A 114232-nucleotide genomic window follows, 5' to 3' on the forward strand; every position below is an offset into this window, starting at 1 on the left:
GAGGCGATCGGGGTTGGCTAACAGACCGAGCATGACGAATAGGCCGATCTGGCAGATCCAGGCGATGCCTTCTGAGAAGGACCTGGTGGTGTGTTGGTAGGGAAGATCGCCGTTGCCGATGACGACGGCGGCGATGTAGACGGCCGAAAACCCGGAGACGCCAATCCACGCTCCTGTGCCATAGGCAGTGACGGCCCATGCCATCGCGGCGATAGCGTACAGGTTGCCCGATGGCAGGGTGATACGCCGACTGACCTTGCCGGCTACCCACCCCACGAGCAGACCGACGAGGATGCCGCCGATGAGTTGGACGGCGATCGATCCGAGTAGCGGAAGGACACCGGCGTTCGACTCCCCGGTGGCCACTCCCGTCAGGGCAATGACGACGAGAACGGTTGGGGCGTCATTGAGGCCCGACTCGGCCTCCAACACAGACCTCAAGTGATTCGGCAACGAGACCCCGCGCAGTACCGAAAAGACTGCGGCAGAGTCAGTGGGTGCAGTGGCTGCACCGAGCAAGGCGGCGACGCTCCAATGCAAACCGAGCACATAGTGGCCGAGCAGCGTCATGACACCAAAACAGACCCCGACGCCAACGGTTGCAAGCAGGGCAGCCGGGGCCAAGGCTGGTCGGATGTCCTTCCAGTTCGTTGAGAGTCCGCCCTCGGCAAGGACGAGCACGAGAGCAGCAAAACCAATAGCGTGTGCGCCAGCTAAATCGTTGAAGTTAATACCGAACCCGATCGGGCCGAGCAGCATGCCAACCAGCAAGAACAGCAATAGTGCCGGCAGTCCCAGACGAGTGCCAATCCGGGCTGCGAAAGCGGCGAGCAACACGACGACAGCGCCGAGGAATAGAGCGAGATCGGCTGGCTGCATGACTTCCATTATTGCAACCGAGCAAACGGGTTCTTCGCAGCTGAGGACGCAGATCAGTGATCGGAGCCAGGTGATGATAGGGATGGCGGTCCCGCGATGCTCTGATTTGACCGATCAAACCTCTGCTGGAGCGAGCATCGGCGTCCTGGGCCCTAAGACTGGCTGGTGGCGTGCTTCTGTCGTTGCAGAGCCCTATCAAGGATGGGTTCGGTGACGGCGGTAACGATCGTCACCACAACGCTGGCGCCAAAGGCGTAGCTGACCGGCTGCATGAGAGTGGAGTAAAACCACCAGAGCACAAGAAACTCAAGGCTTTCCTTGGTGACTTTATTGACCACCAGATGGCCCAATGGGGCGATAACTCTTGCCAACACCCCCATGAGCAAGGAAACACCTATTCCTAGGGCAAATAGCACCAGTCCCCCCACAATGACGGTCTGCCAGGTCCACGGTGAGTCCAGAGAGCACCCGGGAAATACCAAGGCGAAAACCGCTGGAACTATGAGGAACGGGGCCATGACAAAGACAACGACGCCGATGAAGAACGCACCCGCACCCAAAATCCCCAGCAGATTATCGAATTTTTGAGATAACGCCATGTCAAGCCTCATCCTAGAACGACAACGATCCACGGCCGCCTTGACTAGATCATACGGGAACCTCGCTTTATCCAAAACGAAGATAAGGGGGCCTTTTCCCATACTTCTGTGCATTACAGCAACCTTGCACGTGTGAACCAACCGCTCCTCCGCAACAGGAACGGGGGCGCACCCTGAGGGCGACGGGCGGCACCACATAACGAAGTCCCGGGGATGCATATCCCCGGGACCCAGCTGGCGGTGACGGAGGGATTTGAACCCTCGGTAGCTCTCGCTACACCCGCTTTCGAGGCGGGCACTTTCGGCCGCTCAGACACGTCACCGTAAATAAGGGTAGCGAATCCGTCGCCACACACCAAAATCCGAATGTCAGGAACGCATCGGGTAGGCGTCGAGAGTGTCAGGGACGGTTGCACTCGTCCTCACTTGTGACCTCAGCCTCCTACGCAGCCTCGACCTCGCCGTCCAACTTCACATTCTTCTGGTCAAACCTCTTTGCCACCACAAGCGCCAGCCCGATGTAGAACACCAGGAGTCCGGCCATGATGAAGGACATCTGATAGATCGTACCGACGATCGACAGGTGACTAAGGTTCAGGTATGTCAGCGGTACCGCCGCATACACGATCGCGAAAACCAGCGCGATGCCATTGTTTCGGGTCACGATGAACATATTTGAGATCGGCGAGGTGACAAAATTGACGAAGAGCCACGGCACCAGCGCCACCGCAATGTCCGCCGATTGGTGAAATTTCGCACCCAACAGCCACGGAAGCACCGGTGGGATGAGTAAGTACAGCAACCCGAACGGCACAATGCCGATGAGGAAGGACCTCACGACCGACTTTTTGACGGTTTGGTAAAACCTCCCGGCATCAGAAACCGACAATTTCTGGAAGAACACCTGGGATAGTGCCTGGTTGATGACGGACGCTGGCATCTGCATGAGGGTCCACGCGATCGAGAACCGTCCATATCCCGACGTCGAAAACCTCACCATGATGATCATGTTGACGCCCTGCTGACGAATAGCGTCGACGATGACATTGGGCGCCGTCAACAACGGCAACTGACGATACTTACGCATCAGGGTGCGTAGCGGAACCTCTGCCTCCTTGATGCCACGCAGGTCCGAGCCCAACTGACGCCGGAAGTTGTTAAGAGCCAGACACTTGCCCAAGAAGGTGGCGATCACCTGGCCGAACGCCCCCAGACAGACCGCACACGACCCGATTCTTCCCGCCGCCGTCGTCGACTGGCACCACACCGCATTGGTCCCGATGACACCGAAACGTTTACGCCGATTAGCCCAGAAGTTCACAACGTTCACCTGAGCATACGTGAAGGTGATCGGGCCCACCGCCAACAACCACCACCGGGCCTGGGGCTTGCCCAGCAGACCGCTGAGGTAGGGACCGAGCGGAACCATCGCTGCCATCGCGACCCCAGAAACGATGGCATTGATGCGGGTCGCCAGTCGGAATACCCGCTTGGCCTCCGAATCGTCACGAGGCAGCACGATGGCCATGTCGTAGCGCAGCGCGGCAGCGGGGATGACGAACTGGGATACCGCCATGATGGCGCCGTAGATACCCCAATCAGCTGGGTCAATATGGTGGGTGACGTAGAGGGTGGCCAGAGCTGCAATCAGCTGAGCCAGGCCAGTGCCACTAATAACCTTCGTCACTGAAGCGAGGAACTCATGGCGCTGGATGTATGCCCGAGTACGGGGGAACCGGACGCGTTTCTCCCCGGGCTCTGGTGTCGCCCCGGATCTTGCGGGTGTCGGTTCCGTCGTCGTGTTGGTCACCCGTCCACGGTACAGGCCCGATGTCCGTCAAAGAATTCGCGCAACAGAGCAGACGACTCCTCGGCCATCACACCTGTGACCACTTTCGGCCGGTGTGGCAACCTCGGATCGCGCATGGCATCGAAGAGGGAACTGACGGCACCGGCCTTCGGATCAAAGGCTCCAAAAACCACTCTCGGGATCCTCGCAGCAACAATGGTTCCGGCGCACATGGTGCATGGTTCCAAGGTGACGACGAGGGTGCAATCACCGAGACGCCAGCCGTCACGGGCTTCCGCAGCACGACGGATGGCCAGCACCTCCGCGTGGGCCGTCGGGTCGCCGGTGCGCTCCCGTTCGTTGCCGGCTTCGGAAAGGACTTCGCCGTTAGCGCCGAGAATCACCGCGCCGATGGGAACGTCACCCCACGTGGCGGCGCGGCGCGCCACGTCAAGGGCCTGGGTCATGGCCTGACGCCAACCCGGCACCGGACCGGCCACAGGTCAGCGCGCCGAAGCGTTAGCGGCCCGCTCGAACTGCGGCCCGAAATGAACCCGGGCAGCAATGTCGGACAGGATCTCGTCAGAGTCCTCGTCAGCGTCAGCGAAAGCCTCCATGTCAAACTCCCCCAACCCAGCATCAGCAAGCATGTCGCCGTCACCCATGGTCTCGGGATCGTCATCGGGATCAGGAATGTCCTCACCGAGGAAATCAGCGACATCGCGGGCTATCGGCCAATCGTTGGCCTGGGTCGCGTCGGACAGAAAGACCTGCACATTTCGGCCACGCACCCGGACGATGACGTAAAACTGGTGATCGATGGACACCATACCGACAGCCCCAGCATCACCGGGCAAACGCCTCAGCTGGGTGATGAGCTCATCGAAGTCATTAGCGAGCATCGGTTCCATAGGAACTGCGACGCGCTCACCGTCATCGTTGTAGAGGGCTACTACAAAGTCGATCTCATCCTCGCTGGCGTCCTCGAGATCGTCGTCATAGTCATCATCGTCGTAATCGTCGTCCCCGTCATCGCCGTAGTCGTCGTCATCAGACAACTCGTCGTAATCGTCGAGATCATCGTAGTCATCGACGTCATCGTCGGGGACGAACTCGTTATCGTTGAACCGGGACATGACGACCTCCTTGGGGCGGCGAACGTCTCCATCGTTGCAGACATTTCGCCGGGGAAACAGTCGCAAGGCCGATTTACCCGCCACATTCTCAGGAAGCACCACGCTCCCCTACCCGGCCCCACTGTCCGTTCCTGCCAATACTTAAGGCCCACTCACCAGACGGGGAGCCGAATGCTACCAACGCGCCCCCATGTGCCAAGGTTGGACTCGTGGAACTCAACGTCATGGATCATCCGCTCGTCTCTCATAAGTTGACCTTGTTGCGCTCGGTAGACACCCCCAGCCCGGTTTTCCGCCAGCTTGTCGAGGAACTTGTCACCCTCATGGCTTACGAGGGCACCCGCGAGGTGCGCATCGAGCCAACCACCGTCACCACCCCACTCACCGCCACCGAGGGCGTCGCCCTGACCCGCCCTAAGCCCCTCGTGGTTCCGATTCTGCGCGCCGGCCTGGGAATGCTCGAGGGCATGATGCGCCTCATCCCGTCAGCTGAGGTCGGCTTCGTGGGCATGGCCCGTGATGAGGAAACCCTCCAACCGATGACCTACGCTGAGCGTCTCCCCAAGGATCTCTCTGGCCGTCAGTGCTACGTCCTCGACCCGATGCTGGCTACCGGCGGTTCCTTAGGCGGCACTGTCGAGTTCCTGGTCCGCCGCGGCGCCGACCACATCACCTGCCTGTGCATCCTGGCTGCCCCTGAAGGCATTGAGAATTTCCGCAAGCTCGTCAGGGACCTTGACGTCCCCTGTCACCTCATCGTCGCCGGCCTGGACGATCATCTCGACGAACACGGCTACATCGTCCCTGGCCTGGGTGACGCCGGCGACCGTCTGTACGGCCTGGCGGAATGACTATCCTGCGCCCAGCCGACCTGCGTGGCTTAGCGGCTTTACTCGGCTCCCAAGAACCCCGCGCAGTCGTCCCGCCGTGCTGGCATTGGGTGCTCCTCCTCGACCCAGTCGTCCCCGGCAACCTCGACGAGGACGGTTACGTGATCGGCTCACCGATCACCCCAGAACCGGGCATGATGAGGATGTTCGCGGGCGGACGCGTGCGCACCATCTCCCCACTGGCTCTCAACAGCGAGACCTCGCGCACTACTAAGGTGGCCTCAATCACCGACAAGGAGGGTCGTCGCGGCCTGCTCCACTTCGTGACAATGAGGTCCACGTGGTCCCAGGGCGGCCGGGAGTGCCTTGTCGACGAGCAGGACTACGTCTTTATGCCGACTCGCTCCGCAGGTCCATCGCCGGAGGGCGCCGGTTACACCGGCAGCAACGGCTTCCTGGTAACCGAGCCCCTGTTAGTGACCTTTTCAGCCTTGACAGCGAACCCGTATCGGATCCACTGGGACCGCGACTTCTGTCGCCGCGCCGGACATGACGGCCTGGTGATCCACGGACCATTACAAGCCCTGCTTATGGCTCAGGCGTTTGCGGACACGGGCGCAGACTTCACTGGTAAGCGGTTTTCTTACCGGTTCCGCGCCGCCGTGACGGCCCCGACTCGACTCACCGTCGGCATCGAGGAAGACGAGGCCAAGGTTCGTCGCCCCGATGGCACCGTGACCGCTACGGCAACCCTAGGATGAGCGGTGTCGAGAGCGGCGCGTTAGTCCCAAGTAACCTCAGTTCGCCAACCCCGCGACGACCTCAGCGCCGGGCAGGGAGAGTACATCGCCTCCACTGACGATGAGCTTCGAGCTGCGCAGCCCTGATCCAATGCACACCGCTTCAGCCTCGGCTACCCGCGGATCGATCCAGATCGGCCATTCAGCGGGCAGCCCTACCGGGGTGATACCGCCGTATTCCATCCCGGACATGCCAACAGCCTCATCTATCGGCGCGAAGGATGCTTTACGGACGTCGAGCTTTTTGCGCACTACTTTGTTGACGTCGACCCTTGTCGTCGCCAAAACCAGACATGCAACATACTTTTCGATGTCACCACGCTTCCCCCTGACGATGACGCAGTTGGCGCAGGTCTCCGGGCCCTCACCGAACGCCTCGCACAGCGCCTCGGTATCAGCAATCTCAGGGTCAATGCTGAAGACGACTGCCGACGGCAACTCGGCAACTCGACCGGCGACCGTCGCCGCCAGCAGCTCGGGATGGTCGGCAGCGGGCAGGTGTTCAACGGAGTCGTACATGTGACCCACCGTAGCCACCGTCGATCCATCGACGAGGCCATCTCTCATGCCTCTTATGGAGTTCGCCGGCGACTACTCATGGGGCTACGACCCTGCCCACATCTTCGCCGTCGAGAGCGCCTATGGTGGCCATCCAGCCTCTGCGACCCTCGTCCTACCGCCCTACAGCGCCATTATTACGTCGCGAGCGTGACGGCGTCGCTGCATCTGAAGTGTGACGAAAACAGCATCACAGAGGACCTCACGATCACTTTTCCCGCCCATGCGCTACGTCTGATTCGCCGATCAATTTGCAGGTGAGGCGATGAGGTCCATACTTTCTTGAGTGATTCGCAGCCATGAACGGCAGGCGGTGGCCAAAGCCACCCAGCCGATCGTTGATCGTGAACCGATCCGATCCATGAAACCTGGACTAGCCCTAGCCGCATTAGGAATCGTCTTCGGCGATATCGGCACCTCAGTCCTTTACTCTCTCCAAACGGTGTTCTCAATGGAGAACCATGCCGTGCGCCCAACCCACGGTGACGTCATGGGGATCATCTCGATGATCTTCTGGTCGATCCTGCTCGTGGTGTGTGTCAAATACGTCATATTCGTTATGCGCGCTGACAACGACGGCGAAGGGGGCATCCTCGCCCTGATGGCCTTGGTACGTCGACTCATGGCTAGCCACAAGGGCACTGGCATGACGGCGCTCCTACTCGGCATCGTTGGCGCCGGCCTATTTTACGGAGATTCCTTTATCACCCCAGCGATTTCCGTGATGAGCGCTGTGGAAGGCCTCACGGTAGCCAACCCGGATGCAGAAAAGATCGTCCTGCCAGCCTCGGTCGTCATCCTTACCCTCTTATTCATCGTGCAGAGACGGGGAACGGAGGTCATTGGCAAGGCCTTCGGACCGGTAATGGCGACCTGGTTCCTCACCCTGGCGGCCTTGGGCATTCCGTGGATCATCCACCACCCGGTCATCATTACGGCCTTGTCTCCGCACTGGGCAATCCTGTTTTCCATCGAGCGTCCAGCGATGGCTTTCATTGCGATGGGCGCGGTCGTCTTGACGATTACCGGTGCCGAGGCGCTATACGCCGACATGGGCCACGTCGGGGCTCCATCGATCCGACTTGCCTGGTTCGGCCTTGTGCTCCCCTGTTTGCTCATCAACTACCTGGGCCAGGGGGCCATGATCCTGTCGCACCCCGACTGGATCGATAACCCGTTCTTTAGGATGGCTCCCGACTGGGCGACTATTCCGCTTGTCACCATCGCCACAATGGCCACCGTCATCGCTTCTCAGGCAGTCATCTCGGGGGCGTTCTCGATGAGTTCAGAGGCCGCCCGCCTGGGGTTACTGCCGCGCCTCGGCGTGCGTCATACCTCGAAGTCCGAGGGCGGCCAAATCTATATCCCAGAGGTCAACTGGACCCTCTTTATCGGCGTGCTAGCCCTCATCCTCATCTTCCAGACCTCGTCGAAACTAGCCACGGCTTATGGTTTGGCCGTGACCGGCACCTTCCTCCTGACGACGAGCCTGTTTCTGGTGCTGGCTCACCGGGCATGGCATTGGCCGATGTGGGCTCTCATCTTTTTTGGTGTCATTGTCGGCGGCGTCGAGTTGTCGATTTTCTCCGCCAATCTGTTGAAGATCGCCTCTGGCGGCTGGATCCCGCTGTTGTTCGCAACCATCGTCGTCATCATCATGACGACGTGGCGACGCGGCACCGCCTACATCGCCAAGCAGCGACAAGATGATGAGGGGCCGCTGGACGACTTCCTCAACTGGATGCACGAAACCAAGCCAACCCGCGTCCCTGGCCTGGCCGTTTACCCGCATCCTGGGCGGGCAACAACCCCGTTGGCCCTGCTTAATAACCTCAGGTTTAACCATGTGCTGCATGAGCACAACATCATCATCTCGATAGTGGTGGAGAACGTGCCGCACGTGCGGCACGTCAACCGTATTGAGAAAGTAGACCTCGGCAGACCCACCGACGGCATCACTTATATCGCGTGTCACGTCGGGTTCACCGATTCCCAGGACGTCCCCAAGGCGCTAGCTCTGGCGGCGGCCAAGTGTCCTTGGCTCAAGGATCATCTCGACGAGGCGATCTACTACCTCTCCCTAGTAGACGTGAAGCGGGACGAACCACAACAGGGTGCGCACATGGCCGGCTGGCGCAAGATGCTTTACATCACTATGTCGCGCAACCAGGCCGATCGCACTCGGGTGTTCCGGATACCGCGCACTCGCGCGGTGGTTATGGGTGAGGCCGTCGCCTTGTGACGGTCTGTCGCTGATACTCACAACTGATTCCCGAGGCCTACTGAGCCTCGGGAATCACCTTTTCTCAGGGTCTATAAGTTCCTGGAATCGCGCCGCGAAAGCCTCTTCGGCATTGACGGTGTCGATGTCGCGACGCACCGTCTCTGCTACCGTGACGGCCTCTGACCAAGGAAGACGCTGCTGCCATTCTTTCTCACCGTGGCCGATAGTCCAGGCATCGAAGATTTCGGGAGTGCACTCGGGATGAAACTGTACCCCCCATGCACGCTCAGCGAACCTGACGGCCTCGATCTGACCGGTGGGATCGCGCGCCAGCAGAACGGCGTCCTCGGGCAGGACGACCGCAACATCGTTGTTGAAATGAATACCGCGATGTCCGTCGTAGACCGACAGCAGCGGGTCCTTCTTTCCCTCCGGGGTGAGGTGCATCTCGGCCGCTCCAAGGCAGAAATGGTCGGAGGTGCAGACCTGTCCTCCCAGCGCGACGGTGGCGAGTTGGTGACCCAGGCAGATGCCGAGGAAGGGCGTACCTGCCCTCACTGTCCGGGAGATGAGCTGGCGGGTAGGCGCGAGCCACGGAGCCTCAGCATCGTCCTGGCAGCTCATAGAGCCGCCCAGCACCACGAGTGCGTCAGCGTCCACAATCGGCGGCACCGGATGGTTCCAGGCGTTGATCTCGACGACGTCTGCCCCGGCGTTGCGCCAAAGTTGCCCGAGTCTGCCTGAGCTGCAGGAGGGCTCGTGAACGATGACCAAGATCCGCGTCATGGGGAAACACTACGAGCTTTCTGTCACGGCCGTATGCCAGAACTGCTGCAACCGGAGTACAGATTTCGCCCGACCGGACGCCAGTTGCTGCTACTAAGTGACGGGCAGGTGGTGCTGCTGTCAATTTTCGCCCATGATCTGCCGCTCTTGGCCATCACCGTTCCGATTATCGTGTTCGCCTTTGCTCTTTTGTCGATTCTCAGGTCGGACCGCTTGACGGGCGCGGGAAAGGTGATCTGGATCGTCGTCTGCTTCCCACTTGTCGGACCGATCGTGTGGTTTATCGCAGGTAAGAGTTGAGACGCGGATATTTCTGTCTGCTTCCGGAGAGAGCCTCCTCGAGACGACGAAACCCCGCCACAAAGGCGGGGTTTCCATCTGCGCGCCCGGAGGGATTCGAACCCCCAACCTTCTGATCCGTAGTCAGATGCTCTATCCGTTGAGCCACGGGCGCATTGTGCTGTGCACGTTGCTAAACGTTACAGCCTTCAATTCCGTAATGCAAATTCGCGTAATTCAGTCCCCGGAAATCCGCCTGACAAGCGGGTTTGCGGAACACCAGATGCGAGACACCAGGCCGCCGAGGGGTATCGTCGATCCCAACTCCAGGACCTTCATCCGAGGCACTACCAGCCCCACCATGCACAAAGCCCGGCGCCCCCTATAGGAGTCACCGGGCATCCGCGGAGGTGGCGGGATTTGAACCCGCGATGGGATTACCTCCCAAACCCGCTTAGCAGGCGGGCGCCATAGACCTGACTAGGCGACACCTCCAAGTGCCGTGTCAGCCTACTCTCTCAACCCCAAACCCTCCAATTCCGGGCCGCGACAACGCGCCCCATCGACCCCGACACGCCCCCGACAAGGGACGTCTGCGCTGCGCAGGCCACTGAGGCAGTCACGATCGCCGCCCGCCAGCCAGGCGGTACCGCCCCGTATTGGGTGCAGCGGTTAACATGGGGTCCACCCCATCGACATTTACGGAAAGGGATGTGCATGGCTGACGCGTCGCGCGGCGCCAACTCGCCGTCTCCACGTCACGCCGCTCAACCGGATTGGATGAACGATCCGGAGGCCAATGAGGACACACATGTCCTGCGGCGGGCGGATCTCAGGGCAGCCGCCCGGCCACCGACGCGTTCCCCGCGTCCACGCCGGTCCGCTGCTGAGCCCCCTGTTAACGCCCCACAGCCCCTCAACGAGCCGAAATCCCGCCCTACCCCAGCCCGACGAGCCGCAACCGCCAAGGCTTCACCAGCTAACCGCAGCCGCCGCAGACCATCGCGGTGGAACGAGGAGGCCAGACGCAACCATGCCTTCAACACCTGCCTGGGATGGACGATACTTGGGGCCATCGTCCCCGGCTTAACCCTGTCTCGTAGCCGTGCCCCGCGTCGCCGCGTCACAGGTCTGACGATCATCGGTCTTCTCCTCATTGGGCTGACCATTGCTGTTTTCTTCATCCTGGCTAACCCGACAGTTGCAGCGTCGATCGTCGTGCGACCCAAGTTGCTCACCGCTCTAACCTGGGGCTTGCCGAGTCTTGCCGTCGCCTTGGTGGCATTGCTGACCTTCTCCCACCTCGACCTTCGACCTCAGGGCATCACCCGCGGACAACGCTGGGTCTCGACCATCCTTGTCACCGCATTGTGTACCACCATCGCAACCCCGCTAGCTGTCGCTGGCCGGTATGCCTACGATCAGGACCACATGCTCGGCCGGATCTTCACCGATAAGCGGTCCGGCACCCGCCCATCCATCAACTACAACCAGGACGTCAAGGCGATTTGGGCGGCCAAGCCGCGAGTCAACGTCCTGCTCGTCGGCGCCGACGACAGCAAAGTGCGCAACTATCGCGCCGAGAACTCCATGAACACTGACACGATCATGGTGGCGTCGATTAATACCTCCAACGGTGATACCTCGATCTTCCAGATCCCCCGCAACACCGCGAGAATGCCATTCCCGTCTGATTCGCCGCTGCACAGGGACTTCCCCAACGGTTTCGTCGGGAAAGACGGTGACGGTAACAACCCCGACTACATGGCTAACGAGATCTGGTCGACGGTAAAGGCCCGCTACGTCGATCGCATGGGCGCGACCGACTACCCCGGGGCCGACGCCCTCAAGCTGGCCACCGGAGAGGCCCTCGGCCTCAAGATCGACTACTTCGTCATGCTCGACATTGACGGCCTTCAGAAGCTCATTGACGCGCTCGGCGGAGTGTCGGTGAACATCAACGAGCGCCTGCCCATCGCAGGCAATACCGAGGGCAAGAGGCCGGACGGTTACCTCGAGATTGGCGCCAACCAACACCTCGACGGCTACCACGCCATGTGGTACGCACGGTCGCGCTCAGCGAGCACCGACTACGACCGGATGGGACGCCAGTCTTGCCTTATCAAGGCCGTTCTTGACCAAACCAGCCCGCAGACTGTGTTGACCCGCTTCGAATCGATCGCTGATGCTTCCGGGCAGATGGTGGTCTCTGACATACCGCAGGGAATGCTGCCGGCCTTCGTCGACCTCGCCATCAACATGCGTGACGCCAACATCAACCGCGTCGTTTTCACCAATGGCAAGCACGGATTCTTCTCTTCCCACCCGGATTACGATCTCATCCGCAAACAGGTGGAGGCCGCCATCCATGGCGTCTCTGCGTCAAAAAACAAGAACAAGCCGGTAACGGGGGCTTCGTCTGCTAACACCCACAAGACCGCCATGGCGCCGCCGAGCCACAGCGGGTTAAAGAAGTCCCCGCAGACCCCCGCTCCACGCCCGTCACCCGATAACCACGACGTCTCCCAATCTGTGACTGACGCCTGCGCCTATAACCCGCAGCAGCCCTGACGCCTCTCCTGGGGCCGCGCCTGTGCGGTTCGTAGGCGTCGCTCGGGGTCAATGTCGCGGGGGTGCGGTACTCTCGCGAATCACCAGCGGGGCCGGAACCATGACCGACTTCCTCGGAGCACCCTGCAACTGGGCTAGGAGCTCCTCGGCGAGGCGTTGACCGACCGCCGCGAAGTCCTGTCGCACCGTCGTCATCGTCGGCCACACCGTATTTCCCAGGACGTCGTCGAATCCCACCACAGACATATCGTCCGGGATCCTGACACCCATATCGAGCAGACCGATGACGGCTCCTGCCGCCATTTCGTCATTGCTGGCTAACACGGCTGTTGCTCCGGCGTCCTTGAGGTAGCGTGCCGCATCGCGTCCTGACGAGGCCGTCCAGTCCCCGATGATGACATCGGGGATCTCGCGGTCGTTGGTCTCCAAGCACTCTTGCCAGGCCTGGCGGCGTACCACAGCCTGGCGGGAATAGTCCGGGCCGCTGACGAGGTGGACTGTGCGATGCCCCAATGCCAAGAGATAGTTAACGGCGGTACGCACACCGGAGGCCTGGTCACATCCGACGGTCGAGAAACGGCTGCACGGAGAGCCAGCCATCACGACTGGGATTCCCGGCGGTACCTCAAGGTCCTCGGGATGGTCAAGCTCAAGCCCCTCAATGATGAAGCCGTCGACTCGCCCCGCCATCCGCTTCATCGCGTGCCGGTACGACCTGACGGAGTCGTCAGCAGGCTCAAGACGATCAAGGACGACGGCAAGCTCGCTGCGGCGGGTGGCATCGACAATGGCTTGAACGGTCCGCAGCTCTCCGGTGCGTGAAAGGTCGGTAGCAAGGACGCCGATGGCACTCGTGCGGCCCGAGCGCAGGCTGCGAGCAGCCACATTGGGCGAATAGCCGACTTCGGTCATGGCCTTGAGAACCTTGTCGACAGTTTTCTTGCGAACGGCGTCGGAGTTGTTGACGACCCGCGAGACGGTCTGTTGGGATACCCCGGCAGCCGCGGCGACATCACCCATTGAGGGGCGAGACGGTCCTCGACGCTGCCGCTCGGTCATATCACTGCACCCGCAGGGCAGCAGGGCCAGGGGTAACGACGTAGAACTCGGGGTGGGCGAAACCGGCCTCCCGGAAGGAGTCCGCGACCTGCGTGGCAACCTTGTTACGAACGTCGCGATCGACCAGAGCGATGGCGCAACCGCCGAATCCGCCGCCAGTCATCCGCGCGCCAAGAGCACCAGCAGCGCGGGCCGCGTCGACAGCGGTGTCCAGTTCGGGACAGGTGACCTCGTAGTCGTCACGCAGGGAGTCGTGGGAGGCATTCATAAGCGGCCCCACTTCGCGGATTTGGCCGGTATCGAGGAGCTTAACGAACTGGGTAACACGGTCGTTCTCAGTGACGACGTGGCGGACGCGGCTAGCCATCCCTTCGTCATCGAGGGCGGCCACGGCGGCCCCCAAGTCACCGACGTCACGCAGGCTACCAACTCCGAGGATGCGTGCGGCATTCTCGCAGGCCCGCCGTCGTGCCTCATACTGGCCGTCGACCAGCCGGTGGGGAGCGCAGGTGTCGATGACAAGCAGTTCTAGGTCGGCGGTGGCCAGGTTGAAGGGGACTTGACGAACCGACCAGTCGTCACAGTCGATGAGGAGGGCGTGACCTTCGGTAGTGCGCAGCGAAGCGGTTTGATCGAGCCCTCCAGTGGGAGCCTCAGCAACCTCGTTCTCCGCAGCGCGGGCAGCATTGACGAGGCCAATACGGCCGGAGTCAGAGTCGGTGAGATCAAGGTCGTAGAGGTCGGCGAGGGCCAGACCGACGCCACACTCGACGGCTGCCGACGACGACAGTCCCGCACCCAGGGGGACGCACGTGACCAGTGCAGCCTCGAATCCCCCGAGGCCATGCCCGGCCTGACGCAGCGCCCACGCGACACCACCGGTATAGGCCTTCCAACCAGCAACCGACCCAGGAGCGATCTCGTCGAGGGTTCCCTCCCAGGTGAGAACGCTGTCGTCAAGCTGGGAGACGAGGATGACCTTGTCGTCATCACGGCGTCGAGCAGCGACGTAGGTGCGATGGGGAAGGGCGATTGGCAGGCAGAAACCGTTGTTGTAGTCGGTGTGCTCGCCGATGATGTTGACACGTCCGGGGGCCGCCCAGACGCCATCGGGGCTACCACCAATGTGCCCGCCAAAGAGGTGCCGGGCGCGAGTGGCACCCTCCTCTACCGACCATGCTGTGCCGATCGTCGGGGTCTGGTGGTCTGCCGCAATGGCGTGGGGTGTCTGCGACATAAATGGCTCCTTTGCCGGTCAAAATCCCGTGACAACGAGGCTGAGCGTACGACGATGCCAGTGGCGCTGCGTCGACTTCGCTCACTCAAAATGTTTACGTACTCAAAACTACCGGGTGCAGATGCGCTCATGCCGCACCGGGGTCTATGGTTCCCCACGGGGCGACGCCAACGAGGCCGTTCCTCCCCCGCACCAACCGAAAGGACCACTCCGCACCATGCCGTTGGAGACACTCATCAACGCAGGGTTCGTTGATTACCTGATACTGCTCATTTACTTCGTGTTCGTCCTGGGAATCGGACTGGCCGCCAGACATCAGGTGTCCGACTCCCTCGACTTCTTCTTGTCCGGACGCAGCCTGCCCGGATGGGTGACAGGGCTGGCATTCGTGTCGGCGAACCTCGGCGCCGTCGAGATCATGGGAATGTCGGCTAATGGAGCCCAGATCGGCATCCCGACGGTCCATTACTTTTGGATCGGCGCTATACCCGCGATGGTGTTCCTTGGCATCGTCATGATGCCCTTCTACTACGGCTCCGGTGTGCGCTCCGTGCCAGAGTTCATGCTCAAACGGTTCGGCCCAGCAGCGCACCTCGTTAACGCGATCTCCTTCGCGCTAGCCCAGCTTCTTATCGCCGGTATCAACCTGTACCTGCTTGGAACCATCGTCCATGCCCTGCTGGGATGGCCGCTATGGGTTGCCCTCATCGTTGCCGCGATGATCGTGCTCGCTTACATCAGCCTTGGTGGCTTGTCGGCGGCTATTTATAACGAGGTGCTGCAATTCTTCGTCATCGTCGCTTCCCTCCTACCCCTTGTCATCATCGGTTTGCATCGGGTAGGTGGCTGGAGTGGCCTCAAGGCCAAGATCACTGCTGCCGCCGAGGCTCATCCTGACGTCGTGACGCCGGCTGCCCAGCAGCTTCATTCCTGGCCTGGCCAAGCATTGTCCGGATTCGGCAGTCCAGTGATGTCTGTCATTGGCATCACGCTCGGACTCGGATTCGTGCTGTCTTTTGGCTACTGGACGACGAATTTCGTCGAGGTGCAGCGGGCAATGGCATCCGATTCTCTGTCGTCTGCACGCAAGACGCCGATTATCGGGGCCTTCCCGAAGATGCTCGTGCCCTTCCTCACCGTTTTGCCAGGCATGCTCGCTGCGGTCCTCGTCCCTGAAATTGCCCGCATGAAGGCTGGTGAGAAGGTTGCTGGTGGCGCGTCAGGTAGTTTCGTCCAGTACAACGATTCTGTGCTGTTTCTCATCCGCAACCTGTTGCCGACCGGTCTGACGGGCGTGGCGATCACAGGTCTGCTAGCTGCGTTCATGGCTGGTATGGCGGCGAATATTTCGGCGTTCAACACCGTTTTCAGCGTGGACATCTGGCAGCACTACGTCATTAAGGACAAGCCCGACGGCTACTACGTCAAGGTGGGACGCATTGCCACAGTCATCGCGACCGTCGTCGCCATTGGAACGGCGTTTATGGCGTCCGGGTTCTCCAACATCATGGACTACTTGCAGACGTTGTTCGGATTCTTCAACGCTCCGTTGTTTGCAACGTTTATCCTCGGCATGTTCTGGAAGCGCTCAACCCCGCATGCAGGCTGGTCGGGCCTGGTCGTCGGCACGCTAAGTGCGGTGACGGTGTGGGTTATGAGCCTAGCGGGAGTTTTTACCTTGCCAGGCCAGGGGACGGCATTCCTTGCCGCTACGGTCGGATTCGTCGCAGATATCATCGTCAGCATTGTGGTGTCCTTGTTTACCGAGCCTAAGCCTGCAGCAGAGCTGGTCAGGTTGGTGTACTCGGAGACCCCGAAGGAGCACCTCGTCGACCCACTGGAGAAGGATCTCCCGTGGTATCGCCGTACGGTCCCGCTCGGCATGACCGTGCTCGCCATCACCGTCGTTCTCAACATCATTTTCTGAGGAGCTTGCCATGTCCAACGGAACTGCTACGGCTCGTCGCAATCGCAGTAAGGTCGCTCGCGCGATGGACATTCGGACCGTCATAGGTGTGCTGCTCGGCCTCTACGGAATCATCTTGACGATTACTGGGTTGGTAAAGGGATCTGACGCTCACGCCGACCTGGTGTCTGGAATGTGCCTGCTCGTCGCAGGGGCAGTATTCCTCGTGTGGGTGAGGCTCCGCCCGGTCAAGGTGCCGGAAGTAGCCGAGGAGGCCAGCGAGTCGGCTGCAGGAAGGGGCTGAGCCGCCGCGATGTGGCCCGCAGCGATATAAGCCATACACGTCAGACAACAGCAGTGGCGTTCCAGAGTATTTCTGGAACGCCACTGCCGGGTTAGATGATAGGTCAAATATTTTGGCGGTATCCGCGTGATTCGTCAAGGCGGTGTGCGACGTCGACGGCGAGGTCGTCCATCTCTTTGGGGTCTCCGATTCCGGGACGGACGATGTGGGTACGCCCAACTTGGCCATGGTAAAGAGTGAGGCGAGACCGTGACTCGGTGAGCGCGGCTTTCGTGACCTTGTCCCAGGTTCCGCGGCGGTCCTGTCCGGCGCCGTGGATGTGGTAGCCCTTATCGTCCAAATCGACGTAGAGCTTCATGTGAACCATGGACCATGCTGCAGTGACAGCCAAAGCGATACCGCAGGCGAGGACGGCGATGAAGATGATGGTCACCACCTCGTGCCAGCTCTTGGCGATGCTGATGATCATGAGGACGGCACCAACGATGGACAAGACGCCGGCAATGATGAAACCACGGATAGGAGGTTCCGGCGACATGACGTGCCTGGTCGTGCCGGGTGGAAGATCCGTCACGTCCATCCTGGGCATCCCCATCTCCCATCATTGCAAGGCTGACATGCGAGAGCCTGGCCCTCGGGTGCCGCACCTGGGGACAGGCTCCGTGGCGGCGAGAGTGGGATTCGAACCCACGGAGGTTGCCCTCGGCCGCTTTCAAGGCGGCTGCACTCGTCCACTATGCGATCTCGCCAACCGGGCACGACCCGGTGGCCCCATCTTAGCCATAATTCATCGGGCATATTCATCGTCCCGGACCTAGACCCGCTCATACCTCGCCTAGACGTTGACGAATCCGAGCGCGGGCATCGTCCGGTGACGCTAATTTCCGACCCCTGGACGACGGCAATTACGAGGTTCGCCCTGTCCCGGCAGCATCTGTCAGCCATCACCGTCTTCCGGGTTGTGTGAGCACGCCAATGAGTTCGTTGACCTTCAGCGGCTTAGAGGACGACCGCCTCGTAACGATCTGGCCAGACTGATCACCTGAACGCCATCTCACCTGCCACACCTCAGTCATGCGCACGGTGTAATTTTCTGGGTGCTGGTAGATGTAACCGCAGTCCGGAGATTGGGCTCGCGGATCGGCATTTTTCGGGCGTGGGGTTGAATGAGCGCAGCGGACGGTTTTCTCGCCGGTGTTGTAGATGGTCTCGACTCGTGTGGCGTCAAGGGAAACGATAATTCCGCGCGAGGAATCGCTAGAGGTGTGACGTTCTGACCCGGGATTGTGGAACCATAACGGCTGCCCCACTGCAGTGATGTTCCACTTGTTGGCCGAAGGTCGCGGCTCAACGTAGACAACTGGCTTAGCAAGGTGAATATTCGTCGCAAGATCGACAGACCAGTCACGGGCTTCTTCCCGAGTTGACACTTTGGGCCTTACGGGAGATGGAGATAGCGTCGTACGGTTAGGCTTCGGTTCCATTAGACTCAAGTTGAGTCCAAGCAGGTACGGAATCCTAGGACTGGCCAATGACAATATAGATGAGGCGATATAAGCGTCGCTCTCTCGCCGATCCGCTGACTTTGACAGCTTGGGGGACGTCGGGGGTTGACGCTTACCTGCATGGGGGTTACTCTGCTTGTGATGAGAGCCGCCATGCCCAGGCGTACCGCGCTTAGCGCCCTCCCGTATTTTAATCCCCGACTTGTCATGGGAACCCTTGTCCGAGAACCGAACATATACAGTATGACTATCAGGATCGACACTGACACCCCCTGAAGCAAAAGAAGACCCGGGAGAAAAACTCAACATGAAAGACGTTGCCAGAACCAGCGATAAACCCTTCATACTCGACATGACGCAACCTCAGCACTTTCAGCTTCAACGATCTTTAAACTGTCACCAATCCTCCTCATGGAGAGTTCGTCTTTCCTCATCCGGCCAGGCGTCAACGTCCCGTCCTTGGGATTCACAAACCGCCAGTTAGATATATCAGCGCAACCGATAATGGCAATCTCCGAATCATCGCCCTTTGACACCCTATTGACGGTCACGCTAGAGAATGGCGTCTTGACAGGCAGCACTCTGTGGCCCCGGCTCTTCGCTTCAGAGTACGCTTTTCGAATCGCCTCGGTACCATCCTCACTGAGGATGCCTTGTAGCTCTGCAGACACCGAGTTCACCCCATCTCCGACCTCAAGCTTGTAAATCTGTTCCAAATACGTCTCATAGACCTTCTTCGCCTCCAAGAACAACGCATCCTGCTTCGTCCCTGGAGCCGGAGTTGCCGTCACCTTCACAAACTTCGGCGCCTCCGCACTCGGCGTTAGGATCGGACTTTGTGCCGGGGCCACGCTCGCAACTGGAGTTATCCCGCCCGTCGCACCAGTGGAATCCTCATCAGCGCCACATGCCGCTGTCCCTAGACCGACCATGACAAGGGCCATCATCAAGCACCAATAGTGTCGTCCAGCGCGATCCTGTCTCATCACCATGACGGAATCATGAGGGGTACCACTACCCGTTGAGAACCCTCATGTGTGGCATCTGTGGATAACGCCAGGAAACTGGGAAAACTTCGTCTGCGAGCGTGAAGGATTTGGGAGCGCTCACCCCTGTGGCAGGCTTAACACATGCATGCGATCACCGTCCGCCCGACCGACAAGACAGACTCCAAGGGGCGCCATCGTCCCGGCCCTGAATGCATTGAATGGACCGAGGTCCCCACACCGAAACCTGGCCCTGGGGAAGTCCTCGTCAAGGTGAAGGCGGCCGGCATTAACCGCGGCGACCTGCTGCAGCGCCAAGGCCTCTACCCGCCGCCGAAGGGCGTCTCGGAAACCATGGGCCTGGAGGTTACCGGCGTCATTTCCTCCCTCGGTCAAGACGTCACAGGCTGGTCCGAGGATGATGAGGTCATTGCGCTGCTAGCCGGCGGTGGTTACGCCGAGTACGTCATCGTCCCGGCAGGCCAACTCCTGCCCATCCCTGAGGGCATCGACCCGGTAACCGCGTCAACACTCATTGAGGTTACTGCCACTGTCATCTCCAACATGGACCACGTCGGCCTAGCCAGGGGTGAAACCTTCCTCGTGCACGGCGGCGCCGGCGGCATCGGCCAGTTCGCTATCCAATACGCCAAGTCGCTCGAATGCACGGTCATCACCACCTGTGGCACCGCCGAGAAGCAGGAGTTCTGCCGCACTCTCGGTGCCGACGTCGCCCTCGACTATCACGAGGACTGGGTTGCCGGCGTCAAAGACGCTACGGGGGGTCGTGGTGCCGACGTCATCCTCGACGTCATGGGCGCTAAGTACCTCGACCTCAACGTCGATGCTCTCGCTATTGGCGGGCGTCTCGACATCATTGGAATGCAGGGCGGCATCAAGGGAGAGCTCAATATTGCAAAGCTTCTCAACAAGCGCGCCCTCGTCACCGCTACTAGCCTGCGGCCTCGCCCCCTTGAAGAAAAAGCCAAGATTTGCCAGCGGGTCCGTGAGGTTGCATGGCCGCTCTACACCAATGGCAGCATCAAACCCGCCCCAGTTGAGTCCTTCCCCATGTCCGAGGCAGGCAGGGCCCACGAACGGCTCGAATCCGGTGAGGTGCTCGGCAAGGTTGCACTGACCCTCTGACGCCCTAAAACCCACAACGACCTGTCATGGCTGGCCCATGGCAGGTCGTTTTATGTTCTAGGCGTAGCCCCGATAGCTTCCCGGTCCAGCTATTCGCATCCCGTCCGCCAGCTGATAGCCCATACCTCATCATCTCCATCAACTTTCAGCTTAGCCAACCGCATATCCATTTGGGACGCTGCATATATATGCGCTAGAGTGGTTGCCGTGTCCAAGGTCATCACTCAGCTTCCCGTCGGCGAGCGCGTCGGCATCGCATTCTCCGGAGGACTCGACACCTCCGTCGCTGTCGCGTGGATGCGCGAAAATGGCGCGGTTCCGTGCACCTACACCGCCGACATTGGTCAGTACGACGAGCCCGACATCGCGTCAGTGCCGGGTCGCGCCCTCGACTACGGCGCTGAGATCTCCCGACTTGTCGACTGCAAGGCAGCGCTCGTCGAGGAGGGACTGAGCGCTATCGCGTGCGGCGCGTTCAACGTTCGCTCCGCCGGGCGCCCCTACTTCAACACCACCCCAATCGGTCGCGCCGTCACCGGCACTCTGTTGGTACGCGCTATGCATACCGACGACGTCTCCATTTGGGGCGACGGCTCCACCTATAAGGGCAACGACATCGAGCGGTTCTACCGCTACGGCTTACTCGCCAACCCGCAGCTGCGCATCTATAAGCCGTGGCTCGACGAAAACTTCGTCGCTGAACTCGGTGGCCGTGACGAGATGAGCGCCTGGCTTACCGCCCACAACCTGCCTTATCGCGACTCCAAGGAAAAGGCCTATTCCACCGACGCCAACATCTGGGGCGCCACCCACGAGGCCAAGAAACTTGAATCCCTGCACGTCTCCATCGAGTCCGTCAACCCGATCATGGGTGTCAAGTTCTGGGACCCAGACGTCAAGATCGATACTGAGGAGGTGACGGTCTCCTTCGAGCAGGGCCTGCCCGTCGCCATCAATGGCAAGGAATACGACGATAAAGTCGCCCTCGTTCTGGAGGCCAACGCCATCGGCGGTCGTCACGGCCTCGGTATGAGCGACCAGATCGAAAATCGCATTATTGAGGCGAAATCCCGCGGCATCTATGAGGCCCCGGGCATGGCCCTGCTCCACATCGCCTACGAACGTCTCGCCAACGCCATCCACAACGAAGACACTCTGGAGACTTATCACAACGAGGGGCGTCGCCTCGGGCGGCTGCTCTACGAGGGACGTTGGCTCGACCCGCAGTCCCTCATGATCCGTGAATCTCTCACCCACTGGGTCGCCAGCGCCATTACTGGATCGGTCACGCTCAAGCTGCGTCGTGGCTGGGACTACTCCATCCTTGACACCACCGGACCGAACTTCTCGTACCACTCTGAGAAGTTGTCGATGGAGCGCGTTGAGGGGGCTGCCTTCGGCCCGACCGATCGCATCGGCCAGCTCACGATGCGCAACCTCGATATCGCCGATACCCGCGAAAAGCTTGAGCTCTACTCCGCGCAAGGCCAGCTCGCCAGCCACGCCGACCTCGTTGGGCAGCTTGAGACCGGCGGCGCATCAGCTATCGCGTCCAACGGCGACGATGACGACGACAGCCAAAAGACTCTCGACGCTGCCGCAATGGAAGTTGGCGTCAACTGATCGCCACATGTTCGGGCCGCCCGGGATACCTGGTCGGCCCGAATGAGTTTTCTTGAGCCACCTCGCGCCATCAGAAAGGTGACTCATCACGTAACGCGCTACCGCTACGAGTAATAACCCGACGTCTCCCAGCCCTATCCATTATTTTCGCCGTCATCTTGTGGGCTGCTTTCAGCATCGCCTCATTAGCGTCAGATGATAAAGGCAGCACCCCGGTTGCCACCATGGCAATCATCTTCGGTTGGATTCCGTCATTTCTCTTCATTGCCATGACGAGGATGCAGACCGAATTTGTCATCGCACTCATCAGGACCAGCGAGAACTCAGCTTCTATCCGCAAAAGGTTGCGCTGACCGCACTATTGTGAGCGGGACTTCGTATCGTCTTGCGCAACCCCACTCAGACTTGGGTGGCGGCGAGGTACTAATACGTCGAATTGTTATAGAGTGCTTGGGTGCACGGTTACCGGGATGTCATCGCTATTCGGGAGGTGTGGACGACCCTCCTGTTGGCAGCCCTTATCCGGATCCCGATTTTCAGCCTCGGAATCGTCATGAGCGTCCATGTCGTCAGCTCGCTTCATCTGGATTACGTGCGCGCCGGAGCGGTAACGACTGTGGTGACCGTCGCGACCATGATTTCTGGACCATGGCGCGGCAGTATGGTCGACCGCCGCGGGCTGCGGCGCACGATGCTTCCCTCACTCATCACCACCACGATCGCGTGGGGACTGTGTCCCTGGCTAGGGTACTTCCCTCTTCTCGTGCTGTGCGCGATCGGCGGGCTGTGGAATTACCCCATCTTCACCATCCCGCGTCAGGTCCTTATGGCGGCTGTGCCTGCGTCACGACGTCGCGCGGCATTGTCACTCGATTCTGTGACCGTGGAGATCTGCTACATGATCGGCCCTACAGTTGCCATCATCGCAGCGACGACAATCGGAACCCGGATCACCATCACGGCATGCGGGTTCGTTGCCGCCATCGGAGCCATCGGCCTGATGGTCCTCAATCCCGCAACAACAGAGCCTTCTGAGGACAGCCCAGCCCGGCCTGCTACTCCGGCCTCAGCCGCGCCGATCGTCCCGGCGCCACATAGCCGCAAGATGGCGTGGCTATCCCCCCGGTCAGCATCCATCCTCTTCGCAGTCGTTGCCACCGGATTTTGTCTTGGGGGACTTGAGTTGACGGCAGTCGCCGAGATGAGGTCAATGGGCCACCCCGAAATGATCGGTTGGGTGCTGGCCGCATCCGGGTTTGGGTCAGCCATCGGCGGCACACTGTACGGGGCCTTGCCTCGAGGCGCATCGACCGCGCTTCTCCTCGTCTTCCTAGGGACGCTAACCGCCTTACCAGCCTTGTCGCGCGGCCCAGCGTCAACAGCCATCCTGCTATTTGTGGGCGGGGTGTTCTGCGCTCCGACGATTACGTCCTCCATCGATGCGCTGACCGATCTAGTGCCCGCAGACTCACGAGGCACCATCATCGGATGGCAGGGATCATGTCTCAACGGCGGGACGGCCCTGGCAGCCCCGCTCATCGGCGCCATTATGGACGCCACCGGCTGGCAGTGGGGATTCCTAGTCGCTGGAATCGCAGGCGCCGTTATTGGAGCCACCGTGTGGACGGCGGAGAGAGTTGTCCGGAAGCGCCAGGCCGTGTGAGTGGAGCTGGGGACGGCACCAAGGGGAACGAACGTCCTCAGCTGTCCCTCACCACTCGCTCGGTGAGTCCGCAGAAACCGGCGACGGCCTTCCCGGGCTCAACTCATCGAATCGCGGCCGAACCGGATCCTCGACTCCCCCACTAGCCTCCGAGGTCTGCTCAGGCTTCTCACCCTTGTCACCATGGTCAACTGTGGTGTCAGCCGGATCACCAGCAGTCGCGCTAGCGGCCGCTTTATTCTTCCCTTCAGCCGCTCTGCGGTCGGCGTCAATGCGATCTCGCACCGCCTCTTCTGAAGATGGCACCGACATCGTCTGTCGCCTCGGCTGCTCCTCCTGAGCGGCAACAGGCTCCGGAGCGTCTTTCCACTCGTCACCTAGATAAATGATGGTGTCGTCCTCTTTGGGAGCACTCATCCCGTTGGTGGCAACGTTCACCGAAGAAGGCTTAACAACAAACATCACCACAGCGTCCGGCATGGCCTCCCGGAACATTTCCCAGTTGCGGTTTTCGTCCAGTTTGACCCGTCGTACCCGCTTGCCATTACGCCACATCTTGTCCATCGCTGAGTGCGAAGTCGGGGGGTCAAAGGCCGTCCTTGCTTTGAGGATCTGCGCCGTGCCGGTAGTGGCGTCACCGTCATCTCTCTCATCCATCCGCTCCAGCTGGAAGACGTTCGCCCGTCCCAACGCACGCCGATAGTGCACGGACGCAATTGAATTGGTGTCGTCATCCGGCGTGCATGCCACCATCGAAGCGATTCCGGCAAGGTCCATATCTTCGGTGGCATATTCAGATAGAAAATCCGCAGCCTCGCATCTCAGACCAGCTTTACGTACCGCGTACAGGTCATACGCACGTCGGGTGACGATGAGAGTCGGCACATCGAAATCGCGTAGGGTCTTGGCGGTATCGATAGTCCAGGCAGGTGACCCCGCAAACATCACTCCACGCGGACTCGCAGAGGCCAGCCCGAGTTTCTCGGCGAGTCTTCCAATACCCAGACCGTAGATAGCGACAGTACAGACGATCACGAGGAAGACCAGCGGTACGAGTCGGTCGACTTGGCTGGCCATACCAGCGATCTGGTTAGCAAAGGAGAACAACCGCTTGGAATGTTCCGGATCAGATGCGGCGATCTGCTTCGCCTGCTCCCGCACGTGGTCGGCGGACTCACTGAACTGCATGGCAAAAATCGACGCCACCGACGCCGCCACGATTCCTCGCGGGGCCATGAACGACATCAGGGTGCGTTCTTGACGGGTCGTCTCGGTGCCGACCAACCCCAACAGCACCGAAGCGGGCCGAATGACGAGCACAAGCAGCGCAACGAAAATCAGGCCGGCAGACAGAATGTCGAGGATCTGAGAGGGGGTCACGCGTCCTGCAAGCATGATGAACAGGACGCCAACGAGGAGCACCTGCAGGTGTTCCTTGAACTCGATGACGGGCTCAAGCTCGAGGTTGCGCTGGTTCGCCAGGTAGATGCCGAGCATCGTAACGGCGACCAGGCCCGATTCCTCCCGAATAACGTTAGCGCCAACACACGTCCCAACGGCGACCCCGACAAAAATCACGCCTTGTAGGAAGTCCGGGATGAGGTGCCGTCTCATCATCGCGGTGACGATCCACCCGATGGGGCCAGCGAAGAGCAGCCCGACCAATAGGGTGAGCCCCAGGTTCAAGACGCCTTGCCCGATGGAAGACCCGTCGATGCTGGTTATGGCCTGATACACCAGTAATGCCAGGATGGCGCCGAGCGGATCGACGACGATTCCTTCCCACCTCAACAGAGCACTCACTCGCCGGGTAGGACGCAACTGACGCAGGATCGGGTTAATCACCGTTGGGCCGGTGACGATGAGGATCGCGCCCAGCAGCAGGGAAACGCGGCCATCAAACCCCAATGCCATCGCCGCGCCGGTGATGAGAACCCACGCCAGCCCTGCGGTGACGGTGCACAGCTGAAAAATCGGTCGCCCGAGGTCACGGACTTCGCGCAGCTTGAGTCCAAGTGACCCCTCGAAGAGGATAATCGCTACTGAAAGGTTGACACCATCGAATAGCAGCTTCCTCCCGAAGATCTCATCGGGAGTGACCCACTGTCCGAGGGCGAAGCCGATCACGAGGAGGAACAGCAGCGCGGGAAGGCGTAACCGCCATCCGAGCCACTGGGCACCGACCGCGAGTACCAGTACAAGTGCCATGTATGTTGCCGCATCCACCTGAGCACTCTAACCGGGATAACGGCGGTTTTCCCACGCGGGATCCACTACGGAGTGGACACCGTAGGCATATAGACGAAAGTCGAACGTCCAAATAACATCCTATCCAAAAGTACACATCCAGCTGTTTTGAAAACCCCCCTTCTCATTCGCCTCTAGCAGCGAAAAACTCCGAATTGAATCTGTTTACATCGGCCTGACAAGCGCGTTTGGACATCCAATTTGATCACTGTCAACGTCAGATGAAGTTGCGAAAAGCGCTTGTAGCATCACTGGCAGTTGACGTCGAACAGCCGCCTTGGCCCATTGGAAAGGAGCCATCGTGAATCGGATGAACGATCGAACTCTTCCATCCTGCGCCAACCTCAGAGCGGTCTTCCAACATCCCTTGCTCGAGGGCGATAGCACTGCCGCGACGCCCGACGACCAGCAACTGGAGCGCACTCTGCAGGCCCGCGCTCGCGCCGCCTGCTCTACCTGCCCTCTTTTTGAACAGTGCTTGGAGAACGCCATCCTCGATCACGACGTCGCTGGGTTCGCTGCTGGAACAACGCCGCGCCAACGCTCCCGCATCCGCTCCTACCTCGGCGTCAAGGTGCGCCCTGACGATTTGGAGTCTTTCGCCGGAATCATCGGTCGCGGCCATCAAGTTGCCACTCAGGACGTCATGAGGCTTCGCCGGGCTCACCCCGACCAGCCACTGAGCTTCATCGCAGACCGTCTCGGCTGCTCACTATCCACCGTGAAACGGCACCTGCGGCGGGCACGCGACACCTCGCTGGCTCCACGCCGCGAGAGGTCTTCGAGGGTCACTGCAACCCGTCTGGCTGCTGCCTACGAGTCAGTGACCGGTCGGCCCCACCCAGGTCGTGCAACGTTGGCTGCCTGAGAACGTCACGTTTTATTCACCGCTTGATCATCGCATGGTGGCAAGCTGGCTGGCATGACATTTACTCCTCGCATGGTGGCCCTCGATATTGACGGGACCCTCGTCAATCATCAGGGGGAGCTTCCGCACGCGGTCCGTGAGGCGGTCGCCAAGATTGATGTTCCCGTCGTCCTGGCGACCGGGCGAGGCCTGTTCGGCGCGGTCCCGATCCACGAAGCACTCGGTCTGCAAGGCGGACACGCGGTGGTGTCCAATGGCGCCGTCACCGCGACGATGTCCCCACTCAAGGTTCAAACCGAGATCACCTTTGACCCGCGTCCAATCATTGACCACGTCATGGACGTCTATCCCCAGGCGCTCATCGCCGTCGAAGAAGTTGGCGTCGGGTATCGACTCAACCAGCTCTTCCCCGTCGGGGAGTTGCAGGGCGAGCTCCACATCGAATCGATTGAGAAGTTGGCATCACGCCCTGCCCCACGGGTGATCATCCGTGATCCCAACGGTTACGCCGACTCCTTCCAGGACCTGGCGCACAGCCTCGACCTCCACAGCGTGTCCTACGTCATCGGCTGGTCAGCTTGGCTCGACATCACCCCAGAGGGAGTCACCAAAGCTTCTGCCCTTGACGCTCTATGCCGCCTCAAAGGGATCGACCCGAAAGACGTCCTAGCCATTGGTGACGGCAACAACGACATTGAAATGCTGCAGTGGGCCGGGCGCGGCGTAGCCATCGGAGACGCCTCCGAACAGGTCCAAGCCGCCGCCGACGACATCGCGCCATGTTTTGAGGACGGCGGCACCGCGGTTGAGTTGGGGCGGTGGTTCTGAGGCGAGGGCGTCATCCATGACCACTACCTGTACTTTTGGACACTTTGTGATGTATTTTCGGTCAGCATCACCCTCACCTCTAGCACTTACTTACACAGTCAATCATTTCCCCACAAGGCAAGATCATGGATCTTCAAGAACTCGCTTCCGAACTCAACAATTTCGATACCGAAACCTTCGAAGTTAAGGACTACATTGATTACGCTGAAATGGCATTCGGCTCTACCTGTTCCTCGTCCTCCTGCACGTCCACCTGCAGCTCAACGTCGTCCTGAACCACCAGTGAACAACTCGAATTTCAGCCTAGTCCGACATGCAGCTGAGCCCCCTTCGCTCTCGGATCATTCCCGTAGCGAACCACTCCATTGATGGTGTGGGGTGCCCACCTGGTGCCCCACCCCCCAAGTACAGAGAGATCAACACATGGTCGACCACGTGGTTGATGTCCACGACATCACCGTCACTATCAAAGGCAGAACAATTCTGTCGAATTTGAGCATCCAGGTTGAGGAGGGAACGTTCCACGGAATCATCGGACCCAACGGAGCCGGCAAGACGACCCTGTTCAACGCCATACAGGGATTCCGTAAACCCGCTCAAGGATCAATCGAACTCTTAGGTCACTCCCCGTACCCACGCAATCTTGACCTGCTGACGCAGATTGGTATTCAACCACAACGACCGGCCTTTTTCCCTCACACCACCCTGCGCGAACACCTCTGCGCCGTCGCCGACATCTACGCAGTAGCTGCGTCGAGGGTTGACGACCTCATTGAGGCCCTCGGTCTGAGTCATGCCTCCCGTACGCGTGTCGAGAAACTGTCGGGAGGAGAGCGTCAACGACTGGCCGTGGCTACCGCCCTAGTGCATCGTCCCGCTGTCCTGTTCCTCGACGAACCCACTGCCGGTCTGGACCCAGAAGCTCGCGCTGGTCTGGTCTCCCTGCTGCAATCGACCGACCTGCTGCACATGACAACTCTGTACACCACCCACCACCTTGACGAGGCAGAACGGCTGTGTGACACCGTCTCCATCATCGAAAACGGGCGAATCATCGTCAGCGAAAGCCCCAGCACCCTCATCCGCGAAGCCGATCTGGGCGCCACCGTGCTGCTGCCCAACGCGCTCCACCAGGCAGACGACATCGCTGCTTTAGCCGGACAATCCAATGTGCGTGTCACCCGAGACGGCGTCTCCATTCGCACCCACGACACAGCTGGCCTGTTCGCCACCCTGTCAAACCACCACATCAACACACGCGGCGCCCAGGTCCACGAAGGTCGCCTCGAAAACGTTTACCTCCAACTCACAGGCAAGGATCATGTCGACTAAAACACGAGCCCTCACCCGTGTCCTCCTGCGCGACGACCTGCGAGATTGGTCGACGCTGATATTCACCTTCATCTTCCCCTCAGTCCTGCTCGTCGTTCTCATACTCACCATCGCTGATCGCGTGCCCGGTATGGATCTCACCGGCGAGATCAGTTCCAATGTCATAGCCTTCGGGGCATCTTTCGTCGGCATTTTCTCCGGAGCTTCCCACCTGGCCACCTGGCGGGAAAACGGAATGTTTACCGTTATGCGAACCTTCCCGTTATCGTCACGCACCGTCTTGACGTGCCAGGCACGTTCTGGAGTCGTCATGCTCATCACTCAGGCAGCCCTGTTGGTTGTCGTCGCAGTCTCGATGGGTATGCGCCTCAAGGTCACCGCACTCGCAGCCGTGATACCACTCGCATTGGGATACTTGCTGTTCTTTACCCTTGGCGTGCTCTTAGGGATCCTCCTGCCCACCATGGCCGGAGTCTCCATGGCTGCCAACGTAATTATCCTCGGTTTGGGCTTCCTCGGCGGTGCCATCATGCCAGTGACATTGCTTCCTCACTGGGCACAAATCGTCGCGCCGTGGACACCCATCTACCACCTGCGCGAAGCTGCCACCATGCCACTCATCGGTGTCGGCACGTGGATCAAAGCCGGAACAGGAATGGCATACCTGCTCGGTGTCACCGCGCTCTTGGCCATCGTTTCCGAACGCACCATGCGATGGGAATGAGCAACGTCGTCTCGATGGCGATCCCGAGCGGTTTCCTCGTCTGCATCGGAACCAAAGATGAACGTATCCTCAGTTCCGACGAACTGCGGCAGCGGTGGATGCGAACACGTCCAGACCTCCATAGCGTGTCCTACATCACCGGACGATTCGATGAGGGCAGCACTGCCAACGAGCTCAATCGGTGGTTCGCCTGAAACCTCTACCGACGCGACCCTCAACCACCTGCCACGAGGGCTCCCCGGACCTCCGCTGAGTGGCAACACCAGCGATCATCTCCCGTGTGTTGCAGTTTCAACCGGAATAACTGCGCTGCCCACAAAGTGCATTATCATGCACTGTATGGACACGGGCGCAGAGCCATTGGCACATGCGATCGGCGCACGGGTCAAGCAACAGCGCATGACCCGGAGATGGACGCTCGATCAGCTCGCCAGCTACGCCGGGGTGAGCCGCCGCGTGCTCGTAAACGTCGAGCAGGGCGCAGTGAATCCACGCGTAGGCACCCTGCTACGACTCTCGGACGCGCTCGGCGTCGGGCTCCCAGCCCTCGTGGAACCCCCGGCTTCGCGCACCCCGAAACTCACCCGTAATGGGCAGGGCGCTGCCCTCTGGACTGGCGAAGCAGGCGGCAAGGGCATGCTGGTCGCGGGCACGGAGCCGCCGGATGTGGTCGAACTGTGGGACTGGACGCTCGCGCCCGGTGAGCGTCACGACAGCGAAGCGCACAGCGACGGCACCCGAGAACTCCTGCACGTGCAGGAGGGGACAGTCATAGTCGAGGTCGACGGAAACCGCTACGACCTTGCACCCGGCGATGCGTTGTCGTTCTACGGCGACGCCGCCCATGCCTACATAAACTCAACCGATAATTCTGCCCGGTTCTCACTGACGGTGTTCGAGCCGGACGTGGGAACCGCACACTGAAAGGAAACCCCGATGCCTGAACCCATGACTCCCGAGACCTTCCTCGACGCCTGCACAGTGGACGAGGCCGTATTCGAACTGCGCCCAGACTACCGAGCCCTGCTGCTCGTGGTCGACGGCCTCACCCCGCCTGCATCCGGAGAGGGCAACAACATGGTCGACACACTCATCGCTCAGGCGGAGGCCCACGCGCGTAATCTCCTGGCAGATTCGCCAGTGAATGAGCTTGCGCATATCGCCTCGTGGCGGGAGGCATTTCGGGGCTTCGGGGCGAAGCCACAGCGCACGCGCAACTGTCTCGAAGCCCTCACCCGCCGCGCCGAGAAAGGTCTACCGCGGGTGAACGCGCTTACTGACGTCTACAACGCGATCTCGGTGCTGCACCAGATTCCCCTCGGCGGCGAGGACCTTCATCGCTACAACGGCCCGGCACGTCTGATCCGTGCCACGGGACAAGAATCGTTCGACACGACCGCGAACGGAGAGGCCGTGATCGAGCACCCTGAAATCGGTGAGGTCATCTGGTGCGACGACGCCGGGGTGACGTGCCGGCGGTGGAATTGGCGGCAGGGTCGACGCACCGGCCTCACCGATACCACTCGGACGGCGTTGTTCATCCTCGACGCCCTCGCCCCAGTTACCGACGAGGAACTGCACGCCACCAGCGACGCACTCATTGAGGCGCTGGCGAACCTAGGCGAAAACGTGCAGACCACAACACGGCTGATAGGCGCGCAACCCAGCGGGAACTGACGACGAAATCACGATCATCACACTCACTGTGCTCGATTCGACCGGCCACCATGCCTATCACCTGGGCGAACATACCCACATTGCAGAGCTGACCGTCGAGCATACGAGATCAACACTCACGTCCACCGGCATCAAAGGCCTGCGCAGCTCACGCGTCCTCACCCGTGTGAGATACGTCGCAAGTAGGCTCCATCAGTATCGCTGACTGGATGCTTATCACCACGTTCAAAGTACGCGCATGTAATTCGTACACCTATGCAATAAAAGCAGCCGTGTGGGTTTTAGTGTGATTATTTTTGTTCGTGTCGGTAATCGACATATGCGAAAAAGGCGAGCTGTCTTAGTGGTAGCATTTCAGCTTGTTAACCGCAGGTTAGCTATCACCAAGTTTCCAACCCCTAGGAGAAACGATGCGTCGAACAAGAATCACTGTGGCAGCTGTGACAGCAACTGCCTTAATCGGCTCACTATCAGCTATCACCCCCCTCCCCGCGAATGCTGCTTCTAACGGGAACAGCTCCATAACCCAGTCAGCTGCCTTCAGCCCCCGCGCCACGACAAAGATCAGCGAGGACTGCCGCAAAGCCATCATCAACGACCTGAAACTGCGCGGCGCGATCGTCGGAGCACTCGTCAAGGCTGGACTCAGCGCAGCCGACGCAGCCGCCCTGGCCCCCCGTATCGCCGCCGAAATGGCAGCAGAGGGTACCCTTACCATCAACCATCACCGACTGAAGGTCCTCGTCGCTTCCCAGCTGGGCCTCGTAGCAGACGCTGCGGTCCAACACGCAGCTGCAGCCATCGACCTCAGCTTCAAGGCCATCCTAGGCGCGTCGATCATCCCCAACGCACTAGGATCAGCCGCGTTCAAGAACGCGGTCATCGCAAACCTCGTCGCTGCTGGTATCGACAAGCACCTGGCACGAGCCACCGCCGTGGCGATCGTCGCCACCGCACTGAACCCCGCCCTCGGGCCCATCGCGAAGTTCGAACTCATCAAAGCTGAGATCGCCGCCCAAGCAGCTCTTCTCATCCGAAGGGGCGTCCATCTCCAGAAGGCAGCCATCGAGCACGTCATCGGCCGCGCCTTCGACGCCGCTGTCGCGACCGCGATTATCAGCTCTCCGATCCTGAGTGCACGCATCGTCACTCACCTGGTCAGGGCTGGAATAGACAAGTCCATTGCCATCAGCCTTGCACCGCATATCGTCAAGCGCCTGGCCAAGGAGCCGCTACTGGCGTTCAACACCGCCAAGCTCGTCAAGGACATCGCCCGGCAAATCGTCGACATCCGCAACACCCAGGAAGCCATAGCAGTCTACAAGCAACTCAAGGCTGAACTACCAACCCTGGACGGACTCGTGCAGAAGGCCTGCACCCCCGAGCCGACTCCTACGCCGACCCCGACTCCTACGCCGACCCCGACTCCTACGCCGACCCCGACTCCTACGCCGACACCGACACCGACACCGACACCGACACCGGCTCCGACACCGGCTCCGACACCGGCTCCGACACCGACACCGACACCGACACCGGCTCCGACACCGACACCAACGCCCACTCCGACACCGACACCAACGCCCACTCCAACACCGACCCCAACCCCAACCCACGGGGCCACAACCACCACGCCGATCAGCCGGACAACGGACCGCCACAACCTCGGGTCTCATCACACCCGCATCGCGGCCCCCGCACTGATCCACGCGAAGGCCCTCCCAGCAACAGGAACGGGAGCCTGACAGCCTCAGGAAACAACGCAAGGTTCCTCTCACAACTAACAATGGTCGTGGTCCCACAAGCCTGTGGACCACGACCATTTACATTCCCCCAAGCAAATGACTCGCATACGGGTGTTCTCCAGGAACAACCACAGCAAAATCACCAACCTACCGAGAAACAATGCTTGGATCCAGCTCCACATCCTTCGGATAGACTATCTCCAAGGGGTAATCAAACGCTCGTCTGCCAAGCGGAAAATATACCAACGCTGTAACAACAAGGCCCACGAGCCACGAGATGTCCGCTCCACCCATCGCTGCGGCGACCGGCCCCACATAAAAGGCCTGAGAGATGAACGGAATCTGCACAACCACGCCTAGCAAATAAACAACAATGGTCGGCCAGTGGAGCTTGCCATAACGGCCCCTCGGAGTGTACAGCGCAGGAATGTCAATACAGCCACGACATATAAGGTAATAGTTCAGCAAGTTGATCGCCGACCATGGCAGGAAAAACATCAGCAGAGTCAAGATGAAAGACTTGAAAACTTGCAGAAAATCCGACGACGCCGCGAGCGCCGTCAGGACAACCACAACATTGAAACCAATCACGAAACCGAAACGAGTCTTCGGAGAGACACTACTCTTACCGGTGAAACCCGAAAGAGCTGTCGACAACGCCATGACTCCGCCATACGCATTCAAGGTGTTGATGGTCAGCTTGCCAATCACAATGGAGATGAAAACCAAGATCGCCAAAACACGATTCTGGGCAAGGTTCCCCATAAACCCAACCTGATCGCCAATGAAAGCTTGACCACCAGCAGCAGCAATGAACACACCCAGCGTCATCGAAATCGTAGCTCCAAGTACTGATCCCGCGAAGGGACCGAACCACGCACTCCCAAACTTCGTGTCACGGGGAAGATAGCGTGAGTAATCACTGGCATACGGTGCGTAAGTCAACTGCCATCCTGCCGCTAAAGCAATCGACAGGAGGAAAGGCACCACCGAGAAGTGCACATCGGTCAGCTGCGGCCCAAAGGAACTCACTTGGAACAGACGAACCGCGACATAAAGCAGCCCCAGGAGGCCAATTGTCGATGACACCTTCCCCAGCTTGTGGATTAGGTCATACCCAAACATGGCAATAATTGCCGTCAGAGCTGCAAAAACCAGTATTCCGATCCACCTGGACTGGACACCAAATGCATTGTTGATAGCTTGTCCAGCCAAGACAGTTCCAGTAGCAGCGAAGCCAAAGTAGAGAAGCAGTACGAGAAACAGCGGAAGCGCAGCACCATAAACGCCAAACTGTGCCCGCGAACTGATCATTTGTGGGAGCCCCAGCGCGGGCCCCTGAGCGGAATGGAGCGCCATAACAGCGCCGCCGATGACTTGCCCAATAAAAAGGCCAATTATCGCCCATACAACATCGGCCCCGAAAACAATCGCCAAAGCACCATTCACGACAGCCGTAATCTGCATATTCACTCCGAACCACAGTGTGAACTGACTCTTCGGAGTGCCGTGCCTTTCGCCGTCAGGAACCATATCAATCGTTCGCTTCTCAACACCGCGACCAGCCCCAGAAGCGGTTGGAGCCGTATTTCCATGACGAATTTCATCCTGAGCACTATTTGGCGCGGACACCACAATTCCTCCTACCGAGCGACGGCCATGTCGCTTTACAGTCGCCCACAAGGACTTCATCCTTCTCTGAACGAGATACCCATTGCACCTGCGGGATAGTGCCATTCAAGCGAGCCTGGCGCAGCAACCGCCAGACAAGTGCCACACTCCAGACACGCTGCGTACTCCACGGAAATAGTGCCATCGGACTCCTCTGAATACACGTGCGCCGGACACACTCGCACCAATAGCTTTCCCGTACCTGTTCCGCGCGCAATGTCTTGGTTAACATGAATGTGGCTGTTATCCTCATCCACGTCATAATGATTTTTTGCAAGACGACAGGCTACAGACCCGAAACCATCACTTTTTGCTGTCATCACAATGCCCTCATTGCTCTGAACCCGATTGAGGCGATCTGGGAAAAACTCAGGTTCGATGACCTCACCGCAGAGGCTACCGTCGGAAGTAAGTGTTTTCGAGGGGTCATATCGAGACCATAAATCTTATACATCACATCCGCCGCGAGCTGACCGACATCGTCGTACATTTCTGGAGATTCCAGGAATGCCGGGGCGTTCCGATAAGTATTCATGTCGCGACCCACGAAACTTTCATTGCAAGTGGAGATATAACCATCCAGAGTCCCATGACCGACATCATGGTTACGCAAGGCTAGATCAACCGATTTCGCAGCGGCGAGGGCGGAACCTGCAGCGAGGTCCATCCCCCGTACCGTAAACCCAGTGTTCAGCGTAAAGCCGGCAGCGTCGCCGACGATCAAGAGCCCTGGCGCAACCAGGTCGTGCTGCATACTGGCACCACCTTCAGCTACAAGATGACAGCCGTATTCCAGCAGCTCGCCACCAGCAAGGAGTGGCGCAACAACCGGGTGCGTCAAGAAGTGGTCGTGCAGCTGCGAGCTTGACTCCCCACTCCTTTCTAAATCATCCAACCTTAGGACGATCCCGGCTGACACGCTGTCAATATTCGTGTAAAGGAACCCACCTCCCCCAACACCTTTCGTGCAGTCACCGACAACCGCGTACGCTGCCCCCTCGCCGTTCTTAACTTGGAACCGTTCTTCGATGACTTTCGGGTCAAGGCCAATTACCGACTTCACGCCGACGGCAAGATTGTTCTTAGGCTCCGGTCCACGGAGCCCAGCGTCACGACTCAGAAATGAATTCACACCGTCGGCAGCAATGACCACACGCGAATACAACTCATCGTCACCAGCTCGAACCCCGACGAACTGCCCATCACGCTCGATCAACGAGTCAACGCGAACACCTGACATCACAGTGACGCCAGCTTCCTCGCATTTTTCCGACAGCCACGGATCAAGTTTCGCCCGGAGGACGGTAACAGCGTTAACGGGGTCCACGAGTCGCGCATCTCGATAATCAACTGCAACAGACGAATCCCTATTCAGAAACATCAGTTGGTTGCGAGTGATCTTGCGCTCGACCGGAGCATCTCGAAGGAAGTTCGGAAATATCTCCTCAAGGACCCGACAGTAAAGAACACCTCCTGAGAGATTTTTGCTTCCAGGTTCTCGGCCACGCTCGACAAGGAGTACTTCGTGCCCCTCACCAGCTAGCTCGTACGCCGCGACGGCACCAGCCACACCACCCCCGACGACAATGACATCGAAATCAGGCTCAACGCCCGGGACATCCCACAACGGCGGCGGTGTCTCCGAAGGCTGGGAGCCCACACCCCGCAACAGTTCTGCGATCCCAGTCATCGCGCCAATGCCTTTGTCAGCTCGGGAAGAACTGCATAGAGGTCTCCGACAATTCCATAATCAGCCTGCTCAAAAATAGGCGCATCTGAATCCGAATTGATAGCGACGACAGTCTGGGACTTATTCATGCCGACAACATGCTGCAGCTGGCCAGAAATTCCCACCGCAATGTAGAGCTCAGGTGAAACCTGTGCTCCGGAGATTCCTACGTAGAGTTTCTTCTCAAACCAGCTCACCCCTTCAGCTAGAGGACGCGAACACGCGAGCTCCGCACCTAACTGTGCAGCCAAGTCATGCGCAATATGAAGGTCTGCCTCCTCACGAAAACCGCGTCCACAAGCAACAATGCGTTTCGCAGCAGCCAGATTCGTGGCCTGGCTACCAGCCTTGTCACTGGAGACCACGGTGGCCCCATCTACGGTTGCGCTCACCTGCGTCAGCTCAGGGCATGGTCCCTCAGATGGCCCCCCAGGTTCGCACACGAACACGATCGGCGTGGAAAGCGAGAGCGTCTGCTCCAACACACCACCCAACTGCAGCACAGTAGCCTTGCCAGCTTCCAGCTCTTGCAGACCACGATAAATGGGTGCGTCAAGCTGGACAGCCACCGCAGCTGCAAGAACACGGTCCGCAGAAGAAGTGCCAGCAAGGACCACATCGCCGGGCTCAGCTGCGACCTGTTCCGCCGCGAATCCAGCCACCGCCTCGACCGGCACCGCTGCCGGAAGTTCAATCTGAACAACGCGATCGGCCCCGGAAAAACGATCGGCAGCCACACCAACAGCCACTACGACCGTGCTGTCACCTCTCTGGCCAGTCAACTCCAGCATATGAGAAATGTTTGGCTGCGCAGTGACAATCCAACTCGTCGACATCAAGACTCCCTTTCACGCCTGTTTAATTCTTGTCAAATGACCGATGCATCACGGAGTGCAGCAACAAGTTGGGCAGCAGCACCATCCCCACTGAACACTTGATGCTTCCGCTCCTTCACCGGAGCTGGCCCACGCGAGACAACATTCACCGTTGCCCGCGAAAGATCCAACTCGGAGCACTTCACATCCTCCATCGGCTTCTTCGCCGCCTTAAGAATGTCCTTCATTCCCGGCGCTTTCGGAGTCGTCGCATCTGGAGTGGTGGCAATAACCGCAGCACCATCCGTGCGGACAACACGGCTACCACCGTCGTAGTTTTGCGTAATTTGCCAACCCGTTCCAGAAGGCTCGACGTGCGTGACTTCCAGGAAAGTAGGAAGTCCGAGGCGAGCTCCAACAAGTGCAGGCATCAATTGCGCACCCTCGTCAACAGACGCATCTCCAGTAACGACTAAAGTGACACCCCCGATTCGTTGGATGAGAGCCGCGAGCGCGCCCGCAACCTGGACGCTCGACCATTCACTCGTCTTGTCGTCCCCCAAGGTCATAACTCGATCCAGACCACGAGCCAAGACGTTTTTCTTCTCCTTGGCAGCAGTCGCTGCGACCGTTCCAACACTGACACCCACAAGTTCGGTACCAGAAACATCGGCCGCCTCTCTGGCAACCTGAATCGCGGCCGGATCATAGTCACTGATGCCGAGTTTCCCGCGGGACCAATCGATCCTCCCATCTGGTTCTACACGTGCGTCCTGCGGATTAGCGGCTACTTTATATGCCACAGCAATTGTCATGGGTTTTCCCTTCTGGCCGACACATAATATCGGTCCGATTTGGTCATCAGTCACTTAGCGGATGGCAGACAGAACTCCCGCGAACTTCACGTACTCCACGTCAGACATTCATTTGTCGTCATTCGCCGATCGGCCCCATTCAGCGGCGACGGCTCCTGCTGTCTGTTCACCCAAACGCGGCGACGACTCCGAGGACACCTCCAGATTGCCGCACCCGAAGTCCGCCGGAAATCGTAGGTACGGCATCTTTCCGAGCTCCGGGTGTGTGAAGTGACCGAGCGAATGGCGCGCAACCACATGCTCACTTTCAAGCGCCTCTTTGAGATCCCAGATGGGTGCAGCAGGGACACCTGCTTCCTCGGTCTTCCGCAACAGTTCGGCAACGGTCATCGTCTGCGTCCACCCGGACACCAACTGCGTGAGCTCTTGTCGTTTATTCGCGCGGTTCATATCACCGAGATAGGCATCGTTGGCACCAAGGTCCGGCCTTCCCATGAGGTCGGCCAAGCGTGCCCAAATTCGATCGTTTGCCACTGCCAAGGCAACCAGTCCGTCCTTAGCAGGGTAGGTGTCGAATGGAACCGAAACCGGATGACGATTTCCGATTCGTCCCGGCAATTTTCCATCGGCAAGAAGGAGACTCAGATTAGTCACCTGCAACGCAAGCAAAGAATTGAACATTGAAACGTCGACAGTACGACCGACCCCAGTACGCTCACGCTCATACAGTGCTGCACAAATCGCCCATCCGGCGAAAATCCCTGAAACGACGTCACCCAGTGATTCACCAACGCGTGTCGGCTTTCCTCCTTCAGGACCCGTGGCAGCCATGATTCCGCTCATCGCCTGTACAATGAGATCATACGCGGGACGATTTCGGAACGGCCCCTCTTGACCGAAACCCGAAATGCTGGCGTATATTATTCGCGGATTGGTTTTATGTACACTTTCCGCATCCACTCCCAAACGCTTCGTGACTCCAGGTCGAAAGTTTTCTAACACGACGTCTGCATGCTCAACGAGCTTCATGAAACGCTCATGGTCCTTGGGATCTTTGAAATTCAGGACGACGCTCCGTTTACCATGGTTCAATTCAGCGAAGTATACGCTCTCCTCGCCCTTGAAAGGTCCCAAATGACGCGCGTCATCACCATTCGGTGCCTCGACTTTGACCACATCAGCACCTAGATCTGCAAGGAAAGCACCGCAGTACGGGCCTGCCAGGACACGCGAGAGATCGAGAACTTTGACTCCCTCGAGCACACCTTTGGACACGATCAAGTTCCTTTCTTACTCATCCCGGACACAGACGTCAGCGTGACCGGTTAAACAGCTGACGCGCGATAACGATCCGTTGGATCTGGTTCGTGCCCTCGTAGATCTGTGTCACCTTGGCGTCTCGGAACATCCGCTCGACAGCAGAATCCTTGGAATAGCCGATGCCACCGAGCAGCTGGACTGCATCTGTGCACACTGCCATCGCTGTGTCGGAAGCGAAACATTTGGCCGCCGCGCCGAAGTAACTCACATCGTCAGTCTGGCGCCCACTACGATCAGCTGCAGAGTATGTCAGCGCTCGCGCCGCCTCCAAACGCATTGCCATGTCTGCGAGCATGAATTGGATTCCCTCAAAATTGGATAGTGGCTGGCCAAACTGCTTGCGCTTCTGGACGTAATCCGTGGCAATGTCTAAAGCTCCCTGGGCAATTCCCACTGCTTGAGCAGCAATCGAGACACGAGAGTTGTCAAGCGTACCCAAAGCAACACTCAGACCGTGCCCTCGACGGCCAATTACTCGTTCCTTGGGGATACGCGTATTCTTGAAAACCACTTCCCTGGTAACTGACCCGCGTATCCCCATTTTGTGCTCCGGAGCCCCGTAGCTAATGCCCGGGTCATCTGCATGGACCATCAACGCGCTGATTCTGTGGCGCGGATCGTCTGGGTCAGTAACCGCAAATATCACCAGGTACTTGGCCTCGCCAGCCTCCGTGACCCAAGCCTTGACACCGTTCAGGACGAAACTGTCCCCATCTTCGTCGGCTCGACACTTTAGTGCAGCTGGATCTGATCCAGCATCAGCCTCGGAGAGCGCATATCCGAAAAGCGCCTTACCCGACGCAACTTCAGAAAGATAACGTTTCCTCTGCTCCTCGCTACCGTATTTGAGAAGGGGGACGGTACCAAGCTCATTGGACGATATGACGGTGGACGACGACGCACAGACTCGAGCGACCTCTTCCATGATTATTGCGGACGCAATCGCATCCGCACCGTCGCCACCATACTGCTCTGGGATTCCAGGAGCCGCGAAACCCGCCTCAACGAGAGCATCATACTGCTGCTGCGCAAAAACTCCTTTATCGTCGACTTCTGCAGCGTTGGGAGCAAGCTGCGACTCAGCGAATTCTCGAACAAACTGGCGCAGCATTTCATGCTCTTCTGACAAGTGATACAGCATTCTGACTCCACATCATTATCGATCGCGCTTCCGGCTTCATTGCTTTCAGCAGTTCTCTTACAAAAAGCAAGATACTAAGCAGCATCGAAAGCACGCAATACTGTGACACCGTCAGCTGTTTCACATAAGAAATAGTCAGTTCCAGATGAGAAACACCGCCACAATTTAGTGACAAATCTGACGCAATTTCTTGTACAGTGTGATCTTTATATCAATTTCGGCAGCTCAGCGCGCACCCAGTCGATACTGGATCGCTCGAGCAGCCGCGAAGAGATGGCCAAGGAGCGCCTGATCGAGCTGGCTGCTCTCAAGCGCCGTTCTGTACGTCGTGGCAAGCGAAGCCAACGGATAGCCCGAGACATCTACAACTGGGACAGCCAGAGTCGACCATCCGACCGTCACCGAATCGATTTCGCGCGCCCACCCGCGTTTTCGTGTTTCAGCGAGCATCGCATGAAGCTCAGTAGTCGACGTCGGCGAATTTGAATGACCAGCCGACAATTCGGCCGAACTCGGGTACAGCGCATCCACCTGGGTCCATGACAGGCAGGACAGCATCGCCCTCCCGCTCGCAGTAATTTCAGCCGGGAGCCGAACCCCGACCTCAGTTATGAGTGAGGGGGTATGAATGCCCCGCTGCTCCACAACGTATATGACTTCAGATCCTCGAAGTAATGCAAGGTGAATACTCGAATGGGTTTCGTCCACAAGATGGTCGATAATCGGGAGACTCACGCGGCGCAACGGCTCCTGCCGTTGGTACGCAGCGGCCAACTCGTAGGCCGCTGGGCCAAGCGAATACCTACCCAACTCTGAATCATGGACGGCGTAGCCCTCGCTCACGAGCGCAGCAAGTATTCGGTACGTCGTAGTTCTCGGAATGCCCAGCCGCCGCGCCAAGGCACTTGCATATTGTGGCTCAACGTGCTCAGACAAAGCACCCAACACCTCAAGTGCCGTAATTGTTGACCGGCTGGGTTCCATGAACACAGGCTAGCTACTTCCCCACCTGGTCTCGATGTGGGTCCCATGATCACTGCGCGCAGTGCTAGTGATCCATGCACAATCGAGTATGAGCTCGGGCACTAAACTACGCCTACCTCTCACCTCTCCCGGCTCACGGCTAGCACTCCCCTGGGGATCTCGCATTCATCCCCCAAGTTCATCGCCGCGATTCGCCCAGCTGCCCGCGCCTCAAACAACTTCGGCAACAGCATGGCGGCCAACGTCGTCGGTGAGATGGTATTGACGTAAATCTTCGTCCCGCCCTCAAATCCGGCCAGGGTCGAGGTTCTCAGCTTAAGGATGATCCGCCACGGTACCGGCACTCCCGTACCCATCGGGCGGTAATGCCACTCCTCATTGGCAGGCACATCGTCGCTGACGGCTACGTGCGCGGCATGCAGGAGATCTGAAACGGCGTCGATTCCCTCATCGTCAACCCGCCAGGGCTGATCAACCCGGCTCGTCGACCACACCTCCACCGACGGGTAGCGATGCCCGAATCCAACCGTCATGACGGCGCCGTCATTGCAGGCCAGCACTAGACCATGCTCTACCGCAAAGTCGGGTCCCCACCGATTAAAAATGCCCGGGTCGAGGACAGCCTTCGGCAGCACCGACTCATTATCGGCACCGACCTAGTCAATTGCCACCACCTGCTTATGCAAGTGATCGAAAGAAGCCCCAGCCGGCTTAAGCCAGTTCTGGAAAACCACCACATATCGCACATGTTCGTTGTGACGATGCAGCTGAGCCATTGAATCGACGGTCAGCGCCATGAACGCCCGATGCTCGTTGACGGAAAGACTCGCCGATCCAGCAATGTCGGCGGTTGTCGTGCCCTCATCGGTGTAATGGCGACGAGCGACGATGACGTCATGTCCGCCGGCAAAGAAGGCTGCGGAAGCCTCGCGTAGTTCTTGGGGACCGAGGTCCTCGGCGCGCCGGTCTGACCCCACCGCCTTGAACTTGGCGTTAAGGACCGACCTCACGTGAGCCTCCCCTGACGGGTTAGACAGGTATTCCTCCTGCCAGTCCCGCGCTGCCCGAGGCAAGCTCATCCCCCAGTTGAGCTGCCAATACCGCCACGACAGGATCTCGAAAAGATTGGGGACGCGTCGAAACTCCGGCACCGTCGCGTCGAGTCGGTCAGCCGGAACGCAACGGATGAGATCATGGCCGCGCACCAGGCCGCCCGCCCGCTTCACCAGCCGGGTCTTCTCCGGCGGCGTAGACAAATAATTATCGGGACAGAACACGCACGCGGCACGACGGTCATGGTCGGCCAATTCCCGAGTTTGCTCGGCTGGCTTACCCAGTGGCCGCGCACCGCGGCCCGGAACCGTCCACACTTTCGTTCCAGTAAACGGGTTAACCTGCTTAATCGTGCCGTCGGGCAGCTCCCGGTAGTACGGGTCGTCGTTCACTTCACAGGCTCAATGAACTCACGCCCACCCAGATAAGGACGCAGTGCCTCGGGTATGCGCACCGAGCCATCAGCCTGCTGGTGGTTCTCCAACAGCATGATGATGATGCGAGTCATCGCGCATAAGGTGCCATTGAGAGTGGCCAGGGGTTCAACGCCGTCAGGTCCGCGATGGCGAATAGACAGGCGCCGGGCCTGGAAGGTAGTGCAGTTCGACGTCGAGGTGATCTCACGATAGCGGTTCTGGGTTGGCAGCCAGCCATAACAATCGAACTTGCGGGCAGCAGACAGGCCCAAGTCACCGGAGGCAACGTCGAGCACCTGGAACGGGATTTGTAGCGCGGTAATGAAGTCCTTCTCGAAACTCAGCAACTTCTCATGCCAGGCCTCAGCCTCCTGCGGTAGGCAATAAACGAACATCTCGACTTTGTCAAACCAATGAACGCGAAAGATACCGCGGGTGTCCTTGCCATACGAGCCAGCCTCGCGTCGGTAGCATGGAGAAAAGGCGACGTAGCGTTTGGGCAACTCGGCATCGTCGAGAATCTCGTCAGAATGGAAAGCTGCTAGAGCCACCTCGGAAGTTCCGACAAGGTACTGGTCATCCTTGGGTAAGTAGTAAACGTCATCGGCAGCTTGACCGAGGAATCCGGTACCCTCCATAGCCGACGGCTTGACGAGGGCCGGCGGGATCATGGGGGTGAATCCCCACTGAGCCGCTTTAGACATCGCTAGGTTGAGCAGCGCGAATTCCAACTGAGCGCCAACGCCGGTGAGGACGTAGAACCGGGATCCAGAAATCTTTGTGCCGCGCTCCATATCGATAGCGCCGAGGGCTTCACCGATCTCGAGGTGATCCTTAGGCTCGAACCCTTCAGCGGCAAAATCGCGGGGAGTTCCGACGGTTTCCTTGATGACACCTTCATCCTCACCACCAGCAGGAACCCCGTCAATAACGATATTGCCGAGAGTCTTGGCAAGCTCGGTAAACTTGGCATCTGCCTCGTCCGCGGCTTTCTTGAGGTCGGCAACCTCACCGGAAATCGTCTTAGTACGGGACAGCAACTCCGCCTTCTCGTCACCGGATGCTTTAGCGATTCGCTTGCCGAGTCCCTTCTGTTCTGCACGCAGGTTCTCATGGGCAGCAATAGCCTCACGACGAGCCTCATCTGCGGCGACAACGTCGTCCACAACCGAGGAGTCCTCGCCGCGGGCGGCCTGGGAGCGACGAACGGCGTCCGGATCCGTTCGCAGGAGCTTGGGATCGATCATGTGACCGATCCTACCGGCCTAATGGCATCCCGACGCAGACAGAGGCCCAGGCCGTAGGAATCTGGGCCTCACCCGTCGTCAGTGCATCACTTGGTGTGCTTGGCGTTATCGATGTCGATCTGCTCCTTGGCAACCTTGCCGGACACGGTCTCGGTGTCCTGCACGGCCTCCTTACCAATCTTGATCTTCTCGACGCCGACAGTCTCCTTATTGACGACCGGGCGCTCCTCATGGGTCACGATGTCCTGGGTGCCCTCGGAAAGCTTGGCATCGTCAGCGGCGACCTTTTCGTCAAGGGGAACGCGCTCGACGTGGATCTCCTCACGCTCAACCGGAACCTCCACGGTCTCAGTGTCGTGAACGACGTGCTTGCGGATACGCATGCGTCCACTCTCGACTCGCTCCTTGCCCACGTTGAGGCGCTCCTCGTGGCGGACGACCGAACCATCCCCGGCGACCGGGGACTTCTGATCAGCCGTGGTCTGAGCCTTGGTATCAGCGGCAGATTCGGTGCCGGCAACCTTCTGACCAGCAACACCCTGGTTCGTGTTTGTATCGGCGGCCTTCGAGTCCGAAGCGAAAGTGTCGGAGTAGTAACGGTAAAGCTCGTCAGTCTCGTCCTCAGAGAGGTGACCGTCGGGGTCAACGTTCGGGGCATCCTTCACCTTGTCCTTGGTGTAGGGAGCGCGGATCTGGTCGCCTGAGGTCTCCAGGCCCTTGAAGGGGACGAAGGTCTCATTGCGTCCGAAAAGCCCAGTCTTGACAGTCACCCAAGCCGGCTGGCCTGAGGCGTCATCGAGGTAAACCTGACCGATCTCGCCGATCTTGTTACCGGACTGGTCAACAACACTGCGGTCGTAAAGAGCGTCGATAGTAGCGTTCGTAGGCGTCTTGTCGTTCGTCATTCTTATGTCCCTTCGTTTTGATTTCTACCAAATCCCGCCGGGGAACCGAACGGGCTCGGTTGATGTGTTCAACGATACGGACCGGGGAGTCACACACAAACCATCCTGACGACCGACTTCTACAGAATTCTCCAAACCCTTGTTCCGACAACCTAACCGTGGTAAGGTGCGCGACTCCCGGGAAGGCGAGACCGTCATTATTTTCCAGCGACCTGGGCAATCTACTCCTCGGCCGCGACATAGTCCTCATCACTGAAAGCACGGACCGCGCTAGGTCCTTCTAGCGAGGTAAAACCCCTTGTGAAGACACTTTTGATAGAACCTAAGAAAGATCATCATTCGGCTGCTTCGATACAACCCTTTCAGCGCATCAGCTATCCTCTCGTCCTCGACGTGGCCGATGGCATCGATAGAGAAGCAGTACCCACCGAGGCGGTCCTTCGTAGGACGGAACGCAATTCTCGACATATTAATTTTCCGGAAAGTGAAATGTTGCAAGATTTCCAGCAAGGTACCCGGATGGTCACTCGAGGGAACGATGACAACAGCGGTTCGATCATCGCCGTTCGAGCCATCATCTGACCACCTCTTGCAACCAGAACGAATCGCGTTATGGCGTCACGATTATCGGCAATTTTCTGTGCCGCAGCTGTGAGCCCATATATCGTTTCCGCGACCTCTGTGCATACTGCAAGTTTCGAAACCGCGACTCCGCTAGTTGGTCATTTTTCGCAATCGCTCGAGTAGGTGACCGCCATTCCACGCTGGGTCATCTAGACTCGTCCACTGTGGGCTCGGACGCTCAAGGGCGTCGGAAAGAAGGGCAAGGTACTCAGCGCGGTCCACATCGATGACGCCAAGTCTGGCCAAATGTGGAGTGCTCCACTGCACGTCAAGGAGACCAGGGCCAAGTTCGCAGACCAACCTCATCAGAGCCGTCTTGGAGGCATCACGGCCATACTCCGGGTCGTGAAACATAGACTCACCACTGAAAAATCCCCCAACACTAACGCCGTAGAGGCCTCCTACCAGACGGCCTTGCGCGTTCCACGTCTCAACTGAATGGGCCCACCCGCGATCATGGAGGTACCGGTAAACTTCCATAACCCGATCGCCAATCCAGGCATAGGGGCGCGTCGGGTCTGCACACCGCGTGATGACCTCATCAAAGGCGCGGTCGACGGACGTCGTGTGGTGTTTGGTCGTTTTGCGCAGGCTGCGGGCGACCTTGAGCTGGCCGGGTAGCAGGATGCCGCGGCGCATGGGAGACCACCACGCCGTCGCACCTCGGAGTTCCCGCGGCACCTCATCGCCGGTAATGGGCATAGGGAAGACACCTTCGTGGAGGGCCGCCAACACTAGGTGCGGACTGAGCACTCCCGTAATCGCGATAAGGTCGTCGTCAGGCCATTGAGCCGGGTCTCCGAAAAGTTCTGGAACCGTCACTGGCCTGACCTCCTGAGTTCGCTGCCGGTCTATTGTCCACCCGGCGGCAACATATCAGCGCCTACGTGAGGTTTCCCCTCACGCCTCGCCTGCTCTCGTACCCCCTTTTCCACTCCCGACGAACACCGCTCTGATACCCGGCGATTTTTGTCAGCCAACGTCACGGCCAGGCACTCCAGTGCCCTTTCCCCGGCTGTGCTGACATTTTTCGCACCACACCTCAGTCGGCGCCATCGCCGCCCCTATGGGGACTCAGGTAGCTGGATTCAGAAACGACATTGGTTGAAATTACATCCATGTGAGTTGTCCCCAGTTGGTGGATAACCCTGTGGATAACTCCTGAGGAGACTTGTTTCGGACCCTCGGGTACCCCTCCCCCAGCAAGGACCTCCGCCCATTTAAAAACTCAACCGTTTCGTAATTGCTGTAACCTGGCCCCCATGGCCAAAACCCAATGTCTCGCACGGATCCGCGAGGTCCGCCATGACATCCCCCATGTCATTTCGATCGACTTCGAGCCTTGCGGTATGCCATCCATCACCTCGGTCGACGAGCACGTCAAAATCGTCCTGCCATCTGATGGCTCTGACTTGCGCCAACCCGTCCGTGACGATGCAGCACTGCCGTTTCTACGCACATACACCCGGCGCAGGTGGTTCGAGGATGGGTCGTGGGGCATTGACGTCCTGGTTTGGCCCTGAGTCCGGAACCGAAGCCCATCGTGGGCCCGGCACCCAGTGGTCCCAGGCCGTCCAGCCGGGAGATCAAGTCGCGGTTCGTGGACCGGGAGGTCACTGACAGACGCCCGACGACATCTGCCACCTGCTCGCCGTCGCCGACGCGGTGGCCCTCCCCGCGGTCGCGAATACCCTTGCCACCCTACCGATATCGGCCCGAGCGACCATCGTTCGCGTCAACAGCCACCACGATTACCCCCTTCCCCTAACCGACCGCGTCACCGTCGTGACGGCGCCTCGCGACCCCGACGGGATCGTCGCCACCGTCCAAGGCCTAGACCTTCCCCAGAACACCCACGCCTTCGTTCACGGAGAGGCCGCCATGGTCCGTCCGATGCGCCGCCACCTGCGGCTAGAACGTGGGTTGCCCAGGGACCGCATTCACCCGTCGGCCTACTGGTTCGCTGGTCGCGACGCTGATGGTTGGCGCGCAATAAAGCAGGACTTCAACCGCTCCATGGACGCCGAGTCGGGAGACTAAAACGGTCCACCTGGGGCATTCCCTGCTCACACCAAGCTTGTCGCATTTCAGGTCAGGCGGTGACGACGTTGGACAGAATCAGACCAATTATGATGAGCCCCACGACGACGCGGTACCACATGAACCCAGTGAACTTATTCGACGAGACGAACTTCAGCAGCCACGCGATGGAAACGTAGGCCACGATGAGGGAGACCACGGTCGCCAGAATCGTCGGCCCCCAACCGATCGCGACAGCACCACCTTGAGCGATGGAAATGTCACTAGCGGCGGAGACCGACTCGTAAATCCCGGCCGCAACCAGCGCCGGAATGCCCATGAAGAATGAGAGTCGGGTGGCTGTGGCACGGTCGAACTTGCGGAACAAACCGGCAGAAATCGTCGCACCCGAACGGGAGATACCAGGAAAGAGCGGGGCCAGAGCCTGGAAACACCCGATAACAATGGCGTCGACGATGCCAATCTCTTTCATGCCCCTGTTGAGGCCCAACTGACGATCGCCCAACCACATCACACCGCTCCAGAGGATAAGAGCAATGGCAACCACCCACAGAGAGCTCAGCGTGGTCTCGATGGCGTCCTTGAATACCAGCCCTACGACGCCCACCGGAATCGAGCCCAGGATGATTCCCCAGCCGAGGGTGTAGTCCGGGTCGTCACGGTCTTCTTTGTGGGCCAGACCCTTGCACCATGCGACGACGATGCGCACGATGTCAGACCAGAAATACAGAATGGCGGCAATGATCGCACCAACCTGAATGATCGCGGTGAAGGCAGTGATCCCGGCACCCTGGATGTCGTACCCCAGCAGCTTCTCCACGATACGCAGATGTCCGGTGCTGGAAACAGGCAGGAACTCGGTGATGCCCTCGACTATGCCGAGGATGATGGCGTGCAGCCAGTTCACGGATGAAAACCTCTCGATTGGGGGGCCGTGCGGATGGGAGTCAGTGCACCCGGGCTCACACACTAGACGCTGAGAGCGACAACGTCCGCATCCCTGTCACCTCATATTGGCAGCCGTGACCGGGACCGGGTTCCCGTTCGTTACGCGCGCCACAACCGCACAGCGACCATGGCGCAGGCCGCGCATATCGTTTCCCGAAAGAGGTCTAACGTCACCCTTCGTTTTCGGTGGACTCCACGTTGCGGGAACCAAGCTCAGCGTCGAGACGGAGCAACCCCGGGCCGTCGTCCCCAATGAGTTCAATGCGACCGACGATTTCGTCAACAGTCGCCTCTTCCTCGATCTGCTCATTGATGAACCACTGCAACAGCGGAATCGCGTCGATATCACCAGCTGAGGTGCAGGCACGGTAGAGCTCGCGAATAGCCTCAGACACCTTTTCCTCGTGGGCCAGAGCAGCCTGGAAGATCTCGAGCGCAGAGAGGCCGACTTCAACCTCAGGGGCCTCGATAGTGCCGATACGCGGATGGCTACCGCGATCGAGGGTGTGATCAATGAACTTGTTGGCGTGAACGATCTCCTCGTCAGCCTGATGGCGTAGCCATGCAGCCATCCCGGAAAGATCCTGTGCGTCGGCCTCGATAGCCAACTGGCGGTAGGTCATGTCGGCAGTGAGTTCGAGGGTGATCTGATCGTTGAAAGCTTTGAGGATGTCATCGGACATGTTCATGTTTCAATGTTATGTGGGCGATCCAAGCGCAGACCGGTGACCGGCGGATGGGTGTCGAAAAAAGTCACCTCGGGTCGCGCCGCATCATCTCAGTGACCCTTCTTTACTCGAGGCGACGTTTTTCGCATTTATTCACCCTCGCCCTGGCCACGAGTCCCCAGCTCGGCGCCGAAGGCCTTCAAGGCTGGGTCATCCGCACCCGCTTAATGATTTCCCGCGGCCATGGATTCCTCACCGCCTAGGCCCGCACCCAGGCGGCGATGCCCGGGATAGCCCGCAGTGGCGAGGGAAATCTGACGGTACGTGAGATCAGCGATCTTCGCCGCCTAGTCAGGGCCACAGACGGTAGGCGTGGCCATCACCTACCCGCCAGACTGAGACCCCTGCTACCCCCACTTCCAAAGACCCCACGCCAGCGACAATTCTGACGGCTCGCCCTTGTAGTTCGGGCGGAACTTGATACCCCATCGTGACGTGGGGGCTCCACCACCTAGGGCCGTAATAGTTGAAAGCGATGACCCCCGCCGCAGCCAACCGCCGGTGCAGCAACTCATGAGGTCGCCGGAGGTCCTCCGGTAGACAGGTCAGCGCGCGAAAACTACCAACAGAGGGAGGTGCGGAACACAATTCCGGCTCCCCCTCGCTCGAGGTGTCAAAAATCGTCACGGGGTCAGAAGAGGTGGGGTCGTGAGGGCACAACCCGACGACGCCGTCGGAATTAGGAAGGCGACATGATTTCGTGAGCGTGATTCTCTCGGGCCACCCGACATCAACAAGATGAGAGTCGACTCCCTCCATGGTCGAAACCGCCGCGACCGTGATATGGGCTGGCTGGTGCAAGACAGGTACGCCAACTGCCATGAGCTGGTCCCGGATACTTTGAAGGATCTCTTGGGCCTTGTCGTCGAGGGTAAGGGACAAGGTGTGGGTGAACACAATACCGGGCTGCCAGTCGACGTCGTCTGTCACAACTCACCCCCTCACATGTGTTATAAAGCTGTGAACACTGTCACCTTTTCCTTCAAGGACGGGCCGCGTTCCAACCACGACGCTGAAGGAGGTGCCAACGGTGGCAAGTGAAACACAGCGCGAGGAGCACAGTGCCGGACGAGCTGCACTCAACACCATCGCTACCTGGGGTTGACACATCATCTTTGGTATTGGCGGCCGCGCGCGAAACCCCTGAAGCACCGTAATGAGATTACTTCGTCATTTACTTTCGCCGGTGGTGACGGAGCAAAGGGAGGGCACCCAGTTGGATGCCCTCCCTTATGTCTGCGTGTACGTCAGATCACGCGGCGGGAACAGTCTCGACCGTGACGTGACCCTTAATAGCGTCATGCAGCTTGACGCCGACAGTGTGCTTGCCGATGGTCTTGATCGGCTTGGTGATCTCGATGGACCGCTTCTCGAGGGCGGGGCCACCGGCCTTCCTGACTGCCAGCGCAATATCGCCAGGAGTCACGGCCCCGAACAGACGACCGTTCTCGCCGACCTGGACAGTCACCTGGACGACCAGGTGCTCCAGCTGCGAGCGGATCTGCTCAGCCTCCTCCTTGGACTTGATCTCCTTAGCCTTACGGGCGCGAGTGATGTCCTTGATCTGGGCCTCAGCACCGCGCGTCCACTTGATGGCGTAATTCTGCGGCAGCAGGTAGTTACGGCCATAACCGTCCTTGACCTCGACGATGTCACCGGGGACACCGAGCTTGGCCACCGGAGCAGTGAGAATGAGCTTCATGTCTTCCCCCTTCTCAGCGAGCCGTCGAGGCGTACGGGAGCAGTGCGAGTTCGCGTGCGTTCTTAATCGCAATAGCGACCTTGCGCTGATCCTGGACAGACAGCCCGGTGACGCGACGTGCGCGAATCTTGCCTCGCTCAGAGATGAACTTGCGCAGCAGGGCGGTGTCCTTGTAGTCGACCGCGCCAATATGCACGGTCTTGATGGGGACGACCTTCTTCTTGTTCACAGACTTGCGCTGTGGACCGGCCATTGTGGTGCTCTCCTTCGTATGAAAGCCCGGCTCTTGCCGGAATGTGCCTTGTCCGCGACCCCGAATAGGGGCGCCGAACCTGATGTTTGTTGATGACGCCGCTTGTCAGCGGTGTAGCCCTACCGATCAGAACGGGGGCTCGTCGGTCTGGGCTGAGGCCCAGGGATCGACTCCACCACCACGGTTGGCGTCACCGTTGTTATAGGACCCCTGGTTCCCGGGGTTTCCACCCCAGTTACCACCCTGGCCACCATTGCCACCAGACCAACCGCCTTGGCCACCAGCGGAGTTTCCACCCCAGTTACCTCCGCCGGAGGACTGGTTACGCGAAACCTTCGCCGCAGCGAATTTCAGCGACGGGCCAATCTCGATGACGTCAATCTCATAGGAGGTGCGACGGTTGCCGTTGCGGTCCTCATAGGAGCGAGCCTTGAGGTTGCCGCTGACGATGACGCGCATTCCCTTGGACAGGGACTCAGCGACGTTCTCGGCGAACTGGCGCCACACCGAGCAGTTGAGGAACATGGCCTCACCGTCACGCCACTCATTAGTCTGTCGGTCAAAGGTTCGCGGGGTTGATGCCACCGTGAAGTTCGCGACAGGCACCCCGTTGGGGGTGAAGCGCAGCTCAGGATCGGCGGTTAAGTTGCCAATCACCGTGATGGGTGTTTCGCCAGCCATGTCAGTCTCCAGATCGCAGTAGTTCTAGTAGTTTGCAATCAATGGTTCCAGTGTGCCGTTCACCCTGGACAGTCTCCCATGTATCGCCTGGGAAACAGGGCAAACAGACTTGTGGGACCCGCGATCCTCAGTGGATCTCGGGACGCATGACCTTAGTGCGCATAATCTTCTCGTCGATGGCGAGAAGACGATCCAACTCCTGGATGGTCGCGGGCTCGCAGGTCGCGTTGACGACGACGTAGATGCCTTCCGACTTCTTCTGAATGTCGTAAGCGAGACGACGCTTGCCCCACACGTCGACATTGTCGACGGTGCCCTTCTCGTCAGTGATGACCTTCAGGTACTTCTCCATGAGGGAATCGACCTGACGCTCTTCGACGGTCGGATCAATGATGATCATGACCTCGTACTTACGCATACGCTGACTCCACCTCCTCTGGTCTCAGCGGCCACGGGTACATCCCGTGGCAGGAGGGCGAATGCCACCGATCGGGGTCTTCCCGATCGGCCAGCTGTCATGACAGGCAGCTAGTGAAGAAGGATACCGGGCGACCCGCCGTTCTCCGAATTCAACACATTGCTACGGCTATTGCAACATGGCGATCCCATCCGATCTCGCTCACTACCTGGCCACACCGACGGATCGAACCGTTCCGCAACCCCACACCGCCGCTACCAGCTGCCTTCCACCGGCGGTGATCCCGCGATCGGTCTACCCGGAATTGCCGGGATCGTCGGCCTGGGAGCAGTCATCACCACGACAGTCACGGCCACCCATAAGTCGCGCCGCTGACGCATGACGACGCATCTCTCTCTTACCGATCAGTAAGAGGGAGATGTTTTTGTGGGGATTGTTATGAAGTGCGCCGGGGTGGAACATAGCCTCTGTTAAGGAGGAAGTGCGGCGCAGACGCTGACACCCGTTTCGCGAGGTTAGCTTCAGCGACCTCGTGGCGGACCAGGAATAAGAATCTCCCCACCCGCGCGCCAAGCATGCAGCCCAGAGGCGAGAAAGTCGCAGTTGTAGCCCTTTTCCCGCACCGGAGCTACCAGATGACCGGACCGAAACCCCGTGTCACACACCAGGATGAAATGGGGGTTGGGTTCAGCCAGCGGGTCATCGCCATACACAGCGGTGAAGGGGTCAGCGAGCAACTCCTTAGGACTAACGAGCCGGGCCCCGGGCGCATGCCCGGCTTCATACTCACGAGCTGTCCGCACATCAACGAGTACCGCACCCTTAGCGAGAGCGTTCAGGACGTCCGGGAGATCAAGGCCGCCCTCGGCCATCCCATGATTCATCAGCAGGTCACGCAATCCCATGGCTGCACAGTTTAGGGAACCCTGCCGATCGGTGATTCACACCCCGTCCAACTCATCCGATGGCGAAAATTCCCGACACGGCGCAGCCTGGGGAACGGTGGTGCCCATCCCCCAGGCCAGCTGACAAAAATGGTCACTCCCGCCCGACTTCGTCAAACATCGTCGGGCTGGAATATGTCAGGCGCTGATGCCAGCCAGCACCTCGCGAACCTCCTGAGGAGTAGAGGCGGCCAGGAGCTGGTTACGGAAATCAGCCTTGACTAGGGAACGCGCCAACGAAGCGAGAATCCGCAAGTGTTCATTACCAGCGGCAGCCTCGGGAACAGCGATGAGGAAGACCAGGCTGGCCAAAGAACCGTCCGGGGCTCCCCACCTCACACCCTCGTCACTACGGGCAAAAGCCAGTGCCGGGCGGTCGACACCGTCGCACTTACCGTGCGGGATAGCGATGCCGTCGCCGAGTCCTGTGGTGCCTGCCTCCTCACGGGCGCGGACCGCTTTGATAAGCACGTCGCGGTCAAGCAAGGCGCCACTAGCATCGACGAGATCGACCATCCTCTCGATAGCGTCGTCCTTGTCTCCTGAGCTGAGGGATAGATCGATAGATCTCTCGTCAAGCAGATCTGCGATGGTAGCCATGTCATAACTCCTTTCGAGGTGACTCACGCGGTGACAGCGCGATCCTTCTTGCGGGCGGTAATTCTCTTGAGGGCCAGGGACATGAAAGCCGTCACCAAAGCGCCAATGAGGATCGCCGTAAAGAACCCAAGCAGAGGCTTGCACGCTCCGAGAACACCGACAATCGGACCGCCATGCATGACGACGTCATGAACGCCAAACATGCCAGCCAGCACAGCGGCAACGGCTCCACCCACCATGTTCGACGGGATCACGCGGGCTGGGTCAGCCGCGGCAAAGGGGATCGCACCTTCGGTGATGCCAAACAAGCCCATAAAGAGGGCAGCAATACCGGCGTCACGCTCTTGCTTGGTGAACAGACGACGATCGATGAGAGTGGCCAGGCCCATGCCGAGCGGGGCAACCGGGATGGCAGCCGCGGCCAGTCCCATGACCTTGCCCTGATCAACGGCAATCATGCCCCCGGCGAAGAGGAAGGCGACCTTATTGACTGGACCGCCCATATCGAAGCTGACCATGAGGCCAATGATGATAGCGAGGACGGTTATCGACGACGTTGTCATGCTGGCCAGGAAGTGGGTTAACCCGTTAAACAGGGCAGCTAGCGGACGGCCGAGCACATAGACGTACAGCAGCGAGACGATCGCAGTGCCGAAAATCGGGACGATCAGGATCGGCACGATCGGCTTGACGTACTCGTGCCACGGGATCTTCCTCATCCACTTGGCGACGTAGCCAGCGATGAAGCCGATAACGATGGCACCGATAAATCCGGTATTGAGGCCGGTCTTTGTGCCACCGGGGCCTGTTGTTGTCAGGTAGGGAAACTGTGCGCCGCTATTGGCGATGAAACCGGAGACCATACCGACGACAAGACCAGGACGGTCAGCAATGGCCTGGGCGATGAAACCGGCGAGTATCGGGATCATGAGGGAGAAGGCCAACGTGCCAACTTGCAGGATAGTCTGCCAGAAACTGTCCTCAGGAACGGCGACGCCACCAGCAGTGGGTTTACCACCGATGCCCAAAGCCAGAGCAATCATGATGCCGCCGCAGACCACAAACGGGATCATGTGGGACACGCCAGCCATGAGGGCGGTGTACAAGGTGTGACCAACGGACTCCTTGCCATCCTTACTGGCCGAGGTAGTTCCCGTTTCGGCGGCTGGCTCGTCGGAAGGTTCGGCAGCCCCAGCGCCCCCACGGGTCGGAGCGGTTAAGGCCTGTTCCAAAAGCTCGGCTGGGCGTGAAATACCGTCCTGAACGCCGGTTACCAGGACCCGCTTGCCGTCGAAGCGGGACAGATCGACCTCAGTGTCGGCGGCAACAACCACAGCATCAGCCTCGCGAATGTCATCAGCTGTGAGCTCATTCTCAACACCAATCGATCCCTGGGTCTCAACCTTGATCTGGTTACCGGTCTCCTTGGCGGTTTCCTCCAGCTTCTCGGCAGCCATGTAGGTGTGGGCAATACCGGTCGGACATGCTGTGATTCCGACGTATTTCTTCATCGTTCTCCTTGTTGAGGGGACGCGCTCGCCCGGCTGCCAGCGAGCGCTGGAATGGTTGCTGCCGACCTCCATGGCCGGCGTAGCCCCACCGGCACCGAGCCATCACACGGCGACGTGGGCGCCCGGAAAGCCACCTTGTTCAGCGGGGTCGGCACTCATCAAGATTCTACTACTGGCCTTGTCACCGGGGCCCATGACCTGGCGACGAAAAACCCCGGCCCAGGCGAGGGTGGAGCACGGTAGTGCTGCGACCGCCCTCGTGCTGACAAAAATTGACACGCTCTACGGGTACCACCCAGCAGATGGATCCGATCGTGGTGCACCGCACCGACGCACTGCGCCAACGGAACAACGCCGAGCGAACCCGCCCGCGCCCCCGAATCAGTGCTTGGAGTCTCTTTTACCAGCCCTTCGTCGGGCCGCAAGCCGCGCGTACATCTCTTCAACGATCTCGGTGAATCTCTTCTCCACCTCACGTCGGCGTACCTTGAGGGTTGGAGTGAGCAGTCCGTTGTCTGTGGTGAACTCGTCCCACAACACTCGCAGATCACGAATCTGCTCTTGATGAGGCAATTTCTCGGTGATCTCGGCCACCCGGCGACGAATTTCCTCCGCTAGCTCCTCGGAACGCAGCATTTCCGGGCCCGTCATTGAGGTGATATGCAACCTCTCGGCCAACTCTTCTACCTGAGGCAGCGACGGCTTAACGAGCAGAGTCAGGCACGGACGGTTATCGCCCAGCAGCACCGCGTGTTCGAAGAGGGGGTCCTTCATGAGCGAATTCTCGATCGGCTGAGGCGAAATATTCTTGCCGTTAAGGGTGACGATGATGTCTTTGAGGCGATCGGTAATGACGAGAAAACCATCTTCGTCGATGTGCCCAATATCCCCAGTGTGCAACCAGCCATCTTCGATTGCTGCGGCAGTGGCCTCAGGGGCCTTCCAATATCCTTTCATGACGTTGGGACCACGGTAGAGAATCTCCCCGTCCTCAGTCGTTGTCATCTGACTACCCACTAGCGGCCTGCCAGCAGTGCCGAACTTGTATCCGCCTGGAGAGTTGAAGCTCACCAGCGGGGAGGCCTCTGTCAGCCCGTATCCCTGGCACACCAACAGCCCGCAGGCGGCGAAGAACTCTTCGACCTCTTTGCGCAGTGGAGCTCCGCCGGCCGCAAGCACAGTCTTGGGTCCACCGATGGCGTCACGGATGGCCTTGAGGACGAGACGATCGGCAACCCCATGACGCGCTCGCAAAGATACGCTGGGGCGCCGTCCCTCCTGCTCGGCTTGCCACCACTCGCGGCCAATCCGTATTGACCACTCAAAGATTTTGAGCTTGGCCGGAGAATCAGAAACCTTCTCACGGGCCACGCTCATGACTTGTTCGTACAGTTTCGGCACTGAGACGAAAAGGGTTGGGCGGACCTCAGCCAACATTGCCGAGATCGTTTTCGGGTTGGGCACGAAGGTATTGAGGCAACCATGTCGAATCACCGCCATCGACCATCCCCACTCCAGGGCGTGCGAGAGCGGCAGGAAGCTCAGCGAGTGATCAGCTGGGGTGACGTCGAAGAAGGCGTCAAGTGCCTGCAGCTCAGCCAACGCGGCCCGATGGCTGATCATGACCCCCTTGGGCTCACCCGTGGTTCCCGAGGTGTAAATCAACGCGGCAACATCGTCGGGGCATGACTGCCCCATGCGCTCCTCGACGACCGTCTGTATCTCCTCCGAAACCCCAGCCTGACGCACCTGTTCCAGGGACAGCACCGTCAAACCGTCATGATCACCAACCTGATCTGCCGGATTTATCAGGATCACCGTCTCAAGGCCGGGCATCTGATCGCGGGCCTCGAGAATACGGTCGAGCTCCTTGGGACCAGCCGTGATGATGACACGCACCCCAGCATCAGTGACGATGTGAACAATCTGATCAGGGGTCGACGTCGGGTAAATCGGCACCGGGATCACGCCAATCGTCATGCCCGCGAGATCAGCCTCGATCCACTCCGGGCAATTACCGGCGAACAGAGAAATACGATCCCCGCGCTGCAGGCCATCCTCGGTGAGCAGCCCGGGAGTGACAAAGGCCCGGGCGAGCCCGGCTACGCGACGCCCAGTCTCCGCATAGGTGCGGATAATCCACTGACCGCCCTGACGAACCCGAGTCGCGGGACGGAACCCGTGGTTGGCAACCGTGGCGCGGAACATGTGGGCGAGGTGGCTCTCAATGAAGTTCTCCCCCGGTACAGGTTTACCGAGAAGCTCCCCGGCCGGGTCAAGTTCAGCTCTACCGGGCTGATGTGTGCTCGCTGCCATGACCATTCTCCCTTACCGGTATCGACCTAACCCCCCATCGTAATGTGCTGCGATCACCCCGCGCAGGCGCCGGTCACAAGCGCTCACGCAGCCAGGCGATGTCGCGGGCCTGACCCTCAGCCTCCCCTGGGGTCTCGACGACCACCGGGGCCTCCGCAGCACGGATGACATCGACGAGGGTATCGGCCTCGCACTGACCTTCCCCCAGGTTGGCGTGGCGATCCCGCCCCGACCCGACAGCGCCCTGAGAATCATTAGCGTGCACCAGGTTGATCCGACCCGTAATGCCACGCACATCGTCGACCAGACTCGCCATGTCGAGACCGGCCGCGAAAGCGTGGCAGGTATCCAGACAGAACCCGACGTTCTCGTGCCCCGACGCGGCACCGATGGCCTCCCACGTACCCGACAACCTCTCCAGGAACCGCGCCATCGCATTGTCCCCACCGGCGGTGTTTTCGACAAATAGCGGCACCGACATTTCAAGGCCGTCAATAGCCTTGCGCCAGTTGTCCTGACCTTTCTCAATCGGCTCCCCGGCACGCACGTGGCCACCATGGACGACAACCCCCATCGCCCCAACTTCAGCAGCGGCATCAAGGGTCTGTTGCAACAGTTTGCGACTAGGAATGCGGATACGGTTATTGAGGGAAGCGACGTTGATAACGAAAGCAGAGTGCACAACCAGCGTCAGCCCAGCCTCCCCAGCGGCCTCCCGCAGCGCCAGCGAGCCGCCGGGAAAGTCACACACCGGCTTCTTCCAAGACTTCGGATCGCCCAGGCTGATCTGAGCGATGTCGGCTCCACGTGCTGCCGCCTGCGCTACGGCGTCAGCGGTGTCAACATGACCGCCAATGATCCACTTCGTCATGTCGATACTGTGCCATGAGGTAGCGACTGTCCGACGTTCGTTATGACGGAACGCTGACGAAAGTCGCTGCGATGATGGTGACCATCCCCGCAGTGCCGTAGATTGGACGGTATGGCAACGAGCATGGTCACGGGCGGAACATCAGGCATCGGCCGCGAATTCGTCACCCAACTGGCTGCCCGCGGCGACGACATCGTCATCGTCGCCCGCGATACCGAGCGCATGGCCGCGATCAAGGCGGACGTTGAGGCCCGTTACGGGGTTTCCGTCGAGACCATTGCAGCAGACCTATCGCGCCGCGAGGACGTCGACCAGATCACCACTCGGGTGGAGGACCCCAACCACCCCGTCGATCTATTGGTCAACAACGCCGGGTTCGCAGTGCACGCCAAGATCCTCGACCCTGAGGCCCTTGAACTACACGACCGCGCCGTCGAGGTCATGATGCGGGCAGTCCTGGTGCTCTCAGCAGCAGCAGGACGGGCAATGAAGGCCCGCGGACATGGGGCCATCCTCAACCTTTCCTCGTCAAGCGCTTGGATCAACACTGGCAATTACTCCGCCATCAAAGCGTGGGTACTCACCTTCACCGAGGGCCTGTCCAACGAGCTGGCCGGCACCGGCGTCAAGGCCATGGCGCTGTGCCCGGGATGGGTACACACCGAATTCCACTCACGCGCCAACGTCACCGCCAACCATCTGCCGGACTTTTTCTGGATCGACGCCGAAGTCCTGGTACGCGAGGCTCTCAACGACCTTGACCATGACAAGGTAGTATCCATTCCTACCCCGCTCTGGAAGTTCTTCATCGCAGTGGCCACACATACCCCACGTTCCGCTATGAGATTCCTGTCACGAACTCTGTCCTCGTCTCGAGACAAGGACGACCACCCTCGACACACTCCGGGAGGCGAGGCCTGAGATGGCCAGCGTCAAACCCACTAAGGACCGGGGCCGGTACACCAATGATCTGTCCGCCGCGACGCGGCAGGCAGCGAACATGCTTCTGCTGCGTCCTTTGGTGTGGAAAGTCGTCAAAGTGAGCGTCCACGGAGCCGACAACCTCGACGGGCTCGACGGTGCCTACGTCGCCGTCGCTAACCATTCCTCCCACCTCGACGCGCCGCTCGTTTTTGGGGCCCTTCCCAAGCGGCTGTCAAAGTACCTAGCTACCGGGGCCGCTGCTGACTATTTCTTCACCGCCTGGTGGAAGGCCATCGCTCCGGTGCTCTTCTTCAACGCGTTCCCGGTCGACCGAGGCAAAGGCAAAAGTAAGCAAGGTGCCCGTAGTCCCCGTTCCCACCGCGGTATGGCTGGGTCACTGCTGACAGATGGCGTCCCCCTGCTGATCTTTCCGGAGGGCACCCGGTCTCGCACCGGTGCAATGGGCACCTTCAAACCTGGGGCTGCCGCATTGGCTATTTCACGTGGGGTTCCGGTTATCCCGATTGCTTTAGTAGGAGCATGGGCGGCTATGCCGTCCGAGCAAGCCGGGTTACCAAAAGGACGCCCATCGGTCCACGTGGCTATTGGACACCCTATGGACCCTGTTCCCGGCGAGATCGCCCACCAATTCTCCGAACGGATTCGTCGCCAGGTCATTGAGTTGCACGACCAAACCGCCCGCGCCTACGGCATGCCAACCCTTGACGAATACGGACGCCACCGCGCGCTAAGCCAGGCCTCCGAGAGCGGCGACACCGCATCCACCAACCACTCGACGTGCACAAGCAAGGAGCCGGCTGAGCCACCTCGGCCAAACGGAGGTCAATAATGGATCGCCCGGTCAATATCAGGGAGGTCGAGGCCTGCCGGGTCATTTCGATGACCCGGGTGGTGTCCATTGATGAGCTCGGCCCCTTCATGGACGAAGCCTTTGGGATTCTTGAGCGCCTTGCCCCAGGTGATCCCACCCTCGGCAAAGCCTCCCCGTTTGTCATTTACCACGATGGTCTCACTGCCGAACATGACGGAACCGTCGAGGTATGCCAGCCGATCCGAGGCACTATCGATGACGCTGTGCTCCCCCTTGACGTCGCTGTCCGCACCGTTGAGGCCCATCGGGAAGCGTGGGTCACCGTTACCAAAGCCGAACTGGAATACCCCGACATCGATGAAATCTACGATGCCTTTGACGCCTGGCTTGAAGAAGCTGGGCTAGTGCGCAGCGCCGCACCACGCGAGGCCTACTGGGCCGACTGGGACACCACCGGCATGGAGGAACCGGTCTGCGACGTGTGCTTTCCCATCGAATGAGGCGTCTCTTTGGTGCGAACGACTCAGGGCTGCCGCAGCAGCACACCAAGCGCCGTCAAACAGGCTGTAATCAGCTGTAGCGGACGGTCACCAGACCCTGTCCGGGAGCGATAGCGTTCATCGCGGCCGTTGAAAGATCAAGGCACCGTCCGCCGACGTAAGGACCGCGATCGTTAATGCGCACAGTCACAGTACGACCATTGCTGACGTTCGTGACGCGGATAGTCGATCCAAGCGGAAGGGTCTTCGACGCAGCAGTGAAGGCTGACGGGTCGAAGGTCTCACCGGAAGCAGTAGGGCCACCAGCAGTACCGTCACCCTCACCGTAGGTAGATGCCAAACAGGTAGTACCACTGGTCACCGGATCGGACGACTGAGATGCTGTCGAACGGTGCGAGGCGGAGGACGAACGCGTCGAAGGAGAACTCGACGACGCAGTCTTAGTGCCAACCTTGACGACCTGGGTCACAGGGGCGTTGACGACCTTGCTGGAAACCTTCTTCTCGGACACCTTCTTGCCGTCCTTAAAGACGACGGTCCAGGTTTCCTCGTTGATGCCGTTGACACCCTTAGTGATGACCTTGATCTCGCCCTTGGGCAGGCTGGAGTCCTCGACCTTCTTGGTGGAGAAGGGCACGGCGACACGACGCTTCTGAGACTTCTGGTCAACCATCGTCAGGGTAATCTTCATGCCATCGGACAGTGGCGTACCCAGACCCGGGTTAACGGCATCGCTCGAATCAACCTCGACCTTCGCCGCCTTGAGGGCGTCAGCAACGGTTCCAACCGCGGTAATCTTCTGAGTTTTGCCACCGATGGTGACCGTGACATCCTTAGCCGTCTGCATCGAGAAGGACAGCCCGGCACGCGAAATATCCAGTGAACGCGACACCGACACGAGGTTGTCAGGATCTGACTGGTTCAGCTGAGCCAAAACCTCGGCCACGTTCTTAGCCGTGGTCCAACGGACCACCTTCTTACCGTCAATAGTGACCACGACACGGCGACCGTAGTTAACGGTGATGACCTGGCCATCGTGAATCTCAGAATCCAGCGAGGGTTGCACATCGTCGTGCGGGCCAACTGTAATCCCCCGCTGGGCGAGAGCTTGCTTGACCGTGCCTGGCTTAACCTTGGCCTGCTGGGAGACTCCGTCCACGGAGAAGGTCACGGTATCTCGATCAAGTGCCTGGACCATCGTCAGGCCGCCAGCCGAGGTAAGGCTGAGGGCCCCGGCAATCGCGGAAGCTACAACTTTCGACATTCGACCATTTCAGTATCGGGGGCTCGAGGGCCCGGTACGGAGATCGGCGTCAGCCACACTGGCACGCGCCAACGTACCTCCGGTGGAAGGCACGGGCAACACCATAGAGCAGATCATCCGGAGAATCCAAAGATTTGCTGAGAAACTTAAGATTCGCTCGTTTTGAACGCATGCTCGGCGCGGATCACATCGACGTCGCCGAGGCCCCAGACTTCGTGGAAACCGTGCTATAAAGCCATTCTCCTGACGAGACCCCGGCGGTGGACCCATCCCAGGTTCTCAGTTTGAATCGCTCATCCCAGGATGCCAACGCACCAGCCTCATCGAGTTCGTGACAACGAAGATCGAGCTAAAGGCCATTGCCGCAGCCGCGATAACCGGGCTCAACAAGCCCACGGCGGCGACCGGAATAGCAATCACGTTATAAGCGAAGGCCCAGAACAAGTTCTGGCGAATCGTGCGGTCCGTGGCGTGAGCAAGAGACAGGGCGTCAACCGCCAAACGCGGATCACCTCGGGTACAGATGATGTCGCTGGCAGCAATAGCGACATCGGTGCCAGTTCCCATAGCGATGCTCAAATCTGCCGTTTGGAGGGCAGCAGCGTCATTGACCCCATCCCCCATCATCGCGACGCGGGAGCCGTCCGAACGCAGCCGAGTGACAACGTCGACCTTGTCCGCGGGCATGACCTCACTCATGACCTCGTCAATGCCCAATTCTGACGCCACGTGAGCTGCAGCGCCGGAATTATCACCCGTCACCAGCACCGGGCGCACGCCAGCTTGAACCATCCGCTTCACCGCAACGACAGCTTCCGGCTTGATCTCGTCGCTCACCGCGATGGCACCGAGAATGTCGTCGCCTCGCCCCACCACAAGCACCGTACGGCCCTCAGCCTGGGCTCGCTCGACATTTTTCGACAACGTGTCAGGGATGGCGTCAAAAAGCGACACCCGCCCAGCCTTGGCCGGCAACCCGTTCACAGTCCCACTGACCCCAAGGCCAGGCAGAGCCCGAAAGTCCTCGGCGGGGGCCACACCTGGGCACGCCTCAACGATGGCCCGCGAAATCGGGTGCTCCGACCCCACTTCAAGCGCTGCTGTAACAGCAAGTGCAGGTGGGTTGTCAGAAATGTTCACCACACGTCCAGATTCATCCCACACCGCGACTACGGCCATCCGGCCAGTGGTGAGGGTGCCGGTCTTATCCATCGCCATAACGTCGATACCGCGGGCCCTTTCCAGGGACCCCGCACCTTTAATAACGATTCCCAACCTGGCACCGCGACCCGTGCCAGCAAGCAGGGCCATGGGGGTCGCCAAGCCCAGAGCACAGGGGCACGCAATGATGAGAACCGCCACCCCAGCGGTGAAAGCCGCCGTGACCCCCTGACCCAATACAGCCCACACAATCATCGTCAGGGCCGAGATGATCAAAACTGTCGGCACAAAAACCGACGAGACTTTGTCGGCGAGATCCTGGGTCTTAGAGCGACTGGTTTGAGCAGCCTCAACAAGGGTGGCGATGCGAGACAGCTCGGTATCTGAACCAACGGCGGTTGCCTCCACAACAAGCCGTCCAGAGGTGTTAACGGTGGCGCCGATCACCTCGTCACCGACCGCCACCTCGACCGGCAATGACTCCCCGGTAACAAGAGACGCGTCGATCGCTGAGCTTCCCTCAGCAACCCGACCATCGGTGGCGACCTTCTCCCCCGGCCGCACTACGAAGTGATCCCCCACCGTGAGGGCCTCGATCGGGACGGTGACCTCCTGCCCGTCACGGATCATCCGCACCGACTTGGCGCCCATCCGTAGCAACGCTTGCAAGGCCGATCCGGCCTCAGCGCGGTTACGGGCCTCAATCCACCGCCCAATGAGGATAAAGGTAATAACGCCGACTGATGCCTCCAGATATAGGGCAGAGGAAGGATCAGTGCGCTCCAGGGCCCATGTCATGCGGTGGCGCATACCGACATGTCCAGCACTGCCCCACATCAGCGCCCAGACAGACCACCCCAACGAGACCAAAGAGCCGAGGCTAATGAGAGTGTCCATTGAGGTTGCGCCATGCCGCAGGTTCGTCCAGGCGGCGCGATGGAAACCCTCCCCGCACCAAAAGACGACCGGGAGGCTAAGAGCCAGCGCCAGCCACTGCCATCCGTCAAACTGCAGGGCTGGAATCATCGAGAGCAGCATGACCGGCACCGCGAGAATGATGGCAACGATCAGTCTGGCGCGAATTTTCGCCGCGTGGTCCTCGGGTGGTGCGGCCGGCGTGGGGACACTAGCCCCGTAGCCAGCAGCCTCGACCACCCCGATGAGATCGTCGACCTCAATAGGCTTGGTGGTGAGGACATGGGCCTTGCTAGTCGCGTAGTTGACGGTGGCCTGGGCCCCATCAACCTTGTTGAGCTTCTTGGCGATGCGGGCGGCGCACGATGCGCAACTCATACCTGTGATGTCGAGGTTGATGGAGGTAGGTTCCGTCGCGTCCTTCAGCTCAGACTGCGCGTCGGGGTGAGTCGGGGTAGACATGTGTTTCCTTCGTGGACGACCCACGGGAATCCGGGATGTCGGGGGTTACCGGCTCTCTTACCGGCAGCCCCAGCGATCCAGGAGGCCGGTGGGTTGTAGGGAAAGTCAACGTCGGGGGTCGGGGTCTGACGGCGTCATGCGGTCCGAACCCGGGGCCCGACGTCAAGATCTCAACGGAGACTAATGGCTCAGGCTTGGTGACCGCCGCAGCCGCAGCCGCCTTTACTAGCGTGCTCGGCATGCTTAGCAGCAGCCTCCTCGGAGTGCTGGTGTCCGCCGCAGCCGCAACCCGATCCTTCAGCTTTCTTCCCGGCGTGGCCATGACCTCCACAGCCGCACTGACCACCGGGGTGACCGGCAGTATCAAGAGATGAGGCTTCGGCAACGGTGTACTCTCCGGCCTCATCAACGGCATCGGCGACCTTGCCAAAGGGGATCTCTTCAGCCGAGTCGATCGTCATTGAGCCTGATTCGAGGGAGACAGTGACGTTGTCGACGCCGTCAAGGGCCGAGACCTCTTCGGTGATCGCCTTGACGCAGTGCTCGCAGGTCATCCCATTGATGGTGTAGGTCTTGTGCATTGTTCCTCCAAGTGTGCTTGCCATCAGGCTTTGACGAGGCGGGCAATGGCCTGGTTAGCCTCGGCGATTTTATCCTCGGCCTCCTGCCCACCAGCTTGTGCCGCACGAGCAACGCAGTGGCTCATGTGCTCAGCGAGCAGTTCCAAGGAAACGGATTTGAGTGCTGAGGTGACTGCTGAGACCTGAGTCAAAATATCAATGCAGTACTTCTCCTCATCAACCATCCGCTCCAGGCCGCGCACCTGCCCTTCGATCCGCTTGAGACGGCGCAGGTGCATGTCCTTATGCCCGAGGTATCCATGCTGGGGGTGGTTACAACCACATGCCCCGCAGGTTTCCCCAGGCGCCGAAGATTCGACGTCATGATCCCCCGCGACATGGTCACCGCCAGGGGCACAACAGCCGTCACCCGAGTTGGTCATGCATCCTCCTCTGCACCAGAGAGTACCCCGAGGGGGTATCTCAGACAAGGGCGCAATCTCCCGGTGACCTCACGTCACACTCGCCGGGCCTGCCGATGGTTTGACGGACCATCTAACCCGCTCCGGAGGCCACCATCCATATCCACAGCCCCTGTGGATAACGTGTCGCTAGATGGCACTCACGTCGCATTCAAACCCTACTTGTACACATCCCAGCCGAACACCGTCTCCCCCGCGACACGCCGAAAATTTTCGTCCAATAACTCACACAGCGACTATAACCCCTAGTCAAAGGGTAGTTACTAGATAGTATTCCACGGCATATCCCCCGATCCACCGAGTTATCCACACGTTATCCCCAGGCGGTCCACATCCATCCAGGCATTACCCACAAGACCTGTGGATAACTCTTATCCGGGAGTACTTAAAAACGTGGCACACTAGCCCCCTGTCAGCCGTGAAGGAGCCGCCATGTCCAGCGCACCCGCCGAGCCGGGCCCGTCCTTGGACCGTAACCCTCCCCAGGACATTGACGCCGAAAAGTCCGTACTAGGTGCCATGTTGTCTTCCAAAGACGCCATCGCCGACGTCGTCGAAGAGATCAAGGGCGTCGATTTCTACCGCCCTGGACACGAGCTCATCTTCAACACCATCACCGATCTATACGGTCGCGGCGACCCTGCCGACACCGTCACCACCGCCGATGAACTAGATCGCCGCGGCGAACTCGAGCGAGCCGGCGGACGCCTGTACCTCGCAGAATTGCTAACCAATGTCACCGTCACCGCGAACGCGGCATACTACGCCAAGATTGTCGCCGAGAAAGCCGTTCTTCGTCGCCTCGTCGAAGCGTCAATCCGCATCGCTCAGATGGGCTACCAGGGACAAGGAGAGGTCGCCGACATCGTCGACGCCGCCCAGCAGACCCTCTACGACGTCTCCACCCGCAAAACCAGTGAGGAATACCACCCACTCTCGGAATTATTCGAGAGCACCTTTGACGAGCTTGAGGCCATTGAGGCTCGCGGCGACGCCATGGCCGGCATTCCTACTGGGTTCACCGACCTTGATGAGCTCACCAACGGGTTCATGCCCGGCCAGATGATCATCGTCGCCGCCCGTCCGGCCATGGGAAAATCCACTCTGGCCCTCGACTTTGCCCGCGCCGCCGCGATCAAGAACCATCTCGCAGCTGCAATCTTCAGCCTCGAGATGGGGCGCAACGAGATCGTCATGAGATTGCTATCTGCCGAGGCAGGGATCGAGCTGTCCCGGATGCGTGCGGGGCGCCTGTCCGAAGAGGATTGGCAGCGCATGGTCGACAAAACAACACAGATCTCGTCAGCACCGTTGTTCATCGATGACTCCCCTAACCTGACGATGATGGAAATCCGCGCCAAAGCAAGGCGGATGAAGCAAAAATTCGACCTCAAGCTCGTCATCATCGATTACATGCAGCTCATGACCTCCGGCAAAAAGGTGGAGTCGCGTCAGCTGGAAGTCTCGGAGTTTTCTCGCCAGATCAAACTGTTGGCTAAGGAGCTCGAGATCCCTGTCGTGGCCCTTTCCCAGCTCAACCGTGGCCCCGAGCAGCGCACCGACAAGAAACCCATGATGAGTGACCTGCGCGAGTCCGGGTCACTCGAGCAGGACGCTGACGTCGTCATCCTGTTGCACCGAGAGGACGTTTACGACAAAGAGTCCCCGCGCGCCGGCGAGGCCGATATCATCGTCGCCAAGCACCGCAACGGGCCGACACGGACCGTGCCAGTGGTGTTCCAAGGCCACTACTCGCGTTTCGTCGACATGCAGCGCTAACAGCGGTACCCAAGCAACCCGGTCGGCACTACCGTGGGGTCATGGAAAGCATGCACGCCGTCGCCATCACCGGGCCCCTGCCGGTCTCCGATCCCGAATGTTTCGTTGACGTTGACCTGCCAATACCGGAGCCGGGCCCGCACGACCTGCTCGTTGAGGTCCAAGCCGTCTCGGTCAACCCCATCGACATCAAGCTGCGTAAGGAGGCTGGAACGCTCTCGCATCCCCGCGTGCTGGGGTTTGACGCTGCATCCGTCGTGCGCGCAGCCGGATCGGAGGTCAACGGTTTCAGCGTCGGTGACGAGGTGTGGCATTCCGGAAACCGCGATCGTCCCGGCACCTACTCGCAATTCACCCTGGTTGACTCGCGGATCGTTTCGAAACGCCCGCCATCGTTATCTATCGCCGAGGCCGCATCCCTGCCACTCACTGCTCTGACATCATGGGAAGCCCTCATCGACCACATCCGTCTGGGTACCCCCGAAGAACGCAGTAACAAAGCCTTCCTCATGATCGGCGGCGCTGGTGGCGTCGGGTCGGCAGCCATCCAACTAGCTCGTGCTATTACCAGCGGGCCGGTCGTTGCGACCTCCTCGCGCCCAGAGAGTGCACAGTGGTGTCAGGATATGGGAGCCACCGGAATCATTAACCATCGTGAACCGCTCGCCCCGCAGGTCAACGACTTCGGCATCACCGGGTTCGACGGCATTCTCTCAGCTTATACGCCACCAGCATCGACTTTGGCTGAGATCATCGCACCGTTCGGACATCTGGTCATGATCGACGGAACCGACTCATTCGATCTCATGGCCTTCAAGTCAAAGTCATTAACGGTGACCAGCGAGTCGATGTTCAGCCGTCCACAGTTCGCGACGCCCGACGTCGCCGAACAAGGCCGGGCACTGGCCAGCATCGCCGACCTCGTCGAGAAGAGGCAGATCCGTCCGACGATGACCCGCCATATCGAGGGTCTGACAGCCCAGCATGTGCGTGAAGCCACCGCAGCCGTCGAGTCCGGTGCCATGATCGGAAAAGTCGTCATTACGCTGTGATCCTTCGATAACACACTCGCCCTCGGCTTACCGGGCACCAGTACGTCTAGAAGATGGGCGGTTCGCGACACCTTAAGGCGACTGACGATCTCGACCCGAATCGGGGTTTACCCGGGCGTCCTAAGCCGCCCAGCTAGACTCGGGGCATGAAGCTGAACAGGGCAGAAAACGTCAACACCGCCGAGGTGGCCGGCCTCGGGCTCGTCGGAGGATGGCTCACTGCTCGCACTACCGGGGTCCGGCCACTGGGCGGAACCGTGCTCGCGGCTGCTGGCTGCTGGGCTGGCCGCACCTGGCTCGCTAAGAGCGGACCGACGATTGCTGGCCTGCTGGGCGCAACCTACCTGGCAGCTTTCGGAGCTTCTCACGGATTGGCAAAGAAGATCGGTGCTTGGCCAGCGGTCATCACCGTGACCGCCGCTACCTGCACTGCGTGCCACTTCCTGTGCGACACCAAGGCATGATCGACCTCTCGGCTCCCGCTATCGAGGTCGCCCCGCTCCTACTCGGGGCAACGATCTGGCGCGGCCCGGTGGGGATCCGTCTCACCGAAGTCGAGGCGTACATGGGACTCGACGACCCAGCATCCCATGCCTTTCGTGGGCCAACCCCACGCGCCCGCGTGATGTTCGGGCCGCCTTCTCACATATACGTGTACTTGTCTTACGGCATGCATCGCTGCGTGAACCTCGTGTGTTCACCAGACGGGGAGGCATCTGCCGTGCTACTGCGTGGCGGGCAAGTCATAGCAGGCCACGATGATGCTCGTCGGCGTCGCGGGAACGTCGCCGAGAACCGCCTTGCCTGCGGACCAGGAAATATGGGGTCAGCTTTGGGTGCCAGTCTCGAAGAGTCTGGAAACCCGGTGAGCATCATCGGCAATGGTGCGATATCTGCCTTGGGCTGGCGCCTCGAACCCGCACCGGAGATTGCCGAATTCCGACAGGGCCCGCGAGTAGGGATCAGCCGCAACATTGACGCCCCTTGGCGGTGGTGGATTCCCCAGGACCCCACGGTCTCGGGCCCCCGAACATAAGCCACAACGGTCGCAAGGTCACACCCCCTGACCTGCCGTGCCCTCCCAACCCCCCCCCGGTGACAAAAAATCCCGACCCACAACAGGCCACATCACAGCAGTGATCGGACCCGCCTCGAACCGGCAATTTTTGACCAGCCACGGCAAGACGACCCTCGACGGCCGGCCGGCGACCCCAGCCGGAAGTTGCGCCCGACATCGCAGCAGCACGTGAAAGGGCCGGGGCCCGCCCCCACAGCAGGTCCCGGCCGACTCCGGATCGCAGGAGGTCCGGCGAAGCTGAACCCTCACGCCATCGAAGAGCGGTAAGGTCCAGCAGGTTTCGATCAGTCGAGCAGGTTGTTCGACAGCCCGAGCGAGTGGTGCAGCAGCCACACCGGATGCACGATCTTGACACCCGAGGACTTGGAAATCTGCCAACGGCACGTCTCGGTATCGCACACTCCAACGCCCTCGTTGTGATCCTGCATGTGCTTGAACACACCCGCACCGATCCTCTGAGCGACCTCATAGCGCTCGGCCTTCAGACCGTAGGTACCGGCGATGCCACAGCACGGCTCGTTAGACTCCAGCACCTTGACACCCGGGATGAGCTCCATGAGCTGAACCGCTGGGAATCCCATGCCCTGGCTCTTGACCTGGCAGGGCTGGTGATAGGGAACCGTGATGTCGATCGAACGGAATTGCGAAGTGTCGAGTTCACCATTGCGGTACTCGTCCATGAGGAACTCTGAAAAGTCCCGGGAACGCACCGACACATCGTGCAGCCGAGGATCGTCAACACCCATAATCTCGTGAGCCTCGTGCTTCATCATGCCGACACAGGAGCCGGACGAGGACACGACTGTCAGACCCTTGCCGAGGCTGATGATCTTGTCGCACAGGCTGAGGATGTCCTTGGTGGCACCCTCGAACAGACCGTTCGACTGCTTAGCCAGACCGCAACAGCCCTGCTTCGGGACGAGCACTTCATAGCCCAGGTGCTCAAGCACCTCGATAGATTTCTTGGAGGTCTCGGTCTCGAAGTAACCGCCGGCGCAGCCTTGGAAGAAGACGATCGGACCCTTGGTAGCTGGCTTGGCGGGCTTGTGATGGCGCATCCACTTGCTGAGAGTCTCCGTTTGAGCGGTCGGCATCGGGGCATCACGATGGACCTTGATGATCTTCTCGACGGCGATGCGGATCGGCTTCTGATTGAGGCCCCAGTTAGCCAGCGGGGCGATCGGGGACAGCACACGTCCTTCAAGAGTGGTCAGCGGAATGAGGCGGTCACGCAACGGAACACCATTCTGGTGCTTCATCTTCGCAGCGGCCTGTTCGTTGAGCTCCGCGATCTTCACCCCTTGCGGGCAGTGCAAGGTGCAGATGCCGCAGAAGTTGCACCACTCGAGGGAGTGGTCAACGGAAGCCCCGTCACGGTAGCGTTCGCCTTGCGGGCCGTTGTACTTCGGACCGGTGTAGAGCGGGGTGGCCTTGGCGACCGGGCACATCGTCTCGCAGATAGTGCATTTGACGCAGGCGTCGAGCGACTGGCGCGAGACCTCGTGTCCGGCGAATGTCTCCTCGATAACACCCATGATCAGTTCCTTTCCTTGGTCGCGGCGCCTGCCCCGACCGACGACAGGATGGCATCGGCAGCCTTGATGGCCGAGCCGAGGGCGATACCCTCACCCGACTTCTCCTGCCACCTGGTAGCACCGGCGATCACGCCGCCGGCGGCGTAGACATTGGAATGGACGGGCTTACCCTGGTAGGTGACGAGCATGGTCTCATCGACCTCAACACCGCACAGGAAGAGCGGCTGTGGGGAACCCCAGTAATCACCGTGGATGAGATCCTCCTCCTTGACGCCTTCCGGCATGGTGACCGGCAGGTCGAGGATGGTCTCATGCAGGTGGCCGTGAGAGTCAAGCTTGAGGGCCCCGGACTCGAAGCCACCGCCAGCGAGGACGACGGCGTCAGCCTTGATCTCCTTGCCGGCACCAGCGGTTCCGACGGTCACGGAGACAACCTTGCCGTCGGCCACCGTGCAGCCGGTGACTTTCGAACCAAGCACGTAGTCAACACGCTCGTTCTTAGCGGTCGCAACAAGCTTGTTGTTGAGGCGCATGCCGGGCACGCAGGGTGGCAGGGATGCGATCTCGAACACCTCGGCGCCGAGGATCTTCTTGAAGTCAGCGAGGACCTCGCTGTGGTTATCGATGCCGAGCACGGCCGGCAAGGCGACAATCTCACCGGGATTGACGAATCCCCTAAGCCCCTCAGCCAGCATTCGACGGGTACGAGCATCGTCGAGGGAGCGAGCGATCGCCAAGCCGGTGGCGTCGTACTCGCCCTCGCGGGGCTCAAAGTCGACCACGACAGCGCGGGCGGAGGCATGGCCACCGCCAGGCAGCGTTGTGCGGTTGATGTTCTGAGCGATGAGACCAGCGTGGAAGTCTTTGTACTGGGCTAACCCAATGACAACGACCTTGTCACCGTCCTTAAGATTGCCGTTGATCATCGACGGCGGGACTAGGGCCGTGGGACGAATCGCACCGACGGCGGTCGGCACGTTGATCGTGGCCTCCCCGTCACCAAGCAGGTAGGAGTCACCGACAACCTCGCGCAGGAAGTCGATGCCCTCCTTCACGGCTTCAACGCCGATCTTGGCGTAGGGATGCGCAGGGTGTTGGGACGCGAATTCTTGGACAGCCTGGTAGGGCTTCTCGACGCGATCCGGGGTGTAGCCGAGGATGTCGATAGTGCCCTGACCCAACTGCAGGCCGCCGACGCCCTTGGTGACGAGGGTCACCCGGGCGCCACCGCGGCGCAGGCGCAGGGCGGTGGTTAGGCCAGCGAGGCCGGATCCGATGACGACGACGTGCTGAGCGCCGAAACGGTCGGCAGTAACCGACTTAGTGGGAACGGTTGCGGTGCTCACAGCTCAACCTCCTGCTGCGGGGTGGGAAGGTGCTCAACGTCGAAGGTGCCCTGGAAGATCCAATCGTCAAGGGCGGTCTGCCGAACCTGCTCGCCGTAGAGAATCGGCCACAATCCGATCCACCGGTTCTTGAGGAACAGACGCAGCAGACCGGTGGCGCGCTCGGCGTCAATGGTGCCCTCCTCAACAGCAATTCCGGTAGCGCGCATCGAGCAGAAGCCACCCTGGCAGGGACCCATACCCAAACGCAGCTGGCGGCGCAGGTCGTCGAAGGTAGCGTCGGGCTGCTCGGCTAGCAGATCGGTGAACATCTTGCGGCTCATGAGCTCGCATTCGCAGATGACCTGGTTGTCAATCTTCTTCGATGACGGCACGGTTTTCGGGTCGCCACCGCGGACCAGACCAGTCCCGGCACGACGCTCTTCGTTCTCGCCCAGACGGTGGGTGATGAGGTAGTTCTTGCCGACGGTCGATCCGGGCACAGCCTCGTCTGCGGTACGGCAGGGACGGTCGTCGCCAAGTTGCTCACACATGACGTCGACAACGTTCTTGGCCATCAGACGATAGGTGGTGAGCTTGCCGCCGATGATGGAAACGATGCCGTTAACACCGTCGCGAGAACCGTGGTCGAGAACGCTCATACCGCGGGACATGTGGCGGGTATCGGTGGCAGAGACTCGCTTGTCTTTGAATAGCGGGCGGGCACCGGCCCAGGCATGTACGGCACGGGCATCGCGGAATCCGGGGACAAGGGCCTCGCCGGAATCGAGCATCTGCTGCACTTCGTTGCGAGGAATGGCCAGCCGCTCCGGATCGTCAGCTTTGACGTCGGTGGTGCCGATGATCGACACGGTGTGCACCGGCACTAGGATGTCGCCGTCAGCAGGGTAGATACAGCGGTTGACTACCGTGTTCACCAGGCGGTGGTTCATCGCGATCATGATGCCGCGGCCTGGCACAACGTCAACGTCATAGCAACCGACAAGCTCAGCAATGCGTCCCGCCCACGGGCCAGCAGTGTTAATAACGAACTTGCAGTCGATGCGGATCTGCTCGTCGTGCTTAAGGTCGTGGGCGACCACGGCGGTGATCTGGTCTCCCTCGCGAATGATCTCGGTGACGGCAGTGTAGGTCATGACTTTGGCGCCGTATTCGATGGCGGAGTGGGCGGCGCCCCACACCATCTGCCAGCCATCGACCGAACCGTCCTGAACGGCGAAGGCGCGCTTAATACCGGGGTTCAGACGAGGCTCGCGACGCAGGGCCTGCGCGGTGGAGATTTCCTCGAAGGGAACCTTGGACTTCTTGGCTCCCTCAACCCACTGATCAGAGAACTCCAAGTCATCTTCTGGGGTCACCACGAACAAGCCGCCGGTCTTCTCAACGGCGTCAGCGTGGATCCGGGTGACGATCTCATTTTCCTCAGCGCATTCCGTCGCCGATCCGGGGTCAGAGACGACGTATCGTCCACCAGAGTGGAGCAGGCCGTGGTAACGACCGGTGGTTCCTTGGCCGAGGTCGGCCTTGTCCAACAGGACGGCGCGGTATCCACGCATCGCGACGTCCCGCACGACGCCCGCACCGGTGGCACCGCCACCGATGACAACGACGTCTGCGTCCATGGTCCTCATTGAATGCTCCCTTCGAAACCATCCGGCGTGTGGGGGGTGGCTCAGGGATCTCGATGCCCCGCCACCGTTGCCAGGTACGTGACAAGGTTAGGGAAAGCGATGTGTAACAACCACCGAAAACGGCTTTCGTGCATGTTCGTGCACACCCCCTAGAACAGACGTGCAAACCGCGCTACAACGCGATTTCCGTGTCACAAGACCCCGTCTTCAACGCCATGATTTAGATAACTAATCGGTTATTTAAATATAGAAAACAGGACTGCGGAAATAGCCACTTCCACACGCCTTGAGACAATTCTGACCGCGTCATTGCGTGCTTTCCTTCACGTCAAAGAACACAGCTGAGCCCGGCTCTCTGCGACGAAGTTCCGCCAACGAGAACCGGGCCTACCACATCAACGCTGTGAGCGAACGAATCACTCCACCGGGGTTTCAGCCGGCTTACCGTCAAGGACCTTGGCGATATTGCGAGCAGCCAGACGACTCATCGCTTCGCGGGTCGGCAGCGCAGCCGACCCAAGGTGGGGCAGCAGCACGACGTTCTCCATCGTCAGCAAGTCCGCAGTAATCGTCGGCTCCTCCTCGAAAACATCCAGACCTGCACCAGCAATCGCACCCGTTTTAAGAGCCTCCACCAGGGCAGCCTCGTCGACACAGGCGCCACGAGCGGTATTAACGAGGTAGGCGGTCTTCTTCATCGCAGCCAAGGCGTCAGCGTCGACGAGATGACGGGTCTCATCAGTGAGTGGACAGTGCAAGGAGACAACGTCGGAGGTTGCGAACAGTTCGTCGAGCTCGACGCGACGAGTGGGCTGGGTATTGAGATTGACGGCGTCAATCGCCGCGACATCCTTCTCATGGCGGGCGTTGTAGATGACATTCATGCCGAAGGCTGCTCCGCGTCGAGCCATAGCCTCACCGATCTGTCCCAGACCGACAATGCCGAGGGTAGCCCCCTGTAAACCAGCGCCGAGCATGAAGGTGTGATCGTAGCGCCAAGCCCTGCCTGCACGCATCCAACGTTCAGCCTCGCCAGTACGACGAGTGACCTCAAGAAGCAACGTGAAGGCAAGGTCAGCAGTGGCCTCGTGGAGGACGCCTGGGGTCGATGTGACGACAACCCCAGCCTGCTTAGCGGCGTCAAGGTCGATGTTATTAAAACCAGCGGCGCACTGACCGATGACCTTCAGGTTCTTGCCTTGACCAATCATCTCGGCGTCGAGGGGATCGGACAAGCTCGTCAGTATGGCATCAGCGGTAGCGATCTGGCGCGACAGTTCCTGGCGGTCCATGAAGTGGTCGCCACCTACGACCTCGTGACCGGGGAGCTCCTCGTTAACGACGGACATGAGCTGCGGTGCGGTGACAATAATGCGGGCCATAGCATCACTGTAGGTGACCGCGCCACCGACACACAGCACGTCGCCAAAACTAATGCAGTGTGCAACAATTCCGCTGTGCAGATATCGCGGGATGCAACGAACGGGCTGACCCCCGATCACACTGATGTTGAAATCGCTTTGCAAGCATCGTGGGCCCTCATTGACGTGGCAGCCCGCTCCCTGGCGGAACTTGCCGAAGATGTCAGCGCGCCGCAATACCGACTCCTCGTCCTCATCGACGCCGGAGTGACGCGCGGAGTCGATCTGGCTCGTGACCTTGAAGTCCACTCCTCAACCATCGCGCGCATGGTTGAGCGTCTCGTCGCCAAAGGGTTCATTGACCGTTCTCCCGATCCTGACGATCGTCGGGCCAATGTGCTCTCCCTGACGAAACGAGGGGCCACACTCGTACAGAACGTCAATGAGCACCGTCGTCGTCAACTCGTCGACTTACTCAGCCACCTCGAGCCCGGCGAGATCGACACTGTCGTCACCGGATTCACCTTATTTACCCGCGCAGCCGAGGCCAGCGGACACGGCACCCCCAACCGCCCTTGCGCAGAGGATTCCAACCAGCAATGACCGAGACTGCCATCCACCCCGAGGCCCGGGCCGCATGGGCCAAACAACTCAGGCGCCTGCGCCGTGCCCTCGTCCCGCACCGTCCCAAGGCCTTCCGAGACTCCCTAAACCGTTGGCTGCTTATGGGCACAGTCATCGGTATCGTCTCTGGCGTCGGTGTCATTATCTTCTTCTTCTGTCTGAAAACCGGCACGCATTGGCTACTCGAGACGTTGGGCGGCTATACCCCACCCGGCACCTTGGGGGAGGGCGGCGGTGTCGCCGGCACCAGGCTCACCCGCCCCTGGGCCATCCCGCTCATCGTCGCCGGAGGCGCCCTGGTTTCGGGAACCTTGGTGTACTTCGTCGCGCCTACCGCCAAAGGCCATGGCACTGACAACGCCATTCATGCCGTCCATCACGACCCGACAGCTCTCAAGGGAAAAGTCGCAGCGGTCAAGATCATCGCATCCTCCCTCGTAATAGGTTCCGGCGGTTCGGGTGGACGTGAGGGCCCCACTGCCCAGATCAGCGCGACCGTCATCTCCTCACTGTGTAAGAAGCTCAAAATCGCCACCCCAGACGCCCGGATTGCCGTCTCAGCAGCCACTGCCTCAGGCATCGGTGCCATCTTCCGCGCCCCGCTGGGCGGTGCGTTACTAGGTGCGGAGCTGCTCTACCGCGACGACATGGAATCCGACGCGATCATGCCTTCCCTGGTGTCGTCGATCGTCGCCTTCGTGGTCTTCGGGTCGGTATACGGATTCGAGCCAATCTTCGGATCGCTCAGTGGAGTGCAATTCTCCCAGCCTTTGCAACTCATCTGGTTCGTCCTACTGGGCCTCACTGCTGGCCTCATGGGCAAGCTTTATGTTGAGGTCTTCTACAGCGGCACCACGCTTTTTGACCGTCTCGACAAGGTTCCTGGCTGGCTCGTCCCGGCTATCGGTGGTCTGGGAGTCGGGCTGCTTGGACTCCTCATACCGGCAGCACTGGGCACCGGTTACGGCTCAGTGCAACAAGAGATGTTCGCCAACAACCTCGTGCGGATGCCGCTGCTCATGGTGCTGGCAATCCCCTTCGCCAAGATCCTCTCGACGACCCTGTCCATCGGATCGGGCGGTTCCGGCGGCGTCTTCGGCCCTGGCATGGTCATCGGCGGAGCCACTGGCGCGGCACTGTGGCGCCTCCTCGAGGGGCTGCCAGGTATCCCATCCTCACCGATGAGTTTCGTCATTGTCGGCATGATCGCCTGCTTCGGTGCGGTTGCCCATGCCCCACTCGGCGTGCTGCTCATGGTTGGCGAGATGACCGGAAACCTGTCGATGCTCGCTCCTGGCATGATCGCCGTCGCCGTCGCTGGCCGAGTTGTCGGGGACACTTCGATCTACACCTCTCAGCTCAAGGATCGCCTGGAGGGCCGACGCGTCCATGCCATGGGGCGCGTCACGAAACTATCAGAGCCTAAATCTGACGACGAGGTAGCTAGCCCGAAGCCCGCTATCAAGAAGCCATCCGGAAAGAATGCTTCCCTCTCGAAGCCTGCTGCTGAGCCGCTTGCCAAACCGCAAGCCAAGCCCGCAACAGTTCCCTCCCCCCATCCGACCACGGCTCCCACCCCAGCCACTCACCAACGTGATACGCCTCGGATCGTCCCGGAAATTATTCGGGCCAAAGACCGTAAACACGAGCTGCTCGCTCGGTCCCCCAAACCCCCGAACGACCCGGGACCGTCATCCGCTTGAGTTCAGTCGGTCGTGGGATGGAAGGGGCTGCGTCCGGCGTGATGGGACCATCCCACTCCAATGACATAGAGGATGACGACGAGCGCCCCCGTTGACATCAGTTGAGCTCGTACGTCGGGGGAAAACATGCCCAGTACAACGATGCCAATCAGCAGGATCATTGCTGCCCAGTTCACCACCGGAAACCCTTTCAACCGCATCGGCAGCGGGGCGCCCTCCTTCTCAGCGCGGCGACGCAGCACGTAGTGAGAGCAGATGGTGAAGAAGTAGGTAACGATGATGGTTGAACCGACGATATTAAGCAGAGTACCGAGTACGGCGTCGCCCCATTCGAAAGTAGCCAGCACACAACAGAATCCAAAGGCGACGCTGGCCAGCACCGCAACCGTCGGCACCGAGCGTCCCCTGGTTCGCATGGCGACGCGAGGGGCCATGCCGCGTTCCGCTAAAGAGCCAAGCATCCGGGCAGCCCCATAAAGATTGGCATTGAGGGAACTCAGCAAGGCCAACACAATGACCAAGGTCATGACCTCGGAGGCTGCTGGGATACCGGCCCGGTTAAGGACGGCCACGAAGGGGGAAGCGCCGAGTTCGGGGTCGTCCCAAGGCACCGCGATAACCATGATGGCTACTGAACCCATGTAGAACACCAGGATTCGCCAAACGATGGTGCGCACAGCCCGGGAGACATTGTGGGCAGGGTCTTCGGTCTCGGCGGCCGCCACCGCCATGATCTCGATGCCACCGAAGCTGAAGGCGACCAAAAGCAGGGCTGTCGCCACCCCAGACCACCCATTGGGCAGGAATCCGCCGTGGCCGACGAGGTTGGATGTTCCCGCCGCGGGAGCCGCCAAGACTCCGCAAATAAGCAGCACACCGATGGTAAGGAAGACGACGACGGCGACCACTTTAAGCAGGGCAAACCAGAACTCGAACTCTCCGAATCTGTCGGCTCCCAGCAGGTTGATTGCGGTGAGGACGACCAGGAAGATGAGGGTAAGCAGCCAGACAGGGGCTATTGGCCACATAGCAACAAGGGTCGACGCCGCCGCGATCGCCTCGGCCGCGACGACGACGACTAGTTCGATCCACCAGACCCACCCCATCGCAAAGCCAGCTGCTGAGCCCATGGCTCGGGATGTGTAGACCGAAAACGCCCCGGAGTCGGGATGGGCTGCAACCATCTCGCCGAGCATGTACATGATGGCGATGACGAGTAACCCGGCGACGATATACGCCACCAAGGTTGCTGGTCCAGCTGCAGCCACACCCTTGCCAGACCCTACGAAGAGTCCGGTTCCGATGGCCGAGCCAAGGCTCATCATCACCAGGTGACGACCCTTCATGCGGGGTTTGTCCATAGCGGGTTCGCCGGATTCCGCCGGGATGCCCGTGGCCGCTACTGCCATATGTGCTCCTCATCTGCGTCGGTGGGGCTGATGATAAAGCTGGTACGGTCCCGCGGATGTGACCGTTTCCCTAGGTGGGACAAGACGTGACGTGACACGGCGACGTGAAGTACCTTCAACTGTGGTCTGTGGGGTTGACCTTGCCTTCTTCAGCGAGACTCTGGCAGATTCGCGAGAGAATGGCTTCGAGGTCGTTGAGGTGGCCGCAATCAAGCCCACCAAAAACGACGCGTCGGATCAGAGCAGCGTGGCCCGGGACGGCCTGTTGTAATGCCGCCGTGCCCTGATCAGTGAGGTGAATGATGGCCCCTCTGCCGTCCGAACAGCAGACGCGACGTTCGATGAGGCCTCGCTTCTCCATACGCGTGAGGTGATGGGACAGTCGGGAGCGTTCCCATCCCATGTGCTCTGCAAGGGCCACAACTCTCATGTCGCCGCCGTCGGTCTCAGACAGACGCACAAGCACCTCAAAGTCCTGCACCGACAATTGCGAATCGCGGGACAACTGGCGGTTGAGCACGGCAGGCAAGGTAGTCGATACTTCCAGCCACAAGCGCCATACGCGCTGCTGGTGGTCGTCGAGCCAAACGGCGGAGTCCTCAGTCACCGTGCCTCCTTTGTCGCTGAGTATAAGGGGCGATAAGCACATCTTCTGTCACCGAAGCACTTTCTTTGTTGACACGTCCAACGTCTCCGTTGAGGTGACTGCCTAGACCGCGTCCCTGACCCCCTAACGCCGATCGCGACGCCCACGTGAAGTCCGCTAACTTCCTCGACGTCGAGACGCCCGACGACGACCTTCCGCTCCACCTCCGCCGCTACCAGCGCTATCAAGCAGAACTGAGCGTCGGATTATCGCTAAGACTGGCCCTGACAAGCCAGAACATTACCGGAACACGCGTACACAAATAGTATCGGAGCCATTTCCTATCATGCTGCCATGACGAGATTTCTCCACACCTCAGATTGGCAACTGGGGATGACTCGGCACTACCTGTCGAAGCGCGGCGACGACGACCCACAGGCACGGTTTACTGCCGATCGAATCGAGACGGTACGCAGGCTAGGCGACGTTGCCCGGCAAGAGGGCTGCGAGTTTGTCGTCGTCGCCGGAGATGTCTTCGAAACCCACAATGTCTCCACTCAGATCATTGCCCGCGCGTGTGAGGCGATAGCCTCCATTGATCTCCCCGTGTACCTGCTGCCCGGAAATCACGACAGCTTAGAGCCGGGGTGTCTCTGGGATGGGCCAGAATTCGCACAGCGCTGCCCGAGCAACGTCCAGGTGCTACGAGACCACGCAGAGACCCAGATCGCTGACGGCAACGGGGTCGTCATCGCTACGATCGTTGCCTCTCCGCTGACGACCCGCCACCCGTCAACTGACCCCCTCGCCGACCTTGTGAAGAACCTGGAGCCCGCCCAGACACCACGCATCCTGGTCGGCCATGGCCAGCTTGAGGGGCTATCGGGGGATGCTCGTGAAGCCCTCATCTCGCGAGCTCCTCTCGAGGACGCGATTGCCCGAGGTGCGCTGAGCTACGTCGCTTTGGGCGATCGTCATATCGCGTGGCCGACCAACGATAACCGCGCCGCCATCCGGTACAGCGGAACCCAGGAGACAACGAGCTTCAACGAGGAGAGCGTCGGCACTGCGGTAATCGTCGACCTCGGTGATCCTCTTACCTGCCAGACGATCAATGTTGGCACGTGGCTGCATGCCCGAGTGAGTCAGGAGGTAGCCAGCGAGGCAGATCTACAGGCTCTGCGCGATAGGTTCGACTCCTTCAACCGCCGAGATCGCACCATCATCCGCTACGACCTTCACGGACAGGTCACTATCTCTCAGAAGGCAAAGCTCGACGAGATCATCGCTGATTATGAAACTGTCTTCGCAAGCCTCGAACCGAGTGAAACCCGCCATGACCTCACCGTGGTGGGAGACGATATCAGCCTGACTGAGGCTGATGTGCCCGGTTGGGTACGAGATGCTGCCGAAGAATTGTCGGACATGTGCGCCACCAATGAAGACGCCGTCGCTGCGCTCACCCTGCTGCACCGTCTCGTCAGCGCTGAAGGAGCCAGTATCGCATCTACTGCACACACTGCGGAGGTGTCACGATGAAGCTGCACCGCATCCACGTCGAAAATTTCAAAGCGATTGACGAACGCACCCTCGAGTTGCCCGATTGTGGGGTTGTCATTGCAACCGGACGCAACGAGATCGGCAAGACCTCCATGGTGGAAGCCCTCGACCTGCTGCTCGATACCAGCACCAAAGCCTCATCGAAGTCTCGCAAAGTCCGAATCGCTCAGCCCTATGGCACATCTCTGCAGGTGGTCATCGAAGCTGAGATGACGATCGGCGATCACCGCTTCGTTCATCGCAAGTGCTTTCTCAAAGACAAGGAATCTTCACTGAAGTTCCTTGCCGGGCCTCGTGCTGGCCAGACCATCACTGGCGACGAGGCTGTCGAGATGATGGAAACTCTGTTGTCCGGCACAGATATGACTCTGTGGAACGCGCTGCGTCTCATGCAGGCCAGCGGACTATCTCCGTTGCGGCTGGATTCTTCCCAGGCCCTTACCGCTGCCTTAGAACAAGCTGGCGGGCAGCAACCTGACGAGGGTTCCGGAGGCGGACTCATGGATCGGGCTCGAGCGGAATATGACAAGTACTTCACGCCCGGGGGATCAGAGCGTCGCAACGTCTTCGCAGATCGCGACGAGCTCGAGGAGATCCGCAGCAACCTTGCTAAAGGACAAGAGAGGCTCGCAGAGGTCGACGAAGTCGTCGACTCCCTCAGCAGAATCAACGAACAAATCAGCCACGATCAGACCGTGGTGGCATCCAAAAAGACCGACTGCCAGAAAGCTGAGGCTGCCCTTGCGAGCCTCACCGAACTCGAGAAGGAGGTCGAGACCACCAAACGTACTGCCAAGGAAGCAGCGCAGCGTCATGCCGAGGCCAAGAGGGCCCACGACATGAGGGCCAAGCTCATCGACGATCTCGCGACGGCCCAGGACAAATATGAACACTGCCAGCGCGTGGCCGCAGAACTATCGGAGCTGGGCCGAAGCGTCGCCGAGGAACGCGAGGAAGCCAAGACAGCTTTCGATGAGGCTCAGAGGAAAGTTACCCAGGCCGAGGAGGCCGAAACCCAGGCTCGGCAGACCCTTACAACAGCGCGTGTTGGTGAAGAATCGACCAAGGCTCGGCAACAGCTCGACCGGATCAATGAGCTCAAGACGCGCATAACGGCTGAACAGCAACGCCTCGACACCGAGAAAGTGACCGGCAAGGCACTATCCGCGCTAAGGGAAGCCGTCAAGGCCGACGACCTTGCCCGCGATAAGGCATTGATGGCTAGCCCCCAGTTAGCCATCGAACACCTCGCCGACGGGGTTTCGCTACGCATTGACGGCGCCGACCTCGATGTACCGATCGGTACGACGAATCAGCGCCGGGTACATGGCGAGCTCGTCATGGAGATGGGTGAGGCTTGGCGAGTGCGAATCTCCCCCACTTCTGAGGTCATGACCTTAGGGAACGATGCCGAGAAGGCCCACCAAACCGTGGTGTCACAACTCGAGGACTTAGGTGTGGCGAGTCTGGAGCAGGCAGAGTCTCGTCTAGCTGAACGCAGGGTCATGGAGACCCACATCTCTTCCTGGCGGGAACACCTCGAGGAAGAGCAGGGCGAAGTCACCATCCAAGAGCTTGAAGCCATGGCTGAGCGCACTACCGAAACCGTCAGCATCACGGCCGCCGAGGCTCAGAAGCTGGAAGAAGAGGCTGTCGCCGCAGCGAATGAAGCGCGTACCGCCCAACGTCAGGCTGACAACCGGTTAAGAACGGTGGAAGAGCGCCACGTCGAGGCTCATGAGAAGGTCTTCCGGGCAAATATCGACGCTGAAAAAACCGCCGAAACGGTCACCAGGCTTTCTACCGAACTGACGGCTGCACGCAAAATCACCAGCGATGAGGCCCTCACCGAGACGCTCACAACCGCCCAGGAGCAGGCTCGACTCACACAGGCCGAGGCCGACCGCGCCCAGGCCGCGCTAGCGGAACGCAACCCCGAGCAGGTCCACACCGAAGCTGAAGGAACACGGGTGGCACTGACGACCGCAAGGGACCGCCTCGAGAACAACATCCGTCGTCGGGCAGAACTCAACGGACAGCTGCAGGGGCTTGGCCGCCAGCAGCGTCAGACCGAGGTCGACTCCCTCACCATCAAGGAACACCAACTGGCTCGACGAGTGACTGGATTGGAGCAGCGTGCACGGTCAGCCAAGTTGCTGTACCAGACTCTGGCAGCCCACCTGGAACACGTGCGACAGTCTTACGTGGCACCTTTCACCACCCAAATCGACCGGATTGGACGCGGGGTCTTCGGCCAGGAGCTTCACGTCGAGATCGACTCCACCTTGTCGGTCGTGGCACGTCAGCTTAATGGCTCCCGGCTGGAATGGGACCAGCTGTCGTCAGGGGCCCGCGAACAGTTGGGACTGATCGTCCGGCTGGCCGCCGCTCGGCTCATTGACCCCGACGATGGAGTGCCGGTGATCCTCGACGACGCCCTGGTCTACTCCGATCCTGTGAGGGTCAGGCACGTCCTCGCCGAGATAGCCCAAAGTGCTCAGACTAGCCAGATCGTGGTGTTTACTAGCGCCCCAGAGAGGTACGACTCCGTACCCGGAGCGCAGCGCGTGGACTTCGAGTGACTTTGGGATGGCCCGTCGACCACAGGCCGCTAACCCTCCTTCAAGCTCCCAAAACCCGCTCAGGCGCCCGTCCTCATCCAGGCGTCTCCGCGCGCACGCCATGCCAGGATTGCACACCGCACGATCATGAACCCGCTGAAGGCAACCCACAGCCACACCACTGCAGCGGCCGGGTCTGACGGCGCCAAGAGGTGCACAGCCCAGGCCATCGGTAGATACACCAGGAGCATGACAACCTGAGCACCCGACAACCATCGGCCGTCGCCAGCCCCAATGAGCACCCCATCGAGGACGAAAGCCGGGCCAGCAACGATCTGCTGAGCTGCCACGACAAGCAAACCAGCAGCGACCGCTCGGTGTACGGCGGGGTCGTCGGTGTACAGGGCAGGAACCACCTGATGAAAAGCCGCCAGCACGATGCCAATAACAACGCCCGCCACAAGCCCCCATCGCGTCATCGTGGCCGTCAGTGACCGGGTACGACGGACGTCACCAGCTCCCAGGCTCGCCCCGGTGAGGGCCTGGCCGGCAATACCCAGGGCGTCCATGGCCATGAGTAGCAAGTTCCACATCGTCATCGTCACCTGATATGACGCCATGGTGATCGCTCCAGACCGCGCGGCGACCCAGGTTGTCACGTAGAGAGCGGCACGCAACGCCAGGGTTCGAATGAGCAACGGGATACCATCACGCAAACTTGAAGCAATGCCGCTCAGGTGCGGCACCAAACTTAAGTCGAGGCCGCGAGTTCGTATCCGCAGCACCCACACCAGAGCCACCGCCATGGCTATCTGGCAGACGAGGGTGCCTATGGCGGACCCCTGGATGCCCCAACCCATACCAAGCACGAACCACAGATTGAGCACCAAGTTCGCACTAAAGGTGACGACCGTCACAACTAAGGGCGTGCGAGTGTCTTGAAACCCACGCAACACTCCTGTGATCGCCATGGTGGCGAGCATCGCGGGCACCCCAAATCCAGTGATGCGCAAATAGCGTCCCGCCTGTTCCGCAACCGCGCCGCTAGCTCCAAACCAACCAGCCACCGTCGTCGGAATAGCCACCAGCATGATCGCCACAAGTAGGCCAATGATGACAGACAGCCACAAGCCATCCACACCAGCCTGGGCAGCTCCCTGACGGTCCCCCGCCCCCATTCGACGTGACGATGTTGCCGTCGTCGCGTAGGCAAGGAAAACAAAAAGCCCTGTGAAGGTCGTCAAGGCCGCCGAAGCCACACCCAGGCCTGCCAACTCGGCGGTGCCCAGATGCCCGACCACTGCGGAGTCTGCAACGAGGAACAGCGGCTCAGCAATCAGGGACAAGAAAGCAGGCACTGCCAGATTCAGAATCTGACGGTATCCGGCCCCAACCTCGGAGCCCGGATCGCGACTCCCTCGAACCATCAAGCTCGTGCTATCGCACCGCGCAGGGACGCACGAATGACATCGAGAACCCGGTCAGCCCACTCCGGAGTTTTCTCACCACGCAGGGGACCAGAAGTCGACAGCGACGCAAAACCGTGAAGCACGGACCACAGAAGAATGACGAGGCTCCGGACGTCAACCCGGTCAGAAAGCGTGACCTCTCGATCTGAAAGGACATCTTGGATTACCGAATCGGGCAGATTCGGTGCTTTCGACCGGTCCACGTTAAGAGCGTCAAGCCCCGTATCCGAAATGCGATACGCCACGTCGAAGAGCCCCGGCTCAGTCAGAGCGAAATCAAGATATGCACGGCAGGCAGCCACGAGTTGGGAAACTGCCACGCTCTCATCGTCGATGGGCTGGGCCTCAGCCACCGCTTCACGCATGACGACACCGATCTGGTCGGCAGCCGCCAGACCCACCTCATCAAGAAGGGCCTCGCGATTCGCGAAGTGACGGTACGCGGCGTTAGGTGATACTCCTGCGCGGCGAGTAGCCTCACGCAGCACAACAGCCTCGGTGCCACCGCTGCGAGCCATCTCCAGACCCTTCTTTACGAGGACTTCGTGAAGATGACCATGATGGTACGTCTGACGTGGTTGCGACGAGTGATGCGTCTCCGTCATTAATGATCCCCCGGTCCGTTAGTAGCATGGTGTCAACCTGACTGGCTGAACGCTGACGCCCAACAATACGTGACATCTGTGGCCCCGGCTGACAGCCCCTATGACCACTCAACCATCACTCAACTAGGCTGAACGCATGAATTCAAGTGTTCCATACTTGCTAGCCATCCTCGGTAAAGGGGTCGTGTCACCATCCACGATGGTGTGCCATGCAGACGATCTCGGGCTGGTGCGTGGGGATGGCGTCTTCGACACAACTCGTATCGTGACCGCGCAGGATGGAACATCGCGAATCGACCACCTCGACGAGCACCTGTCCCGGTTCGCCCGCTCTATCGCTGGAGTGAACGGCCCCACCCCCGATTTGGACTCCTGGAACCACCTCATCGAAGAAGCGGCACGCACCTGGCGTATCCCCGGCGAAGCTGCCCTCAAACTCGTCTACACCAATGGTCGTCAGGTCGTCCCCGGACCGCCTCGAGGTTTTCTCATCATCTCTCCCCTTTCCGAAACTGCAATCGAAGAACGGGAGGGAATCGACGCGCTGTGTCTATCCCGTGGGGTCACTAGCGACGCCTTCGCCGATGCTCCCTGGCTCCTCGGTGGGGTCAAGACCCTGTCCTATGCCGTCAACGTCGCAGCTCTGCGCTATGCCCGATCCCAGGGCGCCGACGACGCCATCTTCACCTCTACCGACGGTTACCTGCTCGAAGGACCAACCTCTGGGTTAGTCATCGCGGCTGACGACGGACTGTGGACAACCCCCACCGGTCCCACCGGCATCCTGAACTCCATTACCGTCAGTACCGTCTTCGAGGCCGCTGGTGAAGACGGGGTCCAGACATCTACCCGGCTCATGAAACACGGTGAGGTGTTGCGTGCCCAGGGGGCTTGGTTGTTGTCATCGGTGCGTGGCGTCGCCCCCATCCTCAGTATTGACGGCCACCCAGTTCCCCAAGACGAGGACATGACCCACCGGTTGCGGACTTGGGCGGGATTTGAGAACTGATGCCTGCGTCTGACTCTGCATCTGCGGCAACCAAAGCCCTTGCCAAGGCCAAGATCCCGCATGTCCTGCACAGCTACGACCACGATCCGTCCAACCATCATTTCGGCGATGAAGGGGCCGCGAAGCTTGGGTTCGACCCATCCATCATGCTCAAAACCCTGGTCGTCGAGTTGGTCCCCTCGGGCAAGCTTGCCGTCGCCGTCGTTCCGGTGAGCCGCCAGCTTGATCTTAAGGCTTTTGCCTCAGCCGTAGGTGCGAAAAAAGTCGCTATGGCTGACCCAGCGGCAGCAGAGCGCGCCACGGGGTACATCGTCGGGGGAATTTCTCCCTTGGGGCAGAAAAAGCGGCTACCCATCTGCATCGACGAGTCGGTGCTAGGGCAGCCGCGGGTGCTGGTTTCAGGCGGGCGTCGAGGTCTGTCGGTGGAATTGTCACCATCGAACCTGGTGACTGTCACCGGAGCGGTGACGGCAAAAATCTCCTGCTAACGCCAACCCCGGTCACTTACTGGAGTTCTTGCCGATCGACTGCGGTAGGACGAGCAGCCCGATCACAATGACGACACCAAGTACCACGTGAATCCACTTGATGGCGCCACCACTGCTCAGCTCACCGAGGACATACTGAACAAGGATTAGCACCGCCATACCGACGGCGTGACCGACGACCGCCGACGATCCACCACGGCGCTTCCACATGACGGCCAAAACGGCCGCGACGATAGCCGCCAGCAGGGTCACAATGCCGAAGCCCATGTGCACGTCGCCGAGACCGTGAACTCCGGAAAGCATGAAACAGGCCAAAACAGCCTGGACAATCACGGCCCCAACGGCAACCCAGGCGGAAATTGTGAGAGCCTTAGGAGCAGAGGGGATAGTCGAGGTGTGCTGCTGTGTCATGAGCCACACTCTAGGCCAGGGCTACAGCTTTATCGTGAACTTCGCCCCACCATCACCCATGGCCCCCACCAGCATCCCAATGCACTGGCTGTCACAACGGCTGGCCATGAGACCTCCACCACCGCAGACAAGTCCAAGATGAGGGCATAGAGACCAGCTGCTCCAACTAGAACCGTCACTGCCCCGACGACCCCACCAGCGATGCGTTGGCTCCTCCGCCGGACGAGGCGTCCGCCCAACAGAGCCGCCATGAGGACGACCGGGATGATGAGAATTACCGTTACTCCCATAGCGTAAAGCAGCCCGATCAAAAGGCAGCCAAACCATCCTTGTACCGGCATGCCCGCCCTGGTGCCGTCAGCTCCAGGGCTCGTCGCCCAGATCGCCAAAGTCAGCCCCCACACCAGTCCAGTTATGGCCATAGCAGTGGTGAACACACCAGCCGACCTACCTACCCGCGCTGACTCAGTGGTAGCACCCAAAATGTCCGAGTTGCGCTGATCGACGTTGTGACCTAGTCGCGCCCTCACATCGATGATGTTCTCCTCGCTGCGTCGACGGCTCACCGCACTTTCACCTTTGTGCCCTCATGAGCAAATCTGTAGAGGGCCTCAGAATCTTTGGGGGCCAGCCGAGCACAGCCGTGACTTGAATATCCGGGCAATCCCAAGGTGTAGACAGGCTGGGCAGGTTTCTTGGTCTTTTCGTCCCAGGGAATCTGGTGGAAACCGATAGTTCCCGTCGCGCCGGGGCGTTGATAAAAAGACAGGAAATTAGGTATATACCAGCGGATGCCATCCTCAGTAAAAGCCGCGTGCCGCGTCTTGTATTGAATCTTGTAGTTCCCAACAGGGGTCTTCCACGGCTCAGCAGTAGTGAGCATGACCCGTTTCACTAGACCGTGAGCTACGAGGTAAACGCGATTCTCCGCTTTGATCCACAGGACGTAGCTGCCAGGTCCAGCTGAGGATTTCGCACCGACGGTAAGAGATGCTGCCGGTGGGGTTGGGGTAGGAGTCACCGGGGCTGAGTCGTCAGCCTTCGGGCCCGTAGAATCTTCGGGATCATTGACGCCCTCATTGCTTGACGGCCCATCTGGATCCGGTTGTTTATGCGCAGCCTTAGCGGCCGATTTCGGGGACGCCGTAGGGCACGTCACCGGATATTGCTGACGGGAACGCATATCGCCCGCACCAGGGACGAAGTCGATACATGGCTCTGAGGCAGCGGGCATTGACGATCCGCAGCCAGCAACTAAGCAGACCATTGTCACTAGGGCAACAAGAAAACCGCCGCCACGCCACGGGCCTGAGCCGACGCGCGGTTCCGGGTTCGAGGTACGTCCGGGGGCATGCATCGGGTTAAGTTTAGAGGCCCCACCGTAACCGTACGAATACAACGTCGGTAGCAGAACTGCGAAACTCCCCTCAAAGCCCGACGACTCATGCCTCGGGAGAGACGTGTAGGGGCCGACAGGGAGGAGAGAACCATGCCGGGGGCACTTGTTATTGGGGAGTCATTGATTGATGTTGTCAATGATGGGGCGCAAGGGGTGAGCATCCTGGGGGTCCCCGATGAATGTCGCGATTACCGTCTCCCGCACCGGCGCGAACCCACCGCGCACCGCCGAATTAGGGTGACCGAAGATTCCTCACCCCCGCGTCAATGTCTGCGAGACTGGCATCATGAAGGGGAACTTCCACTCGACCTATGACCAAGGATTTGCGCGAGTCGCCGCCTGCACCACGACGGTGCATATCGGTGACCCCGCCTCGAACGTGGCGGGGATTCTCGACACCTGTCGGGAACTCAGCTCCCGAAGCGTCGCGATCGCCGTGTTCCCCGAGTTATGTCTGACGGGCTACGCCATCGACGACCTGCTGCTTCAAGACGTCGTGCTTGACGCCGTACTCGACGCCATCGAGACTGTGCGCCAAGCTTCCCGTAGCCTCTTCCCGGTCATCATCGTCGGGGCGCCGTTGCAGCGTGGCAACCGGCTTTACAACTGTGCGGTCGTGATCCACCGCGGGCAAGTCCTCGGTGTGGTGCCAAAGAGTCACCTCCCCAACTATCGGGAGTTCTACGAAAAACGTCATTTCGCCGTCGGCACGGGCACTACCGGGATGATTGACCTATCGGGGCGACAAAAATCTCACGCGGCTTCTACTGAGATCCCCTTCGGACCCGACCAGCTCTTCCGAGCCACCGATCTGCCTGACCTCACCTTCCATGTAGAGGTGTGCGAGGACCTCTGGGTGCCAGTCGCCCCGTCCTCCCAGGCCGCTCTGGCCGGGGCCGTCGTGGAGGTAAATCTCTCGGGCTCCCCCATCACCGTCGGAAAATCCCGCCAGCGCCACGAGCTGTGCAAAGTCACGTCTTCGCGCAACCTGCAGGCCTACGTCTATGCGGCCGCCGGTCCCGGAGAATCCAGCACAGATCTGTCCTGGGACGGCCAAACAATGATCTACGAAAACGGTTCCCTCCTTGCCGCCACCGACAGATTCTCCCCCGAACCGGGCTACTGCCTCGCCGATATCGACCTCGACCTGCTGCGGCAGGAGCGGTTGCGTCAGGGGTCCTTCGACGACAACGCCCTCGCCCAGCCCGCTCAAGCTCCATGGCGCACCACCATCTTCACTCTTGACCCGCCCCACGACGACATCGGCCTGGAACGCCCCGTTAATCGCTTCCCCTTCGTCCCCAACGACCCTGACCAGCTCGCCCAAGATTGCTACGAGGCCTACAACATCCAGGTCTACGGACTGCGTCGTCGACTCGAGTCAATGGGATCACCGAAAATCGTCATTGGGGTTTCCGGCGGTCTCGACTCCACCCACGCCCTGCTCGTCGCCGCCAAAGCCATGGACCAGATGGGCCGGCCGCGCACCGACATCCTTGCTTTCACAATGCCGGGGTTCGCTACCACCGACCACACCAAAAACAACGCCCTAGATATGTGTCGCGCCCTCGGCATTCCGTGCGAAGTGTTGGACATCCGGCCGGCTGCCACCCAGATGCTCAAGGGAATGAGCCATCCCGCCGGTGACGGCGCCGAAGTATACGACGTCACCTTCGAGAACGTCCAGGCGGGGCTGCGCTACGACTACCTCTTCCGGATAGCCAACCAGCGCGGCGGCATCGTGCTGGGCACCGGTGATTTGTCGGAACTAGCACTGGGCTGGTGCACCTTCGGGGTCGGCGATCAGATGAGCCACTACGGGGTCAATACCGGGGTACCCAAGACCCTCATTCAGCACCTCATTCGGTGGTGCATTTCGTCGGGCCAGTTCAACGAGGCCACTAATGTGGTGCTCGAGTCGGTGCTGGGAACAGAAATCTCCCCCGAGCTCGTCCCCGCTCGTCCCGGCGAGAAGATCCAGTCCACTCAAGCGAAGATAGGTCCCTACGAGCTGCAGGACTTCACCCTGTACCACCTGCTGCGCCACGGGATGCGCCCCAGCCGGATCATTTTCCTGTCCCACCATGCCTGGCGGGATGCATCGGTAGGCTCCTGGTCTCCCGGGTTCCGTGACGAGGACCGACACTCCTATGACCTGTCAGCAATCAAGGACTGGACGCGGCTGTTTCTGCGCCGGTTCGTCGGAAATCAGTTCAAGAGGTCGACTCTTCCCAACGGTCCCAAGGTCGTCGCAGGAGGTTCACTGAGTCCGCGCGGTGACTGGCGGATGCCCTCGGATGCCGTCGTCCGGGCCTGGCTTGACGACCTTGAGACAGTTCCCGACGAGCGGTTCTAAACCGTCACGGTCTGTTCGTTACGGTCTGCGCCCGGGGGATAATCCTCGCCCCGAGCCCCAGTTTTGGGCGCCTTCTGCGACCGGTGACGAAAAATCCCAGCAGCCAGGACGAGCAGTCACAATTCACCTGATACCCACCCGCGCGCGGCAATATTGATCTGTGCATGTTGATGACGAGATGAGGCTCACCCCCACTCTCCCCGACGGTCATGGTCTGCGCATTGGCATCCTGACCAGCGGTGGCGACGCTCAGGGCATGAACGCTGCTGTGCGGGCTGTGGTGCGCTCTGCGCTAAGTGTGGGAGCCGAGGTCTATGCGATATACGAGGGCTACCAGGGAATGATCGATGGTGGCGATGGCATCCGTAGGTTCGGGTGGGACGACGTCGGCTCGATCCTCAACCGTGGCGGCACCGTGATCGGAACCTTCCGTTGCAAGGGGATGCGCGAACGTCCGGGGCGCCTGAAGGCTGTCAGAAATCTCCTCGAACACGGGATCGATCGTCTCGTCGTCATCGGCGGTGACGGTTCGCTCACCGGCCTGGATGTGCTGCGCACCGAATGGACAGACCTGGTCGCTGAACTCGTCGACACCGGCCAGGTGAGCGCCGAGGTAGCCCGGGAACACCCCGCCCTCATGATCGCCGGGCTCGTCGGATCCATCGACAATGACCTCGTCGGATCCGATATGACCATCGGTGCCGATACTGCTCTGCACCGTATTGTCGATGCCATCGACGACCTCGCCTCCACCGCGGCCAGCCACCAGCGATCCTTCGTCGTTGAGGTGATGGGCCGCCACTGCGGCTATCTCGCCCTTATGGCAGCAGTTGCCGGCGGAGCTGACTATGTTCTTATTCCGGAACAGCCGCCCGAGGACGGTTGGGAGGACCGCATGTGCGCCGAGCTCAAACGTGGCCGTCAGGCGGGCCGACGCGACTCGATCGTCGTAGTCGCGGAGGGCGCCACCGATCGTTCCGGGAACCGGATCTCCTCGGAGTACGTCCGCCAGGTGCTTGAGGACAAACTCGGTGAGGACGCCCGGGTTACCATCCTGGGCCACGTCCAGCGCGGCGGACGACCGTCAGCCTATGACCGCTGGGCGTCGACCTGGTTGGGTTATCATGCGGTTCACGAGGTGCTCTCGACCACTCCAGAGGCCGAGGGGCGCGTTATCGGCACTGGGTCCAACCGCATACATCGCCTCCCCCTGGTCAAGGCCGTCGCTGACACGAAGTCGGTGCCCGGTCTCATTACGGAGGGCCGTTACAACGAGGCCATGCGGATGAGGGGACGTTCCTTTGTCGAGATGGACGCGATCTTCACCGAACTCAGTGAACCAGCTCGTACCACTTCCGACACCGCTGGTGACGCCGACCGCAAGCGCGTCGCGATCATGCACGCTGGCGGTCCGGCCCCGGGCATGAATACTGCTGCCCGTGCTGCAGTGCGACTGGCGATTTCCCGCGGTCATACCGTTGTGGGAATCCATAACGGGTTCATCGGACTAGCGACCGGGGACATGTCGGAATTGGCCTGGAGCGACGTCGAGGGCTGGGCCGGGGAAGGCGGCGCTGAGCTGGGTACCCGCCGCGAGATCCCTAGCACTCGCGACCTTTATGCTGTCAGCCGCGCTCTGGAGGATCATCACATCGACGCGTTGCTCGTCATTGGTGGCTACTCGGCCTACGAAGGTATCTACACCATGATGACTGAGCGGGACCGGTACCCGGCTTTCCGTATTCCGACGGTGTGCATTCCGGCTTCGATCGACAACAACCTCCCCGGTTCGGAACTGTCCATCGGCACCGACACCGCTCTCAACGTCATTGTCGAGGCGATGGACAAGATTAAAGAGTCGGGTATCGCGTCCAGACGCTGCTTCGTCGTCGAGACGATGGGTCGTGACTGCGGATACCTCGCGCTGATGTCGGGTATCGCAGCTGGCGCTGAGCGGATCTATACCAACGAGGACGGTATCTCCCTGGACGATCTAGCCAACGACGTCCATTGGTTGCGGGAGTCATTCGCCCACGGACGACGACTTTTCCTTGCCGTGCGCAACGAGAACGCATCGCACAATTACACCACCGACTTCATCGCGCGGCTGCTGGAGGAGGAATCACACGGCATGTATGACGTACGCCAGGTGGTACTAGGGCATATGCAGCAAGGCGGCTCACCCTCACCTTTCGACCGCTTGCTCGCCAACCGACTCGGGTATCGCGCTCTCAATCTCATTGACGACGAGTTGGCGGCGCATCAGGACGGTTCATGGTTCATTGGCGTCAACGAGTCGGGCATGCGGCCCTGTTCGATGGACACCATGCCCTCTCTCATTGACGCCGCTCATCGTCGTCCCCGCGAACAGTGGTGGCTGCAACTGAGGACTATTGCCAGGATGGTCTCGGACGAGGTGCGGTAAGTCGCGACGACCTCTCGCGAACTCTAGGTAGGTGGGGGTGGTGTGGTTTCACCCCCACCACCAACCTCACAACACCTCAGACACAGGCACACACTCAATACCCAACGCCTCACCCACCGGCGCACTCACCAACTTCCCACCACAAGTCGCCAAACCACGCCGCAAATCATCACGCGACCCACACGCACCCCTCCAACCCTCATCAGCCAACAACAACACATACCGCATCGTCGCATTCGTCAACGCATACGTCGACGTATGCGGCACGGCACCCGGCATATTCGCCACACAATAAAACACCGAACCCCCCACCACAAACGTCGGATCCGCATGCGTCGTCGGATGAGAATCCTCAAAACACCCACCCTGATCCACCGCAACATCCACCAACACCGACCCCGGCACCATCCCCAACACCATCTCATGATCCACCAAATGCGGAGTCCGAGCACCAGGCACCAACACCGACCCAATCACTACATCAGACTCACCACACGCCTCCCGAACCGCCAACGGACTCGAAAACCGCGTACCAATACGCCCACCCCACACCTCATCGATATAACGCATCCGCGCCACATCCACATCAAACACCGTCACATCAGCACCCATACCCGCAGCCACACGAGCCGCACACAACCCAGCCACACCACCACCAAGCACACTCACCCGACCACGACGCACACCCGAACCACCACCAAACAACACACCACGACCCCCAGCAGACTGCAACAAACAATTCGCACCCACCTGAGCAGCCAACCGACCCGCAATCTCCGACATCGGAGACAACAACGGCAACGAATGATCAGCCAACTCCACCGTCTCATACGCAATCGACGTCACCCCACGCCCCAAAAGCTCACGAGTCAACGCCTCATCAGCAGCCAAATGAAGATACGTAAAAAGAACCAAACCCTCATGCAACCGCCCATACTCCTCCGCAACAGGCTCCTTCACCTTCAACACCAAATCAGCATCACCCCACACCGACTCCACATCACCCACAACCCGCGCACCAGCACCCACAAAATCCGAATCCGGAATACCCGAACCCACACCAGCACCAGCCTGAACCAACACCTCATGACCACGACCAACCAACGCATGAACACCCGCCGGCGTCACAGCCACACGAAACTCACTATTCTTAACCTCAGTAGGAACACCAACACGCATCACACACACTCCTTACAACAACACCCGCCAACAACAACGTCGGGGGGACCAGCATCGATGCTGATCCACAATCGATCTTACGCGTCGCCCTATGCCATTGTCTCGGTTATCCCATCACCAGTGACAGAGACTTATCCCTCATCCCACGTATTGTGATACCTGCCACATCCGAACATCTTTTTATCGACTACCGGCCCCAGTGAACCTATGCAACGTCTAAACTTGTATTGGTTTTTTGTTCCGCAATGATGCGAGCAGGGGCACCGTTGATACCGGGAGGGTGTAGATGAGTCACATGGATAGCGCCACCCAGGCCACAACTCCAACTGAAGGGCCAACTGAAGAACCCCAGCTTCAGCGCGGCCTCAAGAACCGGCATCTCCAGCTCATTGCCATCGGAGGCGCCATTGGAACAGGCCTCTTTCTGGGATCCGGGAAGACCATCTCCCTAGCGGGTCCGTCTATTTTGCTGGTCTACCTCATCATCGGAGCAGTACTCTTCTTCGTCATGCGGGCCATGGGGGAGCTACTGCTGTCGAACCTGGCCTACAAGTCTTTCGCCGACTTCGCAACAGACCTCGTTGGCCCCGGCGCCGGGTTCTACATGGGGTGGACATATTGGATGTGTTGGGTCGTCATAGGTAACGCCGACACCATCGCGATGTGCGGATACTTGGCCGCTTGGTTCCCTCATCTCGATAAATGGATACCCGCCACATGCATCGTCTTACTATTGACATGTCTTAATATGGTAGCCGTAAAACTTTTTGGCGAGATGGAATTTTGGTTTGCGATGATTAAGATCGTCACCATCATCGCATTAATCCTTGTCGGCGGCTACCTTGCGATCACCGGGTTCCAGCCACCCCGCAGCGGGGTTCCGGCTGCGTCATTTTCTCATTTGTGGGACCGTGGCGGGTTCTTCCCCACCGGATTCATGGGATTCATAGCCGGCTTCCAAATTGCCATTTTCTCGTTCCAAGGTATTGAGATGGCAGGCACCGCAGCAGCGGAAACAGCAGACCCTGAACACAATCTTCCTAAGGCTATCAACTCAATCCCGGCTCGTGTCCTTATCTTCTATGTTCTGACCCTAGGCGTCATCATGGCAGTTCAGCCGTGGGATCTCATCAATCCGCAGGCAAGTCCTTTCGTCGAAATGTTTAGCTTTATTGGGATCCTTATTGCCTTCCATATCGTCAACTTTGTTGTGCTCACCTCCGCTGCATCTTCAGCGAACTCGGGAGTTTTCTCTACTTCCCGAATCCTCTACGGGCTAGCACGCGAGAAAGACGCCCCGCCAGTCTTCGCCAAGTTGTCCAGTCGTCACATTCCTCGCAATGCCCTCATCCTCACTGCGATGTGCATTGCGCCAGCCATCGTCCTCGTCACCCTTGAAGACTCAGTCATGGATGCTTTTTCCCTCGTTGCAGGAGTCTCCTCGGTGCTCTATCTGTCGGTGTGGGGACTCATTCTGGTCTGCTACCTCAAGTACTTAGGTAAGCATCCCCAACGCCATGCGGAATCAGCCTTCAAGATGCCTGCTGGCCGTGTGATGTCGTGGGTCGGCATCCTCTTCTTCATCACCATCCTCATCATGCTGGGCTTCTCGGCAGATTCTCGTCAGGCCCTTATCGCCGCTCCTGTCTGGGTGATATTTATGATGGTGCTATACCGCCTTTTGGCTTCCGCCCGTGCCGATCACACTCGTATCGACTTCGACGCCGAGCGGATCCGTGCCCTCGAGGAGCTCCACCGCACGCAAGAGGATGAGCACCAAGCCTGACCGCAGCAATCTGGTCCACAGCCGCTTTCAGCCTCGCGACTCATGACCTCCTAGCTCTACGAGAATGACGGAGTTACTTCAAGTAGACCGGAGAGTGCCGTGACAAAAATCCCCACTACATATATGGGTCCGGGCTCTCGAGTGCCGCGGCCATCGCCACGACGCGAAAACTGCCCGATTCGAAGCGACGATGCCCCCGTATTCCCGCCACGTCGCATGGCACGTGCACGTCCGGTACTCCTCGCCGGGAGGACCTCAACGAGGAGATCGGCCCCGGCCGATCCTCGTGAGCCAGTGGCTTGACGATTTTTGTCAGGCCCATGAGGGAAGAGGCTGTTGTGAGACTCGCCGACCCTCTTCGTGACTTTTCGCAACCCTCTGTCGAACCCTGCGTGGCGTACGTGTCCGACCCATTACCTATGGCAGGGCCGGACGACCCCGTGCTCCTTAGCTTCGAGACCTCCGCGGATCGTTCCGACAACCCTCTTGGAGTCGTCGAGCCAGTAGGTGACTTTTACGCTCTAGCTAAGGGGCGGCCATTGCCTCTCCCCCAGACATTGCGATGTTCATGGAACCATCTATGCGATTCGTCGTCATCTTCTTCACGCCGTTAATCAAGGCGCTAGAAAAATCGTTCTTATTAGCCTTCACCTTGATAAAAAGCGTATTCAGATGGGGGTTAGGGGCAGCGCCAGCAGACACTCACCGCCTTACCAGCGGCATTCGCCCCGTCGGCGCGACCACCGCATGCCATCCAAAGACAGACTCGTCGCAGCAATCATGACGAGCGCTGCAACCTTCACGGGAATTCCTGGAACAAGTCGCATAAAAATCACAGCTCGGGACATACCATCCCTTTTTGGAGGAATACTACATATACTTGCAAGGTATGGCGGGCCTCAAGATTTGTATCGGACGATCCGCCGCTTCGTAAAGCTACCCCACTGATTCAGTTCAGCAGGCAGTACCACCAGAGGGCAATGATGGTGACACCGATGATCGTCACAACAACGACGATGAGCCACGTCAGCCAGTCAGGACGCTTACGCACCGCGAGCTGCTCGTCACTGTCATCACGCATAGGAAACCTCCGGGACCGGGTCGCATGAGGGGATGCAGATGCCAGAGTAGCGTCGCGTCACAACTCTCCCGATCCAGCCGGTTAGCGTTCAGTGAACGGCGCTCCAGATGACGTATCGACGTTTAGGGAGGCGCCAGCGCCGCGCTGTATCATGTATCCCGTTCATCTTCCCCTAAGAAATGAATCAGAGTTCTCATTTCGCGCACACAATCATGGAGGTACTGTGCCATCGAGACTGACCCGTCGTTCGGTTCTGGCTACAGGTGCCGTCGCTTTGCCAATGACAGCCGCTGCCTGCGCCAAGACCTCCGTTGGTAATGGTTTTGGCTCTAGTGGGAACTCTGCCACCCCGACGCCTACTCCGACCCCAACCCCCGCCACTCTGACAATCGCCGCAGACCACCCGATCACCGAGCTCCAGCCTGGTGATGCGCTGAAGTTTGCTGTCGCCAATGGAACCCTCAAGGACGTCAAGGTCACGGATTCCGAGGGCAGCGAAGTCACGGGCACTCTCAAGGACGCAGTGTGGACCCCGTCGAAACCTTGGAGTCTCAAGACCTCTTACACCGTCGCTGCGACCCTCTCGAATACCGACCCCCATGCTGGCTCGACAACGACGGTGACCAAAAACATCAAGAGCATCGATGGCGCCGTCAACGTCGTCGAGATGCTCTACAGCGACGCTTCGGTTGGCATCGGCATGCCGGTCATCATCAAGTTCGGGCACGAGGTCATCGACGCTGACATGCGCGCCAGGATTCAGAAGGCCATGCACATTGATGTCTCCCCACAGCAGGAGGGAGCGTGGGGATGGATCGACCATTCCCAGTTGATGTGGCGCCCCAAGGATTTTTGGAAGGCCGGCACGAAAGTCAACGTGAGCGGCAACCTCACCGGTCTCCCGACCTCCAGTCACCGCTGGATCACCCATGACGTCAAGGGTTCCTTCCAGGTTGGTCAAGCGCGAATCGTCAAGATTTACATCAACAAACACAAGATGGACGTCCTCCAGGACGGCAACGTTGTGCGCACGATCCCGGTGACCACCGGGAAGCCCGGTGCAAGCACCACTACTCGGTCTGGCACCAAGGTCATCATTGAACGCGATGCCACCAGAATCATGGACTCCTCGACGGTTGGCATCCCTAAGGGGAGCTCGGATTATTACCACCTCAAGGTCAAGTACGCCATGCGCGTCACCTACACCGGTGAGTTTATCCACGCCGCGCCGTGGTCCGAGCGCTCTCAGGGCAGCGCCAATGTCTCGCACGGTTGCGTCGGTTTGTCCACCGAGAACGCCAGATGGCTGTTTAACTTCTGCGCCGCCGGTGATCCCGTCATCAACTCAGGTTCAAACCGTATGTTCAAGCCGGACGAAGGTATCGGTTGCTGGTGCTACGACTGGAGCGGCTGGCAGAAACTCAGCGCAGTGTGAGTTAGTCCCCTCATACCTGCGAAACCCTCTACCTCGATGCAAGGTAGAGGGTTTCATCATGTCTAGGTGTCCTCACAGTTTGATGGCTTCTTTTCGGCTCCATGACGCGGTTTCAGCCCTCGTCGACGGTGGCCTATCACCGGTTGACGCGACACGCTCAAACCCTCAACGTCCTTGGGGCGACCGGTGGTGAATTCCTAATGTCCCACCCGTCCCGGAAACGCCGGGATCGAAGCCCCGATGCCTTTAATGGCGAGAGGAAGTCACACCGTGATCCGCCCCAAGCGCTCAGTCCGAGGTGCTGCCGCCACCATCGCCCTCACCTCCGGTATCAGCGTTGTTGCGCCGGCCGTCATTGGCTCGGTCGCACACGCAGCAAATACGCAGACGATGTACACGACCGCGGACGTCAACGTGCGGTCTGCCTCCTCCAACACCGGCAGGGTGCTCACTGTCGCGGCACGCGGCCAGTCGGTGAAGGTCACCGGCGAGAAGGTGCGCGGGTGGGTCCCCGTTGCCGTCAATGGCACCAGCGGCTGGATCTACCAGCGCTACCTCACCGAGGAGAACGTCCACCCGGTGCACTTCGGCTCCGATCCTCTTCCCGACACCATGATCGCCGCTGTCCCGGTTAACGTTCGTAGCGACTCTGCTAATGCTGGCAAAGTCCTCACCGTTGCCGAGCGTGGTCAGCAGGTGCAGATCACCGGGCGTCCTGACGGCGGTTGGGTCCCGGTCTCCGTCAACGGCAAGTCCGGATGGATTTACGGCCGCTACCTCACCACGGGGAAGGCAGCTGCGGCCCCCGCCAAGCCAAAGACTGACGCTAAGAACGACTCTTCGACGAGCCGCGACCAGGGTCGTCCAGCCCTTGGCAACGCCGCCACCCGCACCACCAGCGGGCTCAACATGCGCACCGCCCCTTCGCCGTCCGGGCAGGTCATCAACCAGCTTGCCAGCGGTGCAGGAGTCCAAGTTACCGGCGAAGTCCACGGCAACTGGGTCCAAATCCGCGCCAACGGCTACACCGGCTGGGCATACCGCACCCACCTCACCGGCAACGTCCCAGCCGCCCAGCCCATCAAACACGCCGAACCCACAAAACCCAGCACCCCAGCCAAACCACGAACTCCAGCCAAGGACGACGCCCCCATCCACACCACCAGCGACGTCAACGTGCGCACCGCTCCCAGCCCCACAGCCAAGGCCATCACCGCCCTCGCGCAGGGAACCGGAGCCCGCCCCACCGGCGAAGTCCACGGCAACTGGGTCCAAATCCGCGCCAACGGCTACACCGGCTGGGCATACCGCACCCACCTCACCGGCAACGTCCCAGCCACTAAGGTGGACACTCCCTCTCGTAACACGCACAGGGGGAGCGATACCAGCCGCGACAAAGCCCGTCCGCCGCGTCAGGATTCGAGCAACGACGATTCGGTCAAGGGTTCCGGTCGCATCGCCGGCCGCTGCATTGCCTCGTTTTACGACGAGCCGCAGACGACCGCCTCGGGCGAGCAGTTCAACCCGAACGCCATGACCGCGGCCAACAAGACTCTGCCGCTGGGCACCCGCATCCGCGTCACCAACGTCCGTAATGGCCGTTCGACCGTCGTCCGGATCAATGACCGTGGCCCGTACGTCGCCGGGCGTTGCGTCGACCTGTCGCGTGCTTCGTTCGCCAGGATTGCGGATATCGGTCAGGGCACAGCCCCGATCACCTACACCATCCTCGGCTGAGCTCAACGCCTCGTAGGGGCGGTTCGCTATTAAGCGGGCCGCCCCTACGCACATCTACCGGGTCTACGTTGGTCGCTCCAACCCAGTGACGAAAACTGTCAGCCGACGCCCGAACACATCTGAACCATGAGAAATATGCCGGTTTCTTGGTGATTTTCATTCGCTAGCCGTAGCCTTGGTTGTGCCATAGTTCACACCGTGGTGACGCTCGGGAACGAACCCGCAGTGCCACCCGTCCACGTATGTCCGGCCACCGGTGATTGTCCGGACGAGGCCGCCAGGAAGGAACGCACGATGGGTTCGAGTGCAAGGTTCGTCGACGAAGACACTCACCTCGATTTCAGCAAGGTTGTCGCTACTGACGGCCAGGTGGGTTACGACGTCGCGGGTCTGCTCAACAAGACCGGCAACGTCATGATCGACCCGGGATTCGTCAACACGGCATCCTGCGAGTCACAGATCACCTACATTGACGGTGAGCAGGGAGTTTTGCGTTACCGCGGCTACCCGATTGAGCAGCTCGCTGAACAGTCGACCTTCCTTGAGACCGCCTACCTTGTCCTCTATGGGGAACTGCCAAGCAAGGCCCAATTGGACGGCTTCGAGGAGCGTATTCGTCGCACTACCCTCATCGACGAGCGGATGCGTGACCTCTTCCGATGCTTCCCCCGTCGGTCCCACCCGATGCCTGTGTTGGCTGCGGGCATCATGGCCCTGTCGACCTTCTCACAGAAATCCTCCGGCACTGATCCCGACCAAATCGAGGCGGCCACCACTCGCCTCATCGCCAAGGTCCCCACCCTGGCCGCCTTCGGCTACAAGAACTCGATGGGCCAGCCGACCCTCTACCCCGATAACTCCCTGAGCTACGTCCAGAACTTCATCCGGATGAGCTTCGGCTTCCCGACTGAACCCTACGAGTTCAATGACGAAATCACCCGCGCTCTGGAAACCCTGCTCATCCTGCACGTTGATCACGAGCAGAACTGTTCAACCTCGACGGTCCGTATGGTCGCGTCGTCGGGTGCCAACATGTACGCGGCGGTTGCCGCAGGCGTCAACGCCCTGTCCGGCCCGAAGCACGGTGGCGCAAACCAGGCCGTCCTCGAAATGCTGCAATTTATTCGCGACTCCGGCATGACCACTAAGGAGTTCGTCCGTAAGGTCAAGGACAAAGAATCCGACATCAAGCTGATGGGCTTTGGCCACCGGATCTACAAGAACTACGATCCACGCGCCGCCATCATCAAGAAACATGCCGACCGCATTATGGAACTCCATACCGGTCGTGAGGACCTTCTCGAGATCGCCAAGGAACTTGAAGAGACCGCGCTAAACGATGACTACTTCAAGGAGCGCAAGCTCTACCCGAACGTTGATTTCTATACCGGCCTCATCTACGAGGCCATGGGCTTCCCGATGAATATGTTCACCGTGCTGTTCGCACTGGGACGTCTGCCCGGGTGGATCGCCCAGTACCGAGAGCAAGTTGCCAGCGGAGGCAACAAGATTTGGCGTCCGCGTCAGATCTTCACCGGGTCTGACAAGCGAGATTACGTACCACTCAACAAGCGTGCCTGACGTAAACCGGCCTGGGAGGAAACTCGACCTCCCAGGCCGGTGTGTCTAAGGACTCGTATGTGTCTCTGGCCCTCGCATACGCCCCGTACCGATATCCGATTCCCCTAACCATTTTTGTCGGCTCCGGGCGCCTCGGATCATCAGGGTGTCCCGACCACCCTTCGCTCGGGATTTTTGTTCACCAGACTTCGGGCTGCTCCGCGCTTCTCCCCGGTGCGACGCCGATAGACTCCGGCACATGGATTCGGCCGAAGCGATGAACCTCCCCAAAGTCGTGCTGCACGATCATCTGGATGGTGGGCTACGTCCGGCGACAGTTTTAGAACTCGCCGCGCAGCGAGGCCGGCCCGTGCCTGCACAAACCCCCGAGGACCTCGCAACCTGGTTTTTTGAGTCAGCCGATTCCGGCTCTTTGGCCCGTTATCTCGACGCCTTCACCGAAACTATCGCCCTCATGCAGGATGCTGATTCCCTCCGGCGCGTCGCACGGGAATTCGTGGTAGATATGGCCACTGACGGCGTTATTTACGCCGAAGCTCGATGGGCTCCCCAACAGCATTTAACAGGTGGGTTGTCCGCTGCGGAGGCCGTCGAGGCAGTCCAGGTTGGCTTAGTAGACGGGATGGAATCTGCATCGCTGTCGGGCACGACGATCATCGCCCGCCAAATTCTGTGCCTCATGAGGCATCTCGACGTCCCCGAGGACGTGGTAGATCTTGCCGTCAACCATGCTCCGGGGGTCGTTGGCGTCGACGTTGCTGGGCCAGAGGATGGTTTTCCGCTAGCTCCGTTTACCAACGCGCTCACGCGCGTCCAAGCGGCCGGAATCCACCTCACCGTTCATGCCGGCGAAGCTGCTGGGCCGGAGTCTATTCTCGACGCCCTTAATCATGGGGCAGAGCGTCTCGGACATGGGGTGCGGATCATTGAAGACCGCGACGAATCCGGGTGGGGTCCGACAGCCCAGCAGGTGTTGTCGAATCAGGTGCCGTTGGAGGTCTGCCCAACGTCGAACACCCAGACCGGCATCTGCCGCAAGGTTGCCGAGCATCCGCTATCGACGCTGTGGTCTACCGGATTTAACATCACGGTGAGCTGTGATAACCGCCTCATGAGCCGTACGACGACGTCTCGAGAGATATCGCTGGTCTCCCAGGCACTCTGCTGGAACCGCGACGACGCCCTGGCTGCCCAGCGCAATGCGCTGCAAGCAGCCTTCTGTTCCCAGGACGATAAGCAGTCTCTCGTTCCCCTGCTGGTCTGAGCGCACGGTAGGTGGGGGTGGTGTGGTTTCACCCCCACCACCAACCTCACAACACCTCAGACACAGGCACACACTCAATACCCAACGCCTCACCCACCGGCGCACTCACCAACTTCCCACCACAAGTCGCCAAACCACGCCGCAAATCATCACGCGACCCACACGCACCCCTCCAACCCTCATCAGCCAACAACAACACATACCGCATCGTCGCATTCGTCAACGCATACGTCGACGTATGCGGCACGGCACCCGGCATATTCGCCACACAATAAAACACCGAACCCCCCACCACAAACGTCGGATCCGCATGCGTCGTCGGATGAGAATCCTCAAAACACCCACCCTGATCCACCGCAACATCCACCAACACCGACCCCGGCACCATCCCCAACACCATCTCATGATCCACCAAATGCGGAGTCCGAGCACCAGGCACCAACACCGACCCAATCACTACATCAGACTCACCACACGCCTCCCGAACCGCCAACGGACTCGAAAACCGCGTACCAATACGCCCACCCCACACCTCATCGATATAACGCATCCGCGCCACATCCACATCAAACACCGTCACATCAGCACCCATACCCGCAGCCACACGAGCCGCACACAACCCAGCCACACCACCACCAAGCACACTCACCCGACCACGACGCACACCCGAACCACCACCAAACAACACACCACGACCCCCAGCAGACTGCAACAAACAATTCGCACCCACCTGAGCAGCCAACCGACCCGCAATCTCCGACATCGGAGACAACAACGGCAACGAATGATCAGCCAACTCCACCGTCTCATACGCAATCGACGTCACCCCACGCCCCAAAAGCTCACGAGTCAACGCCTCATCAGCAGCCAAATGAAGATACGTAAAAAGAACCAAACCCTCATGCAACCGCCCATACTCCTCCGCAACAGGCTCCTTCACCTTCAACACCAAATCAGCATCACCCCACACCGACTCCACATCACCCACAACCCGCGCACCAGCACCCACAAAATCCGAATCCGGAATACCCGAACCCACACCAGCACCAGCCTGAACCAACACCTCATGACCACGACCAACCAACGCATGAACACCCGCCGGCGTCACAGCCACACGAAACTCACTATTCTTAACCTCAGTAGGAACACCAACACGCATCACACACACTCCTTACAACAACACCCGCCAACAACAACGTTGACCGGCTGCGACTAGTTACCACGAGAATAAGCATCGATACAGCCCCAATACCACGGCATGACAAAGGAACTTTCGACTTTTCCACATTGACCCCGTAAACCTCGGGATCCATCCATCTGAAACCGGCAGTGCTAGTGATCGGCCCTCTCGAATGCCCCAATGAGCGGCGGGCAGACAAACTCTCCGGTGGTGCGGCCGTCCCGGTCCAAAACCCACCCCATGGACTTGTGGCTGCGCATATACACAATCGTCTCCGCAGGAGCTAGACCCGGTATTGCCTCAGCAACCGCGGACTCGATCATGCCGATTCCGTTCTGACGCTCCACCCGAAAGTTGACCCGTAGGTTGTTACTACCCGTGATCCACATACATGAGCGCAATCCCGACTGCTGGCGCAACAGCTCCAGCACTCGAGTCTTGTGGTTAAGAGGGATGGTGGCGGTCCACGTGCACTCCAAACTCCACCCGCCCAGCTCCGCGACGTCACACCGCAATTCGATCTGCCGATTGGTTAGCAACTTCTGCAGCCGACGATGCAGGGTGCTGGCGGGGACGTCGAGGGTACGGGCAAGTGAGGTGGCGCTGGTACGTCCATCGACAGCGAGCGACTGAGCCAGCTCCCGGTCCAGGTCGTCAGGAGGAAGCATCCATAACTCTCCTGGTCGGGGCCCCTGGCAAGGATTTTCTCCGTTTTACTCAACGCATCGATGCGCCAGGAATTCGAGCCGATAACGACCGATGTCACTAAGGCGCTGCGCGAGCCATGAACCCCACGCAGCCCTCCGATCCAGTCGATGACCATGTCTGACAGGGTGGGAAGATCAGGCGCAACGACTGTCAAGAGAAGGTCACGGTCCCCCGTCGTCTCGTCAATGCTGACGATCATGGGGTTAGCGCATAGTGTCTTGATGACTTGGGGGAGACTCTCGGTATGGCAGTCGACCTCAACGATGGCCGTCATCTGCTGATTGAGGTTCGGGCACGCAGTTATCCATGCGATTCCGTCATCGACCAGGCGCTGCCAGCGGTGGGCGACAGTCGTCGGGGAGACACCCAAAACTTTGCCTACCTTGGCCCAGCTGGCACGCGGGTCGATCTGCAAGACGTTGACGAGTCGTCGGTCAAGCTCTTCGTACATGTGGCTCCTTCGCCGACGCTGGGAAGATCCTTAAAAGTGTCTCACTTCAATTGGAAATAATGTGCACCTACCCCGCCAATTGTGCGCACATCTGTCGCAAGGATCGCTGCACGAACTCCCAGTGCCAAGGTAGGGGCCACACGGATCAGCGAAGAGCCGTCGGCCTGCACAGCTGCAGGTCAGGGCAGGCCCCTTGGACTGCAGAAATGCCGCCAGTACAGCGCATGTGACTGACAGTGACGCCAAGGAAACCGGCTCTTCAGCATCAGACATCGTCGTCAGGAGGAACCACAATGACCGCCACTAATCCCATCCGAGTCGTCCAGTGGGGCCTGGGAGCGATGGGCCAGGGCATGGCCAAACTCATCACGGCCAAAGACGGACTGGAGCTTGTCGGGGCTATCGACGTCAATCCGGCTCTGGACGGTAAGGATATCGGTGAGGTCCTCGGCATCGATCCTCTCGGAGCCAACGTCACAACCGATCCCGCCTCCATCCTCGATTCCAACAAGGTCGACGTCGTCACCATCGCCACAACCTCGTGGGTCCACGACCAGATCGCCGATCTGCGCACCATCATCACCGCTGGCATCAACGTCGTGAGCATCGCCGAAGAGATGTCCTGTCCTGAGGCCCAGAACCCCGACATGGCCAAGGAACTCGACGAACTCGCCAAAAAGCACGGCGTCTCGGCTGTCGGTGTCGGTGTCAACCCCGGATTCGTGCTGGACCACCTCGTCGTCGCCCTCAGCTCCGGAAGCCAGGACGTCACCCATATCGAAGCCCGCCGCGTCAACGACCTCGCCCCCTATGGCCAGACTGTGCTGCGTACTCAGGGAGTCGGAACCACCCCCGAGGAGTTCAAGGCTGGAGTGGCGGACGGATCCATCGTTGGCCACGTGGGCTTCCCCGAGTCCATCCGGCTCATCAGCGACGCTCTCGGACTGGGAGTCGACTCGATCGAGCAACACATCGAGCCCATCATCGCCAAGGTCGCCCGTCCCGCCCGCGACCGCACCGTCGAGCCAGGCCAAGTGGCTGGCTGCAACCACACCGCCGTCGGCCGCAGGGAAGGCGAGGAGGTCATCCGACTCATCCATCCGCAGCAGGTCGCCCCAGAGGCCGAAGGCCAGGAAACCGGCGACTTCATCACCATCACTGGTGTTCCGGACATCTCCATGTCAACAGGCCCAGAAATTGCCGGCGGCAAAGCCACCGCGGGAATTTGCGTCAACACCATCCCGCGCATCGTCGCTGCCACCCCCGGCCTCAAGCGCATCATCGACCTGCCCTCGCCGTGTGCCCTCATGGGACCGTCGGCCTACGAGCGTCGCTGAGCGAGGTCACCATGGCAGATATATCTCACACCGCCCCGCTAGCGGACAGCCCCATTCCGAAGGGCACCTGGGTCGAGGTCCGTACCATCATCCTGCAGCCTTCCGAACGGGCCGCTGCCGTACCGGAAGACACCGCCGCCACCCCTCTCGTGCAGTGGGTTAGCGGATTTCTCGACGAAGAAGCACACATCGGCGACGAGGTCACCATCACCTCGATAATCGGACGACGTCACACCGGCGTCCTCGACTGCGTCAATCCCAGTTACAGCCACAGCTTCGGCAACACCGTGCCCGAGCTACTGACCATCGGCACCACGCACGAACCCATCACATTTCACGGGCAGGAGGACCAGTCATGAGCAATTCATATGACGACGTCATGGCCCGCCGCAGCGACATCATGCGGCGCGCCCTCGCCCTGGACTATGACAGTTTTCAACACGGTGACCTCATCTTCGATTACGACGCCCTGATGTCCTCCACTGGCTACAGCCTCGATGACGTCGCACGCATCCAGGCCGAGACCAAAGTTGGCGACACCCCGCTGTACGAGTTGCACCGTCTCACCGAAGCCGTCCGTGAGATCGCCGGCCCTGGAAAGGGCGCCCGGATTCTCCTCAAGGACGAGGCTGCTAATGCGTCGGGCAGCTTCAAAGCTCGTCGTGCCTCCCTGAGCGCCCATGAGGCCCAAGCCAAGGGGTTCGCCGGCATGGTAACGGCAACCAGTGGAAACTACGGCGCTGGCGTCGCCTCCCAAGCCGCTCAGCGCGGGCTGGCCTGCATCGTCATCCAAGAAATCTACGACTCCCAACACGTCGGCCAACCCGAGATTGTCGAAAAATCCCGAGCCTGCGAGGCCTACGGCGCAGAAGTGATCAAGCTGACGGTTGGACCGGAACTTTTCTACGTGCTGCTGCGCACCCTGGAGGACACCGGATACTTCAACGCCAGCCTTTACACCCCCTACGGCATCGCCGGTATCGAAACTCTCGGCGCCGAGATCGGCCGCGAGGTGCAGCAACGCTACGGACGCCAGCCCGACGCCGTCGTCGTTACTCACGCCGGTGGCGGAAACATCACCGGGACCACCCGCGGCCTGCGCAAGATGGGCTGCGACCAGACCCAGGTCATCGCCGTATCGGTGGATCTCACCGGGCTGCACATGGCCTCCGACCACGACTTCAACAACAAGTCGTTTACGACCGGCCACACCGGCTTCGGCGTGCCTTTCGCAACCTGGCCGGACCGCGTCGACGTCCCGCGCAATGCCGCACGTCCGCTACGTTACATGGACGGCTACCAGCTAGTGTCCCAGGGCGAGGTCTTCTACATGACCGAGCTTCTCACCAAGATCGAAGGCCTAGAGCGCGGACCGGCCGGCAACACCAGCTTGACGGCCGCGGTTGCCATGGCTCGTCAGATGGATCGCGACCAGATCGTTGTCGTCCAAGAGACCGAGTACACCGGCGCTGGAAAACACCACAACAGCCAGCTGTCATTCGCACGGTCGCGCGGCATCGAGGTTCGGCGCGGGGATCCAGCCGGCAACGTCCCGGGCAAAGCGATCGTCATTCCTGAACGCCTCGATCAAGTGAGCGTCCACCCACTCGACCTCGACAAGCTGCGTCACAGCTACTTGCGCCACGCCAGTCAGATCGTGGCACCAGAGCAATGGGGAGACGCCGAGTTGGAGTTCCTGGCGGCTGAGACCAACACCACCACTGACGACGTCCGCCTGATCGGCACTGAGCTGGTGACGCGCACGAAAGGAGCATGATGTCCAACCCGGATCAGGAGCGCGTCGAACGCTACGAAGCTCTGCGCACCGAACTCGCCGATCTCGACGACGCCGCCCTCAAGGAACGCTTCTGGCAATTGTGCGAAGAGGTTATGACCCCGGTCGTTGACCTCGCCCGCACCCACACCACCCCGTCCATTGAACGGTCCGTCCTACTGCGCATGGGCATCGACTCGGTGACAACCCACGCCGTCGTGGAGAACGTGTTCGCAGCAGGCCTGGGTGGCAAAGGGGCTGGCCACGCCGTGCTGCGACTATCACGTCGTGACGGCATTGGTCTGCGTGACGCAGCTACCCGCATAGCCGAGGACCCCAAGGCCCTCGACGAACTATTCGACGGCAGCCCGCTGCCACCTGCAAAGACACCGACCACGGATTCCAAGGAAGGAGCCTCGGCATGACTATCCAAGACACGTGCCTGCACCACAAGCACACCCGCGAACGCGAGCAGCTCGGCCCGAATAACAAGTCCGCCGTGACGCCTTCAGAGCCCGTCGAGCCCCGCACCGAGCAGGACCTCCCAGGCCCGAATACCAAACTCAATGTCGAGGAGATCCTCACCGACCTTGAGCACTACCACCCCCGTCGCAAGGGATGGACCTGGCGGAACGTGCCGGAAGAGGGAATCGACATGGGCGACTTCCACTACCGGAACATGTCCACCCCGTTGAAGCAGAGCATGCCTCTGCCCGCCGCAGAGTACTTCGAGAACATTGATCCCCAGCCGGCACCCGTCGTCACCTCCGAGATCGCCTCCGGGCACTTCGAGGACGACCTGCGCCGTATGAGGATGGCGGCCTGGCACGGAGCTGACCACATCATGGTCATCCGCACCACCGGACAGAGCCACATCGACGGACTACTAGAGGGCACCCCGGAAGGTATCGGCGGCGTTCCGATCACCCGTAAACAGCTGCGCGCTAGCCGCAAGGCCTGCGACCTCATCGAGGACGAGGTAGGGCGCCCCATCAACTTCCACTCCTACGTGTCCGGAGTCGCCGGCCCTGAGGTGGCCGTCCTCTTCGCCGAAGAGGGGGTTAACGGTGCTCATCAAGACCCGCAATACAACCTGCTGTACCGCAACATCAACGCCTACCGCAGCTATGTTGACGCCGGTGAAGCCAAGAAGGCGATGGCGGGAGCTCAGATCTTCCAAATCGACGGTGCACACAACGCCAACGCCACTGCCCGGCACGGTTGGAAGGTCATGCCCGAGCTCATGGTCCAGCACGGCCTCAACTGCATGTACTCAGTGCTGGTAGGAATGCCGAAGGACCTCATCGGCCTGTCGACGGTTCCGCCCAGCGCTCCCCCGGCGCCGAAACTCTGGTACGACCTGCCGTACGCAGTAGCCCTGCGCGATCTGTTCAGCGAGTACAAAATGCGCGCCCAGCAGAACACCCGGTACATCGAGTCCGACCTCGCCGAGGCCATCCGCACCCACACCATCGACACTCTCATCTCAATGCTGACCAGCGCGGACATCCAGAGCACCATCACCCCTGATGAAGGCCGCAACCTGCCCTGGCACCACAACTCTGTCCGCGGCGTCCAGACGGTCAAACAGACCTGGACCGCTCTCGATGGCATCAAGGAGATGGTGACCATCAACCGCGAGGGGCCACTCGGCCACATGGTGCGTGACCTCAAGGAGCGGGCGATCGGTTTCCTCACCGAGATGCTGCACGTGGGTGGCTACTTCGTCGCCGTTGAGGACGGATTCTTCGTCGACTCGGCAGAATTCCCGGAACGCAACCACGACGGCATCGCCCGTGACGGCCAAGGCGGAATCGCCGAGGGAACCGTCGTCGAGCGTGACCCCGACTACCTCGCCCCAGTCTGCGACCATTTCGGCAACAACAACCTGCCCGAGGGCCTTAACAAGCCGTGCGACCTCATCGACGGCTGCACCTTGTGCAAACCCGAGAAAATCATCTACATCGATGAGCTCGACCCCAACGACTCGGCCGCGACCCGCCTGGCCTGCACCCGCCCGTTCCGCGACGGCACAGCGCTACGGCCCGAGGCTGAATGGGCCGGTGACGGTGTCGTCCTGGTACAGATGAACATCCCCGGCTCCGAGGACATCGCCCGCGAGGCGGCCGTCGAGATGGCACGCAAGATGGGCATCACCGACCCACAGGTATGCAACCTGCAAGTGCTGCACCCCGCCGAAGGATGCTTCGTTGAGGTCAAAGGCCAGGCGACCCACGTCGACGTCAACCCATCCAAGCTGACGATCCCCGAGAAGATCGAACTGCTACCCGCCGACGAACTACGCCAATTCGTCACCGACCACGAGTTGTCGGTGGTGGCCGGCACTGTCGGTGAGGACGAGCACAGCGTCGGGCTGCGCGAGATCCTCGACATCAAGCACGGTGGCATCGAGAAGTACGGGGTGAAATATCGCTACCTTGGCACATCGGTGCCGGTGGAAAAGATGGTCGATGCCGCTATCGAGAGTGGCGCCGACGCCATCCTCATCTCCACGATCATCAGTCACAACGACATCCATCGCACCATGATGCGGAAGTTGGCTGATCTGGCCACCGAGAAGGGCATCCGCGACAAGGTCGTTCTCGTCGCCGGCGGCACCCAGGTGAACCGGGAGATGGCAGCAGAGACCGGCTTGGACGCCACCTTCGGGCGCGGCACCAAGGGCATCGACGTCCTTGACGCCATCGTGCGCACTATGCGGACCCGCGCGGAAGCCTGATCGATATGACCGTGCTCACGACTCTGGAGATCGGCTCCACCATCACCAAAGCCAACGCCTTCCGCATGGAGTCCGGGCTACTGCACCACATCGGGCAGGGATTCGCCCCCACCTCGGTGGCCGCCGGCGACGTGCGTATCGGCGCGGATGCCGCGATCGCTCAGATGCGTGAGCAATGCGCCTCACCTCCGGCCGCCGGGGAGATCTTCGTGAACTCCTCGGCGGCCGGTGGACTGCGTATGAGCGTCCATGGCCTCACTCGGTCCATGACGGCCAGGGCTGCCCGCGAAGCGGCTCTGGGCGCCGGGGCCATTGTCACTATGACCACCGTCGGGGCAATGGACGAGTTCGACCTGGAAGATCTCCAGGAGAATCGCCCCAGCATCATCTTGCTGGCCGGTGGAGTCGATGACGGAGAGAAACGCATCGTTGTCGAGAACGCGAAAGTCATTGCGTCCGCCCAGCTTGGGGTGCCAGTGGTCTATGCCGGAAATTCCCGAGTGAGGCGGCGGGTCGAGCACATTTTTGTCGATGCCGGCCAGCCGCTGACATGCGTTGACAATGTCTTCCCTGACGTCGACGTGCTGCGTGTCGAACCGGTGCGCGCCGTCATTCACGACGTCTTCAACGACCACATCACCGCTGCCCCAGGCATGCACGGCCTAGTTGAGCTGACCAACCACGAGATCCTGCCAACCCCAGGAGCCGTACTGCTCGCCACTGAGTTGTTCGCCGATGCTGTGGGCGATGCGGTGGTGGTCGACGTTGGCGGTGCCACAACTGACGTTCACAGCGTCACCGACGGGTCCTCGGAGTGGTCGGCTCGGGTGATCGACCCCGAACCACGTACCAAGAGAACCGTCGAGGGAGACCTCGGCGTCTTCGTTAACGCACGTCGCGTCGCGGCGATGACTGACGAGGGAGAGGACGAGGAGCGTCTGGAGTGGCTACGCGCCATTCCCAGCGACGAGCGGGAAGCCGAGGTGACTCGGTGGCTTGCCCGGGAGGCTGTCGAGGCTGGGGTAGGCCGTCACGCCGGGACGGTGACCGAGATCTTCACCCCGACCGGCAAGACCCAGGTGGTGCGTGGCAAAGACCTCAGCGCGGTCCGCTGGGTGGTGGGAACCGGTGGGGCCCTGACTCGAGTGCCGGGCGGTGCGGATATTCTCCGTCGAATCTGTACCGGAGCTGGCGCCCAACTGTTGCCCAGCCCTGAAGCCACCATTGTCATCGACCGCGACTATCGATTCTCCGCCCTCGGGACGGTAGCCCAGTGCTACCCCGACGAGGTCCGTCGTACCTTCGCGGCCTGGATCGAATCCCTCACTGGCAACACAAAACTGCCCAGCGACGAGGGGGTAGGTGTCAATGATGACGCTGCCCCACCCGACGTGACAAAAAACGACACCCCACACGGGTTGGAAAGCACATCATGAACCGCTCCACTCCCCGGTTGGAG

115 protein-coding genes, 4 tRNA genes and 3 pseudogenes (2 of these 122 only partly in view) are annotated in these 114232 nt (G+C 60.0%); 58 read left to right on the forward strand and 64 right to left on the reverse strand.

The annotated features are described in order from the left end of the window. The 6 genes from CPA42_RS11530 to CPA42_RS11560 all read right to left on the reverse strand — a co-directional run. Nucleotides 1-888 carry the 5' portion of a potassium/proton antiporter gene (locus tag CPA42_RS11530; RefSeq protein ID WP_002516317.1) on the reverse strand. The gene continues 627 nt to the left of window position 1, outside the view, so only the first 888 of its 1515 coding nucleotides appear in the window; its start codon is at nt 886-888; its stop codon lies off the left edge, out of view. A gap of 143 nt (nt 889-1031) precedes the next feature. Next, nucleotides 1032-1580 carry an Asp23/Gls24 family envelope stress response protein gene (locus CPA42_RS11540; protein WP_002519719.1) on the reverse strand — a complete coding sequence of 183 codons (549 nt, stop codon included), beginning with the start codon at nt 1578-1580 and terminating at the stop codon, nt 1032-1034. Nucleotides 1581-1713: 133 nt separating this feature from the next. After that, a tRNA-Ser gene (locus tag CPA42_RS11545) sits at nt 1714-1801 on the reverse strand. A 119-nt stretch (nt 1802-1920) separates the two neighbouring features. After that, a complete protein-coding gene (locus CPA42_RS11550; protein WP_002519546.1) occupies nt 1921-3288 on the reverse strand; it encodes a lipopolysaccharide biosynthesis protein in 1368 nt (455 codons plus the stop codon). Further along, nucleotides 3285-3734, reverse strand: a complete 450-nt coding sequence (locus tag CPA42_RS11555) for a nucleoside deaminase (RefSeq protein WP_002519547.1) — start codon at nt 3732-3734, stop codon at nt 3285-3287. The genes CPA42_RS11550 and CPA42_RS11555 overlap by 4 nt, the downstream gene beginning before the upstream one ends. A 36-nt stretch (nt 3735-3770) precedes the next feature. Continuing rightward, on the reverse strand, nt 3771-4403 hold the full coding sequence (locus CPA42_RS11560; RefSeq protein WP_002516258.1) for a tRNA adenosine deaminase-associated protein: 633 nt from the start codon (nt 4401-4403) through the stop codon (nt 3771-3773). Between the two features lie 224 nt (nt 4404-4627). Between CPA42_RS11560 and upp the strand changes: the two genes are divergently transcribed. Further along, complete coding sequence (upp, locus tag CPA42_RS11565) at nt 4628-5254, forward strand: uracil phosphoribosyltransferase (RefSeq protein WP_002519548.1); 627 nt, start codon at nt 4628-4630, stop codon at nt 5252-5254. Then, the gene (locus CPA42_RS11570) at nt 5251-5994 is read left to right on the forward strand and encodes a MaoC/PaaZ C-terminal domain-containing protein (RefSeq protein WP_002516309.1); all 744 of its coding nucleotides are present in this window, start codon (nt 5251-5253) and stop codon (nt 5992-5994) included. Before upp ends, CPA42_RS11570 begins: the two co-directional genes overlap by 4 nt. A gap of 36 nt (nt 5995-6030) precedes the next feature. On the opposite strand, the gene CPA42_RS11575 is transcribed toward CPA42_RS11570, so the two are convergent. Then, nucleotides 6031-6600 carry a YbaK/EbsC family protein gene (locus CPA42_RS11575; RefSeq protein WP_002519549.1) on the reverse strand — a complete coding sequence of 190 codons (570 nt, stop codon included), beginning with the start codon at nt 6598-6600 and terminating at the stop codon, nt 6031-6033. Between CPA42_RS11575 and CPA42_RS11580 the strand changes: the two genes are divergently transcribed. After that, nucleotides 6599-6745, forward strand: coding sequence for a hypothetical protein (locus tag CPA42_RS11580; RefSeq protein ID WP_002516179.1), 147 nt, complete (start codon nt 6599-6601; stop codon nt 6743-6745). The two genes, CPA42_RS11575 and CPA42_RS11580, sit on opposite strands and share 2 nt — an antisense overlap. A gap of 207 nt (nt 6746-6952) precedes the next feature. Next, on the forward strand, nt 6953-8833 hold the full coding sequence (locus CPA42_RS11585; RefSeq protein WP_002519550.1) for a potassium transporter Kup: 1881 nt from the start codon (nt 6953-6955) through the stop codon (nt 8831-8833). A 54-nt stretch (nt 8834-8887) separates the two neighbouring features. On the opposite strand, the gene CPA42_RS11590 is transcribed toward CPA42_RS11585, so the two are convergent. Beyond that, nucleotides 8888-9601, reverse strand: a complete 714-nt coding sequence (locus CPA42_RS11590) for a type 1 glutamine amidotransferase (RefSeq protein ID WP_002516304.1) — start codon at nt 9599-9601, stop codon at nt 8888-8890. Nucleotides 9602-9634: 33 nt separating this feature from the next. Here CPA42_RS11590 and CPA42_RS12975 point away from each other — a divergent pair, with 33 nt between their 5' ends. Beyond that, the gene (locus CPA42_RS12975; RefSeq protein WP_002519551.1) at nt 9635-9901 is read left to right on the forward strand and encodes a PLDc N-terminal domain-containing protein; all 267 of its coding nucleotides are present in this window, start codon (nt 9635-9637) and stop codon (nt 9899-9901) included. Nucleotides 9902-9982: 81 nt separating this feature from the next. On the opposite strand, the gene CPA42_RS11600 is transcribed toward CPA42_RS12975, so the two are convergent. Together CPA42_RS11600 and CPA42_RS11605 are read right to left on the reverse strand one after the other, a co-directional pair. Further along, nucleotides 9983-10055, reverse strand: a tRNA-Arg gene (locus CPA42_RS11600). 230 nt (nt 10056-10285) lie between these two features. After that, nucleotides 10286-10375: transfer RNA gene (locus CPA42_RS11605), tRNA-Ser, on the reverse strand. Nucleotides 10376-10597: 222 nt separating this feature from the next. Between CPA42_RS11605 and CPA42_RS11610 the strand changes: the two genes are divergently transcribed. Then, nucleotides 10598-12451, forward strand: coding sequence for an LCP family glycopolymer transferase (locus CPA42_RS11610; RefSeq protein ID WP_032504863.1), 1854 nt, complete (start codon nt 10598-10600; stop codon nt 12449-12451). Between the two features lie 48 nt (nt 12452-12499). Here the strand turns inward: CPA42_RS11610 and CPA42_RS11615 are convergent, their stop codons facing one another. Next, nucleotides 12500-13471 carry a LacI family DNA-binding transcriptional regulator gene (locus CPA42_RS11615; protein ID WP_002516316.1) on the reverse strand — a complete coding sequence of 324 codons (972 nt, stop codon included), beginning with the start codon at nt 13469-13471 and terminating at the stop codon, nt 12500-12502. A 40-nt stretch (nt 13472-13511) separates the two neighbouring features. Next, nucleotides 13512-14747 carry a galactokinase gene (gene galK, locus CPA42_RS11620; RefSeq protein ID WP_002518187.1) on the reverse strand — a complete coding sequence of 412 codons (1236 nt, stop codon included), beginning with the start codon at nt 14745-14747 and terminating at the stop codon, nt 13512-13514. Between the two features lie 217 nt (nt 14748-14964). Here galK and CPA42_RS11630 point away from each other — a divergent pair, with 217 nt between their 5' ends. Together CPA42_RS11630 and CPA42_RS11635 are read left to right on the forward strand one after the other, a co-directional pair. Next, entirely contained in the window at nt 14965-16674 is a 1710-nt protein-coding gene (locus CPA42_RS11630; RefSeq protein WP_002516233.1) for a sodium:solute symporter family protein, read from the forward strand. A 64-nt stretch (nt 16675-16738) separates the two neighbouring features. Continuing rightward, entirely contained in the window at nt 16739-16957 is a 219-nt protein-coding gene (locus CPA42_RS11635; protein ID WP_002519553.1) for a hypothetical protein, read from the forward strand. A gap of 103 nt (nt 16958-17060) precedes the next feature. Here the strand turns inward: CPA42_RS11635 and CPA42_RS11640 are convergent, their stop codons facing one another. The 4 genes from CPA42_RS11640 to CPA42_RS11655 form a co-directional block, all read right to left on the reverse strand. After that, nucleotides 17061-17552, reverse strand: coding sequence for a hypothetical protein (locus CPA42_RS11640; RefSeq protein WP_002519554.1), 492 nt, complete (start codon nt 17550-17552; stop codon nt 17061-17063). Nucleotides 17553-17620: 68 nt separating this feature from the next. Further along, nucleotides 17621-17706 (reverse strand) — tRNA-Ser (locus tag CPA42_RS11645). A gap of 195 nt (nt 17707-17901) precedes the next feature. Beyond that, entirely contained in the window at nt 17902-18387 is a 486-nt protein-coding gene (locus CPA42_RS11650; protein WP_002516342.1) for a hypothetical protein, read from the reverse strand. Between the two features lie 416 nt (nt 18388-18803). Then, entirely contained in the window at nt 18804-19454 is a 651-nt protein-coding gene (locus CPA42_RS11655) for a hypothetical protein (RefSeq protein WP_002516266.1), read from the reverse strand. 138 nt (nt 19455-19592) lie between these two features. Here CPA42_RS11655 and CPA42_RS11660 point away from each other — a divergent pair, with 138 nt between their 5' ends. Both CPA42_RS11660 and argG read left to right on the forward strand, forming a co-directional pair. Next, entirely contained in the window at nt 19593-20594 is a 1002-nt protein-coding gene (locus CPA42_RS11660; RefSeq protein WP_002516373.1) for an NAD(P)H-quinone oxidoreductase, read from the forward strand. A 198-nt stretch (nt 20595-20792) separates the two neighbouring features. Beyond that, complete coding sequence (argG, locus tag CPA42_RS11665) at nt 20793-22217, forward strand: argininosuccinate synthase (RefSeq protein WP_002519556.1); 1425 nt, start codon at nt 20793-20795, stop codon at nt 22215-22217. A gap of 70 nt (nt 22218-22287) precedes the next feature. Here the strand turns inward: argG and CPA42_RS13320 are convergent, their stop codons facing one another. Continuing rightward, nucleotides 22288-22488 carry a hypothetical protein gene (locus CPA42_RS13320; protein WP_230606499.1) on the reverse strand — a complete coding sequence of 67 codons (201 nt, stop codon included), beginning with the start codon at nt 22486-22488 and terminating at the stop codon, nt 22288-22290. Between CPA42_RS13320 and CPA42_RS11670 the strand changes: the two are divergent. Both CPA42_RS11670 and CPA42_RS11675 read left to right on the forward strand, forming a co-directional pair. Beyond that, nucleotides 22412-22570: pseudogene (locus CPA42_RS11670) on the forward strand (DUF4282 domain-containing protein); the annotation flags it as partial. The gene CPA42_RS13320 and the pseudogene CPA42_RS11670 sit on opposite strands and share 77 nt — an antisense overlap. A 101-nt stretch (nt 22571-22671) precedes the next feature. Continuing rightward, on the forward strand, nt 22672-23880 hold the full coding sequence (locus CPA42_RS11675; RefSeq protein WP_002516269.1) for an MFS transporter: 1209 nt from the start codon (nt 22672-22674) through the stop codon (nt 23878-23880). A gap of 48 nt (nt 23881-23928) precedes the next feature. On the opposite strand, the gene CPA42_RS11680 is transcribed toward CPA42_RS11675, so the two are convergent. After that, nucleotides 23929-26088, reverse strand: a complete 2160-nt coding sequence (locus CPA42_RS11680) for a cation:proton antiporter (RefSeq protein ID WP_002518166.1) — start codon at nt 26086-26088, stop codon at nt 23929-23931. Nucleotides 26089-26428: 340 nt separating this feature from the next. Between CPA42_RS11680 and CPA42_RS11685 the strand changes: the two genes are divergently transcribed. The 9 genes from CPA42_RS11685 to CPA42_RS11725 all read left to right on the forward strand — a co-directional run bounded on the left by CPA42_RS11685 (nt 26429) and on the right by CPA42_RS11725 (nt 33301). After that, a complete protein-coding gene (locus CPA42_RS11685) occupies nt 26429-26995 on the forward strand; it encodes a WhiB family transcriptional regulator (protein WP_002516189.1) in 567 nt (188 codons plus the stop codon). A gap of 72 nt (nt 26996-27067) precedes the next feature. Next, nucleotides 27068-27823, forward strand: coding sequence for an HAD family hydrolase (locus CPA42_RS11690; RefSeq protein ID WP_002519558.1), 756 nt, complete (start codon nt 27068-27070; stop codon nt 27821-27823). Between the two features lie 125 nt (nt 27824-27948). Continuing rightward, nucleotides 27949-28098, forward strand: coding sequence for a thiazolylpeptide-type bacteriocin (locus tag CPA42_RS11695; RefSeq protein ID WP_002516220.1), 150 nt, complete (start codon nt 27949-27951; stop codon nt 28096-28098). A gap of 148 nt (nt 28099-28246) precedes the next feature. Beyond that, nucleotides 28247-29155 (forward strand): ABC transporter ATP-binding protein, encoded by a 909-nt coding sequence (locus CPA42_RS11700; RefSeq protein WP_002516175.1) that lies wholly within the window; start codon nt 28247-28249, stop codon nt 29153-29155. Further along, entirely contained in the window at nt 29145-29879 is a 735-nt protein-coding gene (locus CPA42_RS11705; RefSeq protein WP_002516324.1) for an ABC transporter permease, read from the forward strand. Before CPA42_RS11700 ends, CPA42_RS11705 begins: the two co-directional genes overlap by 11 nt. Further along, on the forward strand, nt 29876-30073 hold the full coding sequence (locus CPA42_RS11710) for a hypothetical protein (RefSeq protein ID WP_002519559.1): 198 nt from the start codon (nt 29876-29878) through the stop codon (nt 30071-30073). The genes CPA42_RS11705 and CPA42_RS11710 overlap by 4 nt, the downstream gene beginning before the upstream one ends. Nucleotides 30074-30218: 145 nt before the next feature. Next, complete coding sequence (locus tag CPA42_RS11715; RefSeq protein WP_002519560.1) at nt 30219-30803, forward strand: helix-turn-helix domain-containing protein; 585 nt, start codon at nt 30219-30221, stop codon at nt 30801-30803. Nucleotides 30804-30827: 24 nt separating this feature from the next. Beyond that, nucleotides 30828-31556: a B3/B4 domain-containing protein gene (locus CPA42_RS11720; protein WP_002519561.1), complete on the forward strand. Its 729-nt coding sequence runs from the start codon at nt 30828-30830 to the stop codon at nt 31554-31556. Between the two features lie 410 nt (nt 31557-31966). Further along, nucleotides 31967-33301, forward strand: a complete 1335-nt coding sequence (locus CPA42_RS11725; RefSeq protein ID WP_024513522.1) for a hypothetical protein — start codon at nt 31967-31969, stop codon at nt 33299-33301. Between the two features lie 147 nt (nt 33302-33448). Here the strand turns inward: CPA42_RS11725 and CPA42_RS11730 are convergent, their stop codons facing one another. The 14 genes and pseudogenes from CPA42_RS11730 to aat form a co-directional block, all read right to left on the reverse strand. Further along, the gene (locus CPA42_RS11730) at nt 33449-34936 is read right to left on the reverse strand and encodes a purine-cytosine permease family protein (protein ID WP_002516340.1); all 1488 of its coding nucleotides are present in this window, start codon (nt 34934-34936) and stop codon (nt 33449-33451) included. Between the two features lie 53 nt (nt 34937-34989). After that, nucleotides 34990-35292 (reverse strand): ferredoxin family protein, encoded by a 303-nt coding sequence (locus tag CPA42_RS11735; protein WP_002524518.1) that lies wholly within the window; start codon nt 35290-35292, stop codon nt 34990-34992. Then, entirely contained in the window at nt 35292-36662 is a 1371-nt protein-coding gene (locus tag CPA42_RS11740) for an FAD-dependent oxidoreductase (RefSeq protein ID WP_002516338.1), read from the reverse strand. Before CPA42_RS11740 ends, CPA42_RS11735 begins: the two co-directional genes overlap by 1 nt. Next, the gene (locus CPA42_RS11745; RefSeq protein ID WP_002519729.1) at nt 36659-37492 is read right to left on the reverse strand and encodes an electron transfer flavoprotein subunit alpha/FixB family protein; all 834 of its coding nucleotides are present in this window, start codon (nt 37490-37492) and stop codon (nt 36659-36661) included. The genes CPA42_RS11740 and CPA42_RS11745 overlap by 4 nt, the downstream gene beginning before the upstream one ends. A 77-nt stretch (nt 37493-37569) precedes the next feature. Continuing rightward, complete coding sequence (locus CPA42_RS11750; protein ID WP_002516253.1) at nt 37570-38331, reverse strand: electron transfer flavoprotein subunit beta/FixA family protein; 762 nt, start codon at nt 38329-38331, stop codon at nt 37570-37572. A gap of 108 nt (nt 38332-38439) precedes the next feature. Beyond that, the gene (locus CPA42_RS11755; RefSeq protein WP_002516351.1) at nt 38440-39606 is read right to left on the reverse strand and encodes a CaiB/BaiF CoA transferase family protein; all 1167 of its coding nucleotides are present in this window, start codon (nt 39604-39606) and stop codon (nt 38440-38442) included. 37 nt (nt 39607-39643) lie between these two features. Beyond that, nucleotides 39644-40792, reverse strand: a complete 1149-nt coding sequence (locus tag CPA42_RS11760; RefSeq protein ID WP_002516183.1) for an acyl-CoA dehydrogenase family protein — start codon at nt 40790-40792, stop codon at nt 39644-39646. A gap of 225 nt (nt 40793-41017) precedes the next feature. Further along, entirely contained in the window at nt 41018-41776 is a 759-nt protein-coding gene (locus tag CPA42_RS11765) for an IclR family transcriptional regulator (RefSeq protein WP_002519730.1), read from the reverse strand. Between the two features lie 119 nt (nt 41777-41895). After that, nucleotides 41896-43221 (reverse strand): annotated as a pseudogene (locus CPA42_RS11770) (DUF4921 family protein). After that, nucleotides 43218-44492 carry a serine--tRNA ligase gene (gene serS, locus CPA42_RS11775; RefSeq protein WP_002516187.1) on the reverse strand — a complete coding sequence of 425 codons (1275 nt, stop codon included), beginning with the start codon at nt 44490-44492 and terminating at the stop codon, nt 43218-43220. Before serS ends, CPA42_RS11770 begins: the two are co-directional and overlap by 4 nt. Nucleotides 44493-44578: 86 nt before the next feature. After that, the gene (locus tag CPA42_RS11780) at nt 44579-45397 is read right to left on the reverse strand and encodes a DUF2382 domain-containing protein (protein WP_002516363.1); all 819 of its coding nucleotides are present in this window, start codon (nt 45395-45397) and stop codon (nt 44579-44581) included. 270 nt (nt 45398-45667) lie between these two features. Beyond that, the gene (locus CPA42_RS13325; protein ID WP_002516368.1) at nt 45668-45865 is read right to left on the reverse strand and encodes a hypothetical protein; all 198 of its coding nucleotides are present in this window, start codon (nt 45863-45865) and stop codon (nt 45668-45670) included. Then, nucleotides 45772-46083, reverse strand: a pseudogene (locus tag CPA42_RS13450) (hypothetical protein); the annotation flags it as partial. The gene CPA42_RS13325 and the pseudogene CPA42_RS13450, both read right to left, overlap by 94 nt. A gap of 28 nt (nt 46084-46111) precedes the next feature. Next, nucleotides 46112-46843: a leucyl/phenylalanyl-tRNA--protein transferase gene (gene aat / locus CPA42_RS11790; protein WP_002518494.1), complete on the reverse strand. Its 732-nt coding sequence runs from the start codon at nt 46841-46843 to the stop codon at nt 46112-46114. A gap of 440 nt (nt 46844-47283) precedes the next feature. Here aat and CPA42_RS11795 point away from each other — a divergent pair, with 440 nt between their 5' ends. Genes CPA42_RS11795 through CPA42_RS11805 form a run of 3 tightly spaced genes read left to right on the forward strand, consistent with a single transcriptional unit; the run spans nt 47284 to nt 48061 of the window. Next, nucleotides 47284-47544 carry a hypothetical protein gene (locus CPA42_RS11795; protein ID WP_002518495.1) on the forward strand — a complete coding sequence of 87 codons (261 nt, stop codon included), beginning with the start codon at nt 47284-47286 and terminating at the stop codon, nt 47542-47544. Continuing rightward, entirely contained in the window at nt 47507-47641 is a 135-nt protein-coding gene (locus tag CPA42_RS11800) for a hypothetical protein (protein ID WP_002516443.1), read from the forward strand. Before CPA42_RS11795 ends, CPA42_RS11800 begins: the two co-directional genes overlap by 38 nt. A 45-nt stretch (nt 47642-47686) precedes the next feature. Continuing rightward, nucleotides 47687-48061, forward strand: a complete 375-nt coding sequence (locus CPA42_RS11805; RefSeq protein WP_002516463.1) for a siderophore-interacting protein — start codon at nt 47687-47689, stop codon at nt 48059-48061. Between the two features lie 52 nt (nt 48062-48113). Here CPA42_RS11805 and CPA42_RS11810 read toward each other — a convergent pair whose 3' ends face one another. Together CPA42_RS11810 and CPA42_RS11815 are read right to left on the reverse strand one after the other, a co-directional pair. Beyond that, on the reverse strand, nt 48114-48968 hold the full coding sequence (locus CPA42_RS11810; protein WP_002516473.1) for an undecaprenyl-diphosphate phosphatase: 855 nt from the start codon (nt 48966-48968) through the stop codon (nt 48114-48116). 211 nt (nt 48969-49179) lie between these two features. Further along, nucleotides 49180-49698, reverse strand: coding sequence for a ferritin (locus CPA42_RS11815; protein ID WP_002516445.1), 519 nt, complete (start codon nt 49696-49698; stop codon nt 49180-49182). Nucleotides 49699-49709: 11 nt separating this feature from the next. On the opposite strand from CPA42_RS11815, the gene CPA42_RS11820 reads away from it, so the two are divergent. Beyond that, entirely contained in the window at nt 49710-49940 is a 231-nt protein-coding gene (locus tag CPA42_RS11820) for a hypothetical protein (protein ID WP_002516437.1), read from the forward strand. A gap of 88 nt (nt 49941-50028) precedes the next feature. On the opposite strand, the gene CPA42_RS11825 is transcribed toward CPA42_RS11820, so the two are convergent. From CPA42_RS11825 to rpsF, 5 genes are all read right to left on the reverse strand, one after another. After that, nucleotides 50029-50667, reverse strand: a complete 639-nt coding sequence (locus CPA42_RS11825) for a hypothetical protein (protein ID WP_002516434.1) — start codon at nt 50665-50667, stop codon at nt 50029-50031. Between the two features lie 322 nt (nt 50668-50989). Next, nucleotides 50990-51439: a 50S ribosomal protein L9 gene (gene rplI / locus CPA42_RS11830; RefSeq protein ID WP_002514172.1), complete on the reverse strand. Its 450-nt coding sequence runs from the start codon at nt 51437-51439 to the stop codon at nt 50990-50992. Between the two features lie 13 nt (nt 51440-51452). After that, nucleotides 51453-51692, reverse strand: coding sequence for a 30S ribosomal protein S18 (gene rpsR / locus CPA42_RS11835; protein WP_002514173.1), 240 nt, complete (start codon nt 51690-51692; stop codon nt 51453-51455). A gap of 126 nt (nt 51693-51818) precedes the next feature. After that, nucleotides 51819-52373 (reverse strand): single-stranded DNA-binding protein, encoded by a 555-nt coding sequence (locus tag CPA42_RS11840; RefSeq protein ID WP_002516468.1) that lies wholly within the window; start codon nt 52371-52373, stop codon nt 51819-51821. 127 nt (nt 52374-52500) lie between these two features. Then, a complete protein-coding gene (rpsF, locus tag CPA42_RS11845; RefSeq protein ID WP_002514175.1) occupies nt 52501-52791 on the reverse strand; it encodes a 30S ribosomal protein S6 in 291 nt (96 codons plus the stop codon). Nucleotides 52792-52962: 171 nt separating this feature from the next. Between rpsF and CPA42_RS11850 the strand changes: the two genes are divergently transcribed. Continuing rightward, entirely contained in the window at nt 52963-53166 is a 204-nt protein-coding gene (locus CPA42_RS11850; RefSeq protein WP_002516461.1) for a hypothetical protein, read from the forward strand. Between the two features lie 146 nt (nt 53167-53312). Here the strand turns inward: CPA42_RS11850 and CPA42_RS11855 are convergent, their stop codons facing one another. The 3 genes from CPA42_RS11855 to CPA42_RS11865 all read right to left on the reverse strand — a co-directional run bounded on the left by CPA42_RS11855 (nt 53313) and on the right by CPA42_RS11865 (nt 55846). Beyond that, complete coding sequence (locus CPA42_RS11855) at nt 53313-53696, reverse strand: rhodanese-like domain-containing protein (RefSeq protein WP_002518157.1); 384 nt, start codon at nt 53694-53696, stop codon at nt 53313-53315. 177 nt (nt 53697-53873) lie between these two features. Continuing rightward, nucleotides 53874-54335, reverse strand: a complete 462-nt coding sequence (locus CPA42_RS11860; protein WP_002516475.1) for a PTS sugar transporter subunit IIA — start codon at nt 54333-54335, stop codon at nt 53874-53876. 23 nt (nt 54336-54358) lie between these two features. Continuing rightward, nucleotides 54359-55846 carry a PTS fructose transporter subunit IIC gene (locus CPA42_RS11865; RefSeq protein WP_002518152.1) on the reverse strand — a complete coding sequence of 496 codons (1488 nt, stop codon included), beginning with the start codon at nt 55844-55846 and terminating at the stop codon, nt 54359-54361. Between the two features lie 51 nt (nt 55847-55897). On the opposite strand from CPA42_RS11865, the gene CPA42_RS11870 reads away from it, so the two are divergent. Beyond that, nucleotides 55898-56089 carry a hypothetical protein gene (locus CPA42_RS11870; protein ID WP_002518150.1) on the forward strand — a complete coding sequence of 64 codons (192 nt, stop codon included), beginning with the start codon at nt 55898-55900 and terminating at the stop codon, nt 56087-56089. Nucleotides 56090-56227: 138 nt separating this feature from the next. On the opposite strand, the gene CPA42_RS11875 is transcribed toward CPA42_RS11870, so the two are convergent. Then, nucleotides 56228-58168, reverse strand: a complete 1941-nt coding sequence (locus tag CPA42_RS11875; RefSeq protein WP_002518498.1) for an AMP-dependent synthetase/ligase — start codon at nt 58166-58168, stop codon at nt 56228-56230. A gap of 67 nt (nt 58169-58235) precedes the next feature. Beyond that, entirely contained in the window at nt 58236-59033 is a 798-nt protein-coding gene (locus tag CPA42_RS11880; protein WP_002516464.1) for a deoxyribonuclease IV, read from the reverse strand. A 111-nt stretch (nt 59034-59144) separates the two neighbouring features. Between CPA42_RS11880 and CPA42_RS11885 the strand changes: the two genes are divergently transcribed. The 3 genes from CPA42_RS11885 to CPA42_RS11895 are packed head-to-tail and all read left to right on the forward strand — an operon-like array spanning nt 59145 to nt 61289. Beyond that, nucleotides 59145-59954, forward strand: coding sequence for an SDR family NAD(P)-dependent oxidoreductase (locus CPA42_RS11885; protein WP_002518159.1), 810 nt, complete (start codon nt 59145-59147; stop codon nt 59952-59954). A 1-nt stretch (nt 59955) separates the two neighbouring features. Beyond that, entirely contained in the window at nt 59956-60807 is an 852-nt protein-coding gene (locus CPA42_RS11890; RefSeq protein WP_002516470.1) for a lysophospholipid acyltransferase family protein, read from the forward strand. After that, nucleotides 60807-61289, forward strand: a complete 483-nt coding sequence (locus CPA42_RS11895) for a GyrI-like domain-containing protein (protein ID WP_002516449.1) — start codon at nt 60807-60809, stop codon at nt 61287-61289. The genes CPA42_RS11890 and CPA42_RS11895 overlap by 1 nt, the downstream gene beginning before the upstream one ends. A 70-nt stretch (nt 61290-61359) precedes the next feature. Here the strand turns inward: CPA42_RS11895 and CPA42_RS11900 are convergent, their stop codons facing one another. The 4 genes from CPA42_RS11900 to CPA42_RS13730 form a co-directional block, all read right to left on the reverse strand. After that, nucleotides 61360-62553 (reverse strand): septal ring lytic transglycosylase RlpA family protein, encoded by a 1194-nt coding sequence (locus CPA42_RS11900; protein ID WP_002516456.1) that lies wholly within the window; start codon nt 62551-62553, stop codon nt 61360-61362. 279 nt (nt 62554-62832) lie between these two features. Further along, nucleotides 62833-65091 (reverse strand): heavy metal translocating P-type ATPase, encoded by a 2259-nt coding sequence (locus CPA42_RS11905; protein WP_002516436.1) that lies wholly within the window; start codon nt 65089-65091, stop codon nt 62833-62835. Nucleotides 65092-65279: 188 nt separating this feature from the next. Further along, complete coding sequence (locus CPA42_RS11910; RefSeq protein ID WP_002514189.1) at nt 65280-65672, reverse strand: heavy-metal-associated domain-containing protein; 393 nt, start codon at nt 65670-65672, stop codon at nt 65280-65282. A 23-nt stretch (nt 65673-65695) separates the two neighbouring features. Then, nucleotides 65696-66094 (reverse strand): metal-sensitive transcriptional regulator, encoded by a 399-nt coding sequence (locus CPA42_RS13730; protein WP_002516465.1) that lies wholly within the window; start codon nt 66092-66094, stop codon nt 65696-65698. 471 nt (nt 66095-66565) lie between these two features. Between CPA42_RS13730 and dnaB the strand changes: the two genes are divergently transcribed. From dnaB to CPA42_RS11935, 4 genes are all read left to right on the forward strand, one after another. Next, complete coding sequence (gene dnaB / locus CPA42_RS11920) at nt 66566-67912, forward strand: replicative DNA helicase (RefSeq protein ID WP_002516454.1); 1347 nt, start codon at nt 66566-66568, stop codon at nt 67910-67912. Between the two features lie 41 nt (nt 67913-67953). After that, nucleotides 67954-68964, forward strand: a complete 1011-nt coding sequence (locus CPA42_RS11925; protein ID WP_002518500.1) for a zinc-binding alcohol dehydrogenase family protein — start codon at nt 67954-67956, stop codon at nt 68962-68964. Nucleotides 68965-69110: 146 nt separating this feature from the next. Then, the gene (locus CPA42_RS11930) at nt 69111-69428 is read left to right on the forward strand and encodes a hypothetical protein (RefSeq protein ID WP_002516441.1); all 318 of its coding nucleotides are present in this window, start codon (nt 69111-69113) and stop codon (nt 69426-69428) included. Further along, on the forward strand, nt 69425-70000 hold the full coding sequence (locus CPA42_RS11935) for a DNA-3-methyladenine glycosylase (protein ID WP_002516444.1): 576 nt from the start codon (nt 69425-69427) through the stop codon (nt 69998-70000). The genes CPA42_RS11930 and CPA42_RS11935 overlap by 4 nt, the downstream gene beginning before the upstream one ends. Nucleotides 70001-70326: 326 nt before the next feature. On the opposite strand, the gene CPA42_RS11940 is transcribed toward CPA42_RS11935, so the two are convergent. The 4 genes from CPA42_RS11940 to CPA42_RS11955 form a co-directional block, all read right to left on the reverse strand. Beyond that, nucleotides 70327-71577, reverse strand: coding sequence for an anaerobic glycerol-3-phosphate dehydrogenase subunit C (locus tag CPA42_RS11940; protein WP_002516460.1), 1251 nt, complete (start codon nt 71575-71577; stop codon nt 70327-70329). Nucleotides 71578-71579: 2 nt separating this feature from the next. Then, nucleotides 71580-72923, reverse strand: coding sequence for a glycerol-3-phosphate dehydrogenase subunit GlpB (gene glpB, locus CPA42_RS11945; RefSeq protein WP_002516442.1), 1344 nt, complete (start codon nt 72921-72923; stop codon nt 71580-71582). Then, nucleotides 72920-74554: an anaerobic glycerol-3-phosphate dehydrogenase subunit GlpA gene (gene glpA, locus CPA42_RS11950; protein ID WP_002516474.1), complete on the reverse strand. Its 1635-nt coding sequence runs from the start codon at nt 74552-74554 to the stop codon at nt 72920-72922. Before glpA ends, glpB begins: the two co-directional genes overlap by 4 nt. 416 nt (nt 74555-74970) lie before the next feature. Next, nucleotides 74971-75936, reverse strand: a complete 966-nt coding sequence (locus tag CPA42_RS11955; protein WP_024513523.1) for a 2-hydroxyacid dehydrogenase — start codon at nt 75934-75936, stop codon at nt 74971-74973. A 75-nt stretch (nt 75937-76011) separates the two neighbouring features. Here CPA42_RS11955 and CPA42_RS11960 point away from each other — a divergent pair, with 75 nt between their 5' ends. Further along, nucleotides 76012-76518: a MarR family winged helix-turn-helix transcriptional regulator gene (locus CPA42_RS11960; RefSeq protein ID WP_002518141.1), complete on the forward strand. Its 507-nt coding sequence runs from the start codon at nt 76012-76014 to the stop codon at nt 76516-76518. Further along, complete coding sequence (locus CPA42_RS11965; protein WP_002516446.1) at nt 76515-78242, forward strand: chloride channel protein; 1728 nt, start codon at nt 76515-76517, stop codon at nt 78240-78242. Before CPA42_RS11960 ends, CPA42_RS11965 begins: the two co-directional genes overlap by 4 nt. Nucleotides 78243-78244: 2 nt before the next feature. Here the strand turns inward: CPA42_RS11965 and CPA42_RS11970 are convergent, their stop codons facing one another. Beyond that, nucleotides 78245-79651: an amino acid permease gene (locus tag CPA42_RS11970; protein ID WP_002516466.1), complete on the reverse strand. Its 1407-nt coding sequence runs from the start codon at nt 79649-79651 to the stop codon at nt 78245-78247. Nucleotides 79652-79766: 115 nt separating this feature from the next. Further along, a complete protein-coding gene (locus CPA42_RS11975) occupies nt 79767-80258 on the reverse strand; it encodes a MarR family winged helix-turn-helix transcriptional regulator (RefSeq protein ID WP_002516471.1) in 492 nt (163 codons plus the stop codon). A 333-nt stretch (nt 80259-80591) separates the two neighbouring features. On the opposite strand from CPA42_RS11975, the gene CPA42_RS11980 reads away from it, so the two are divergent. Together CPA42_RS11980 and CPA42_RS11985 are read left to right on the forward strand one after the other, a co-directional pair. Further along, nucleotides 80592-81776 carry a metallophosphoesterase family protein gene (locus tag CPA42_RS11980; protein ID WP_002516448.1) on the forward strand — a complete coding sequence of 395 codons (1185 nt, stop codon included), beginning with the start codon at nt 80592-80594 and terminating at the stop codon, nt 81774-81776. Continuing rightward, entirely contained in the window at nt 81773-84379 is a 2607-nt protein-coding gene (locus CPA42_RS11985) for an AAA family ATPase (protein WP_002516447.1), read from the forward strand. The genes CPA42_RS11980 and CPA42_RS11985 overlap by 4 nt, the downstream gene beginning before the upstream one ends. A gap of 59 nt (nt 84380-84438) precedes the next feature. Here the strand turns inward: CPA42_RS11985 and CPA42_RS11990 are convergent, their stop codons facing one another. Beyond that, nucleotides 84439-85785 (reverse strand): MATE family efflux transporter, encoded by a 1347-nt coding sequence (locus CPA42_RS11990; RefSeq protein ID WP_002516439.1) that lies wholly within the window; start codon nt 85783-85785, stop codon nt 84439-84441. Further along, entirely contained in the window at nt 85785-86432 is a 648-nt protein-coding gene (locus tag CPA42_RS11995) for a TetR/AcrR family transcriptional regulator (protein WP_002516452.1), read from the reverse strand. Before CPA42_RS11995 ends, CPA42_RS11990 begins: the two co-directional genes overlap by 1 nt. Before the next feature lie 136 nt (nt 86433-86568). Between CPA42_RS11995 and CPA42_RS12000 the strand changes: the two genes are divergently transcribed. Further along, nucleotides 86569-87441 carry an aminodeoxychorismate lyase gene (locus tag CPA42_RS12000; RefSeq protein ID WP_002516435.1) on the forward strand — a complete coding sequence of 291 codons (873 nt, stop codon included), beginning with the start codon at nt 86569-86571 and terminating at the stop codon, nt 87439-87441. Further along, nucleotides 87441-87929, forward strand: coding sequence for a Cys-tRNA(Pro) deacylase (ybaK, locus tag CPA42_RS12005; RefSeq protein WP_002516458.1), 489 nt, complete (start codon nt 87441-87443; stop codon nt 87927-87929). Before CPA42_RS12000 ends, ybaK begins: the two co-directional genes overlap by 1 nt. Nucleotides 87930-87941: 12 nt before the next feature. On the opposite strand, the gene CPA42_RS12010 is transcribed toward ybaK, so the two are convergent. The 3 genes from CPA42_RS12010 to CPA42_RS13455 are packed head-to-tail and all read right to left on the reverse strand — an operon-like array spanning nt 87942 to nt 89697. Then, complete coding sequence (locus CPA42_RS12010; RefSeq protein ID WP_002518503.1) at nt 87942-88340, reverse strand: hypothetical protein; 399 nt, start codon at nt 88338-88340, stop codon at nt 87942-87944. A 29-nt stretch (nt 88341-88369) separates the two neighbouring features. Next, nucleotides 88370-88906 carry a hypothetical protein gene (locus CPA42_RS12015; RefSeq protein WP_002516455.1) on the reverse strand — a complete coding sequence of 179 codons (537 nt, stop codon included), beginning with the start codon at nt 88904-88906 and terminating at the stop codon, nt 88370-88372. Beyond that, complete coding sequence (locus CPA42_RS13455; RefSeq protein ID WP_002516467.1) at nt 88903-89697, reverse strand: L,D-transpeptidase; 795 nt, start codon at nt 89695-89697, stop codon at nt 88903-88905. The genes CPA42_RS12015 and CPA42_RS13455 overlap by 4 nt, the downstream gene beginning before the upstream one ends. Nucleotides 89698-89829: 132 nt before the next feature. Between CPA42_RS13455 and CPA42_RS13335 the strand changes: the two genes are divergently transcribed. The 3 genes from CPA42_RS13335 (at nt 89830) to CPA42_RS12040 (ending at nt 94520) form a co-directional block, all read left to right on the forward strand. Beyond that, entirely contained in the window at nt 89830-90054 is a 225-nt protein-coding gene (locus CPA42_RS13335; RefSeq protein ID WP_002522712.1) for a hypothetical protein, read from the forward strand. Further along, on the forward strand, nt 90026-92095 hold the full coding sequence (locus CPA42_RS12030; RefSeq protein WP_002518505.1) for an NAD(+) synthase: 2070 nt from the start codon (nt 90026-90028) through the stop codon (nt 92093-92095). Before CPA42_RS13335 ends, CPA42_RS12030 begins: the two co-directional genes overlap by 29 nt. A 178-nt stretch (nt 92096-92273) precedes the next feature. After that, nucleotides 92274-94520, forward strand: coding sequence for a 6-phosphofructokinase (locus CPA42_RS12040; protein ID WP_002518506.1), 2247 nt, complete (start codon nt 92274-92276; stop codon nt 94518-94520). A 66-nt stretch (nt 94521-94586) separates the two neighbouring features. Here the strand turns inward: CPA42_RS12040 and ald (CPA42_RS12045) are convergent, their stop codons facing one another. Then, nucleotides 94587-95699 (reverse strand): alanine dehydrogenase, encoded by a 1113-nt coding sequence (ald, locus tag CPA42_RS12045; protein ID WP_002518507.1) that lies wholly within the window; start codon nt 95697-95699, stop codon nt 94587-94589. Nucleotides 95700-95985: 286 nt separating this feature from the next. On the opposite strand from ald (CPA42_RS12045), the gene CPA42_RS12050 reads away from it, so the two are divergent. From CPA42_RS12050 to CPA42_RS12065, 4 genes are all read left to right on the forward strand, one after another. Then, nucleotides 95986-97485, forward strand: a complete 1500-nt coding sequence (locus CPA42_RS12050; protein ID WP_002516558.1) for an amino acid permease — start codon at nt 95986-95988, stop codon at nt 97483-97485. A 99-nt stretch (nt 97486-97584) separates the two neighbouring features. After that, on the forward strand, nt 97585-97788 hold the full coding sequence (locus CPA42_RS12055) for a hypothetical protein (protein WP_002519567.1): 204 nt from the start codon (nt 97585-97587) through the stop codon (nt 97786-97788). After that, complete coding sequence (locus tag CPA42_RS12060; RefSeq protein WP_002519566.1) at nt 97785-98099, forward strand: hypothetical protein; 315 nt, start codon at nt 97785-97787, stop codon at nt 98097-98099. The genes CPA42_RS12055 and CPA42_RS12060 overlap by 4 nt, the downstream gene beginning before the upstream one ends. Before the next feature lie 58 nt (nt 98100-98157). Further along, entirely contained in the window at nt 98158-98433 is a 276-nt protein-coding gene (locus CPA42_RS12065) for a hypothetical protein (protein WP_002519565.1), read from the forward strand. Between the two features lies 1 nt (nt 98434). On the opposite strand, the gene CPA42_RS12070 is transcribed toward CPA42_RS12065, so the two are convergent. After that, the gene (locus CPA42_RS12070; protein WP_002516560.1) at nt 98435-98566 is read right to left on the reverse strand and encodes a hypothetical protein; all 132 of its coding nucleotides are present in this window, start codon (nt 98564-98566) and stop codon (nt 98435-98437) included. Nucleotides 98567-98846: 280 nt separating this feature from the next. Between CPA42_RS12070 and CPA42_RS12075 the strand changes: the two genes are divergently transcribed. From CPA42_RS12075 to CPA42_RS12090, 4 genes are all read left to right on the forward strand, one after another. Next, nucleotides 98847-100001: a L,D-transpeptidase gene (locus CPA42_RS12075; protein WP_002519564.1), complete on the forward strand. Its 1155-nt coding sequence runs from the start codon at nt 98847-98849 to the stop codon at nt 99999-100001. 270 nt (nt 100002-100271) lie between these two features. Further along, the gene (locus CPA42_RS12080; RefSeq protein ID WP_002516557.1) at nt 100272-101738 is read left to right on the forward strand and encodes a septal ring lytic transglycosylase RlpA family protein; all 1467 of its coding nucleotides are present in this window, start codon (nt 100272-100274) and stop codon (nt 101736-101738) included. A 294-nt stretch (nt 101739-102032) separates the two neighbouring features. Beyond that, nucleotides 102033-103319, forward strand: a complete 1287-nt coding sequence (locus tag CPA42_RS12085) for a citrate synthase (protein WP_002516561.1) — start codon at nt 102033-102035, stop codon at nt 103317-103319. Between the two features lie 238 nt (nt 103320-103557). Further along, a complete protein-coding gene (locus tag CPA42_RS12090; protein ID WP_002519568.1) occupies nt 103558-104583 on the forward strand; it encodes an adenosine deaminase in 1026 nt (341 codons plus the stop codon). A 46-nt stretch (nt 104584-104629) separates the two neighbouring features. Here the strand turns inward: CPA42_RS12090 and ald (CPA42_RS12095) are convergent, their stop codons facing one another. The 3 genes from ald (CPA42_RS12095) to CPA42_RS13650 form a co-directional block, all read right to left on the reverse strand. Next, complete coding sequence (gene ald / locus CPA42_RS12095) at nt 104630-105742, reverse strand: alanine dehydrogenase (protein ID WP_002518507.1); 1113 nt, start codon at nt 105740-105742, stop codon at nt 104630-104632. A 173-nt stretch (nt 105743-105915) separates the two neighbouring features. Then, entirely contained in the window at nt 105916-106413 is a 498-nt protein-coding gene (locus CPA42_RS13645) for an AsnC family transcriptional regulator (RefSeq protein WP_306400446.1), read from the reverse strand. Continuing rightward, nucleotides 106296-106922 (reverse strand): Lrp/AsnC family transcriptional regulator, encoded by a 627-nt coding sequence (locus CPA42_RS13650; RefSeq protein ID WP_002518509.1) that lies wholly within the window; start codon nt 106920-106922, stop codon nt 106296-106298. Before CPA42_RS13650 ends, CPA42_RS13645 begins: the two co-directional genes overlap by 118 nt. 293 nt (nt 106923-107215) lie before the next feature. Between CPA42_RS13650 and ord the strand changes: the two genes are divergently transcribed. The 7 genes in view from ord to CPA42_RS12140 are tightly spaced (at most 11 nt apart) and all read left to right on the forward strand, a layout consistent with a single transcriptional unit that may run on beyond the window. Next, nucleotides 107216-108259, forward strand: coding sequence for a 2,4-diaminopentanoate dehydrogenase (ord, locus tag CPA42_RS12110; protein ID WP_002518511.1), 1044 nt, complete (start codon nt 107216-107218; stop codon nt 108257-108259). Nucleotides 108260-108270: 11 nt separating this feature from the next. After that, complete coding sequence (gene ortA, locus CPA42_RS12115; RefSeq protein WP_002512626.1) at nt 108271-108618, forward strand: 2-amino-4-oxopentanoate thiolase subunit OrtA; 348 nt, start codon at nt 108271-108273, stop codon at nt 108616-108618. Next, nucleotides 108615-110036, forward strand: coding sequence for a 2-amino-4-oxopentanoate thiolase subunit OrtB (gene ortB / locus CPA42_RS12120; RefSeq protein ID WP_002515749.1), 1422 nt, complete (start codon nt 108615-108617; stop codon nt 110034-110036). Before ortA ends, ortB begins: the two co-directional genes overlap by 4 nt. After that, nucleotides 110033-110458 (forward strand): D-ornithine 4,5-aminomutase subunit OraS, encoded by a 426-nt coding sequence (oraS, locus tag CPA42_RS12125; RefSeq protein WP_002518512.1) that lies wholly within the window; start codon nt 110033-110035, stop codon nt 110456-110458. Before ortB ends, oraS begins: the two co-directional genes overlap by 4 nt. Then, nucleotides 110455-112773: a D-ornithine 4,5-aminomutase subunit OraE gene (gene oraE / locus CPA42_RS12130; RefSeq protein WP_002515917.1), complete on the forward strand. Its 2319-nt coding sequence runs from the start codon at nt 110455-110457 to the stop codon at nt 112771-112773. The genes oraS and oraE overlap by 4 nt, the downstream gene beginning before the upstream one ends. Nucleotides 112774-112778: 5 nt before the next feature. After that, the gene (locus CPA42_RS12135) at nt 112779-114209 is read left to right on the forward strand and encodes a glutamate mutase L (protein WP_002515787.1); all 1431 of its coding nucleotides are present in this window, start codon (nt 112779-112781) and stop codon (nt 114207-114209) included. Then, on the forward strand, nt 114206-114232 hold the beginning of the coding sequence (locus CPA42_RS12140; protein WP_002515856.1) for an alanine/ornithine racemase family PLP-dependent enzyme. 1062 nt of this gene lie beyond the right edge of the window; 27 of the gene's 1089 nt are visible here — the first part of the coding sequence; the start codon lies at nt 114206-114208; the stop codon falls past the right edge of the window. Before CPA42_RS12135 ends, CPA42_RS12140 begins: the two co-directional genes overlap by 4 nt.

This window comes from Cutibacterium acnes (genome assembly GCF_003030305.1).
GTDB classification, from domain to species: domain Bacteria; phylum Actinomycetota; class Actinomycetes; order Propionibacteriales; family Propionibacteriaceae; genus Cutibacterium; species Cutibacterium acnes.

Bases quoted from the DNA above. Each gene is read 5' to 3' on its own strand.
- CPA42_RS11585 (WP_002519550.1), top strand. From the start codon at position 6,953: ATGAAACCTGGACTAGCCCTAGCCGCATTAGGAATCGTCTTCGGCGAT.
- CPA42_RS12975 (WP_002519551.1), top strand. From the start codon at position 9,635: ATGCCAGAACTGCTGCAACCGGAGTACAGATTTCGCCCGACCGGACGC.
- CPA42_RS11880 (WP_002516464.1), bottom strand. From the start codon at position 59,033: ATGACGAAGTGGATCATTGGCGGTCATGTTGACACCGCTGACGCCGTA.
- ortB (WP_002515749.1), top strand. From the start codon at position 108,615: ATGAGCAATTCATATGACGACGTCATGGCCCGCCGCAGCGACATCATG.
- CPA42_RS11815 (WP_002516445.1), bottom strand. From the start codon at position 49,698: ATGAACATGTCCGATGACATCCTCAAAGCTTTCAACGATCAGATCACC.
- CPA42_RS11875 (WP_002518498.1), bottom strand. From the start codon at position 58,168: ATGGTCATGGCAGCGAGCACACATCAGCCCGGTAGAGCTGAACTTGAC.
- CPA42_RS11900 (WP_002516456.1), bottom strand. From the start codon at position 62,553: ATGTCGAAAGTTGTAGCTTCCGCGATTGCCGGGGCCCTCAGCCTTACC.
- CPA42_RS11695 (WP_002516220.1), top strand. From the start codon at position 27,949: ATGGATCTTCAAGAACTCGCTTCCGAACTCAACAATTTCGATACCGAA.
- rpsR (WP_002514173.1), bottom strand. From the start codon at position 51,692: ATGGCCGGTCCACAGCGCAAGTCTGTGAACAAGAAGAAGGTCGTCCCC.
- CPA42_RS11970 (WP_002516466.1), bottom strand. From the start codon at position 79,651: ATGGCAGTAGCGGCCACGGGCATCCCGGCGGAATCCGGCGAACCCGCT.
- CPA42_RS13455 (WP_002516467.1), bottom strand. From the start codon at position 89,697: ATGCATGCCCCCGGACGTACCTCGAACCCGGAACCGCGCGTCGGCTCA.
- ybaK (WP_002516458.1), top strand. From the start codon at position 87,441: ATGCCTGCGTCTGACTCTGCATCTGCGGCAACCAAAGCCCTTGCCAAG.
- upp (WP_002519548.1), top strand. From the start codon at position 4,628: ATGGATCATCCGCTCGTCTCTCATAAGTTGACCTTGTTGCGCTCGGTA.
- CPA42_RS12075 (WP_002519564.1), top strand. From the start codon at position 98,847: ATGACAGCCGCTGCCTGCGCCAAGACCTCCGTTGGTAATGGTTTTGGC.
- CPA42_RS11955 (WP_024513523.1), bottom strand. From the start codon at position 75,936: ATGGCCCGCATTATTGTCACCGCACCGCAGCTCATGTCCGTCGTTAAC.
- CPA42_RS11655 (WP_002516266.1), bottom strand. From the start codon at position 19,454: ATGGTGATGAGACAGGATCGCGCTGGACGACACTATTGGTGCTTGATG.
- CPA42_RS11735 (WP_002524518.1), bottom strand. From the start codon at position 35,292: ATGACAGCAAAAAGTGATGGTTTCGGGTCTGTAGCCTGTCGTCTTGCA.
- CPA42_RS11710 (WP_002519559.1), top strand. From the start codon at position 29,876: ATGAGCAACGTCGTCTCGATGGCGATCCCGAGCGGTTTCCTCGTCTGC.
- CPA42_RS11965 (WP_002516446.1), top strand. From the start codon at position 76,515: ATGACCGAGACTGCCATCCACCCCGAGGCCCGGGCCGCATGGGCCAAA.
- CPA42_RS11640 (WP_002519554.1), bottom strand. From the start codon at position 17,552: ATGGGGATGCCCAGGATGGACGTGACGGATCTTCCACCCGGCACGACC.
- CPA42_RS11795 (WP_002518495.1), top strand. From the start codon at position 47,284: ATGGCCAAAACCCAATGTCTCGCACGGATCCGCGAGGTCCGCCATGAC.
- CPA42_RS12085 (WP_002516561.1), top strand. From the start codon at position 102,033: ATGGGTTCGAGTGCAAGGTTCGTCGACGAAGACACTCACCTCGATTTC.
- CPA42_RS11705 (WP_002516324.1), top strand. From the start codon at position 29,145: ATGTCGACTAAAACACGAGCCCTCACCCGTGTCCTCCTGCGCGACGAC.
- CPA42_RS12000 (WP_002516435.1), top strand. From the start codon at position 86,569: ATGAATTCAAGTGTTCCATACTTGCTAGCCATCCTCGGTAAAGGGGTC.
- CPA42_RS11740 (WP_002516338.1), bottom strand. From the start codon at position 36,662: ATGACTGGGATCGCAGAACTGTTGCGGGGTGTGGGCTCCCAGCCTTCG.
- CPA42_RS11930 (WP_002516441.1), top strand. From the start codon at position 69,111: ATGAAGCTGAACAGGGCAGAAAACGTCAACACCGCCGAGGTGGCCGGC.
- CPA42_RS11765 (WP_002519730.1), bottom strand. From the start codon at position 41,776: ATGGAACCCAGCCGGTCAACAATTACGGCACTTGAGGTGTTGGGTGCT.
- CPA42_RS11560 (WP_002516258.1), bottom strand. From the start codon at position 4,403: ATGTCCCGGTTCAACGATAACGAGTTCGTCCCCGACGATGACGTCGAT.
- CPA42_RS11885 (WP_002518159.1), top strand. From the start codon at position 59,145: ATGGCAACGAGCATGGTCACGGGCGGAACATCAGGCATCGGCCGCGAA.
- CPA42_RS11590 (WP_002516304.1), bottom strand. From the start codon at position 9,601: ATGACGCGGATCTTGGTCATCGTTCACGAGCCCTCCTGCAGCTCAGGC.
- CPA42_RS11910 (WP_002514189.1), bottom strand. From the start codon at position 65,672: ATGCACAAGACCTACACCATCAATGGGATGACCTGCGAGCACTGCGTC.
- CPA42_RS13325 (WP_002516368.1), bottom strand. From the start codon at position 45,865: ATGTCGAGAATTGCGTTCCGTCCTACGAAGGACCGCCTCGGTGGGTAC.
- serS (WP_002516187.1), bottom strand. From the start codon at position 44,492: ATGATCGATCCCAAGCTCCTGCGAACGGATCCGGACGCCGTTCGTCGC.
- CPA42_RS11715 (WP_002519560.1), top strand. From the start codon at position 30,219: ATGGACACGGGCGCAGAGCCATTGGCACATGCGATCGGCGCACGGGTC.
- CPA42_RS11580 (WP_002516179.1), top strand. From the start codon at position 6,599: ATGCCTCTTATGGAGTTCGCCGGCGACTACTCATGGGGCTACGACCCT.
- CPA42_RS11980 (WP_002516448.1), top strand. From the start codon at position 80,592: ATGACGAGATTTCTCCACACCTCAGATTGGCAACTGGGGATGACTCGG.
- CPA42_RS12010 (WP_002518503.1), bottom strand. From the start codon at position 88,340: ATGACACAGCAGCACACCTCGACTATCCCCTCTGCTCCTAAGGCTCTC.
- CPA42_RS11750 (WP_002516253.1), bottom strand. From the start codon at position 38,331: ATGACAATTGCTGTGGCATATAAAGTAGCCGCTAATCCGCAGGACGCA.
- CPA42_RS11925 (WP_002518500.1), top strand. From the start codon at position 67,954: ATGGAAAGCATGCACGCCGTCGCCATCACCGGGCCCCTGCCGGTCTCC.
- CPA42_RS11760 (WP_002516183.1), bottom strand. From the start codon at position 40,792: ATGCTGTATCACTTGTCAGAAGAGCATGAAATGCTGCGCCAGTTTGTT.
- CPA42_RS11680 (WP_002518166.1), bottom strand. From the start codon at position 26,088: ATGGCACTTGTACTGGTACTCGCGGTCGGTGCCCAGTGGCTCGGATGG.
- CPA42_RS11860 (WP_002516475.1), bottom strand. From the start codon at position 54,335: ATGGCTACCATCGCAGATCTGCTTGACGAGAGATCTATCGATCTATCC.
- CPA42_RS13335 (WP_002522712.1), top strand. From the start codon at position 89,830: ATGCCGGGGGCACTTGTTATTGGGGAGTCATTGATTGATGTTGTCAAT.
- ald (WP_002518507.1), bottom strand. From the start codon at position 95,699: ATGCGTGTTGGTGTTCCTACTGAGGTTAAGAATAGTGAGTTTCGTGTG.
- CPA42_RS11935 (WP_002516444.1), top strand. From the start codon at position 69,425: ATGATCGACCTCTCGGCTCCCGCTATCGAGGTCGCCCCGCTCCTACTC.
- CPA42_RS11890 (WP_002516470.1), top strand. From the start codon at position 59,956: ATGGCCAGCGTCAAACCCACTAAGGACCGGGGCCGGTACACCAATGAT.
- CPA42_RS11780 (WP_002516363.1), bottom strand. From the start codon at position 45,397: ATGACGAACGACAAGACGCCTACGAACGCTACTATCGACGCTCTTTAC.
- CPA42_RS12050 (WP_002516558.1), top strand. From the start codon at position 95,986: ATGAGTCACATGGATAGCGCCACCCAGGCCACAACTCCAACTGAAGGG.
- ord (WP_002518511.1), top strand. From the start codon at position 107,216: ATGACCGCCACTAATCCCATCCGAGTCGTCCAGTGGGGCCTGGGAGCG.
- CPA42_RS12040 (WP_002518506.1), top strand. From the start codon at position 92,274: ATGAGGCTCACCCCCACTCTCCCCGACGGTCATGGTCTGCGCATTGGC.
- CPA42_RS11840 (WP_002516468.1), bottom strand. From the start codon at position 52,373: ATGGCTGGCGAAACACCCATCACGGTGATTGGCAACTTAACCGCCGAT.
- CPA42_RS12090 (WP_002519568.1), top strand. From the start codon at position 103,558: ATGGATTCGGCCGAAGCGATGAACCTCCCCAAAGTCGTGCTGCACGAT.
- CPA42_RS12070 (WP_002516560.1), bottom strand. From the start codon at position 98,566: ATGCGTGATGACAGTGACGAGCAGCTCGCGGTGCGTAAGCGTCCTGAC.
- CPA42_RS11905 (WP_002516436.1), bottom strand. From the start codon at position 65,091: ATGTCTACCCCGACTCACCCCGACGCGCAGTCTGAGCTGAAGGACGCG.
- dnaB (WP_002516454.1), top strand. From the start codon at position 66,566: ATGTCCAGCGCACCCGCCGAGCCGGGCCCGTCCTTGGACCGTAACCCT.
- oraS (WP_002518512.1), top strand. From the start codon at position 110,033: ATGATGTCCAACCCGGATCAGGAGCGCGTCGAACGCTACGAAGCTCTG.
- CPA42_RS11540 (WP_002519719.1), bottom strand. From the start codon at position 1,580: ATGGGAAAAGGCCCCCTTATCTTCGTTTTGGATAAAGCGAGGTTCCCG.
- CPA42_RS11575 (WP_002519549.1), bottom strand. From the start codon at position 6,600: ATGAGAGATGGCCTCGTCGATGGATCGACGGTGGCTACGGTGGGTCAC.
- rplI (WP_002514172.1), bottom strand. From the start codon at position 51,439: ATGAAGCTCATTCTCACTGCTCCGGTGGCCAAGCTCGGTGTCCCCGGT.
- CPA42_RS11635 (WP_002519553.1), top strand. From the start codon at position 16,739: ATGGACATTCGGACCGTCATAGGTGTGCTGCTCGGCCTCTACGGAATC.
- CPA42_RS11660 (WP_002516373.1), top strand. From the start codon at position 19,593: ATGCATGCGATCACCGTCCGCCCGACCGACAAGACAGACTCCAAGGGG.
- CPA42_RS11615 (WP_002516316.1), bottom strand. From the start codon at position 13,471: ATGGGTGATGTCGCCGCGGCTGCCGGGGTATCCCAACAGACCGTCTCG.
- CPA42_RS11570 (WP_002516309.1), top strand. From the start codon at position 5,251: ATGACTATCCTGCGCCCAGCCGACCTGCGTGGCTTAGCGGCTTTACTC.
- CPA42_RS12030 (WP_002518505.1), top strand. From the start codon at position 90,026: ATGAAGGGGAACTTCCACTCGACCTATGACCAAGGATTTGCGCGAGTC.
- CPA42_RS11610 (WP_032504863.1), top strand. From the start codon at position 10,598: ATGGCTGACGCGTCGCGCGGCGCCAACTCGCCGTCTCCACGTCACGCC.
- CPA42_RS11985 (WP_002516447.1), top strand. From the start codon at position 81,773: ATGAAGCTGCACCGCATCCACGTCGAAAATTTCAAAGCGATTGACGAA.
- CPA42_RS11630 (WP_002516233.1), top strand. From the start codon at position 14,965: ATGCCGTTGGAGACACTCATCAACGCAGGGTTCGTTGATTACCTGATA.
- CPA42_RS13320 (WP_230606499.1), bottom strand. From the start codon at position 22,488: ATGGCAATGAAGAGAAATGACGGAATCCAACCGAAGATGATTGCCATG.
- CPA42_RS13650 (WP_002518509.1), bottom strand. From the start codon at position 106,922: ATGTACGAAGAGCTTGACCGACGACTCGTCAACGTCTTGCAGATCGAC.
- CPA42_RS11745 (WP_002519729.1), bottom strand. From the start codon at position 37,492: ATGCTGGAGTTGACTGGCCAGAGAGGTGACAGCACGGTCGTAGTGGCT.
- CPA42_RS11690 (WP_002519558.1), top strand. From the start codon at position 27,068: ATGGTGGCCCTCGATATTGACGGGACCCTCGTCAATCATCAGGGGGAG.
- CPA42_RS11725 (WP_024513522.1), top strand. From the start codon at position 31,967: ATGCGTCGAACAAGAATCACTGTGGCAGCTGTGACAGCAACTGCCTTA.
- glpA (WP_002516474.1), bottom strand. From the start codon at position 74,554: ATGAGGACCATGGACGCAGACGTCGTTGTCATCGGTGGCGGTGCCACC.
- CPA42_RS11940 (WP_002516460.1), bottom strand. From the start codon at position 71,577: ATGGGTGTTATCGAGGAGACATTCGCCGGACACGAGGTCTCGCGCCAG.
- CPA42_RS12065 (WP_002519565.1), top strand. From the start codon at position 98,158: ATGGGGGTTAGGGGCAGCGCCAGCAGACACTCACCGCCTTACCAGCGG.
- rpsF (WP_002514175.1), bottom strand. From the start codon at position 52,791: ATGCGTAAGTACGAGGTCATGATCATCATTGATCCGACCGTCGAAGAG.
- CPA42_RS11990 (WP_002516439.1), bottom strand. From the start codon at position 85,785: ATGGTTCGAGGGAGTCGCGATCCGGGCTCCGAGGTTGGGGCCGGATAC.
- CPA42_RS13730 (WP_002516465.1), bottom strand. From the start codon at position 66,094: ATGACCAACTCGGGTGACGGCTGTTGTGCCCCTGGCGGTGACCATGTC.
- CPA42_RS11820 (WP_002516437.1), top strand. From the start codon at position 49,710: ATGTGGGCGATCCAAGCGCAGACCGGTGACCGGCGGATGGGTGTCGAA.
- CPA42_RS12135 (WP_002515787.1), top strand. From the start codon at position 112,779: ATGACCGTGCTCACGACTCTGGAGATCGGCTCCACCATCACCAAAGCC.
- CPA42_RS11800 (WP_002516443.1), top strand. From the start codon at position 47,507: ATGGGTCGTGGGGCATTGACGTCCTGGTTTGGCCCTGAGTCCGGAACC.
- ald (WP_002518507.1), bottom strand. From the start codon at position 105,742: ATGCGTGTTGGTGTTCCTACTGAGGTTAAGAATAGTGAGTTTCGTGTG.
- CPA42_RS11995 (WP_002516452.1), bottom strand. From the start codon at position 86,432: ATGACGGAGACGCATCACTCGTCGCAACCACGTCAGACGTACCATCAT.
- CPA42_RS11855 (WP_002518157.1), bottom strand. From the start codon at position 53,696: ATGGGATTGCGTGACCTGCTGATGAATCATGGGATGGCCGAGGGCGGC.
- CPA42_RS11865 (WP_002518152.1), bottom strand. From the start codon at position 55,846: ATGAAGAAATACGTCGGAATCACAGCATGTCCGACCGGTATTGCCCAC.
- CPA42_RS11895 (WP_002516449.1), top strand. From the start codon at position 60,807: ATGGATCGCCCGGTCAATATCAGGGAGGTCGAGGCCTGCCGGGTCATT.
- CPA42_RS11700 (WP_002516175.1), top strand. From the start codon at position 28,247: ATGGTCGACCACGTGGTTGATGTCCACGACATCACCGTCACTATCAAA.
- ortA (WP_002512626.1), top strand. From the start codon at position 108,271: ATGGCAGATATATCTCACACCGCCCCGCTAGCGGACAGCCCCATTCCG.
- oraE (WP_002515917.1), top strand. From the start codon at position 110,455: ATGACTATCCAAGACACGTGCCTGCACCACAAGCACACCCGCGAACGC.
- galK (WP_002518187.1), bottom strand. From the start codon at position 14,747: ATGTCGCAGACACCCCACGCCATTGCGGCAGACCACCAGACCCCGACG.
- CPA42_RS11870 (WP_002518150.1), top strand. From the start codon at position 55,898: ATGGTTGCTGCCGACCTCCATGGCCGGCGTAGCCCCACCGGCACCGAG.
- CPA42_RS11720 (WP_002519561.1), top strand. From the start codon at position 30,828: ATGACTCCCGAGACCTTCCTCGACGCCTGCACAGTGGACGAGGCCGTA.
- CPA42_RS11555 (WP_002519547.1), bottom strand. From the start codon at position 3,734: ATGACCCAGGCCCTTGACGTGGCGCGCCGCGCCGCCACGTGGGGTGAC.